Consider the following 113,169-nt stretch of genomic DNA (forward strand, 5'->3'; position numbering starts at 1 on the left):
ATATTGAACATCATTAGGGTTGCCGGCCGCCACCCAGAACTCCTGGCGCGTCAGGCGCCAGGTGCCACACGGGTGGTCCGCTGCCACCACTGCCTCGCCTACCGGTGCACGCCACAGTTGCCAGGCGATGTAGAACAAGTAGGCCGCACCCACTACCTTGATGGCCAGGAACAGGTATTCACTGGTATGCAGCACCACGGCCAGGCCCATGGCCGCCAGGGCGATCATGCCGCTGAAGGCGACAATGCGACCACCCCCGGCCACGCAGGCCGTGCGCAGGCCATAGCGGCTGGCGTTGTGCAGCGACAGCAGGTTGTTCGGCCCCGGCGCCATGTTCAGGGCAAAGCAGGCGGGGATGAAAAGCAGCAGGCTTGAAAGGTCCATTGTTGTTTTCCTTTGGCAACAGGCGTCTATTTCGGCCTCTGCCGGGCCTTGCGGTCAAGTTACAGCCAGCGATAAAAACTGTATGGGTACGCGGCACCTGTTACGCTGCCGGCGACATAGAGGACCTTGTGATGCCCCGCTCCCACGCCGCGCTGTGGCGCGACCCGGCACTCCCGCATGTGGAAAGCCGCCGCGCCTGTCATAGCCGGGCCTGTTACAAGGCCCACAGTCACCCGACATTTTCCATCGGTGCGGTGGATGCCGGCCACAGCCATTTCAGCGGCGCCGCGCATGGGCAGGAACGGCTGACGCCCGGCACGCTGGTGCTGGTGCCAGCCCACCGCGTACATGCCTGCAACCCCGAGCCCGGCCACGCCTGGAGCTACCAGATGCTGCATGTGGATGCCGACTGGCTGGCATACGTGCGCCTGGAGTCGGGGCTAGGCGGCGCCGGGCCCGGCGAGCCGGCGCGTATCTGCCGGGCGCCGGCGGTGTATGGGCAGTTCTGCGAGCTGAACAGGTTGCTGTTCTCCAGCGCCAGCAACAGTGAGAAGGATGCGGCATTGATTGCCTTTGTGGGTGACCTGGACTTTTCCGCACAAGCCCCTCTGGCAGCAGCCCCCGCCTTGGGGGCGACTGCGTTGAGCGGGTTGATCGCGCGCCTCGAAGGGCAAGACCCCGCGCAACTGTGCCTGGAGGTGCTGGCCCGCGAAGCCGGCCTTGGGCGCTACCAGCTGATCCGCGCATTCCGCACCGCCACCGGCTTGACCCCGCATGCCTATGTGCTCAATGCCCGGATCAATCGCGGGCGGCAGTTGTTGGGTGAAGGGCTGGCGTTGGCGGAGGTGGCCTACCGCCTCGGGTTCGCCGACCAAAGCCATTTCCAGCGGGTATTCAAGGCCCATGTGGGCGTGACGCCAGGGCAGTATCGGGATGTGCGCAGCCCTTGAGATAGGGCTGCGCAGCAGCCCCAAGGCACTACCACGCAATATTCTTCAATACGCCTGACAAGCCCGGCAGCAGACTGCGGTTTTTCCCGCAGAGCCGCGCCGCCCATGCAACAGTTCCTGATCATCGCCCTCGCCCACTTCCTCGCCCTGCTCTCACCCGGCCCGGACTTCTTCCTGGTCGCACGCAGCTCGATCAACAGCGGCTGGCGCATCGCCAGCGGCGCCTGCCTGGGCATTGCCCTGGCCAATGGCGCGTTCATCGCCATGGCCTTCACCGGCCTGTCGGTGTTGCAGGAAGGCAGCCTGCTGTTCACGTCCCTGCAACTGGCCGGCGCCAGCTACCTGCTGTACATCGGCGTGCTGTTCCTGCGCCATGCCGGGCAAACCAGCCTGCGCTCAGTCACTGACAACCAGCGGGTCCAAGGCTGGTGGCACAATCTGGGCATGGGCTTCTTGTCCGGCATCCTCAACCCCAAGAACGCGCTGTTCTATGCCAGCCTTGCCAGTATGGTAGCCAGCGCCAGCACCGGCTGGAAATCGGCCTACGCCGTGTGGATGTTCAGCATCGTCCTGCTCTGGGACCTGCTGGTGGCCGTGGCCATTGGTAACCAGCGGGTACTGCGGCGTTTCGCTCGCAGCCTGCCGTGGCTGGAGCGGGCCTCAGGGCTCATGTTGGTGCTATTGGCTGCGGCGCTGCTGCTGCATCTGGCCCGGGGCTGACCAGTTGCAAGGTGCGCATGTCCATCAAGGTAAAGTGGCCGCTCGCCCAGCCCCCCGTGTCCAGGTGCCAGACATTACCCAGCAGCTTTGCCTCCAGCACCGGCGTGTGCCCGACCAGCAAAGCACGCAGGCCCTGCACCGGTTGGGTATCGCCTTCCTTCAGGCGCCGCCGCGACCACTGGCATACCTCGCGTACCTTCGGGTCGTGATCCAGCTCCAGCTCCAGCCATGAACGCAGCACTGCCCAATCAGCAAACGGGCTGTCTGCATGCAGCAACCCGACCAGGCCGGCCGCGCTTTCCACTTCGATGGCAATCGGTAACTGCTCGAAGCGCTCCACGAAGCGCAATTGTGCGGCCCGCGGCAGGTCCAGGAACCAGCTCCCACCCGCTGCGCGGTACATGTCCAGGTCAAGCCGCCCCCCACGCACGCGAGTGATTGCCAGCGCCTCATGGTTACCTTGCACCGCATGGAACCAAGGCTGCGCGAGCCACTCCAGCACGGCCTCGCTGTGCGGCCCCCGGTCGACCAGGTCACCCACACTGAACAGGCGGTCTACCGCGGGGTCGAACCCCACCGCTTCAAGGCACTGTTCCAGGCGCTGGAAGTGACCATGGATATCGCCCACCGCCAGGTCACGCCCCCGGATATTGGCGAGCAACCGCCGAAACCGTCCCATTACAATCTTCCTCTGCAGGTGCTGCCATGGCGGGCGTAAAATGGAAACACCCCCAATCTACCCCGGAGGTGCATCATGCGTACCGCCCTCGTGTGTGCCGTGCTCATGGCGCTGTCACTGAACAGCATGGCACAAGGCTCCCCGGCCGCGCAGGTCGAGGTGCGTTTCGACCACCCGGAACAATTCCGCGACGCCAGCCTGGACAGCCACGGTTATGAGCGTGGCGCCGACGCCTATGTGATGAAGTCCCTTACCCAGTACCTGCAAAAGCTCGGTCAGCGTTACCTGCAGCCGGGCCAGCAGCTGGTCATCGATATCCGCGACATCGACCTGGCCGGGCGCTTCGAGCCCTGGCACAGCCAGGACTACGATGTGCGTTTCATGCGCGAGATCACCTGGCCGAGCATCGACCTCACCTACACCCTCAGCCAGCCGGGCAAACCCGCCCAGCAGGTCGAGGAACGGGTCAGCGACAAGATGTACCTCAGCCGCCCCGGCCGGGTCGCCAGCAGCAGCGACCGCCTGTATGCCGAGAAGGCCATGCTCGACGACTGGTTCCGCCAGCGCTTCGCGACGCACCCGGCAACCTGAAAAAGCCTTCACTGGTACAGGCGTTGGTGCCGATAGTATGCTCGACCCTTCAACCTGTACCAGGGAAGGGTATTTCATGAAACTGTGCGCCGTACAACTGGCGTCGCTCAAAGGCGATTTGCCAGGCAACCTCCAGCGTCATCTGGCCTGCATCGAGCAGGCCGCGGCCCTTGGCGCGGCGCTGGTGGTGTTCCCCGAACTGTCGCTGACCGGCTATGAGCCAAGCCTTGCGCGCCCGGCCGCCTTGCCGGTCAGCTCCGAGCGACTGAGCCCGCTGCAGGCAGCCTGTGACCGCCTGGGTATCACCGTGGCCGTTGGCCTGCCGTTGCCGACACCCGACGGTATTCGCATCGGCATGCCCATCTTCAGCCCCGGGGCACCGCGCCAGGCCTATGCCAAACGGCGCCTGCATGATGACGAGCTGCCCTACTTCACCCCTGGCGATCAGGCACTGCTGCTGCAAGTAGGCGATCATCGGGTGGCACCGGCAATCTGCTACGAATCGATGTTCATGGCCCACGCGGCCGCCGCCCGCGAGCACGGCGCCGACCTGTATCTGGTCAGCGTGGCGAAAACCGCCAAGGGCATCCGCGAGGGATACGCACATTACCCGGAGGTGGCACGTGAACTGGGCATGCCGATACTGATGGCCAACTGCGTGGGGCCAGCCGACACCTTCATCGGTGCGGGCGGTTCGGCAGCCTGGGACAGCCAGGGGCGCTTGCTGGCCCGCCTGGACGACCACAGTGAAGGGCTGATCATGCTGGACACTGGCAACGCCAGCGCAATGGCCCTGCCTTTGGACCCACACCCGGCATGATCTATCTGTTTCTGGCGTTGCTGAGTTACACCTGCACCTACTACCTGGTCGGCTTGCTGATCCAGGGCCAGCTTGCCGATGTGGCCGAGGGTTTGCGCCATCGGCCCGATGCACCGACACCCGGCGAGTACCTGCGTGCGGTCAAGGCCCATGCACGTCGGGCCCATCGGCAGTACACCCTGATGGCTGGCTCGGCGCTGGCGTTGCTGGCCTGCCTGGTCGCCAGCTGGTTCAGCTGACGCCTACAGGTCCAGCGCGAGGCTTTGCCGGCCCTCCAGCGCCAGCAAGTACTGCTTGGCCGCCAGGCCACCGGCAAAGCCGGTCAGGCTGCCCGAAGCGCCGATCACGCGGTGGCACGGGGCGATGATCGAGATCGGGTTGCGGCCATTGGCGGCGCCTACCGCTCGCACCGCGCTGGGGTTGCCGATCTGCCGGGCGATGTCGCCGTAGCTGCGGGTTTCACCGAAGGGTATCGCCAGCAGCGTGGCCCACACCTGGCGCTGGAACTCGGTACCGGCGAAATCCAGCGCCAGCTCGAAGCGCTGGCGTTTGCCCGCAAAGTACTCGCCAAGCTGCCGCACGGTGTTCAGTAGCACCGGGCACTGGTCGTCACGGTGCAAGGCGCCGAGGCGCACGCGGTTTTCCCGTTCATCTTCCCACAGTACGGCTGCCAGGCACTGGCCGCGGGCAACCAGGGTCAGGGTGCCGACGGGCGAATGCATGAAGGTGAATGCGCTGGACATGAGCGGGTTCCTGCCTGTTTGCGTTCGGCGTACTGTACGCATCCACAGCCCTGCACGCACCCGCTTTCTTGCTCAGGTAATTGCACAACCGGCAATCCGGCGCGCTTCCCTGAGGTTGACCCTGGGGATCAGCTCGGCTGGAATCCGCGAGATCGACGACAGGTTATAAACGTGGAAGTGCTCGTTCACGACCTCCCTGGCCATCAGCGTCAACGACGGTAGGATGCGGCTCTCCCAATGCTGGTCGAGCCCACACGGCGAACACTGCCCCTGGCCGTTCTCGTAGAAGCGGCCGACGCTCTGATCCAGGTCCACCCCCACCAGCAACACTTCTTCGAAGCCCAGGTGATAGGCCAACTGCAAGGCCACGTACGCCACTGTGCGGGCGTCGAAGAAACCCTGCGCCAAGTCTTTGCTGAAGGCAATCGAGCGGCTGCGTTTGCTCCACAGGGTGCGGTTGCACACGCAGCTGTCACCATGGCCACGCAACCCGTCCAGCAGGCCCGGCGTATCCGCTTTATGCAAGGCATAGCACTCGGTGCCTACCGGCACATCGGCACCCGCATACTGCTCGGGCCAGAGCGCCAGGCGCTCGCTGTCGCGCACGGCAGTGGCGAACAGGGCCGGCTGTTGCTGGCGAAAGCTTTTGTCGGTGCACACGTAGAAGAATGGATGGATGCCGTGTTCGGCGGTCATCGCAACCGAACCGTTCATGGCGATGATGGGTAAATGGGCGAATTCGCCCAGCGGAAAATGCTTGGCAGAGGCGCCAGAGGCAAGGATCACCACGGGGCCCTGTTGGGTGTTGCGACACGCCTCGAAACTGGAGAACGCCCCGCGTTCAGCGCTTGGCTGCAACGGAAGTGTGTTCATCAATGGCATCTTTAACTGGACAGTACAAACCACAATACTGATCCGTGTATATGCCGTGGCCGCTTTTACCTAACTTTACCTACCTGAACATAATCGACCGCCATGTCCCTGACTGGCGGGGTTCTGGAGCTCTGCACAGCGCTCAGACGGTGCATGTTCAATGCCGCCTGGTTCGACTCAGTCCATTTCAGCAGACCACCTGGCCCAAGGGTTGTTCCCCCACTTTGGATCAGGAATACCGATTACCACCCTGGAGGCGACAGACGGCCCGCCGCCATTTCATCAAACGCGGTTTTATTCATGAGCCTGCTTGATGCTTGTCACGGGTGAGACTAATACTTAAGTCTCTGCCTGGGGAGGCACGAAACATGCAAACCAGATTCGTTATCGTTCCTGCGGTGCCGATAGAAAAGGAGTCGTTCCGCGTGGGTACCCGCTACTACGCCGCTACCGTGTGTGGAGGGTTCGACATTTACGACAACCAGGCGAAGGAGCGGCTCAAGCCGAGCTACCCGAGCCGGACAGATGCGCAGGTGCAGTGCGAGCAATTGAACAAGCGAAGTGAAGTGGGGTGATCGTGGGCGCTCGATATACAGGCGCCCGTGCGATCCCTGCAGGCGCAACGAGGGGCCGCACAGCGGCCCCCGGTGTCTAAAATAACTGTCAGCCCAGGAACAGCTGGTACGCCGGGTTGTCAGTCTCATCCCAATACCGATACCCCATCTCGTCCAGCGCCAAGGGCAAGCCCGCCGACTCATCCGCCGGCACCTCCAGCGCAGCAAATACCCGGGCCTCCGCCGCGCCGTGGTTGCGGTAATGGAACAGGCTGATGTTCCAACGCTTGCCCAACCGCTCCAGGAAGCCCAGCAACGCCCCTGGGCGCTCGGGGAACTCAAAGCGCAGCACCCGCTCATCAGCGCTCGGCGCTGCGTGGCCGCCCACGGTATGGCGCACATGCAGTTTGGCCAGCTCGTTGTCGGTCAGGTCCAGCACGCTGTAACCCTGCTCACGAAGGTTGGCCAACAGCTGATCACGCGGGTCGTGCACCGGGTGAGTCTGCACCCCGACGAACAGGCGCGCTTCCTTGCCTGGGAAGTAGCGGTAGTTGAATTCGGTGATCTGCCGCTTGCCCAGCGCCTGGCAGAAGGCGCGGAAGCTACCTGGCTGCTCGGGGATGGTCACGGCGATGATCGCCTCGCGCTGCTCGCCCAGTTCGGCCCGCTCGGCCACATGGCGCAGGCGGTCGAAGTTGACGTTCGCCCCGGAGTCAATGGCCACCAAGGTCTGCCCTTGCACGCCCTCGCGTGCCACGTACTTCTTGATCCCGGCTACGGCCAGGGCACCAGAAGGCTCGGTGATCGACCGGGTGTCGTCGTAGATGTCCTTGATCGCCGCGCACAACTCGTCACTGCTGACGGTTACCACTTCGTCGACAAAATGCCGGCACAGCTCGAAACAATGGGCGCCGATCTGCGCCACCGCTACACCGTCGGCGAAGGTGCCGACCTGCGGCAGGATCACCCGCTCGCCGGCGGCCATGGCGGCCTGCAGGCAGTTGGAGTCCTCCGGCTCGACGCCAATCACCTTCACCTCGGGGCGCAGGTACTTCACGTAGGCAGCGATACCGGCGATCAGCCCGCCACCGCCCACCGGTACGAAAATGGCGTCCAGCGCGCCCGGGCGCTGGCGCAGGATCTCCATGGCCACGGTGCCCTGCCCCGCGATCACGTCCGGGTCATCGAACGGCGGCACAAAGGTGGCGCCTTCGCTGTCGGCCAGCTTCAGGGCATGGGCCAGGGCGTGCGGGAAGCTCTCACCGTGCAGCACCACATGCCCGCCGCGCGACCGCACCCCCTCCACTTTGAGTGACGGCGTGGTGGTCGGCATGACGATGGTGGCCTTCATGCCCAGGTGCGACGCCGCCAGGGCCACGCCCTGGGCATGGTTGCCCGCCGAGGCGGTGATTACCCCACGCTCGCGCTGCACAGCACTCAGGCGTGACAAACGGGTGTAGGCGCCGCGGATCTTGAACGAAAAGGTAGGTTGCAGGTCTTCGCGCTTGAGCAGCACCTGGTTACCCAGGCTGGCAGACAGTGCAGGCGCGGCTTGCAGCGGCGTTTCGATGGCCAGGTCGTACACCGGCGCGGCCAGAATGCGCCGCACCTGCTCCGACAGCAGTTGCTGGGGGGTGACGGTAGGACGAGGGACGCTGAAGCTGGTCATCGATGACTCCTTGGCTTTTTTATGTTGCCCAGGAGTCAGAGAGAAAAAACCCGCCTCCAGGGCGGGTTCGGTGCACGTACGCGCTAGCCCGCCAAGCTGATAATGGCGGTAATAATAATGGCGTTCACATGCGGGAATGTATTCATAGGGTAGGAACTTAGCCGTTAGTGCGGCACAAAGTCAACACTTGGCTTGCTGCGCCGAAAGCGGCACATCGAACACCTTGTCGAAGCCCCACTGGAAGGCAAAGGCGTAGACGAAGAAGAACACGAACAACGCCAGGTTGGTCAGCAGCGCCGCCCACAGGCTCACATCCAGCCAGTACGCCACCAGTGGCAGCAGGATCACCACCAACCCGCCCTCGAAGCCCAAGGCGTGCAGCAAGCGCCGCATGAATGTGCGCTCACGCTGGCGCTGGCGCGCTTCCCAGCGCTCGAACACCCAGTTGTAGCCCATGTTCCAGCTCATCGCGATGCCTGACATCAGCACCGAAAGCACCGTCGACTGCGCCATGCCGGCACCGAACGCCAGCTCCAGCGCGGGCGCCACGCAGGCGACCGCGATGGCTTCATAGAGAATGGCCTGGACGATCTTGCGGGCCTTGCCTTGCATGTTCAGCTCCCTGAATGAACGACCTGTAAAGCTACAAGATGTAGCTCACAAGAAAAAGCCCGAAATTTGGACAACAGCGTATAGGGCTGCTTGTATCTATCCCGTACAGAAGTGACATTTCGTACAACTTCGTCGAGGGAAGCGAGCGAGGATAAAGACGATGGCCCACTCTGCCATGCCGGTGCCTGCCATATGAGCCTGGCATTCATCGATTTTCTCACCTACGTGCTGTTCGGCCTGAAGATCCTGGCCATCATCCTTGCCTCGCTGATGTTCCTGCTGGGCCTGGACGACCTGTTCATCGACCTGTGCTACTGGGTGCGCAAGTTGATCCGGCGCTTTCGCGTGTATGACAAGTACGAAAAGGCCGACGAAAAGCGCCTGTACGAAGTGCCGGAAAAACCCCTTGCCATCATGGTCCCGGCCTGGAACGAAGTGGGCGTGGTCGGTGAAATGGCGCGCCTGGCGGCCTCCACCATCGACTACGAGAACTACCAGATTTTCGTCGGCACCTACCCCAACGACCCGCAAACCCAGGCCGACGTCGACGCGGTGTGCCTGCACTACCCCAACGTGCACAAGGTGGTGTGCGCACGCCCTGGGCCCACCAGCAAGGCCGACTGCCTGAACAACATCATCGACGCCCTGCTGCGCTTCCAGCAGGACGCCGGCATCGAGTTCGCCGGTTTCATCCTGCATGACGCCGAAGACGTGATCTCGCCCATGGAGCTGCGCCTGTTCAACTACCTGCTGCCGAACAAGGACATGATCCAGATCCCGGTCTACCCCTACGCACCGGAATGGAAAGGTTTTACCGCCGGCCACTATGTCGACGAGTTTGCCGAAAACCACGGCAAGGACGTCATCGTCCGCGAAGCGCTGACCGGCCAGGTGCCCAGCGCCGGTGTCGGTACCTGCTTCAGCCGCCGCGCCATCAGTGCGCTGCTGGAGGACGGCGACGGCATTGCCTTCGACGTGCAGAGCCTCACCGAAGACTACGACATTGGCTTTCGTCTGAAGCAAAAGGGCATGAAGTGCATTTTCGCCCGTTATTCCATCACCGACCCGGCGCTGACCCTGAAGCAGGAGTGGCGCCCGGGCATGAGCCGGGAATTCTCCCAGGTGATCTGCGTGCGCGAGCACTTTCCGCGTGACTGGCAGCATGCCATCCGGCAGAAGTCGCGGTGGATCGTCGGCATCGTGTTCCAGGGCACCAGCAACCTCGGCTGGAGCCGCAAGGGCGCACTCAACTACTTCCTCTGGCGCGACCGCCGTGGGCTGTTCGCCTACCTGCTGAGCTTTTTGGTCAACATGTTGCTGCTGGTGTTGCTGGCCATGTGGCTGGTCACGGTGATAGCGCCAGACTCGTGGCGCTTCATGTCGATCCTTAGCGACAGTTGGCTGCTGTCTACCCTGCTGTGGCTGAACGGGCTGATGCTGTTCAATCGCCTGTTCCAGCGCGGCTGGTTCGTCACCCGTTTCTACGGCATCGGCGAAGGCCTGCTGTCGGCGCCGCGGATGATGTGGAGCAACTTCGTCAACTTCTTCGCCAACCTGCGTGCCCTGCGCCAAGTGATGGAAATGGGCGACTCGCGGCGCGTGGCCTGGGACAAGACCACCCATGAATTCCCCGCCATCGCAGCCCCTGCCCGCACGCCGCTGGGCCAGCGCCTGGTGGCCAAAGGGCTGATCAGTGACGAACAGCTGCAACAGGCAATCACCAGCCCGGTACGCCGGCGCCTGGGCCGCGAGCTGCTGCTGCGTGGCTGGGTGAACAGCGAACAACTGGTGGCCACCCTGGCCGAGCAGCTGGACCTGCCCTGGGCGCCGCTTAACCCGTTCAAGCTAGACCCGCAACTGATTGCCACACTGCCACGCAAACTGGCGACGCACTATGGCGTGCTGCCCGTTGCCGAAGACGGCGACACGCTGATCCTTGCCAGCGAAAGCCCGGTCAGCCAAGTGTCGCTGGGGGTGATCAGCCGCTACCTGAAACGCCCGGTCCGCGTGCGACTGGCGCCGCAGGGCCGGGTAACCCTGGGCCTGCGCTACCACTACCCAAGCCCTTGGCAGAAGCCGGAAACCCGCCACATGCTGGCCATTCTGGAGCGCCATCAGGACGATGAAGCGCTGCTGGAGCGTGTCAGCCACCACCAGATCATGCTCGGTACGCTGTTGCAGGTGCGCGGCATGGTCCCGGTCACCCTGTTCAACCAGGCGCTGATCGACTTCGACCCCGAGCACCAGAGCCTGGGCGAGCACCTGATCGCCCGCGGCATCATCACCCAACAGGTGTTGCAGCAGGCGCTTGACGAACAGGCCATCGAGCAGCAGGCCGCCCTTGATCTGACCCGGGAGGTGGCATGAAGCCGCGCTTTTCCCTCACTTTCACTGGCCTGTTGCTGTGCTGCGCCGCGCTGCCTATCGACGCCTCGGCACCGATGACCGACTTCCAGCGGTTCACCAGCTTCCCGTTCATGGACCGCGGCTATCGTGAGGCCAAGAAAGACAACTGGGCCGAGGTCGAGCGCCTGACCCGTCACGTGCTGGGCCGGGTGCCGAACAACGACGAGGCCCGCGCACTGCTGGTAGAAGCCCTGGCCCATCAACGCCGCTACAAGGAAGCCGAAGCGCTGGCCGCACAGCTCGACGGCAGCCCCGAATACGCCGACGCCCTGCTCGAGCTGCGCCTGACCTGGATCGAACAGGACCCACCGCCGGCCAGCCAGGTGGAACAATGGCTGGCTGCCAGTGAGGGCAATCAACGCGTGCGCCTGTGGCAGGCCTATAGCCTGAGCCTGGCTAAATTCGGTGGCGCGGGCAAGGCGCTGGACTGGCTCAGCCAGTTGCCGCCCAGGGATGACGGCCAGGTATTGCGCCTGGTCCGGGCCAACTTCGCCGAACAACTGCGCAACTGGAAGGAAACCATCGAGCAACTGCAGCCGCTCGCCGACAAGGGCCAGTTGCCCGCCGAAGACTGGCAACGCCTGGCCAATGCCTATGTCCAGCAGGTGGATGAAAAAGGGTTGAACAAACTGCTGCCCAGCGCGCCCTCTCCTCAAGCAGCTGACCAGGCGCGCCTGGCCATGGCCAACCGCGCCATTGCCATGGGCCACAATCAGCAAGCCCAGCGCTGGTTGCAGTCGCTGCCGCCAGATCAACTGAATCAGCCCGACCAGCGCCAGCAATTGTGGGAGCTGGCCCGCGAAGGTGATGATGCGGCACTGGTGCGCCGCCTGAGCAACGACCTGCAACGCCCCTGCCTGGACACCGTCGACTGGCTGTCACGCCATGACCCGGACCTGGCCCGCGAACAGTTCAAAGGCTGCACACCCACTACCGACACGCGCGCCTACGCCGTGCTCAAGCAACGCCTGTATGGCGACCCGCCGCAACCCCCACAACCGCGCACAGCCAGAGAATGGGAAAACCGCTACCGGCAAAGTGGCGACCTGGCCGCACTGGAGCAAGCTACGTTCCTGCTGGTGGAACAGGGCCAGGCCGGTCACGCCCGGCAACTGCTGGAACAGGCCTACGAGCGCCGTCAGGGCCGCATCAGCCCATCGCTGTTGCAGCGCCTGGGCAACCTGTATGCCCGCAACGATGGGCCTCTGGACAGCCACCGCATGCTCGGCCTGATCCCCCGGGTCGATGCCAATACCCGTGCCCAGTTGCTCGGCCGCCTGGCCGAGGCCGGCCAGTGCGACGCCGTTCGCCAGGCGGTGCCGTCCACCCCCCGCGAGCCCGGCCAGTACCGCGCCCTGGGCCGCTGCGCCATGCCCGCCCAGCCCGGTGAAGCGGTGGTCTACTACCAGGCCGCCGAGCGCCTGGGCGACGCCGGCAACCGCCTGGCGTTGGCCTATGCACTTGAAGCGGCCGGCGACTCCGAAGCCGCGCTGCCTATCTGGCGCAGCCTGCCGGACAGCGCCTGGACCGACAACGCCCGCCTCACGGCCGCCGGTGGCGCGCTGAACGCAGGCGACGCTGACGCGGCCCGGCGCTATTGGGACGCTGCCGCACACCACAGCGCCGATGACTGGGCACTGGGCGCAGCCATTGCCCAGCGCCAGGGCAATTACCAGGCGGCCTTGGGTTTCCAGCGCCATGCCTTGGCAAGCAACCCACGGGCCGACCACTACTACGCCGCGGCCAACACCGCGCAACTGGCCGGCGACAGCGCCCAGAGCATGGCCTGGCTCGCCGAAGCCGTGCGCCTGGCCCCCGATCAGCCACGTTACCGTGCCGACTACGGCATGCGCCTGGCCGGCTCGACAGACAAGGCCCAGCGCCGCCAGTCAATCCCCTACCTGGAGCGTGCCACGCATGACTTCCCCGAGGATTATCGCCTCGGCGAAACCCTGGCCTTGCGCTACGACGAAGCCGAAGACAGTGCCTCGGCACGCCGCGAGCTGCGCCGCATCCTCGATGTGGAGCAGAACCTGGTCGACGGTGACGACGAATACGGCAGCCTGGAAGCCCGCAAATACCGCCAGCGCCGAGCCCACGAAAGCTTGTCACGGCGTGACACCATCACCCTGGCCAGCACCTGGTCACCCGCCGACACCTCGACCAATGACAAGTTCCTCGACAACGGCCAGCGCAGCGGCAGCTCACGCCGTGCCCAATCGCAGAACGTGCAGTTGGCCATGTGGGACCATGCCCTGGGCGAAGAACCCAACCGCAACGGCAGCACCCTGTCGGTGTATGGCCGGGTACTGTTCGGTGGCCAGAGCCGCACCGACTATGCGCAAAGCATGGGTACCGGGGTCGGCCTGCGTTACAAGCCGCTCGGCCAGGCCAACCTCAACCTGTACGCCGAGCTGTACCACCAGCGGCAGATCGACGAAGCGCACTACCGCGGCCTGAGCCTTGGCCAGCTGCTGAGCCCGGCCAAGGTCGGTGGCAACTGGGGCGACCTGCGCCACCATGCCGAATCGAGCAACGACCTGCTGTTGCGCGCCACCGCCTCGTTCCTCGACCAGGGCGACTGGCGCAATGACTGGCGGGTGGATGAAGACGACTGGAACGAGCGCTTCCTCTACCTCGACGCGGCCTGGTGGACCCGCGCCGGCGATCACGCCTGGCTGTCGCGCTACCAGCAAGGCCATGCCTGGAAACTTCCCGGCAGTGCCCCGCAAACCCTCATGCCCTATGGCTTTGTCGAGTTCTCCAGCCAGGACCCGAGCAACGACTGGCGCCAGGACGCCCGGGCCGGGGTTGGCGTGCGCTGGCAATGGTGGTTCGATGACGACCGCTACAACGCCTACCGCGGCTCGCTGAAAGTGCGTGCCGAGTACCAGCAGTCGCTGGGCGGCAATCTTTACGAGCGCGCCAACGGCGTGCTGGTCGGTGCGGAGATGACCTTCTGATGCGTGCGATCCTCGCCTTCTGCCTGTTTGCCCTGTGCCTGCCCGCCACGGCCGACCAGCGCCTGTTCTACCAACCGCTCAACCGCGACGCCAATGTCACTCCCGCCCAGTGGCAACAGCTGTGGCATGCCACCGTGGCCCAGGGGGGCAAGGCTTTGATCGTGCAATGGAGCGCCTATGGCGACAGCGACTTCGGCGGCACCCAGGGCTGGCTGGCCAACAGCCTGCGCAGCGCACGTGCCCAAGGCCTGCAGGTGGTGCTGGGGCTGTACATGGACCCCGCCTACTACCAGCGTCTGGATGAACTGGACGGCGAAGGCCTGAACAGCTATTGGAAAGCGCAACTAGGGCGCTCGCTCACCCAGTACCAGCAATTGCGCCAGGCCTGGCAGTTGTCGGTGGACGGCTGGTACCTGCCCATGGAGCTGGACGACCAGCATTTTCGCGACCCCGCGCGGCGCGAAGCGCTGTTCAGCCAGTTACAGGCCTTCAACCGCCAACTGGACAAGCCTCTGCACATCAGTGCCTTCAGCGCAGGCAAGCTGTCGCCCCGGGTCAACGCCGCCTGGCTGGATCAACTGGCAGGCCTGGGCTTGACTGTGTGGTGGCAGGATGGCGCCGGCACCGGGCGATTGCCGCCGTTGGTGCGCCAGGGTTACGAACAGGCCTTGCCGTGCCGAATAGGCGTGGTGCGCGAGGCGTTCCGCCAGGTGAGCGCACCTGGGCAGGTATTCAGGGCTGAACCTACGGAGCCGAAACTGGTTGGCGGGTGCCATCTCGAGGCGGTGTTTGACTTGCGCTACAGGCCCTGGGCCCGGGGTGTTTTGCCACAGAATTGAGTCGCCAGGGCTGGCCCTTTCGCAGCACAAGGCTGCTCCTGCAGATAGCGCACGCCTCCTGTAGGAGCAGCCTTGTGCTGCGAAAGGGCCGGGCCTGGCAAAGCAGTACCCCCAGGAGCTCACCCATGTTCAAAACCATCGAGGAGCACGTACGCAAGCAGGTCGCCCCCGCCGCCCTGCGCGCCGAGTTCCGCCAGCACGAATTCGAGTCCATGCGCCCGTTCTGCCTGCTGGTAATCTGCGTGAGTATCCTGGTCTGGCTGGTCTTCGACCTGATCGTCAGTTTCCTCGCAGGCCAGGGCTTCACCTGGCTGTCCTACCTGTTCATCTCCCTGCTCGGCTGCCTGGCCGTCGTGCTGAACTTTACCCGCCGCAGCCATCACTTCGACGTGCTCAACCTGCTGTTCATCACCGTCATCACCTTGGGCATGCGCCTGGTGATCGAAGGCCTCCCGGTGGCCCTGCGCCCGGTATGGCTGATCCTCGGGGTCTCCACCGTGCTGTATGCCATGTCGGTGCTGCCGGTGCGGCGCTGGTCATTCTTCTGCGCCATGGCCATCACCTGGGTGATCCTCAGCCCGTTCTACCACACCCGCATGGAGCCCGACGCGGTCGAAGGCGCCATGTTGATCAGCTACGCAGTGTTTCTCAGCGGCCTGGTCAGCTACAGCTACCTGCAGATCCGCAAGACCAAGCTGCACAACTTTTACCTGTCCAAGGTGCTGCTCGAGCAAGCCTACGTCGACGCCCTGACCGAAATCCCCAACCGCCGCTCGTTCATGGCCAAAGCGGAGCAACAGTTGCATCAGGCAACCCCCGGGCAGTACCTGGCGATGGTCGACATAGACAACTTCAAGAAGGTCAACGACCGTTTCGGCCACGACATCGGTGACGAAGTACTCAAACGCGTTGCGCTACACATCAAGGCAGCCATGGTCGACGCCGAGTTTGCGCGGTTGGGCGGCGAGGAATTCGCAATTTTTCTTGAGGGGCTGGACCAAAAAGGCGCTGAACAGCGGGTAGAGGCATTGCTACGCAGAGTGCGTGAAGATTCAGGTGCTCATCCGGTGACTATCAGCATCGGCCTGGCACAGGTGAGCGCGGGCGATACGTTAACCATGGCGCTGATCAAGGCCGACCAGGCGTTGTATGAAGCCAAACACACCGGCAAAGACCGTTTCGTGCTGTGGACTACCCAGCTGGCAAGCGAATCCTGAACTGCGCCCCGCCCAGCGCCGACTGCGCCACAGTCAGGGTCCCGCCCTGCCCTTCGATCGCCCGCCGGCTGATCGCCAGCCCCAGGCCAAAACCGCCGGTGTTGCGGTCGCGGCTGCGGTCCAGCCGGTAGAACGGCTGGAAAATCCGCTCCCGCTCCTCCACCGGAATACCAATCCCGTCATCCTCCACCGTCAGCAGGCAAGCGCCATCGTCCTCCAGACGCAAGCGCAGCAACAGGCTTTCGTCGCAGTAGCGCATGGCATTGCGCACCAGGTTCTGCACCGCGCGCGCTGTCAGCCGTGGGTCCAGCACAAACCGGGGCAAATTGCCCTCGGCCCTTACTTCCCACTGGATACCCCGGCCATCAAGCTCTTCGGCAAAACCGCCGAGTACGCTGTCGACCAGTTCCAGCAACGACACCTCGACCCGCTCGCGGGCCTGGTCGGCGTTGTACAGGCGGCTGTAGGACAACAGTTCCAGCACCAGCTCATCCAGCTCGCGCACATGCCCCACCAGCTCCAGCAGCCGCTTGCGGCTGGCCTGCGGCACTTCGTCGAACAGCAGCACAAGGCCGAAGTCCAGGCGCGTCAGCGGCGTGCGCAGCTCATGGGACACCGCATTGAGCAGCTCGCGCTGCTGGTTGACGTGACGCTCCAGGTCACTGGCCATGGTGTCGAACACCCCGGCCAACTCACCAATGTTGGAATGCGGCGAAATGTGAGTGCGCTCGGCCATCTGCCCCTGGCCCAGGCGCCGGGCGGTTTCCTTCAGGCGCTCAAGGTCGCGCCAGTGCGGCCATACCCATAACAACAGGCAGCCCAGCATGGCCGCACCGATCAGCACGGTCACGCCCCACGACAGCACATTGATGTCCAGCGGGTCTGGCGGTGCATGCAGGCGCACCAGCCACTCCTTGTCCAGCGGTGCCAGCACTGTTTCGTAGTAGCCCCACTCGGCAATTCGCACCGCGTACTGGCCGTGCTGCAGCCGCGCTTGCTCATCCGCGCTGAGTTCGGCCTGGCCCATGCGCAGCAGCTTCACCTCCAGCGGGGCGAACGCATTGGCCAGGTCTTTCTCCACGGCCGGCCACTGCTCGCGCGGGGCGTGGTGGAACTGGCGCACGATCAACGATTGCACACCTTTGGCCTGGTCCAGGTTGTAGGCCATGAAGCGTTCCTGGAACAGGCCGACGATGGTATCGGGAATGAACAGCAACGCACCGGCGTAGGCGACGATGATCACCAGATACAACCGCACCAGGATTTTGAGCATGGCCGGTCAGCACTCCCACTCGACGCGGCTGAACAGGTAGCCCTTGCCCCACACGGTCTTGATCTTGCGCGCTTCGCCGGCGTTATCGTCGAACTTGCGCCGCAGCTTGGAGATGGCCACGTCCACCGAACGGTCGGTGCCGTTGAACTCGATGCCGCGCAGCTGCTGCAAAATGCGGTCGCGGTTCAGCACTTCGCCGGCATTGCGCGCCAGCACCACCAGCAGGTTGTACTCGCCGCTGGACAGCTCCACCTCTTCGCCGCGCCAGCTGACCGTGCGCTCGGCCAGGTCGATGCGCAGGCCTCCGATCAGGATCAGGTCGCTATCCAGCCGCGGCTCGTTGACGCTGCTGCGGCGTAGCAGGGTACGCACGCGGGCCAGCAACACGCGGGGCTCGCAGGGCTTGGTCACGTAGTCGTCGGCGCCCATTTCCAGGCCCAATACCTGGTCATGGCTGTCGTCGCGGGCGGTCAGCATCAGGATCGGCAGGGTCTGTGACTCCTGGCGCAGCAGGCGGCACAGTTGCAGGCCATCGATACCCGGCAGCATCAGGTCGAGGATGACCAGGTCAGGCTTTTGCCGACGATATTCGTCCAGCACATGATCGCCCCGGGCGATCACCTGGACATGGAAGTCGTTGCGTTGCAGGTAGCTGGCGATCAGCTCGGACAGTGCGCTGTCGTCTTCGACCAGGAAAATATTCGGCATAGGTGCTTGGGAATCTGGGTTGAGGTAGGCCTGTACGCGATCCCTGTGGGAGCGGGTTTACCCGCGAAGAGGCCGGCACAGGCATACGCAGAATATAGAACCCAGCCGCTCGAAAGGATTGTTCTTCACACTTTTTCACACTCGCCCTACAGGTGTTAACAGCCGCATGGGCAGTACCTGCCGTACCATAGGCGCGGTCATCATCGGAAGATCCGCATGCCTACTACCCTCCCCCCTCGCCTGCGCCCATTGGCGCTCATGGCGTTTCTGAGCCTGTCCCTGGCCGGCTGTGGCGACAGCGCCGAGCAAGACGAAAAAGCCCCCACACCGCAAGTGCGGGTAGAAACCCTGCAACTGCAGCCACTGGCTATCAGCAGCGAACTCAGCGGCCGCATCCTGGCGCCGCGCACCGCCGAAGTGCGCGCACGCGTCGCGGGCGTGGTGCTCAAGCGGGTGTACCGCGAAGGCAGTGACGTCAAACAGGGCGATGTGCTGTTCCTGATCGACCCAGCGCCATTCAAGGCTGATCATGACAGCGCCCGCGCCACCCTGGCAAAGGCCGAGGCCACCTTGTACCAGGCGCGTTTGCAGGAGCAGCGCTACCGCGAACTGGTCGACGACAAGGCTGTCAGCCGCCAGGAATATGACAACGCCAAGGCCAGCTTCCTGCAGGCCGATGCCGAAGTGGCCGCCGCCAAGGCTGCCCTGGAACGCACCCGCCTGAACCTCGGCTACGCCACAGTAACGGCACCGATTTCCGGCCGTATCGGCCGTGCCCTGGTCACTGAAGGCGCACTGGTCGGCCAGAGCGAGACCACCCCGCTGGCGACCATCCAGCAGCTGGACCCGATCCATGCCGACGTTACCCAGTCTACCCGCGAGCTCAACGCCCTGCGCCGCGCCTTGCGCGCAGGCGAACTGCAGCAGGTGGGCGACGGCCAGGCCCGCGCCACGCTGATCCAGGACGACGGCAGCGCCTACCCACTGCCCGGCAAGCTGCTGTTCTCCGACATCAGCGTCGACCCCACCACCAACCAGATCACCCTGCGCAGCGAGTTCCCCAACCCGGACCTCGACCTGCTGCCCGGCAGCTACGTGCGCGTACGCCTGGAGCAGGCCGTGCAACCCAAGGGCCTGAGCGTGCCCCAGCGCGCCATCCTGCGCGACAGTGCCGGCGTGCCCAAGGTGCTGGTGGTGGACCAGCAGGCCCGGGTCAGCGATCGCCAGGTGGTACTGGGCAGCGCCCAAGGCGACCGCTGGGTCGTCAGCGAAGGCCTGGCCCCCGGCGAGCGGGTGGTGGTCGAGGGGCTGCAACACGTCAAGGCCGGTGACCAGGTGCAGGTCGACAACGCATCCGGGGCACCGCCCATCGCACAGCACACCGGCCAGTGAGGGCCTGATTCATGCCGCAATTCTTCATCGACCGCCCGGTGTTCGCCTGGGTGGTCGCGCTATTCATCCTGCTGGCCGGTGCGCTGGCCATCCCGCAGCTGCCGGTGGCCCAGTACCCCAACGTGGCACCGCCGCAGGTGGAAATCTACGCCGTGTACCCGGGCGCCTCGGCGGCGACCATGGACGAAAGCGTGGTGAGCCTGATCGAGCAGGAGCTCAACGGCGCCGACAACCTGTTGTACTTCGAGTCGCAGAGCAGCCTGGGCAGCGCCACCATCACCGCCACCTTTGCCCCGGGGACCAACCCGGACCTGGCCCAGGTCGACGTGCAGAACCGCCTGAAGGTGGTCGAGTCGCGCCTGCCGCGCCCGGTCACCCAGCAGGGCCTGCAAGTGGAAAAGGTGTCCACCGGCTTCCTGCTGCTGGGCACCCTCACCTCTGAAGACGGCAAGCTCGACGAAACCGCACTGTCGGACATTCTCGCGCGCAACGTGATGAACGAGATCCGCCGCCTCAAGGGCGTCGGCAAGGCCCAGCTGTACGGTTCGGAGCGCGCCATGCGCATCTGGATCGACCCGGGCAAGCTGATCGGTTTCAACCTGACGCCCAACGACGTGGCCGAGGCCATTGCGGCGCAGAACGCTCAGGTCGCGCCTGGCAGCATCGGCGACCTGCCCAGCCGCGACACCCAGGAAATCACCGCCAACGTGGTGGTCAAGGGCCAGCTGAGCACCCCCGAGGAATTTGCCGCCATTGTCCTGCGCGCCAACCTGGATGGCTCCACGGTCACCGTCGGTGATGTCGCCCGGGTCGAGATCGGCGCCCAGGAATACCAGTACGGCACGCGCCTGAACGGCAAGCCGGCCACCGCGTTCAGCGTGCAGCTGTCGCCGGGTGCCAATGCCATGGAAACCGCCACCCTGGTGCGGGCGAAAATGCAGGAACTGGCGCGTTACTTCCCGGAAGGCGTCAAGTACGACATCCCCTACGACACCTCGCCGTTCGTCAAGGTGTCCATCGAGCAGGTCATTACCACCCTGTTCGAAGCCATGTTGCTGGTGTTCGCGGTGATGTTCCTGTTCCTGCAGAACCTGCGCTACACCCTGATCCCCACCCTGGTGGTGCCGGTGGCGCTGATGGGCACCTTCGCGGTCATGCTGGCCATGGGCTTCTCGGTCAACGTGCTGACCCTGTTCGGCATGGTGCTGGCCATCGGCATCCTGGTCGACGATGCCATCGTGGTGGTGGAAAACGTCGAGCGCATCATGGCCGAGGAAGGCCTGCCGCCCAAGGAAGCAACGCGCAAGGCCATGGGCCAGATCAGCGGTGCAATCGTCGGCATCACCCTGGTGCTGGTGGCGGTGTTCCTGCCCATGGCCTTCATGCAGGGCTCGGTGGGAGTGATCTACCAGCAGTTCTCGCTGTCGATGGCAGTGTCGATCCTGTTCTCGGCATTCCTGGCCCTCAGCCTCACCCCGGCGCTGTGTGCCACCTTGCTCAAACCGGTGGCCAAGGGCGAGCACCATGAACGCAAAGGCTTCTTCGGCTGGTTCAACCGGCGCTTTGAAAGCATGAGCAACGGCTATCAGCGCTGGGTGGTGCAGGCGCTCAAGCGCAGCGGCCGCTACCTGCTGGTGTACGCGGTGCTGCTGGCGGTGCTGGGCTATGGCTTCAGCCAGTTGCCCACGGCATTCCTGCCCACCGAAGACCAGGGCTACACCATCACCGACACCCAGCTGCCACCAGGGGCCAGCCGCATGCGCACCGAGCAGGTGGCCGCGCAAATCGAGGCACACAATGCCGAAGAACCCGGCGTGGGCAACACCACCGTGATCCTCGGCTTCAGCTTCTCTGGTAGCGGGCAAAATGCAGCGCTGACGTTCACCACCCTCAAGGACTGGTCCGAGCGTGGTGCCGACGACAGCGCCCAATCGATTGCCGACCGCGCCAGCGCGGCCTTCTCCCAGTTGAAGGACGCCGTGGCGTTTTCGGTGCTGCCGCCGCCTATCGACGGCCTGGGTGAGTCGACCGGCTTCGAGTTCCGCCTGCAGGACCGCGGTGGTATGGGCCACGCCGAGTTGATGGCCGCCCGCGACACGCTGCTGGCCAATGCCGGCAAAAGCAAGGTACTGACCAACGTGCGCGAAGCCTCGCTGGCCGAAAGCCCGCAGGTGCAACTGGAGATCGACCGCCGCCAGGCCAATGCCCTGGGCGTGTCGTTCGCCGACATTGGCTCGGTACTGGATGTGGCGGTGGGCTCCAGCTACGTCAATGACTTCCCCAACCAGGGCCGCATGCAGCGGGTGGTGGTGCAGGCCGAAGGCGACCAGCGCAGCCAGGTCGAAGACCTGCTGAAAATCCACGTACGCAACAACAGCGGCAAGATGGTGCCACTGGGCGCATTCGTCCAGGCCAAGTGGGTCAGCGGCCCGGTGCAGTTGACCCGCTACAATGGCTACCCGGCGGTGTCGATTTCCGGTGAGCCGGCAGCCGGCCACAGTTCGGGCGAAGCCATGGCCGAAATCGAACGCCTGGTGGCGCAGCTGCCGCCCGGCGCCGGCCTGGAGTGGACCGGCCTGTCGCTGCAGGAGCGTTTGTCCGGCAGCCAGGCGCCGATGCTGATGGCATTGTCGTTGCTGATCGTGTTCCTGTGCCTGGCAGCGCTGTACGAAAGCTGGTCGATCCCGACCGCCGTGCTGCTGGTGGTACCGCTCGGTATCCTGGGCGCGGTGCTGGCCGTGACCCTGCGCGGCATGCCCAACGACGTGTTCTTCAAGGTTGGCCTGATTACCCTGATCGGCCTGTCGGCGAAGAACGCCATCCTCATCATCGAGTTCGCCAAGCACCTGGTCGACCAAGGGATGGACGCCGCAGACGCCGCCGTACAGGCCGCCCGCCTGCGCCTGCGGCCCATCGTGATGACCTCGCTGGCGTTCATCCTCGGCGTGGTACCCCTGGCCATTGCCAGCGGCGCCAGCTCGGCCAGCCAGCAGGCCATCGGCACCGGGGTGATCGGCGGCATGCTCAGCGCCACGTTGGCGGTGGTGTTTGTGCCGGTGTTCTTCGTGGTGGTGATGCGCCTTGCGGGACGGCGTCAGGCGCGTGACGCCAACGCACAAGTTGGGATCAGCGAAAGCTGACTGGACAAGCCCCGTGTGAAATGGGAGGGTTCCCGGCAATGACTGCCCGGAGCCCTTTTTCATGCCTGATGCGATGCCCCCCTGCTCCATCCTCATTCTCGCCGGCGGCCGTGGCCAACGCATGGGCGGCCGTGACAAAGGCCTGGTCGCGTGGCAGGGCGAACCGCTTGTTGCGCATGTACAGCGGGTGGTGCGGCCGCTAAGCGATGACCTGGTGATTTCCTGCAACCGTAACCAGGAGGCTTACCGTACGTACGCTGACCAGCTGGTGGGTGATGCCGAAGCGGACTTCCCCGGGCCGTTGGCGGGGGTGATTGCCGGGCTCAAGGTGGCACGGCATGAGTGGATGGTGGTACTGGCCTGCGATGCACCACTGGTTGACCGCGATTTGATCGAGGCGCTGTCAAGGCTGGCGGTGGCCAGTGACAGTGCGGCAATGGTACGTCAGGGTGGGTTTTGGCAGCCGATGTTCAGCGTGCTGCCACGGCGGTTACTGCCAATGCTGGAGCAGGCCTGGGCGACGGGAGAGCGGAGTTTGCAGAAGGCCTTGCTGCGCGAGGCGGTGCAGGGGTTGGAGTGTGCCGATGATGATCGCCGGTTGAGCAACTTCAACAGCCCGGAACTGCTGCAAGGCTGAGATTCTCTGCTGCCTGTACCGGCCTCTTCGCGGGTAAACCCGCGAAGAGGCCGGTACAGGTAATGCATCATCCAGCAGACAACTCCGCGACACTGATCTCGCGCATCCTGAACTTCTGCACCTTGCCGGTCACCGTCATCGGGAACTCGTCGACAAAGCGGAAGTACCGGGGCACCTTGAAGTGCGCAATCCGCGCCTTCGCCCACTCACGCAGCGCTTCTTCACTGGCGGTATGCCCCGGGTGCAGCCGCACCCAGGCCACGATTTCTTCGCCGTACTTGCTGCACGGCACGCCAATCACTTGCACATCCGCCACCGCCGGGTGGGTGAAGAAGAACTCTTCCAGCTCGCGCGGGTAGATGTTCTCGCCGCCGCGAATGATCATGTCCTTGCTGCGCCCGACGATGCGCACATACCCCTGCTCGTCCATTACCGCCAGGTCGCCGGTGTGCATCCAGCCCTCGGCATCGATGCTGTCGGCCGTGGCCTTGAGGTTGTTCCAGTAACCGAGCATCACGCTGTAGCCGCGGGTGCACAGTTCGCCGATCTCGCCACGCGGCACGGTGTTGCCGTCGGCGTCCACCACCTTGTTCTCCAGCCGTGGCTGGGTACGGCCAACACTGGTCACCCGGCGCTCCAGGTCATCATCGGGCCCGGTCTGCAGCGACACCGGGCTGGTTTCGGTCATGCCATAGGCAATCTGCACCTCGGCCATGTGCATTTCGCCGATCACCCGGCGCATCACCTCGATCGGGCAGGTGGCGCCGGCCATGATCCCGGTGCGCAGGCTCGACAGGTCGAACTCGCCGCGTTGCGGGTGGTCCAGTTCGGCGATGAACATGGTCGGCACACCGTACAGCGCGGTAGCCTTTTCCTCCGCCACCGCACGCAGTGTGGCCAGCGGGTCGAACGCATCATTGGGGTAGATCAGGGTGCTCCCGTGGGTCATGCAGCCAAGGTTGGCCATGACCATGCCGAAACAGTGATACAGCGGCACCGGCACCACCAGCCGGTCGTGCTCGGTAAGGCCCAGGCTTTCGCCGACCATGTAGCCGTTGTTGAGGATGTTGCTGTGGCTGAGGGTGGCACCTTTGGGGAAACCGGTTGTACCCGAGGTGTACTGGATGTTGATCGGGTCATCGCAGCGCAATTGCGCCTGGCGCTCGGCCAGGGCCTCGCGGCTGACAGCGTCGGCGCGGGCTTGCAACGCGGGCCAGGCCAGGAAGCCTGGGGGTGGCGAGACGGCCAGGCTGACCACGCCGCGCAGTTCGGGGAAGCGCTCGCAAATCAGCGCGCCGGGTTGGCCGCTGGCCAGGGCTGGGATCAGCCCCTGCAGCATGGCGTGGTAATCGGAGGTCTTGAACGCGTCGGCACAGATCACCCAACGGCAGCCAGACTGCCCGAGGGCGTAATCCAGCTCGCTGGAGCGATAGGCCGGGTTGATGTTGACCAGGATCGCGCCCACCTTGGCGCTGGCGAACTGGGTGATGCACCACTCGGCGCAGTTGGGTGCCCAGATACCCAGCCGGTCACCGGGTTGCACGCCCAGTGCCATCAGCGCGCGGGCGTGCTGGTCGACGGCCTCGGCCAGTTGCTGCCAGGTGTAGCGCAGGGCCTGGTGGCGCACCACCAGCGCCTCGCGGTCGGGGAAGCGGGCGACAGTGGTATCGAAGGCGTCGCCGATGCATTGGGTAAGCAGGGCTTTGTCTGGATTGCCCTGGGAGTAGCTTGGCTGGGGCATGGCAACCTCTTGTTGTTTTTGTGGTGTCTCGGCCGGCCTCTTCGCAGCGCAAGGCTGCTCCTACATTGGAACGCGGTGACCTGTAGGAGCAGCCTTGTGCTGCGAAGAGCCCAGCCCATACATCGGAACGCGGTGACCTGTAGGAGCAGCCTTGTGCTGCGAAGGGGCCAGCCCATACATCGGCACGCGGTGACCTGTAGGAGCAGCCTTGTGCTGCGAAGAGGCCAGTAAATCCACCCTCGTTCTAGCGGATGAACACCTGCGGCGTAGTGGTGGACATGTCACCACCCGGCAACTTGATGTTCTTCACCTTCTCCAGCGTATCCGGGTTGAACACTGCCAGGTCGTTGAAGGTGCCGCCCAGGTACAGCTTGTCGCCCTTCTTGTCGAAGGTGACGCAGTAGTAAGTGTGCTCAAGGTTAGCCGCCTTGATCAGCTTGCGCTGCTTGATGTCGTACTTGGCCAGGCGGTTGAGCACGCCGTAGATCTGGTTCGGGTCTTTAGGCGAGCGCAGGCCGGTGAAGTACAGCTCGGTCAGGTCGGCGAATTCCTGGGTGTGGGTCTTGCCGGTCTTGAGGTCGACGCTCAGGTAGCCATACAGTGGCTCGGCGGTGGCCGGGTCCTGCTTGTCGTCCTTGAACCTGGCAATCGTGTACAGCATGGTGAACTCGTGCCGCGGGCTCTGATGCGGCCAGAAGTACAGCACGTCCGGGGCGCTGTAGCCTTTGCGGTTCCAGTTGCGCAGCGGCAAGGCCACCGTGTACTTGCCGGTTTTCACATCCATCTTGTAGATGTCCGGCCCTGCGACAAACAGGCTGCCATCGTCGGCGGCACGCATCAGGTACACCTGGCGCGGCATCGGGAATGTGCGCACAGGCTTGGCCTGCAGGCCATCGTCGGTGCTGAACACCTCCAGCCGTGGCGGCTTGACCACGTAATGGTCGTTCAGCATCTGGGTCGGGTTGACCGTGGCGTACACTTCCTTGCCATCCGGGCTGATGGCGAACGAGTACATAGACCGGCCCACTTCACCCGCCACGCTCGACAGGTTGGCCCGAAAGGTGTTCTTGCAGGTATCCAGGTCGATGCCGTAAATGTCGCCGTAGTGATTGTTGAGCACGTAGGCGGTACGGTTGTCCGGCGCCATCATCGCAGTGCCAGGGCCGAACTTGTCGGGCATCTGGCAGCTTTTGTACACCGTGTCGGTGGCCACATCGACCACATGCAGGTTGTTCGGGTAGTTGGTCACGATCATGTATTCGTGGCCAGCCTTCAGCGCAGGCCCGGTGTCGTCAGCCTGAGCCAGCCCGGCGCAGGCCGTGGCGGCGATGGTGAGCGCGAGTTGCGCGCAGCGTCCAGCTTTCATGCGGTTTCCCCTTGTCATTCTTGTTGGGCCGGTCACTTGTCTTTCGGGAACACAGTGCCCAGGTTGCGCCAGTCATCCGCCGAGTTGGTCGCCTGGGCGTTCCAGTCCTGATAAGTGCTCATCATGTCCGGCACCTGGGCCGGCCACCAGCAAGGGTCGGAGCAGCCATACAGGTCGGCCTCCATCGGTTGGCACAGCGAGCTCACGCCACCAAAGGCATCCACTTCCCAACCCGGGTCCGTGGTGGCCGTGCAGCCGGCCACCGCACTCATGGCCATGACTTCTTCGATGCGGTCTTCGGCAGCGGCCTGCTCAAGGATGCGCGCCTTGTTGTTCAGGGGCTTCAAGTGCTTCATGTCAGTGCGCCTTCCGCGGGGTGATGTAGCGGTCGATGAAGGCCGGGTTGGCGGCCATGATGCGGCTGTAGACTTCGATGCCGAAGTCGACCCAGTCGCGCATCAGTTCGCAGTAGTGGTAAGTCGGGTGCTGCGGGTCGCCGTAGCGGGCGTAGCTTTCGTGGTAGCAGCCGCCAGAGCACAGGTTGCGAATGCGGCAGCTCTCGCAGCCGGTGTTGCTGCGGTCCAGGCGCTGCGACAGGAAGTCGTTGAGCTCCACCTGCTTCACCCCCTGATGCACGTTGCCGAAGGTCGGCAGGCTAGAACCGGTGAAACGGTGGCACAGGTTCAGTTCACCTTCATGGTCCACCGCCAGCATTTTCAGCCCGGCACCGCATGGCAGGGCCTTCTTGTGGCCCTCGTGAATGTCGGTGATCAGCTGGTGCAGGTTGGAGAAACCGATGTTGCGGTGCTCCAGCGCTGCGTCCAGGTAACGGCGGCCCAGCGCCTTCATGTTGGCGAAGACCTCAACCAGTTCTTCGCCGGTGAGGTTGAAGGCCGCCATGTCGCCGGAGGTGACCGGGGCAAAGCCGACTTCGGCAAAGCCCATTTCGTTGAACAGGTGGTTCCAGATGGTCTCGATATCGGTGATGCCGCGGGTCAAGGTTACCCGCGCCCCCACCGGGCGACTGTTGTAACGCGACAGCAGCATGTCGGCCTTGCGCCGCACCACGTCATAGGTGCCCTGCCCGCCCACGGTGATGCGGTTGCGGTCATGCACGGTCTTGGGGCCGTCGATGCTGATCGACAGGCCGAAACGGTGGGCATTGAGCCAGTCGACAATTTCTTCGGTCAGCAACGTGGCATTGGTGGTCATGATGAACTCCACCTGCTTGCCCGCCTCGGCGAAACGCCGCTCGCAGTAAGCCACCATGTGCTCGATCAGCGGCCGGTTGGACAACGGCTCGCCACCGAAGAACACCACGCTGTAGCGCTCCTCGTCGGGCGACTCCTTGAGCAGCATTTCCACCGAGGCTTCTGCGGTGGCGGTGCTCATCTTCTTGCCGGCAGAAGGCTTGTCCAGGTCTTCCTTGTAGCAATAGGTGCAGCTGAGGTTGCAACCAGTGTTGACGTTGAGCACCACGGTATTCAGCGCGGTGCGCTCGACCCGCTTGACGCCGATTTCCGGGGTCAGCGGCGAGCCGTCACTGACCAGCTCCAGCGCGATCAGCTCACGCAGGGTGTCCTGGATATCGTTGCCGGCAAACTGCTGGCCCAGGCGCTGCATCAGCTCCTCGGCCGAACAGCCTTGCTGGCGCAACGTGTCGATGATGCCCCCGGTCACCGCGTCGGCGGTGAACAGCGAACTGCTGGGGATATGGAACAGCATGCGGTCGGCATCAACCTGCACTTCATGCAGGTTGCGTTCGACCAGGTTCAGTAGTGCGCCCATGGCGACCTCCCGGTAATCGATCCGATGGAAAACCGTTGCACCCTGCCGTTACGGCAGCGGCGGGTTGTTCCAGCGCTGAACGGTGACGATCATGTGCCCTTCGCCGGTCTGGCCACCGTCGGCCAGCGTGGCGATAACCTTCAGGTTGCCCGCGTTGTTGGTCATCATCTTGCGTTCGGGGTTAGGGCCGGCACCGCCTGGCACGAACACGCCATCGGCCTGCATCTGCCCGGCGAACTTGACGTCCTCGTCCTCGACCGCACGCTCGTTGAACGGCTCGACCTTCCAGGTGGCCGGCAGGTAGCCAATGCGCAGCGGCTGGCCACTGGCATCCTTGCCCCAGGCTTCCGCCTCGAAGCGGCCCTGCACCTTCGGCACTGAAGCGCCGTTTTCGCCGATGCGGGCAATGGAGAACGCCGGCACGACTTTCACTTCCTCGACCTTGTCGTACACCGCCAGATTCACGCCTTTAAGCGCGCCCACTGCAACTTCGCGCTGCCCGGGCTTGGCGTCGGCTGCCGCGCGGGCCTTGACCCGTACCAGCGTCGGGGTCTGCTCCAGTACCTGGGTCACTTCTACCCCGGCACCCAGGTCGGGCTTGCCGTCCAGGCCGCTGCCCACCAAGGTGATCTCGCTCTCCCCACCGGCCTTGATGAATGCCGGTTGCACCGCCAGCAGGCGCGCCTTGCCTTCCTTGGCTGCCATGAAGTCCAGGCCACGCTCGTCGTGTTCGGCCTCGAACATGCGGCCTTTCATTTCGCCATCCAGCGCCGCGAATACCTGGCGCAGATTGGTGTCGCCAACCTTGACGTTGCCGCGCCATTCATAGCCGTTGTACAGGATCGCAGTGCCGCTGCCGTTGAAAGGAGTACCGTCGGCATAGGCGCCCTTGACCTCGACCTTGAAGGTGTCGCCCTCCCCGGCCGAAACGCTCATCACACCGCGCACATCGCCCTTGGCCAGCATGTGGCCGCTGAACGCCCACTGCCCCGGCAGCAAGTCGGCCTTCGGTTTTGCCTGCTGCCATTCAGCCCAGGCCGGGTTGTCCAGCGGGTAGCGCCTGGCAAGTTCCGGCACCACCTGTTGCAGGGCAATCGGCAACCAGTCGCGGTCCCGCGCCTGGGCCTGGTATTCGAGGGACGGCCACTGGCCGAGGTGGAAGTTGACCAGGTGCTCCCACTCCTTGGCGGGGCGGCGCTGCAAGGCGACGCGAGCACCAGAGTGGCAGCGGCCACAGGTTTCGCTGAGCTGGGTGTCGAAATGCTCGACCGTGTTCAGCCGGCGCTCCATGGCGTAGCGCACCCCATCGGTTTCGCTGGGCGCCAGGCCCTGCTTGTCGGCCAGGTACTTGACCAGCGTGCGACGGTCGTCGTCGCTGATCTGCAGGCCGTGCATCACCTGCATGCGAGCGATGCTCATCAGCCAGCCTTCCGGCGTTTTACGCTGGTGGCTGATGCGGCTGTAGGTATCGTTGCCTTCGGGGATATGGCACCCCATGCACTTGTTCTGCAACAGGCTCGGGCCCTGCTCGGCCGCCATGGCCTGGGTGCTCAGCAGCGCGGCGGCGACCAGCGCCAGTTTGCCCGCATGCCGCCGGAGTCGAGTCGTCTTCAAGGTCAGACCTCCACGGTTGTTGTTCTTATCGTTTTTCGCACGCTTTGGTACAGCAGGTGTGCATGTGGCAGATGTGATACAGGAACTGTGCCAGTTGCAGTAAAAGCTTGGCCTTTCAACCTCTTAGGCAGTTTGCTGGGGTTGGCCAGCAGCAAGGATGGCCAATTGCAGCGTGCCATTTCGCGACAGGGTGTTTCATCCTGAGACAGGGGCCTGCCATGCAGGCCTTCGCGGGCATGCCCGCTCCCACAGGTTAACCATTACCTTGAAGACCTGCGCTGTACCTGTGGGCGCTGGCTTGCCGGCGATTGGCCCTTGAAGCCACTGTTTCACCACGGTCTCACACCGTCTCAATGTGCAACAGCGCACGCCTGCAATCCGAACCTTGCATCACGGCAAAACCCAGTCAACTCAATGCCTTGCTGGCATCTGCCCACCTTGGCACGCCCATTGCGCCTGTGCCCTTTACACCCAATGACAAGAGGCACAGCCCCATGCTTTGTGAACTGCCCATCCTGCCCGCCACCCGCGCCTTTCTCGAACGCAAGCTGAAGATGCGCATCGGCGCCGACTGGCAGGACGCCGCCAGCGGTCGCACCCTGTCGTTCCGCAACCCGGCCACTGGTGAAGTGCTGGGCGAAGTGCCCGCCGCCGACGCCGAGGATGTCGACCGCGCCGTGCGCGCAGCACGCCAAGCCTTCGACGACTCGCCGTGGAGCCGCCTGCGCCCGCGGGAACGCCAAAACCTGCTGTGGCGCCTGGCCGACCTGATGGAGCGCGACGCTCGCCAGCTGGCCGAGCTGGAATGCCTGAACAACGGCAAGAGCGCCGCCGTGGCCCAGGTGATGGACGTGCAGCTGGCCATCGACTTCCTGCGCTACATGGCGGGCTGGGCCACCAAGATCGAGGGTAGCACCGTAGAAGCCTCCATGCCGTTGATGCCCAACGACCAGTTCCACGGCTTTGTGCGCCGTGAGGCCATCGGCGTAGTCGGCGCCATCGTCGCCTGGAACTTCCCGCTGCTGTTGGCCTGCTGGAAGCTCGGCCCGGCCCTGGCTACCGGCTGCACCATCGTGCTCAAGCCCGCCGATGAAACCCCACTGAGCGTGCTGAAGCTGGCTGAACTGGTAGACGAAGCTGGCTACCCGGCAGGCGTGTTCAACGTGGTGACCGGCACCGGCCTGAATGCCGGCGCCGCGCTCAGCCGCCACCCCGGCGTCGACAAGCTGACCTTCACCGGTTCCACCGAAGTGGGCAAGCTGATCGGCAAGGCGGCCATGGACAACATGACCCGCGTCACCCTGGAGCTGGGCGGCAAGTCGCCGACCATCGTCATGCCCGACGCCAACCTGCAGGAAGCTGCTGCCGGCGCCGCCACGGCGATCTTCTTCAACCAGGGCCAGGTGTGCTGCGCTGGCTCGCGGCTGTACGTGCACCGCAAGCACTTCGACAATGTGGTGGCCGACATCGCCGGCATCGCCAACGGCATGAAGCTGGGTAACGGGCTGGACCCGGCCGTGCAGATGGGCCCGTTGATCTCGGCCAAGCAGCAGGACCGCGTCACCGGCTATATCGAGCTTGGCCGCGAACTGGGTGCGACCATCGCCTGCGGCGGCGAAGGCTTTGGCCCGGGTTACTTCGTCAAGCCGACGGTGATCGTCGATGTCGACCAGCGCCACCGCCTGGTGCAGGAAGAAATCTTCGGGCCGGTGCTGGTGGCGATGCCGTTCGATGACCTGGACGAAGTAATCGGCATGGCCAATGACAACCCCTATGGCCTGGGCGCCAGCATCTGGTCCAACGACCTGGCGGCGGTGCATAGGATGATCCCGCGCATCAAGTCCGGCTCGGTGTGGGTCAACTGCCACAGCGCGCTGGACCCGGCGCTGCCGTTTGGTGGCTACAAGATGTCTGGCGTGGGTCGTGAGATGGGCGCAGCGGCCATCGAGCACTACACCGAGCTCAAGTCGGTGCTGATCAAGCTCTGATCCTCTGCCTGTACCGGCCTCTTCGCCGCACACAAGCGCAAGCGGTCCCTGTAGGAGCAGCCTTGTGCTGCGAAGAGGCCGGCCCAGGCAACCCAAAAACAACAATAAAAAACCATGGAGCCCCCCATGAAGCACACACTCGCCTGCACATTGGCCCTGCTGCTCGCCGCGCCCGCCAGCCAAGCCTACGAGCTGTACAACCAGAACGGCACCACCCTCAACGCCGACCTCGAAGCCCTGTTCGGCACGTTCCATAGCGACGAAAGCTTCAACCAGGCCGGCAACCGCCAACCCGGCAGCACCGCCTGGCAGGAAGGCTACGTAAAATACGGCCTCAGCGGCAGCCAGACCCTGGCCGATAGCGGGGCCGTGTACGGCGCCTTCAACCTGCTCAGTTCCGCCACCTGGGGCGACGGCGATGCTGCCGGCCTGACCCTGGGCGATGAGCGCCGTACCGCCATCGAAGATTTGTACCTGGGCTGGCGCTCGGCCAACCTGTTCCCGGCGCTAGGCGAAGACGGCGTGGACATTTCTGGCGGCCGCCAGGTGGTGACGCTGGGTGACGGCTTCCTGATCCAGGGCGACCCGGTGAACCTGGGCAAGGTCGACCTGGGCGCCAACTTCGACCGTGGCGGTGCCTACTACCTGGCTGCCCGCAAGGCCTTCGACCGCACCGCCGTGCTGCGCCTGGGCGGCAAACAGGGCTGGCGCGGCGACCTGATGTGGCTGAAGTCCGACAACCACTACCAGGCCGACACCTCGATGGCGGTGGCCAACCTGGAGCACGTCGCCGACGCCGGTACCCTTGGCCTCAGCTGGATCCGCGGCCTGGACGTGGACCAGCGCTACGCGCAGATCATGGGCCTGGAGCACCGCGATGGCATGAACACCGCCAGCCTGCGCGGGCGCGGCAACCTGGGCGTGAAAGACTTGGAACTGGCCGCCGAGTACGTAACCCAGGACAAGACCGGCGGGCGCGAGAATGCCTGGTACCTGGAGGGCAACTGGACCTTCTCCGAACTGCCCTGGTCACCCACCGCCACCTACCGCTACAGCCGCTTCTCCGAAGGTTTCGACCCACTGTTCTACGGCCTGAGCCGAGGCTATGGCACCTGGTTCCAAGGTGAAGTGGCAGCCAACTATGCCGGGCCGTTCAACAAGAACAGCCAGGTGCACCACATGGCGCTCAAAGGCAAGCCAAGGGACAACCTGACCGTCGGCGCGCTGTACTTCGACTTCGATACGCTGGACACCGACCAGGGCAACCTCGGCGGGCGGGAGCTGGACCTGTATGTGGAGTGGATGGTCAACGACCACTTGCTGATCAGCCCGTTGGTGGGGTTCTACCAGCCTGAGCGCAGTGCGGCCAATGGCGGTACGCAGCTGGGTGGGACGGACACCGGGACCTATATGCAACTGGTGGTCGGGACCTTCTTCTGATTCAAGATTCTGGGGCTGCTTTGCAGCCCCGGCAACCTCAAGCCAAGCCCTGCTCCATCAGCCACCGCCGCACCATCCTCTGCTGTTCACCCGCAAGCCCCGACAACACCGCCTCAACAGGCCGGCCACTACGTATTTCCCGCAGTACAGGCGCCAACGCCACGCCCTGCAAATGCCACACCCCCAACGGCTGATCCGGCGTTACCACGACCTCGGCCGCATCCACCAGCCCATCACGCAGCACCGGCCGCCGCTCAACCCGTACTGCTTGCCAATCAGCCGCCTGATGCAGTGGCTGCGTATCCGGCCAGCCCTGGCGCCTGGCCCAGAACGGCTGCCCTGCCCGCCCCTGCTCCTGCCCGTAGAAATCCCGCCCGATACGGGCAAAGCGCAAGAACAGCTGCTCAATCCGCTGCTGGTGGAACTGCCGCGCCAACTCGGCCCGTTCAGGCCTGCGCAGCAATGTATTTATCACCACCGGTGCCTGTAACGCCGAAGATAGCGACTGGAAGATACCGTTGCCCGACAGCGGATCAACGGCCATCGCGGCATCACCCACCCGTATCCAGTCCTGCCCGACACATTCGCCCGCCACAATCGCCGTACTGCTGCGGGCATGCACCTGTGCTGGCACCCGCGCCCTCTCATCGAACAGCTCGGCTACCAGTGCACTCTGACATCGGCGGTCTGCGCAGTAGGCCCCCAGCTCGGACTTACCCGGCAACCCGGCGGCGTCCAGCGTGACTTGCCAATAACAGCGGCCATCCTCCAGCCGCGCCATCCACGCCCAGCCATCCTCCAGGCTTTCCACTGCCGACGCAGGCGCCGTGGGGCTACCCTGCCAGGCATTGAGCAGGCTGACGGTTTCCGGCCCGCGCAGGCGGTCCGCGGCCAGCGGTGCCTGACGGCCTCGGGCCTCAACGAGAAAATCAGCGATCAGTACCTGCCCATCGTCCAGACGAACACGATGACCGCCCTCGTGCACGACCTCGCGCACCCGCCCCTCGACCACACTCACACCCGCACGCTGAAGGTCGTCGCGCAGCGCCCGGTCAAACCGTTGCCTATCCAGCAGAAATTCCTGGTTCATGTGCAGGTGCTGGCCATTCCAGTGCACCTGCCGGGTAGCCGGCATGGCCGCGTGGCCCAAGGCCCCGCCAAGCCCTGCATGCCGCAAGCCCTCCAGTACCCGCTGCGAAACCCCTTCCACTGCCGCGAAACGGCGCCATTGCGACACCACCTTCACGGTGTAGCCAAGCCGCCGCAAGCCGATGGCCGTGGCAGCACCTGCAGGGCCGGCGCCCAGTACCACAATGCGCGGTTCAGGCATGGCTGGCATCTCGTCGCTCAGGGCCGGTAAACGCTGCATTGCGGCGCAACCAGTCATAAACCTGCTGGCGGTCCATCCCCGGCTCCTCGCGCATCAGCGCCGCGATCCTGCCACTCAAGGCTGCGCAACCCAAACTCGCGCCCGCCCTGCCGCCTGCCCCGACATAACCGCCAAAGTCTGCCTGCCGGGTGCCCAGCCAGGACCACTGGCCGGGCGCGCAACGGGCATCACCGGTAATCCGGAATACGCCGGGGTAGCTGGCGGGGTACACCGGCTCACCCTGCGCCGGGCTGGATGCACACAACAGCACGCCAGCCGCCAGCGCTTCGGTACAGGCCTGGTGCAGCACAGGCCGGTCCTGCTGCAACCCCAGGCTGAGGTTGACCAGCGTGGCCCCTGCCTCCAACAGCCACAACAGCCCGGCCGCCACCTGCAAGGCGCTGGTGCTGGCCTGGGCACCAAACACCTGGGCCACCAGCAACGGTACCGGGCCGGCCTCGCGTTGCAAGCCGGCAAGCACCGCACTGCCATGTCCAAGCTGGTCCGGCCGTATTTCTCCTTCACGCAACTGGCCGTCTTCCAGCCAGAAACGCCGGGCGCCCAGCAAACCGCTGGCCTGCTGCGGCGAACAGCCACTGTCGACAATGCCAACGCGCACATCAGTGCCCATGCTTGATCACCTCCTGCGGCAGCACCTGCAACTGACCGTCATGCAGCTGCAAGTGCAGGTCGGCGTCGGCCAGGGTCGAAGCCCGGTGGCTGATCAGGATGCGCGTGCGGCCGGCGAACAACTGGTCGATGGCCGCGATCACTTCGCGTTCAGTGGCTTCGTCCACCGCCGAGGTGGCCTCGTCCAGCACCAGAATCGCCGGGGCTTGCAGTACCGCACGGGCGATGGCAATGCGTTGCTTCTGGCCGCCGGACAACTGCTGGCCACGCTCGCCCAACAGGCTGTCCAGACCCAACGGCAGGCTGTCGACCAGGCTGTCCAGCCGCGCCAGGCGCACCACTCGCTCCAGCTCCGCGCGGCTGGCTTCCGGCACGCCGTAGGCAAGGTTTTGCGCAAGGGTGCCACGGAATAGCACGATGTCCTGGCTGACAACGGCTATGCGACGGCGCAGCGCGGCCAGGTCCAGTTCGCGCAGGTCGGTGCCATCCAGCAGGATGCGCCCGGCGTCCGGGTCATAGAAACGTTGCAGCAGGTCGATGAGGGTCGACTTGCCCACCCCCGAGGCACCGCTGATGGCCACCTTCAGGCCACCCGGCACGCACACCTGCACGTTGTCCAGCACGGCGCCCTGCCGCCCTTCATGGGCGAAGCTCAGCGCCTCAAGGCGCAATTCGCCCGGCCCGTCGGGCATTGGCAGCGGGTTGGCTGCCGGGCGCACGGCCACGGCCTCGCGCTTGAGCTCCATCACCCGCCCCAGGCTCACCGCCATGCGTTGTACCGCCACGTACAGGCCCAGCAGGCTCTGCACCGGGCCTACTGCCATGCCCATGTAGGTGGAAAAGGCGATCAGCGCGCCCAACTGCCAGGTCCCCTGGATAACCCACCAACCGCCGACCAGGAACGCGCAAGCGCGGCACCAGGAGGTGAGCGTGCCGGGGATGGCCTGGGTGAAGAATTCGGTCACCTGCACCTTTAACAGCTGACGCATGTAGCCTTGCCCAAGCTGGTCCAGCCGCCCTGCCTCGCGGCCTTGCTGGCCGGCTGCCTGAATGAACTTCATCGCCGGCAAGGTCTCGACCAGGAACGAAGACACATCCGCCGAACGCTCGCGCAGGCTGCGCACCTCTCGCTCCACCTTGCGCCGCATCCAGCGCAGCCACAGCACCTCGATCGGCACAAGCAACGCCAGCAACAGCGACAGCTGCCATGACAGCATCAGCATCAACGCCACCGCGCCCACCAGGCCAATGACGGCAGATACAGCCGAGAACAACGAATCCACGGCAAACCGCTGGATCTCCGCCACATCGCCATCCAGCCGCGAAAGAATGTCGCCCATGCGCCGCCGCCCATAGAATGTCGGCGACAACTGCTGCAGGTGACGGTACAGGTCATCACGCAGGGCAAACAGGATGCGCCCCGACAACCGCGTATGCAGGTAGCGGTTGACCCCGGCCAGCACCGTGCCCAACAGGCCCGCGCCGATCATGATCGCCGCCATGTGCCAGAGGGTCTGGTAGTCCTTGGCCAACAGCCCCTCGTCAATCAGTGTCTTGACCAGCCAGGGCTGTGCCAGCGCCAGCAGCGAGGCGCCCAGTGACAAGCCGAGCAACAGGCCGATGGCACGCCGATGCGGGCGTACGAAACCATACAGCCAGGCCAACGCCTGGCGCATGAGCGCAGGGTCGCTGGAGTCCACCAGCCTTGCGAACAATGGGCCCATGGTTAGCCGCGCAACTGTTTGAGCTTGCGGTACAGCGTCGCCCGGCTGATCCCCAGTGCCTCGGCCGCGGCGGAAACGTTGCCCTGGTGGCGCGCCAAGGCGCCGCGAATCAACTCCAGTTCGTTGTCCTTGAGGCTGCCGGAGGGCGCCGTGCCGCTGGCCAGTTCGTCCAGCAGGCAATCGGTGAGGTGGTCCAGGGTCAGCACCTGCTCGCCGTCCTCGCGCATGGCCAGCGCCGTGCGCACTACCATTTCCAGCTGGCGAATGTTACCCGGCCAGTCGAAGCCTTCGAGCAATGTGGCCAGTGCCGGGTCCAGGGTTACGCCACGGGCATCGGCCTTGTCCAGCAGGCCCTGGATGATCTGCGCCAGGTCATCACGCTCGCGCAGCGCCGGCAAGCGCAGTGATACGCCATTGACCCGGTAGTACAGGTCTTCGCGGAAATGCTGTTCCTGCACCAGGCGTTTGAGGTCACGGTGGGTGGCGCAGATCAGCGCAACGTCGATATCCTGCTCGTCCCCCGCCCCCAGCGGCGCCACTCGCCGCTCCTGCAATACCCGCAACAGGCGCGCTTGCAGGGCCAGCGGCATGTCGCCGATTTCGTCGAGGAACAGCGTGCCACCATGGGCCTGCATCAACCGCCCGACCATGCCGCCCCGGCGCGACCCTGTGAACGCGCCCTCGCGGTAGCCGAACAACTCGGATTCGATCAGCCCTTCGGGGATGGCCGCGCAGTTGACTGCCACAAAGGGTTTGTCGGCACGCGGGCTGGCCTGATGCAAAGCACGCGCGACGACCTCCTTGCCCGTACCGGTTTCGCCCAGCAAAAGCACCGGCAGGCCATTGCCCAGCCCCTGACGGGCCATGCGTAGATTACGCGCCAGCCGTGGGTCACCGCCGGCCAGGGCGTCGAGTGCGGGCGAATGCTTGCCCAGCGCCGGTTTGCTGACCGGTGTGCTGCCGTTGACCCGGCCATGGCGTGGCAGTTGCAAGGCGCGGAAGTAGAACTCTCCCTTGGCCGTTTGCACGCTGCTTACCCCACCCTGCCACAGGCGCGCAATGAAGGCTGGCGAGCGTTCGCCCAACAGGTCGCTGCTGTGCCGGCCGATCAGTTCATGGCGCGGCACCTGCAATAGCTGGCAGGCGCTGTCGTTGGCCGCCAGCACCTCACCGTCCAGGCTCAACGCCAACAGGCCATGCCAGGCACTGTTGAGGTATTGCGGGCGGCTGTGGAACGCCAGCACCAGTTGCTCTGGGTGGCACAAACCAAACATGCGGCTCTCGATGTTGCCGGCAGCCAGCATCAGTGTCGACAGGCTGTCCTGCGGTTGCGCCATCACCCCTTCGCGAGTGATGTCGAGCACGCCGATCACCTCCCCACGCGGGTCACGCAGGGGCACGGAAGTGCAGGAGAACGGGCTGAGGCGGTCAAGGTAATGTTCGCCGCAGTTGATCAGCGTAGGCCGGCCTTCCACTACGGCGGTGCCGATGGCATTGGTGCCGCGCAGCGACTCGCTCCAGCAACTGCCCGGGTGCAGGTCGCGCAGGCCCTCGCGCTGCAACACATGCTTCTGCCCTTCGATGGCCAGCACGTTGGCCTGGGCGTCGCCGAGGATGACGATACCGGCCTTGCCCTGGCGTGCTACCAGGTAGTCCAGTTCCGGGGTGACGGCGTCGACCAACAGTCGGTTGCGCTCCAGCAGCATGCGCAGGTCGTGGCCCTGCTCCAGCCCCAGGCCGACCTGTTCGCCCTGCAGGCAATCCAGGCCATGGCCCAGGCTGCGGCGCCAGGACGCGTCGATCTCGTCGCGCAGCATGCCCAGCGGCAGCTCGCCTTCGCTGGCCAGCTTCAGGCGGGCCTGGCGGGATTCGTGCAGCGGGTCGTGGGCGTTTGTTATTAGTTGTCGCGCCATTTTCTACTCCGGCTGTGCCCCGCAATATGGTGGGGTACGGGCTTGGGAATTTTCCGCAGTGTGCGGTAGAAAAGGCTGGCCGTCATCTGGTAGTGGATGGATTGGGGTGTAGCTGGCCAGGTTACTTGACGCTGGCGCAATCCCTGTGGGAGCTGGCTTGCCGGCGATCACCGGCGTTGCCGGTGCGATCCACCGCGTCGCCTGCTTCGCGGGCTTGCCCGCTCCCACAGGGTTCGCAGCAAGCCTGAGGACTGCGGTGTACCTGTGGGAGCGGGCGAGCCCGCGAAGAGGCCCTGGAGGTCAATCAGGGATATCGCTCCTTGATTCACTGGAGCCGCCACAAATCGCTGGCCAGCAGACGCATGCATTTAGAGGCAACCAAGAATGGGATGCGTAGCGCCCCCAGCAATGAGGGATATGCAATTTTTAAAATGGCGCTTCTTTAGACCGAGGAAGCACTATCCGACCTGACCTCACTTGTCGGACGGCTATCAAATAATATGCCTTCGTCCGGAAGACTATCTCCATTTGGTTACGTTGAGTGGGCATGTCAAGGAACTGAGAAAAATCATAATCTCTACCCAGCTTAAGACGTGCCATGCTTTTTGTGTATACCGAGAAAATCATAGTTTCTTTATTGTCATACCGTTGAATGCTGCCAGCAATCTTGGTGGGCACTTCAATTTCTGGTGCTGCGTAGAAGCCCGGACCCAAAAACTCACGACCAGGAGTGCCTTGAAATATTGGATCAAGGTTAGCCTGCAGACTTTTCAGATTTTCAGACGCACTCGCGTGCAAACCAACCATGTCCCACTCTTTTACAATTTCATCATCCGAAGGCCTGTCAAGAAGTGCCGGCATCGACGCCCGCCTTACCCTTGACCGGCCGGCCTTGTATAAAAACCCCGTAACAATTCTGAAATACCTCGCTTTTCTGAAATTCCTTGGAAATATAGGCCACATTTGATGCCCGCTCGGATCTTGCCGATTCACTGGATCTCCTGCACAGTAACAATATGCATTTATCCCACCTCTTCCGAACGGACTTAGATTGTCAGGAGAACTGAAGCGCATTAAAGTCGGATAAAAATTCCGATAACCATTCCCCAGCAAGTAACCTTCAGTCACCTGCTCTTGCCGCTCACCATTGAAGCCCAATACGCGTGACACGCCCACCTCACGATCACAGTAGCCATAGGGTGAATACGTCACCTCCTGGCTCTCAGGGGCTAATCGAGGTGTACCAGAGAAAGGCTGCCGAGATTGGCATTCACGTGCATTCATACCATCTAGATTGTCGCCCGCCATTAGCCTGTACCGAAAGCCATCTTTAGCGTAACAGTCGCATATGAAATTTGAAGTGCGCTACTGGCAGAAGCATCAGTTTTCATTCCAGTAAATTCATGCTAACCCGTCGCCACCTTCCGCCCGCACGAACGGCAAACAACAATGTACGCAGGTTGCGTAGACCGCGAATGAATGATTGCGTCGCCTGCACCGGCCTCTTCGCGGGTAAACCCGCTCCTACGAGGGACCGCGTCAAGCCTGAGGCCAGCGCTTGTGGGAGCGGGCTTACCCGCTTAGAGGCCCTCCAGACCAATCACGGCTGCTGATTCTGGCTCAGGTACTTGTCCACCGTAGCCTTGCCCTCCTCCGCATCCCCCGCCACCTGCCACAGCCGCCGTTCAATCCCCTGCGCCAGCAAGTGCCCCACCGCCGACTCAATCGCCGACAGCACGCACAGCTGTGCCGGTTCATTGGTGGTGTAGCCCACCTCGGCTTCCAGCAGCTTCTTGAACTCGATGAACTTGAACACCCCGGCACTGCGGCCGACCGAATAGATAGTCTTGCTGGTCATCACATTGGCCAGCACCTGCCCGGTGCGCACATCCACCGCACGCAGGTTCACGGTCACCTGATCCACCCGGTACTCGCGGGAGATGTCTATCCCCAGGTAGCGGGCCCCCTCGCCGCCACTGCGCACGTTGGTGTCATAAGCGATGATGCCGCCCTCCAGCATCAGGTTGGCGGCCTGCAGCGGTGGCAGTTCGCCCATGATGTTTTCGGCTACATCCGGCTTTTTCTGCGAAGCACGGATGATCTTGCGCTCGGTCAGCAGGTTCTGCAGGCCTTCACGCTCCAGCACCACGAACCAGCCGCTGGCACTGAGGGCGTCCATCAGCATGCTGGCCGCGCCCTGAGTGACGCTGGTGGAGAACGAGCTGGCCGGGGTGGGCTTGTACTGCCCGGTCTGGTCGCGGAAGCCGTACACCACGGCCATCAGCCGGCCTTTGGGCCGTGGCATGTTGATCAGGTCGTAGTAGGTCGAGGCCCGAGGGGTCAGGGTCGGGGTTTCCGAGTCCTGTTCGGCCGACATGGGTTCGCGCAGGCTGCAACCACTTTGCAGGCCCAGGGCGGTGAGGATCAGCAGCGTGCTCAGCAGACGTTTCATGGTGTTCTCTCCCCAACATAAAAGCCTTTCCCTCTCAGGGGTTCAGGCCGCTGACCTCAATGATCGAAATTTCTCCTGTGGCACGATCAGTGACCTTGATGCTCAAGGCCCCGGAATCGTCGATGACGTCGATGAGAAACGCATCGGTCGCCATGCTGCCGGTGCTGCCGTTGCTGATGTTGTCCAGCAACTGCGACAACATCCGCGACTCCAGCTGGTTGCTGAAGCGCTCCAGGGCCGTGGTGCCGGTAAAGGCCGAGGCACGGTCCTTGAGGTCCGGGTCGTCGTAATCGTTTTGCGCCTGGGCGTTGTTCAGCAGCCAGGTGCCGTTCAACGGGTTGCCGCCAAAGGCCGGGTTGACCGGGGTGTACACCAGCTCGGTGGCCTGGGCAGCGCAAGCGCTGGCCAGCAGGCAGGCGGCAATGCAACGTGGAATGCGGTGGTTCATAGCTCGTCCCTCTCCAAGTCGGTGGTGTCCTGTAGCAGGCGTTGCAGCTTGCGTTGAATGATTTGCTGCTTGACCAGGTCGGCGGCTGCCACGGCCTCGTCTTTGAGCTCGGTGGTGTTTGGTGGCAGGAAGCGGCGGTACATCACCTCACGCTCGAACTCCACGGTGACCAGGCTGCCCCAGCGGGCATCCGGGCGTTCGCGTACCACCAGGTTGAAGTCCAGGCGGCTGGTGGCGCGCAGGCGGTCGGCGAAGTAGTAGTAAAAGTCGTGGCCGATGTGCGAAATGGTGTTGTCGACGATGAAGCCCTGCATCTCGTCTTCGTCCCCTGCCTTGGCCGAAGTGGCCAAGGCCAGCAGCAGGCCCAGGCACAGCGCAGCCAAGGTATTCATGGCGTGTCTCCCGGGCCGCTGTGGGTCTGCACGCCGCCGGCGCTTTCACTGAAGGCCTGCTCGGCGACGAACTGCCAGTCGCTGTAGTGTTCCAGCCCTTCGAAACCGCTCCATTCGACGCTGAAGCCACTGCGCTTGAACGGGGTGGCGTCCGAGCGGCTGTACACGCCGGTGATGCGGCCGTCGATTGCACGCAGCAGGCCCCACTCGTCGCTGTTGGTGATGGGGTCGGGGTACAGCCGACGAATGTGCCGCTGGGCCTGCGGGAAGCGGTTGTCCTGCAGCAGGTCGGCCAGCGCCTGCGGGTATTGGGCCAGGCCCGGCGAGGCACGGTAGAAGCTGCGCAAGGCTTGGGCGTACTGGCTGCCCACCCACAGCAACTGGCGCTCGCGATCACGCTGGGCGGCGCTGGCCCAGATCGTGCCAGTGGCGGCCAGGGCCACACTGCTGACCGCAATCAGCAGCAGCACGCCCAGGTAAGTGAAGCCACGCTCGGCCTTACCACTCAGCGAAGAGGCTGCCATCACGCGCCCTCCCTGTGGCACCGCTTTTGATATCGGCCACGCCGCCGGCCACGCCCTCGGGCGGTGGCACCAGCTGCCAGGCATCGCTGCGCTCGGTGATCGGGTCGACCGGGGTGTTGCGCAGGTAACGTTGCTCAACCAACTGCTCCAGCGAGTCCGGGTAGTGACCGGTGTCGCCGTAGTAGTGGTCCAGCGACTCGCGCAGCACCGCCAGGCTTTGGCGCAGGGTGGCTTCGCGGGAGCTTTCCAGGCTGTTGAAGTAGCGCGGCATGGCGATGGTCATCAGCGTGGCGATGATCGCCATGACCACCAGCAGTTCGATCAGGGTGAAGCCTTTGCTGCGTTTCATGGCTGTCACCATTGCCCGTAAGGGATGTTGTTGAGGCCTTTGCCGCGTGCCCTGGAATACACGTCAAACACGTCTTCGCCTTCACGCGGGCTGTCGGGGCTGCTGTCGTAGGCCCGCAGGCCCCAGCCGCCTTGGTCTTCATCCTTGGCCGCCACCAGCGGGTCATGCGGGATGCGCCGCAGGAAGTAGAACTTGGCCCCCTTGGCGCTGCGCACATCGCGCACACCGTCCACCAGCACCTGCAGGTTTGGCGGATAGCCGCTGGCGTCCAGGCGCTTCTCGATGTAGCCAGCGTCGAAGGCCCGCTTGTAGGCGTCGATGGCATCTCGAATCTGGTACAGCGCCTCGCGCAGTTGCTGTTCCTTGCCGCGGCGCACCACGGTTTCGGTCAGTGGCGCGGCCATGCTGGCCAGCAGCCCGAGCAGTGCCAGGGTCAGCACCACTTCGATCAGGCTGAAGCCCTGCATGCGGCGCCGGGCTTTCATGGCCGTGGGCTCCCGTTGGCCGGGGCCACTGCCATCTGGCTGTCCACGACCGGTGCATCGGTAGCCGGCGCGTTGCCGGGCACGTCCATTGGCGGTAGCGGGGCCATCTGACGTACCTGCATGGCCGACTCGGTGCCGGTGGAGAACTCCATGTCCGACGGGCTCTGGTACGGCAGGTTGCGCACGATGCGCGGGGTAATCGCCAGCACCAGCTCGGACTTGCTCATGTCGTCCTTGTTGCTGCCGAACAGCCGGCCCAGGCCGGGGATGTCACCCAGCCCCGGGATCTTGTTGCCGCTGGCGTTGTGGTCGTTGCGCACCAGGCCGGCCAGTACCTGGGTTTCGCCATCGTGCAGGCGCAGGGTGGTCTGGGCATTGCGGGTGTCGACCTGGACCGGGATGGTGCCCTGGCGGGTAGCCTCCAGCGGGGTGGCGTTACTGACTTCCAGGGCCACCTTGATCGCCACTTCGTTGTTCAGGTGCACGGTGGGTTGCACTTCAAGCTTGAGACCCACGTCCAGGTAGGTGACGCTTTCAGTGATTACCGGGCCCTGGGTGGACGGCACCGAAGTGGCGCTGATGATCGGCACTCGCTGGCCGATGTGAATACGTGCCTGCTCGCGGTTGCTGACGCGGATTACCGGGCTGGCCAAGGTGTTGATGTCTTTGTCCGAGGCATTGATCTTGGCCTGCGGTGCCGGCCCGATGCTGATGCGGCTGGAGTCGATGCCCCTCAGCTGGTCGAGCACGCTGACCGGTTTGCCGTCGGAAGTCAGCACGCCGAACGTGTTGGGCCATTGCAGGCCAAGGTCGAGGATGCGCGAGGTGGCCACTTCCATCACCTCCACTTCCAGCACCACTTCGGGGTTGGACTGGTCCTGCGACTGCAGCAGCTTTTCGGCCATGCGCACGGCATCGGGGGTGTCGCGCATGGTCAGGGTGTTGAGGCGCTCGTCGACGAACACGTCGCGGGTCTTGAGCATGGTCTTGACCATGTTCAGCGCGGTGTTGGCGTCGATGCTGGTCAGGTAGAAGGTGCGCATGACCAGTTCCTGGTAGTCCTTGGTCTTCTGCGGCGAGTCGGGGTACACCATCAGGGTGTTGTCGTTGACGATCTTCTGGCGCAGCTGGTTCTGCTCCAGCAGCAGCGCCACGGCGTCTTCGATGCGCACTTCACGCACGAAGATGGTGGCCTTCATGTCCGGGCGAAGGTCTTTGTCGAAGATGAAATTGATACCGGCGACCTGGGACAGCACTTCGAAAATGGTCTTCAGGTTGGCATCACGAAACTCCAGGGTGACCGGCCGGTCCAGCTTGCTGCGCAGCTGCGGGAAGGGTTGCGCGGTGCGCGCCTGGACATTCTCGATGTCGCTGCGCAGGGCCATGCCCTTCTGGTTTTGCGGGTCCAGGCGCAGCACTTCGCGCATGTAACGCTCGGCGCCGAACAGGTCGCCCTGGCGCAACGCTGCCTGGCCCAGGGCCACGCGCTCGTCGAGGGTACGGATCAGCTCCAGCTGGCGCGTACCTTCCTGGGCGCGGCGGTTGTTGGGCTCCAGGGTCAGCACCCGGCCATACCCCATGCGGGCGTTGGCAAAGTCATGGCGGATGCGGTCGGCATCGGCCTGGGTGATCAGCGCCTCGACTGCGGCCTGACGGCTGTGGGCCAGGGCGATGTTCAGCTCGGTATCACGCGGGTCGTCGCGCAGGGCTTCTTCCAGCCGGGCGATACCGGCTTCGTACTGGCCCTCCTTCATCAACTGGTCGCTGTCCTTGCGTACCGCGCTGGAGCCGCAGCCGGCAATGGCCACGCACAACGCCAACAGCAGGAACGGAGCAGGCTTGCACAGCTTTGACGACTTCATGGTGCGCTCCCGACAGACAAGGTCTGCGACTGGTGCAAAGGCAGGTAGACCAGGCTCAGCTCGCTGGCCGATACCCGATCGAGGCGATACGTGTCTTCGATGACGTCGCCCTGGCGCACGACGTAGAGTTTTTCGCCGCTCTGCAGGAAGATCTGCAGGTCGTTGTCGTTGCCCATGCGGCCGATGAACTGGAACGGCAGCTCCGGGGCGGTCGGCGCTGCGGCCACGATGGGCGCGACAGCCACGGGTTGTTCGGTGACGGTGGCCAGGGCTTGGGGTTTGGTCCATTGCTGGGTTGGGAACAGATCACGGGAGGCCTGTTCCGGCCCTTTCGCGGCGGTTCGGCGCCCCGACTCGCCCGCTCCCATCGGATTTGTGAGTGCCGCAGAACCTGTGGGAGCGGGCGAGCCCGCGAAGGCCGCAACGCTATCTGCCTGGTCAAACCAGTGCCCTGGTGCCCAGGCGAGGACTGCGCTCACGCCGAGGAAGCTGGCCCAGATGACTGCACGTTGTGTGTTCATCATGACCTCGACAGGTAAAGGGTCATGCGCAGGCGGGCATTCAGCTCGCTGTCGCCGATGCGTTTGCGTTGCAGCTCGAGGTCTTCCAGCACCAAGGTCGGCAGCTGCTTGAGCAGGCCTTTGATAAAGGCGCGAATCTGCGGGTAGCTGCCGCGCACCGGCAGCACGATCTGGTAGCGAGCCAGCTGGGTCTTGGGATCGACGCCCAAGGCGTACTCACCGCGCGCCAGGCTGATGTGCTCGGCACTGGCCAGATGGTACAGGCGCTCGATCAGCTCGCTGGCCTGGGGCTGCCCCGGCAGTTGCTGGCGCAGGCTGTCGAGGGCCTGCTGCTCGGGCTTGACGGCGATCTTCACCTCGCCACGCTTGACCCGCCCGACCTGAACGCTGGCGTCCGCTTCGGTGGCGCGCAGTTCACGCACGCTCTGCCACTGCGGCAGCACCCCGGCGCACACCACGCCCAGCGCCAGCACGCCCACGGCGATGGCGGCCAGGCCAACCGGGCCGACGCGGCGCAGGCGTTCCTGGAGGATGAGGCTGTTCAGCGATTCAAGGGCGCGCATGGCCAGTCTCCCAGGTGGCGGTGAGAGTGAAGCGCACCGGGTGCTCGGGCTGCGCGGCCAACACCTCATGGTTGAGCAGCGATACATCGCTGAGCTCATCGCTGGCTTCCAGGCGCTGGTGGTACTGCAGCATCGCTTCCAGGTTGCGTGCTTCCGCGGCGATACGGACCTGGCCTTTGCGCGCGTCCGGGGTCAGGCCGAGCAGCGCCACATCGTCCTGCGGCAAGGCTTCTAGCATGGCGAACAGCTGCTGCCAGGGGCGTTGCAGTTGTTGCGACACGCTGCGCATCTGGGCCAGTCGCTCGGCCTGCTCACGGCTGGCAGCAGTACTTTGCGGGGCCACGGTGGCCGGGCGGCGGCCCAGTTGCAGCTCCAGGCTGTGCACGCTGGCCCCAAGGTCTACCTGCTCGGTCTGCAAATGCTGTTGCAGCAGCACCAGGCCGGCGACCATGGCGCAGCCCAGGGCCAGCAGCGACCAGGCCAGTGGGCCGCTGCGCCGGGGTTGGAATTCCAGTTCGAGGCGGCGCATGTCAAGCCACCGCCCGCCACATGGCGCACAGCGGGTCGGCTTCGCTGGCCGGCTGGCACAGCTGCACCGCCGCCAGTTGCGGCACGTCGCCCCGGCCCGGGGCATGCAGGTACACCCGTGGCAGGTGCTCGCCATACAGCTCGCAGGTGCGCTCGATCAACGCTTGCAGGGCCTGGTCGCTGTCGGCGCAGCCTTGCGTCAGCACTTGCTGCCAGGCGCCGCCAGCGGCCAGCAGCAGCACGCTGCGGCGCGGCTCGGCCAGCACGAACAGGAAGTCGCCCTGCTCCAGCTGCGGCGAGCAGCGGTTATAGGCAGCCATCAGGTACGGCTGCACCGAGCGCAGGCTCAGGCGGGTTTCCCGGCCCAGCCCCTGCAACCGTTGCAGCAGGGCTTCGGGCAGCGCCGTGGCGATGCGGGCGGCACCGGCAGGCTCAGGCGACAGCACGATACGCCAGTCGTCCAACGGCTGCCCGTAGAGGTTTTCGAAGCAGGCCCGGGCATAGGCGTCCAGCTCGCGCGGGTGGCCGATGGCATCACTCCAGGGCACCAGGCAGAAGCGGCTGTAGCGGGCCGACAACAGCACCCGCAACTGGGCGCCCCGTACAGCATGCTCGGCCAACAGCCCGGCCAGCGCGTCGACGGCGGCGTCCCAGGCAGGCTGGGCGGCGTCGCAACTGAACTCGCGGCTGCCCAGCCACTGGTGTTGGTGCTTGTGCCAGCAACCCAAGCCGACACCCTCGGCGCCGACCACGGCACAGAAACGATCAGATGAATGTGACACGGTTGATCTCCTCAAGTGTGGTACGGCCATCGCGGACCAGGTCCAGGGCCGAAGCCCGCAGCAGGCGCAGGCCGCGCTGGCAGGCGAGGGTCTTGATTTGCGAGAGGGGGCGGCGCTCGACAATCATCTGCCGCAGGTCGTCGTCCAGGTGCAGCAGTTCGGCGATGGCGCTGCGGCCGCGAAAGCCGCTGCCCCGGCACTGGCCGCAGCCCTGCACGCGGACGAACTTCCAGCCGGCCACGCCCTCACGGGTCAGGCCCGAGCCATACAGGGTGTCGTCATCCACTTCGCAGGGGCTGGAGCAATGGGTGCAGGCCAGGCGGATCAGGCGCTGGGCCAGCACCGCGTTCAGCGCGGAAACAAAGCTGTAGGGGTCGACCTGCATCTGGCTGAAGCGGCCGATCACGTCGAATACGTTGTTGGCGTGGATGGTGGTGAACACCAGGTGGCCGGTGAGCGCCGACTGCACGGCAATTTGCGCGGTGTCCGGGTCGCGGATCTCACCCACCAGGATCTTGTCCGGGTCGTGGCGCAAGATGGAGCGCAGGCCGCGGGCGAAGGTCAGGCCTTTCTTCTCGTTGACCGGGATCTGCAACACGCCGGGCAGTTGGTACTCGACCGGGTCTTCGATGGTGATGATCTTGTCCACGCCGTGGTTGATCTCGCTGATCATGGCGTACAGGGTGGTGGTCTTGCCGCTGCCGGTGGGGCCGGTGACCAGGATCATGCCGTAGGGTTCGGCAGCCAGCCGGCGCAGCGCGCGCAGGGTTTCGTCGGCAAAACCCAGGGCCTGCAGTTGCACGCCGCTGACCCGGTCGGACAAGTCCTGCTTGTCGAGCACCCGCAGCACGGCGTCTTCGCCAAAGATGCTGGGCATGATCGATACCCGGAAATCGATTTGCCGGTCGCCCACGGCAACCTTGAAGCGGCCGTCCTGGGGCACGCGTTTTTCGCCGATGTCCAGTTCGGCCATGACCTTGATGCGCGAGATCACCTGGTCGGCGAAGGCACTGCCACTGGCCTTGCCGGCGCCGTTGAGCACACCGTCGATGCGGTACTTGATGGTCAGGCCCTGGCCGGTCATGCCCAGGTGGATGTCGCTGGCGTGCAGCTTGAGGGCGTCGTACAGGGTGGAGTTGACCAGCTTGACCACGCGGCTCTGGTCTTCGCTGATGCTGGCCAGCGAAAGGCGTTGCAGCGGGTCGCCTTCGCTGCTGGCCTCGGCGTCATGGTCAAGGGCATCGACGGCGTGGAAGCTTTCTTCGTGGCGGGCAAGGAAGGTGGCCAGTTCGGCGGCGTGGGCCAGGTACAGCGGCGCGCCTTGCAGTACATCATCGATCCAGGCCAGGCGGGCGGGGTCGAAGGGGTCGGCGAACACGCCCAACAGCTGGCCGCCCTGCTCGATCAGCACGAATTCGCGCTTCAGGCACGCAGCTAGGCTGACCTTGTCAAAGCGTGGGCTGCTCGCCAGCAGGGTGTGGCTGTCCAGCACCGGGTAATGCAGGGTCAGGCCAAGGCGACGGGTGAAGGTGTCGGGGTTGTCGCAAGCAAGGCGTTCGAGGCAGTTGAGCAGGCGCTCGTCGCTGGCTTGCAGACGGGCCTGGGCCAGCAGGTCGCGGGGGTAGGCTGAGACTGGTGCATCGAATGCTGCTGGCATGGCCTGCGACTCCGCTCAGGGGGCGCGTCGCAGGCTGGCTCAGCCAGGGGTGCGGGCGCCGCTATTCCCCTGTGAGCAGTTGATCGTCGTCGGGCCCTGGTGGCTTGGCGCCATTGCGGCGGCGGTCAGCCAACACCCAGCTTCCATCGTACAACTGCAGGGGGAACGATTCGTTCCTGTTCTGGCGTCGTTCGACGAACCCTTCAGCCGGGTTGTCCGTGGCCCTGCGCCGGCGCTCGATGCCCATCAGGTCGAAGATTGCACGGGCCAGTTCCACCAATGGGAACGGCTTGAACAGGACATGGCTCACACCCAGCTCCGCGGCCCGCTCACGCACCTCGACGGTGGGGTGGGCGGTGATCAGCATGAAGTGGCACTGCCTGTTCTTGCGTACAGCCTCCAGAACCTGAAAACCTTCCATGTCGGGCAAGCGGTAATCCAGCACGATCACTTGTGGCGCCAGGCGCTCAGCCTGTTCGATACCACTAGCACCGTCGTGGGCAACATGAACTTCCAGGCCTTGCGCCTGCAAGTACGCTTGCAGGTTCTGCGCAAGGGTCTGTTCGTCATCGACTACCAATACTCTGTTCACCAAGGTCGACTCCCAAGAACTGCCCGGTTTCCCGGTCTGCGAAGTGCGCCCTTGTACAGGCTTGAGCAGGCTTCGTGCCAGGCGTGAATAGTCATGTTGCACGGCTGTAAGTCATTGATTTGCAAAAGGTGCCAGCCAGCACCCAACACACGGCGGGCAGGCACACCCGCCCGCTTCCCCACAACCGGGGAAACTGATGGCACATTGCCAAACCCTAATTCCCCAGCATTGGGGGGAACGCCACCAGGGGCTTCAGTCAGCGATCTCCACTTTAGCGGAATTGCGCAAACGTTGGCGCACGGACTTGCGCGCTTGCGCCTCGCGCTCACCGATGAGCGCGGCCCTGGCCAAGACCAGGCCCTGTTCGTGTATGACCGAAGGGTTAACACTTTGGTTCTGCGCTCCTTGCAGTGTTTCTCGGTTGGCATCATAGAATGCTTGCACTTCGGCCGGGCTCGGCGCGTCGACTGCGCTGAGCTGGGCATACACCTGCTGGGCCGCCATGTCTTGCCGGGTGTACTCAGTGTACTGTGCCCTGTCAAAGCCCGCCTCTGCCAGACGCCGTTCGAAAATTGCCGGGCTGCCGAACGCAGCTTCTACCTCGCCGACATGCGCCGACACCTGCGCGTCGCTGATGGCGATGCCTTGTCGCCGCGCCTCCTGCCACAGCAGCTCCTTGTCGATCAGCTCATCCAGCGCCTGATCGCGCAGGCGCTTGTAAAGCCCCGGGTTGCGGATGCTGGTCACCGCGCGGCCCTGGGCGGCCAGGTATTCGCTGAAATAGCGCTCCAGGCGCGTCAACCCAATCTCCACGCCATTGACCCGTGCAGCAGGTACATCGGCCCAGCTCGCCTTGGCCATTACCAGCAACAGGCACAGCAACACAATACGCATGGCAACCTCCACTCAAAGGCTGTCCGGCACCGGCCGGTAAGGGGTAACTGCGGTGAAACGCGGCCCGGGCAGGGCCACCGCCACTACATGGGCACCGGCCATGCCCTGACGGCGACCGGGGCCAAAGCCCAGCGCCGGGGTCAGGCCGGTAGACACATCGTGCAAGCCTTCCAGTGCGCCGATCAGTTGTTCACGGCTGGCATCACGGCCAATCTGTTTCAGCGCTTCGCTCAGCAGGCGCAGGGCGCACAAGGTATTGACCTGCAACGACGCCTGGCGTGGGTCCAGGCCCTGGCGCTGCTGCAGCCCGGCGAGGGTGGCCATGCCCTGCTCGGTCCAGTCTTCGGGGACATAGGGGTAGGCCAGAAACACCCGTTGCGACCATTGCTCGGGCAAACGCGCCACGGCGCCGGCCACCTGGCCGGACGCAGCGAACAGGTAGGGCTGGCGGCCTGCGGCCTGCAACGCCGTCGCCAGCTCGACAAATGCCTGGGCGCGGCCGAGGAAGACGATGCCCTGCCCGCCCACGGCCTGGCCGTAGAAGGCCTCGATGGCGGGCGGCGCCCAGCCTTCCTGCAACAGGCGCTCACGTACCTGCTCGGCCGCCTCTGCCTGGTCGCTGCCGGCGTACACCACGCGCAAGTCGCCCGGTGCCAGGCCCAAACCTGCACGGGCGTGGCCCGCCAGGCTCAGCAATTGCGCAGGTAAGCCGGGCAGCGGGTCGAAGATCTGCGCGCTGCCGCCGCTGCGCGGGGTACTGCCAATCAGGGGTACATTCTGTGGTGCCAGCAAGGTTGTCAGGCGCGGGTCGAGCGTCGGTGCCAAAGGCGAAATCAGCGCGAACACACGCTCCTGCTCCAGCAACTGCTGCAAGGCCCGCTCGGCGCTGGCCGGGTCGAACCCAGGGTCCAGCACAACCAGCTCCAGGTGCCGCCCATGAATGCCGCCTTGCTGGTTGAGTTGCGCTACCCCGTCTTCCAGTACCGCACGTACCACCTGCCCGGCTTCGGCCAGCGGGCCGGACGCCGGCAGCAAGGTGCCCAGGCGCAGTACGCCCTCCTTTATACCGGGGTCGCGTTCCTCGGCCAGGCGTTTCAGGTAGGCGGTAAGGTTGCGCTGGTCGGCCATGGTCAGTTCGAAGCGTGGCATGGCCGGGTCCAGCCGATTGCCCGCCGGGTCTACGCCATGCTGGATGGCCCGGGCAAGGCTGCGCTCGGTATACGCCGGGTAGCTGCGGCCATTGGCTTCGCGTGCGCCCTGGCCTTGTGCCAGGCGTTGCCAGTCCAGGTTGGGTGGGCGCACGCCGCCTTCGGCCCGGCCACGGCCGTCGTTGCCGTGGCAGCTGGCGCAGGGCAGCACGCTGGCGGGCACACTGATGTCGCTGGCACCGACCCGGGCCTGCAATTGTGCATCGCTGCTGGAGACGCCCTCGCGGTAGAGGCGTTTGCCGGCTTGTTCGGTGGCAGTGAGATCAAAGGCCAGGGCTGAACTGCAGAGGCTGATGATGACGAGCAACACCATAACTTTTGCAGTTTTCATGCCGGCCTCTTCGCGGGGCACGCCCGCTCCCACAGGATCAGTACAAGCCTGAGGTCTATGAAAAAACTGTGGGAGCGGGCTTGCCCCGCGAAGAGGCCGGCACGGCGAGCCCAGGCGCGCATGGCAATCACCGCCCTGCCAGTGGCTGGGTCAGCAGTTGCATGCGCTGGGCTATGGCCGCGGGTGGAGCATCCGGGCGGATCTTGCTCCAGCGTTTGCCCGCCACATCGCCGGCAATCAGCTGCGTGGAGTGCTGCTCGGGGCTGGGCAGGAACTGGCCAATACGGCCAAGCACCAGGTCGACATTGGCCTTGTCACCGGTCAGGAACAGCCAGTTCGGCCCATCAACCCCCTGCTTCGCGGCAAACGCCTTGAGTGCTTGCGGGGTATCGTTGAGCGGGTCGCTGCTGATCGACACAAAGGTCACCTGGCTGGCCAGTTGCTGGCCCATGGCCTCGCGCACTTCGCGCAGCTTGCGGGTGATCAGCGGGCAGGCGTCGGTGCAGTGGGTGAAGATCACGTTCAGCATCACCACCTTGTCCTTGAGCACATCGCTGTAGAACCGCAGCTCGCGGCCGTTCTGGTCTTTCAGCACGGTATCCGTGAACCAGGTCTGGGCATCGCGGGTGCCGCCGCCACTGGTCATCGCCTGGGGGGCGGGCTGTGGCTCGGGGGCCTGCTCCAGGTGGCCTTCGTGGGCGAACGCCACAGAAGCGAGAATCCACAGGCAGCCGCCCAGCACCAGCCAGTCGAAAGCGCGCATGCCGCCGCGGCGGGAGGTAACAGAGCTCATGGTTGCACCTCTTGGTGGTCGGCAATGGCCGTACTTTTGGCATGCACCCGGCGGGCGCTGAGACGGTTGATTTCTTCAATCAGTACGGTGGGGTCGGTGAAGCCGTAGTAGCGGGTCCAGTGCCCGCTGCGCCCGTCACCCACCAGGATCAGCGGCGGGTGCTGGCTGAGGTCGGCGCTGAAGCTGCCCAGGCCCTTGAGGGTTTCGGTGACAGCGTACGGGGTGCCGGTCAGCCAGCTCCAGCCTGGCCCCTTCTGGAAGGCCTTGGCGTAGTCTTGCAGGCGCTTGGCGTCGTCACGCTGCGGGTCGACGCTGATCGACACCATGTGGATTTCTTCGCCTACCCGGCCACCCAGCTGTTGCTGGACCTTGCCCATGATCGACGACACCACCGGGCACACCGTGGTGCAGCTGGTGTAGATGAAGCCCATGACCACCAGGTGGTCACCGACCAGGTCCTTCTCCAGGCGCACCGGCATGCCGTCCTGGTTCAGCAGGGAAACGTCGGCAAAACGTACACTGGTCTTTTCCTGGCGCGCCGCCGGTGGCTGTTCGGCGCCCTTGTGATCGTGGCCGGCGTGGGCCAGGGCCAGGTTGCTGGCCAGTGCCAGGCTCAGTGCCAGCAGTTGGAAAGAATGCTTGGCGTTCATCGCACACTCCTCATTTCAGTCTGGGAAGCGTTGGTTGCTGCGGCCGGCAGGATGCGCAGGCTGGTGTAGTTTTCTTCGGCAAACTTGCGTCCCAGCGATGGCGACTGCACATGCAGGTACCAGGCGCCGGCTTCGGGCAGTGTCAGGGCTGCCTGATAGACGCCCTCACCCACTTCCTGCAACTGCAGGTTGCGCGGCATCGACGACGGCGCCAGGAAGTAGCGCAGGCTCAGGTCGTTCAGGCCCAGCCGTGGCTGGCCGTCGTCACCAACGATACGCACCCGTGCGGTAATGGCGCTGTGCTGCGGCATTGGTTGGTCCAGGCCGATGAACTCGGCATGCGCGGCCTTGCGCTTGCCGGCATTGGGCGCTTCGGCGACATCGGCGCTGAAGCAGTGGATGATCTGCGGCTGGTTGAGCAGGAAGGCCACGTCGAACTTGCCGGCAGCGGGCAGTTTCACCGTTGAGCCGTACACCCCGGGCGCCACCTCGCGCAGGCTGCGGTCAACGACCAGGGCAGCGCGGGCCTGGTGACCACGGTTGTTGTAGCCGGACATCGGCGCGTTCATGCCCTCGGCGTAGAAGTAGGTGGTGTTGTCCACCGGGTTGACCACGAACACCGAATTGTCATCACGCGACACCGACAACCCCTGGGCCAGTGGCAGGTCACCGGCCTGGCGCGGCGCTGCCGGGCCAGCCTCGAAGCCCTGGACGATAGGCGAGCGCCCTTCGCCCAGGCTGGACAGGTTGATCATGGTCACTTTCGGCGAGGCCAGACCACGCACATAGGCATAGCCCTTGGTAAACGTCAGCTGGTAGGGTTCGGCCGCTACCGGGATGTGGTGGATCAGCTTGTCGGTACTGGCATCGATCACCAGTGCCTGGTTCTCAAGGGTGTTGAGCACCACGCCGTAGCGCCCATCACTGCTGAAGCGCATCGGCCCCAGGCCCTGCTCGGCCTTGACCATATGGCGCAGCTCGTGGCTGCGGGCGTCGAACACCCGCACGCTGCCTTCCTCGCCATCGACCACGTAAACGGCCTGGGACAGCGCCGAGTAGCTGACCGACAGCGGGTGCGGGCCAACCTTGATGGTTTTGGCAAGGCGCATTTGCGGGATATCAATGACGCTCAGGGTGCCGCTGTCGCGGTTGCTGACGTAGGCAAAACGCGAGTCTGCGCTGAAGGCAATTTCGTGGTGCCCGGTGCCGGTGTTGAAGCTTTTCAGGGTGGTACGCCCTGGCACGTCGATCACCGTCACCCCACCCTTGGCCGGGTCACTGCTGTTGTTGCCCACCCACAACCGGTGCTGGTCGGGTTGCAAGGCCACGCGCAGCGGCTGGTCACCGGCGTCCAGGTCGGCCACCCGGGTAAAGGTTTCGGTATCGATCACCGCCACCTTGCCGCGCTCGGGGATCGACACGAACACCTGCTTGTCGTCGCTGGTGGCCACCCAGTCCATGGGCCGCCCGGGCAGGTCGATGCGGGCCATGGTGCTGGTCACGCCGCCCACCGAAACGGTCGGGTCGATCACCGTCAGGCTGGCGTCGTTGTTGAGCATCAACAGGAAGTAGCTGTTCAGGTCGAGCAGCGGCCGGGCGCCGATGCTGCTCTTGAGAAACAGCGCAACCCGCGCCTTGCAGCTTTGGTTGCGGTCGCCCACCGGCGCCGACTGCGCCGGGTCGATCCACGCCCCCGGGGCCATGCCCGACAGCGGCTGGCCACTGGTCTGGTCGCTGACCTTGAAGCGGATATTGGCGAAGGCGCCTTCCTTCAACTCGCCCCCGGCCAGCGGCCGGGCCTCGAACTCCACGGTCACGCCGTCCCGGCTGAGCCGGTGCAGGGCCTGCGGGTCGGCAGGTTCCTGCAACAGCTCGCGGGGATCGCACCAGAGCTTTTCATACGCCACGCCCAGGCCGATCAGCGCTACCCCCAGCAATACCCCCAAGTAAGCAGGGCGAGTCTTTTTGTTCATGCTCGCGCTCCCCTTCCGTCACTGCGCCGGGGCCGTTGCCGGCGGCGCTTCGTTGGTCACCCGCAGAATCCCCCACAGCCCCGAGAGGTTGCCGTAGGCGGCGTAGTCGCGGAACAGGTAGTCACCTGCCACCGCGTTTGCACCACCGGCACTCGGCAGCATGAAGCTGAAGTGCGCCGCAGGCAGTACGCTCTCCTGGGCACCGATGTACATGGCCATCGGGTTGTAGCCAAAGCGCACCGAACCGATGCCAGGCAGGCTCATCGGGTAGCCGTCCACGTCACTCTTCTCGGCCTGGTAGTTGTGCAATGGCCACAGGTGCCCGTCCAGCTGGTAGACCATGCCGCGGCTGCCACCACTGGGCATCACGATATGGTTGCGCACCGGTTGCCCAGGCTTGGCGTACAGCACCGGGGTTTGCGGGTCGCCGCCGACCAGGGCGTTGGCGTAGGCCATGTGGGCGTTTGGTACATCACCAAAGCCCAGGCCATTTGCACGGCCGAACGGTGAGTCAGGCGCCATGCCGAAGCGCAGCCACAACGGCTCGGTCTTGTAGTTGACCGCCATGTTGCCGTTGTCTTGCGGGTCACCGGCAGCACCGTTGCCTTCGGTGTTGATGCCTTCCACCGGACGACCATCGGCCCAGCGCATGTTCAGGGCGCGCTGCCACACCGTGACGAAGTCCCGGTAGTCCGGCTGCCCGCTGACCTTCACCGTGGCCTGGGTACGGGACGCGGCGTCCTCGGTCCAGGTGGCAGTTTGCGGCAGGATGCTCATGGCGCCCACCAGGCCTTTCTGCGGCTGCTTGATGAAGTCTGACGGGGTCAGGTTGAGGCCGCCGAACTCGATGGCAGTGGAGTTGATGTTGTCCACCGTGCGACCTAGCTGCGACACAGGTTTGCCTTCCCGCTCCAGGTGGCCGGCGTAGTACTGGTACACCTTGGTCGGGTAAGCACCACTGGTGCCGGCACGTGGAGGTACGGTCTGCACCGGGTTCAGGCCAACGTTGGCGCCGTCGGACTTGGTGATGTCGTAGGCCAGCAACTGCGCATGCAGGCCCACGTGGCTGGACGGCCGCATCAGGTTATTGGCAAAGGCGGTGGAACCCTCGCTGTCGAAGCGGTCACGCTTGACCACGTTATGCATCACTGCAGTGCTCGGCAGGTCTGGCATCACCAGTGGCAGGCGGTTCTCGAGGGTAACGCTGATGCAGTCGCCGGCGTTGGCCCGCAGCACCAGAGGCTCAACCGGCACACCCGCCTTGAGCTTGCCGGTGGTGGCGTCCAGGTCGGCCTTGCGCACGTACAGGATCGCGGTCGGGTCATGCAGCGGCGCACTATGCCCCCCGATGGTGAAGGGTTCCCCATCTTCGGGGTCTACCCCACTTACCAGCGGGATCGCGGTTTTACGGCTGTTGAACACCAGTGTGCCACCGTTGGCCTTCAGCGTGCCGCCGACATGCTGACCGATGCCCGCCGGGTCATTGATACTGACCCCATTACGGTTCTCGAGGATGTCATTGGCCAGCGCTGCGACGATTTCGTAGTTTCGCTTGACCGTGGTGCGGGTGCCAATGCCGTTGGGGTTGGCCGTGGTTTTCGGGCAGATGCCGTCAAAGTTCACGGTGTTGCGCATGGCCACCGGTTGCGGGTTGTTGGGCAGCGGGAACAGGTCGGCACGCTGCGCGGTGTAATTGCGCATGATGCCCCAGATACCGTTCCAGTAGCCTTCCAGCGCGGCGTCCAGCGAGTACAGGTAGTCGCCATTGGTGGCGGCGGAACTGGAGATCATCGACACCGGTGCCATGAAGCCCATCTGCTCGGAGATGCCGATCATCTGCGACGATTTCCAGCCCGAGTTGGAACTGCTACCGAAGCCTGTGCCGTTTTGCAGCCACTTCACGCCATGCAGGGTGACGTTGTGCTCCTCTTCATGGCCACCGGCGTGCATGCGCAGGCGTACATTGTCACCGGAGTAGGTGCGCAGCAGCGGGGTGAAAGGGTCGCCCGGCTCGGCTCCAGCCTTGTTGATGTGTGGCGGAAACAGCGTGGTGCCGCCGGTAGGGCCAACTGCCGAGGTTATCGCCGAGGGTGACAGGTTCATTGCCGGAATGGCGCGGTCGGTTCGAGTTTGCATGGCATAGCTGAGGTCGCCGGCCAGGCCGTCGGCCTGCATGCCACGCTTGCCGTCCGGGCCGACCTTGTTCGGGTCGTACACGCGCAGGGCCAGCGGCTCGTTGCGATAGTTGACCACGAACATGCCCGGGTCATCCACCGAGATCGCCTGCGGGCACGGACGGCTTGGGCAGCCCGGGTTGATACCGCCGCGCTCCTCGACAATGGCTTCCAGCAGGTTCGACGCCTTGCCGCGCACTGGCGGGTTGATGGCGTAGCGGAAGCTGTCTGCGGTGGCCGGGTACGACTGGGCATTGGGGATGCCGTCCGGCCCTGCACCTACATACACCCCAGCTTCATAGGCATGCTGGAAGTCACTGTATTCCAGGAAGAACTCACGGTAGCTGTCGTTCTTGCCATCGCCATCGTGGTCGCCAGTCTGGATTACCGCCTGCCACGAGGTCGGGCCGCCATCCTGGCGCGTGGCCGGGTTGTACAGCTGCTCGCCGGTTTCGGCATGGTACCAGGTGGAGCCGGCCGGTTCGGCCAGCACGGTGGCATACAGGCCCAGTTGCTGGTGGGTCGACGGGCCAAGGTGGTCGTGGGTGAATATGGTGCCCAGGCCACGGTCGACGTTATGCACGTTCACCAGCGGGTCAGCGAACCAGCGCTGCATGGCCGTACGTGCGCCCAGCCAGTCGGCCCGGCCGAAGCGGCCAAAGTACGGGTGCTGCCTGGCTTTCGGGCAGGCAGCGGTGCCATCGCGGCTATCGCCCTCGGTGCAGCCGTTGTAGGCACGAATGGCTTGCACCCGCTCGACCACGCTGCCGGGCGATAGAATGCCGTCTTCGTAGTTCCAGCCGTTGGCCGAACCGTCGGCAGCGGTCAGGTCCCACTTCGGCAAGTGGATGTGCTGACCGATCACGTCGGTCGGGGTGCGCACCTGGTAGTCGTCCATCTCGTAGATGTTCGGGATCAGGTTGGTGTGCTGGTACATGGTGCAGTCGAAGGTGTTCATGCGCATCACCAGTGGCTCTGGCGGGCGCTGCTTGTTAATCACTGGCCAGGCATCTTCCCACAAGGCGATGATGCGAGCCTGCGGGAAGTGGTAGCCGACCTTGTTGTACACCGCGTCGAACTGGATGTTGGCACCCTTGTAGATGCGTGGACGGTCGGCGGTAAAGGCGGAAGAGCCACGGAAGTTGACGCCGGTCAGGCTCTCGCCGCTGAAAAACTCGCCCACACCGGAGGACTGAGTGAGGCGCTTGCCGCGGTCATCCATGCACGGCTCGTAGAACGGCGCGCCAGCAGTCGGCAAGGCACCATTGGTGCGGAACGCCTTGGCCACCGGCTGGCTGCCGGGGATCAGGGCATAGCTTGGGTGCTCGGCCATGGCGTGGAACTGCATGGCCGCCTGTTCGACATCGGTGCCTTCTTCTGGCAGGTAGATAGGTTTGGCCTTGTGCACGACCTTGGTGAAGTCCAGCTTGGTGGTGGTCGTTTGCGCCTCGCCACCTGCGGAAACACCGTCGAGTGCATGGCGGCCAAGGCCGCCGTCCCAGCCATCGACCTGGTTTGCATCCAGGTTGGCCCACAGGGCTTTGCCGCTGTCTTTCAACTGGCGCGCCAGGGCTGGGTCGAGCATGTCCAGCGGCGGGGTTGGCGGGCGGTTGCCAACGCTGCTTTCCATGCCGCCGATCCAGAACGGGTAGCCTGGGTTTTTCAGGGTGCCATCAGCGTTGCGGTTGGCATCGGTGCGGTCGATAAGTGCCAGCGAGCCGACGGCTTTGCGCACCGGCGCCGGGTTGGCGTGGTCGTCATCGCCTTCGTCCTCGGCTTCGTCATCATCGTCGCTGGCGGCGACCAGTTCCTCAGACAGTTTGGGTACCACCACGACCTTGCCAGGCATCGGCGCCATGGCTTTGCCAGGCAGCGGCACGATGGCCGGAATCGGCGTACCCGCAACGATTTCGCCATCGGGCAATGCCCGGGCGCCAGCGGCAGGCTTGCCGCTGCGCAGGGCGAACGGTGTGCTGTGGAAGCCGTTCTCGCCCTGCCCGCTCACCTCAAGACGGGTGCCTTCTTCGAACACGTCATGTACCCGCCACATGGCCCACATGCCCTGGGCAAAGTGCGGGTAGAAGTGGCAATGGTAGATAGCATCACCGGCCACCCGGTTGCGGTTACCCGACCCACCGTTGGCGATTTCGTAGGTGTAGCCAACGCCGGCGCCGATGCCCTGGGCATCGATATAGTCGGAGTTGTCGTCATTGGGGTTGAACAGCCACTGGTGGCCGTGCAGGTGAAATATATGCTGCTCGTGGCCGTTGTGGGTGTTGCGGAACTTGGTGAAGTCACCGATATAGCTGTGGTGCACGTTGGCAGGTTCCGAAGGGTACAGGGCCATGCTGGCCTTGACCCCGACAGCACTGGCCGGTGGGACCTCACCCGGGCGGATGTGCTCCAGGCCCACATTGGCCGGCACATCCACCAGGGTGCCGATGTCTCCGACGGTGTGAGCGCTGAGGAAGAACTCTTCGTAAGCGCACGACAGGCAGTCGTGCATCGGGCCTACCCCCAGGCGGTTGGCCACCACTTCGGCGCCCATGCCGCCAGAGCCGTAGTTGATCATGAACGAGTCTCGCGCCGGTTCCAGCACGTGCCCCATCACCGGGTCTGCCCAGTAGCCGGGAAAGGCCTGGGTGCCGGCGACCTCGTCGGCGAACTGCGAGGCGAAATCACGGAACGCCTCCAACCGGTTGGGCAGCGCCGGGTTGCGCTTGCCGATGCTTTCCAGCGGGTAGGTCGACTTGGGGAAGCTGCCATCGGCGTTGGGGCCCATGACGATGGCATCGGTTTCGCTGTTGATGATCTCGTTGCCATTGACCATGGCGATGATCGGTTTGCCGGCCTTGCCCTCGGTGATCCACGGTTCTGCCTGGGGGTAGCGGGCTTCGTAGTCGATCACGGGCTGGCCGGTGGCAGTACGGCCGGTAGTGGCCAGGCGCATTTCTTCTTCGGTGAGGGTGTTGCGGTAGGTGCGGCCCAATTTGGGTACCACCACCACCTGCCCGAACAGGCCATTGGCAACATTGCCCGCCGTGCCTTCGCCGCCGAACGTGGCGGCTTTGCTGGTGGCGGCGAATGCCCCTTCGCGCTCGGCATACAAGGTATAGCTGCGGGTACTGCCGGGGCTGGCGAAGAAGTTGCCATTGCGCCCTGTATAGGCGGAGATATCGGCGATGCTGTTGACCGCCTGCATGCCATTGACCTGGAAGCCGACCATACGCTCGGCGACCTGTTCATCGGCGACATCGCCTTCACCGCCCTGGTTTTCAACCTCCGGCCCCTCCTCCTCACCCTCGGGCTCTGCGGCCTCGATGCCGTGCTTGTTGGGGTTGGCCTGGTAGGCCAGCAGGTTGGTCAGGTTGACCGTGAGGCAGTCACCGGCGGCTACCCGCAGCACAATCGGCCGTGGGCGCTTGTCCGGGCGCAGGGTGACCTTGCCCGGTACCGCGGCCCCGCCTTTGCTGAGGGGGACTTGCTTGTCGTCCACCACATCTTCACGAAGCGCGAACATCATGCCATTGGCGTTTTGCGCGCCAAGGCGGTTGAACATCAGTGGCTGGTCCAGTGCCACCACATTGGCGACCAAGGTGCGCTGGCACTGCACGGCCGCCTCGCTGGTCGATTCCCAACCTAACAAGGCAAGAACGAGTGATGACAGAAGGGGGCCTTTGCGTGGCGTAGACATGCTGCACCTCCGGGACACGGGAACTCTGCGGAGGGATGGAGCAAGGTGTATGCCAGGAGAAGATACGTAATACTTTCAAATGGTTGCGTAGGTAACCGAATCGGATTGGGGAGGATCACCCGGCGGTTTTCCCCGATTTGGGGGGCGGCTTGCAGGTGCCCGCCTTAACATTTGTTGCGTCTGTCAGACCGAGCGCCGCCCGCGCGGCGCTTCGCAGCACAAGGCTGCTCCTACATTTGTTTCGGGCCAATTATTCCTGTGCCATTAGCGGGCGGTCCCTTGGCGTCCACCTTAATATCGCGCCGGATCAACAAGGCGGTCGCGCGCTCTGCTACAGGCATTACTGGCCCGAAACAAATGTAGGAGCAGCCTTGTGCTGCGAAGCGCCGCGCGGGCGGCGCTCGATCTCCCAGGCGCTAAAAATGCTGCGCCAAACACCCGGTGGCCATCACCCAACCAACCCCCGCACACAGAAATACAGAATCGAGGGCCCCATCAAGCAGCCCAGGCCAGTGTGAAAAGTAGCTGTCAGCGCCCCATACGGCACCAGCCGCCGATCCGTCGCCGCCAGCCCGGCCGTCACCCCTGACACCGTCCCTGCCAACCCGCCGAAGACCATCGCCGAACGCGGGTTGTCCAGCGCCAGCAGGCGCGCCGACACCGGGGTGAACACCATCACCAGGATCGCCTTGATCAGGCCGGTGGCGATCGACAGGGCCATCACGTCCGAACTTGCACCCAGCGCCGCTCCGGTCACCGGCCCGACGATATAGGTCACCGCCCCCGCGCCGATGGTGGTCATGCTCACCGCATCGCGGTAGCCGAAGGCATAGGCCACTGCCGCACCCACAATGAATGGCAGCACCGTACCCAGCAACAGCGCCACCAAGCCAATCATCCCGGCTTTGCGCGCTTCGGTGGCCTGCACCTCGAAGGCCGTGGCAACAATGGCGAAGTCTCGCAGCATGGCCCCGCCCATCAGGCCGATACCGGAGAACAGCGCCATGTCGGCCAGGCCTTTCTGCCCGCCCGTCACGGTGCCGCCTACCCAGGCCAGCACCAGGCCGATGACGATGGCAATGGCCGAGCCGTGTACCCGGCCGAAGGTGAGGTACTTCGACAGTACAACCGACAACCACATGATTGCGCCCACCACTGCAAAGGCGGTGATCAGGCCGTTGTGTTCCAGGGCATTTTCAATGATCGGCCACATGTTCAACGACCTCCTGCAGGGGCAACCTGCGCGCGGGCTTCGGGGCTAGGTTCAAGGGCAGGCAAAGGCTCGCCACGGTGGCTGCGGCTGATCAGGGCGATGGTCGCGCCGCACACCAGCACCGCGCCCACTGCCGCCAGCAGCGCCACCGGCCCGCCGTGCAGGGCGGTGACCACGTTCTGCTGGGCGGCCATGGCCACCACTACCGGGATATACATGGCGCCCCAGAAGCCCACGCCAAACTCGCACTCCTTGCTCATGCCACCGTTGCGGTGCATGTACAGCCGTGCGCAGATCAGCAGGATCATGGCGATGCCGACCCCGCCCACATTGGATTTGACGCCCAGCAACACGCCCAGGAAGTCGCCGACGATAACGCCGGCAAGCGTGCAAACCGCCAGCAGAGCCACACCATAGATGATCATTGTTGTTGTCCTCAGGTTGTGTCGAAGTTGCTTGTTGTTGTTCTTCGTAAACACACATTATTGCGTTAGCCAGCCATCATCGCCGGTCAGCCACCTCCTGGCGCAGCAGCGCATCCAGGGTGTCCCAACGGGTGCCTTCCACGGCCACTACCCTGCCCTGTTCGAACACTGCCCGGGCCAGCCCGCTGAGCACGCTGCCGGGCGGAATTTCCAGGTGCAGGCGCACGCCGCGCTCAAAGGCGTTGCGCAACGTGGCACGCCAGTCGACCACCCTGGCCATGTTGCCCGCCAGGTCGTCGCGCAGACGCTGCGGGTCGAACACCGGGCGCGCGCTGCTGGCGCTGAGGTAGGTAATGCGTGGGCGCTGCACCTCGACCGAGGCGAAGGCACTGGCCAATTCCTCTGCCGGGCCATCAAGCAACGGGCAATGCGACGGCACGCTGACTGCCAGGCGTCGGGCCACGCCCTGGCCTTGACGGCGAGCCCTGGCGGCGACCGCAGCCATCGCCGTATCGCTACCGGCGATGACGATCTGGTTTTCGCTGTTGAGGTTGGCGACGAACACCTCGCCCCGCGCCTCGCTCAGCAAACGCTCGACACTTGCAAGGTCCAGGCCGCTGAGTGCGGTCATGCCGTAGCCTTGCGGGTAGGCGCACTGCATCAGCTCGCCACGCAGGGCGACCAGGCGCACGGCATCGGCAAACCCCAGGGCGCCCGCCGTAACCGCTGCGGGATAGGCGCCAATCGACAACCCCGCCACGTAATCCGGCGCTGGGCTGCGCTGCATCAGCCAGCGCGCCCAGGCCACACCGCTCAGCAGCAGGCACAGCTGAACAGCGCGGGTAGACTGCAGCGCTTGCCGGCTGTCCAGCGCTAGCGCAGCCTGGCCTAGGGTATCGCTGGCCTCCTCCAGCAGCAGCCCGGCCCCCTCAGGCAGACGCTGAAGCATGCCCACCTGCTGGGCACCTTGGCCGGGGAAGGCGAACAGACTGCTCATGCGGCACGCTCCATCGCTGCCCAGGGGTCGCTGACCAGGCGGGGGCCATGCGGCGACTTGAGCAGCACGCGGCGGGCAAATCCGGCCCATTCGCGCAAGGCAATGGCACCTGCGGGGGTTTCCAGTTGCACATCGATACGGCACGGCGCGCAGTCGAAAATATCCAGCAGCCCCCGCGCATGAGCGCGGGCCAACGGGTGTGGTGTGCGCAGCAGCAGGTCCAGGTCACTGTCGGCATGTACCACTTCAATGCCGGTCGCAATCTGGTACCCCACCCCACCCGTCGGCCCCCAGGCCAGGCCGCTGGCCTGCAACACCGGGGTGACCAAGGCCAGTGCCTTTAGCGCAGGCCATGGGCCTTGTACGTGCACCCGCAGCGCTTCGGGGCCTTGCTGACGCTGGACATCGGCCAGGCGCATCAACGCACCCAAGCGCTGCGCCCGGCCTTGCCCACGCAGCCCTACGGCCACCCAGCCGTCCTCACAGCTGGCACGGCGCACCACCACTGGCCGGCCGCTTGCCAACACGTCCTGCGCCCACTGCGGTGCATCAACGGGCAAGCTGGACACGGGCATCCCCCACAGCAGGTCGTGCGGCCTTGGCGCGTTCATCTCAGGCGCCCTGCCACTGCCGGCGCAGCTGTTCGCGTACCTGGCGCGAGGCGCTGCGGTTTTCCCCCGCCAGCCGCGACGACAGGTCGGTGGTGCTACCAATATCGCGTACTGCTTCTGCCAGGCAGGCACGTACCTGCGCAATGTCGGCGGCGCTCGGTGCCTGTGCGTTGTCTACTGTCAGGCGGCGCCACAGCAGGCCCAGCGAGGCGTAGCTGGCCAGGTCGTAGGCCATGGGCGGCACTTCGGCGGCCAACGCCTCCAGTTGCTCGACGCTGCGCAGGGTAATCCGCGCCGCAGCCGCCTTGCCCATGGCGTGCACCATGACCCCGGTGTCGTCCAGGGCGATCAGCCGCTGGGCCTGGTAGCCGTGGGCCAGGAAGGCGCCGGACATGGCCTTGCCAACCAGCAGACCGATCACCGGGTGCCCGGCCAACCGCGCCTCGGCGTAGGCCTGCACGGCACCGGCCAATGCCTGGTGAATGCCCAACGCTTCCTCGCGGCGGCCATAGGCCTGGCTGGGCACATCGATCACCGCGACAATGGCACGCTTCCGGCCGTTGCGGTCAGCCGCCACCGCCTCGCTCACCGCCTTGGCCAGGCCCCAGCCTTCAAGCAGGCCGACTTCACCCGAGCGGGCACGGGGGAATGGATTGTGGGCATCCGGCACCACGGCGATGAAGCGCGCCAGGCGGTTGTCCAGTTCGCCGTCGATCACCCGCAACGATGCGGGGTAACCTGGCAAAGCTTGCCCGCCGGCCAGGCCCGGCAGCCAGTTCAAGGCACGGTTCATTGGGCTTCTCCTTGGTAAAGGGCGCGCACGGCGGCGGCATCCAGTTGCGGGCAGTCATCGCCCAGCCGGGCCAGGCGGCCGAGGAACCAGGCGTGCTGGCTGGCGCGGTCTTTGGAGGGTGCGTCCAGCAGTTGCAGCAAGCGTTCGCGCAGCGCATCGATGTCATCGGCCACGTAGCCGTCCACCAACCCGCTGGCGTGGCGTTGTTCGCCACCGGTCAGGCTCCAGATGAAGGGGCGGTCCTTGGCGTCGTATTCGCCGATGCCGGCCTCCTGTTCGATCACCTGCGGGCCGTTCAGGCCCAGGCGCGCTTCGCGGGTAACCAGCAGGTGGCTGCACAGGCCCGCAGCAATGGACATGCCGCCAAAGCATCCCACCGCACCTGCGATCAGGCCGAGAACCGGCTGCAAGGCCCGCAGTTCGACAATGGCCGCCTGGATTTCGGCTATCGCCGCCAGGCCGAGGTTGGCTTCCTGCAGGCGCACACCACCGGTTTCCAGCAGCAACACGGCGCAAGTGGGGATGCCGTTGCGGTTATCTTCAATGGCCAGTTCCAGGGCACCCGCGATTTTGGCCCCACCCACCTCGCCCATGCTGCCCCCCTGAAAGCCGCCTTCGATGGCGGCGACCACGGCATGGCGCCCGTTCAGCCGGCCCTTGGCGATAACCACACCATCATCGGCCTGCGGCACGATGCCCTGGCGCGGCAACCACGGCGACATCAGCCGGTCGAACGGGCCCAGCAGTTCACGGAAGCTACCCGGGTCAAGCACGGCGCGGGCGCGCTGGCGGGCGCCCAGTTCTACAAAGCTGCGGCTGCGCAGCAAACGTTCGGTGTCAGTCATGGGCAATCTCCTCGAAGCCTTGCTCCAGGCGCAGTCGCACCACGCCCGGGGTGGCGCCGAAATCATGGATGTCGATGTTCACAGCCGGCCACGCACGGCCCTCGAACAGGCGCTGCAACAGTTGCGCCCAGCGGGCGCCGCTGCCGTTGACCGAAGTCACTACCTGGATGTGCAGGCTGCCGGCAGTGCCGGGCTCGATCAGCACCTCGAGGTCGCCGGAGCTGACGCAGCCCACCAGGGTGCGGCCGCGGCCCGGTTCGGCGGCGGGGAATTGAAAATTCAGGGTTTCCATGTCACAGGCTCCCGGCTTTGTCGAGGAACAGGCAGGCGGCCAGCAAGTCGGCGGCGCCGCCCGGTGAGGTGTTCAGTTGCAGCAGTTGCCGGTCCAGCTGGCGCAGTTGGCGGCGCCCCGCCAGTGTGGCGCTGCCGCCTTCGGCAAGTACGGCGTGGGCACCTTGCTGGACGGCAGCCAGCCCGGCCGGGCCGCTGCGCCAGAGCACGCAGGTGTCGCTGAGCACGCTCATGATCGCCAGTAACGCGTCGAGCCGGGCGTGCTGCTCGCTGGCACCGGCGGCGCGGCTGCGCTGCAGTTGTGGCAGGCCGTGGCCGATGACGGCGGGGAAGCCTTGCTGTGCCTGTTCGCGGGCGCCGCCGGTGCCGTAGCGGTGGCGGACCTGCAAGCCGTGGCTGTGCTCGTGCGGCATGGCCGGGTCGTCGAACAGGGCTATACGCCCGGCGCGGGCGGCCAGGGTGCAGGCGTCTGCCTGGGTATCGAGGGCCGTGGACGCGACCAGCAGGCCCAGTGCCCAGATGGCGCCGCGGTGAGTATTGACCCCGTGGGTGGCGGCAAGCATCGCGGCCTCGCCTTCGCGGCCGAGCTGGCCCAGTGTGGCGCGCAGGGGCTGGCCAACCTGACCGATGGACCGGGCGGCTTCGGCCATGTTGCGCAGGCATGGCCACAGGGCCAGGGCCGAGGCGTGCATCAGGGCCAGGGTCATGTCGTGGTGGGCGCCGTTGCTGCGGCGGTCGACCAGGCCGGGTTTGGGGGACAGGTCGGCTTCGTCGATCAGGGCTTCAACGGCCAGGTCGGCGAGGTGGTCGGCCAGGGGAATTTCGGTTGCCTGGGCTGGCCTCTTCGCGGGTGAACCCGCTCCCACAGGAACCTGGGGGAGTTCGAGAAAGAGTGCTTTCATCACCAGCTCCTGAACCGTGCAGGCGGGTTGTAGAGGCCGCCGGACCACTCGACCAGGTCGGCAATGCTGCGCGCGGCCAGCAGCTCGCGGCTGGCGTCGGTGCGGCGGATGCCGAGGTCCTCAGGCAACGCGATCAGCCCTTGCTGGCGCATACGCCGGGTGTCTTTCGGATCGTGGCGCAGGCCGATGGCGGTAACCCCGGCCACGGCGGCAATCATCTGCTGGCGTTCTTCCAGGCTGCGGGCCTTGTACAGGTAAGCAATGCCCTCCTCGGTCAGCAGGTGGGTGACGTCATCGCCGTAAATCATTACCGGTGCCAGCGGCATCCCGGCCTTCCTGGCCACATCCACGGCATCGAGGGTTTCCACGAAAGTGGGCTTGCCGCCTTCCTGGTAGGTCTCGACCATTTGCACCACCAGCTTGCGTCCGCGCTCCAGCAGGGTTTCCGGCACGGTCATGTCGAGCCAGGCCGGGGTAGCGTGGCGCCGGCCACGCGGGTCGTGGCCCATGTTCGGTGCACCGCCAAAGCCGGCCAGGCGGCCGCGGGTCACGGTCGAGGAATGGCCATCGCCATCCACTTGCAAGGTGGCGCCGATGAACAGGTCGACGGCGTATTGCCCCGCCAGTTGGCACATCATGCGGTTGGAACGCAGCGAGCCATCGCGGCCGGTGAAGAACACGTCCGGGCGCTGGGCGATGTAGTCCTCCATGCCCAGCTCGGTGCCGAAGCAATGCACGCTCTGCACCCAGCCAGTCTCGATGGCCGGGATCAAGGTCGGGTGCGGGTTGAGCGTCCAGTTGCGGCAAATCTTGCCCTTCAGGCCCAGAGACTCGCCGTAGGTGGGCAAGATCAGCTCGATGGCGGCGGTATTGAAGCCGATGCCATGGTTCAGCGACTGCACCTGGTGTTTTTCGTAGATGCCGCGAATGGCCATCATCGCCATCAGCACATGCACCGGCTTGATGTGGCGCGGGTCCCGGGTGAACAGCGGTTCTATATAGAAGGGCTGGTCGGCGACCACCACGAAATCGACCCAGGACGCCGGGATGTCGACCCGTGGCAGGTCGTCCACGCGGTCCACCAGCTGGTTGACCTGGGCGATGACGATACCGTCGCTGAACGCGGCCGGCTCCACCAGTGCCGGGGTGTCTTCGGTGCTGGGGCCGGTGTACAGGTTGCCGTCACGGTCGGCCATGAAGCCGGCCACCAGAGTGACGTTGGGGATCAGGTCGACCAGCAGCCGCGAGTACAGCTCGATATAGGTGTGGATGGCACCGACTTCGAGCAGGCCATCTTCCAGCAACTGGCTGATGCGCAGGCTCTGCGGGCCGGCGAAGGAGAAGTCGAGCTTGCGCGCGATGCCACGCTCGAACAGGTCCAGGTGCTCGGCGCGGCTGACGCTGGGCATGATCATGTGCAAGTCATGCAGGCGCCCGGGGTCGACCTTGGCCAGCGAGCGTGAAAGGAAGTCGGCCTGCTTTTGGTTGTTGCCCTCCAGCACCACCCGGTCGCCCGGGGCCAGCAGCAGTTCGAGGGCTTCGACGATACGCTCGGTGGGCAGCACCACGCCGTCGGCGAGGTGACGTACCCGATCAAGGCGGCGCTGCTTTTCGGCGCGCCGCCGCGACCATTGCGGCGGTGGATTCTGAGTTATTGTCATGGTGGCTCCACAGGTTCGCTGTCGTGGAGGTCACCTTAGGGCTGCGTTGCCTGGCGGATCAATCAAGCTGCCGGCGCATTTGTTACTGTCAGGTTAATGAATTGCCTAGCCGGATCGGTGGCCTAAAGCAAAAATGCACGATGCCCCTGCATAATTGTCGATTGTGCAAGGCAAATTCGCATGACAGGATCCTGCGATCCTCCAGCGAACTCCAGACTTCACTTGGAAAATCAATAACAAAGCAGGGAGAACGCAATGACTGCGCACGCTCAAGCCTCGGCAACCGAGCATGTACTGGCCGAGGTCCGCAACCAGGTAGGCCACCTGACCCTGAACCGCCCCGCCGGCCTCAATGCCCTGACCCTGGACATGGTCCGTAGCCTGCGCCAGCACCTCGACCAGTGGGCCGAAGACCCGCAAGTGCGCGCTGTGGTGCTGCGCGGCGAAGGCCCCAAGGGCTTTTGTGCCGGGGGCGATATCCGGTCGCTGCACGACAGTTTCAAAGCTGGCGACACGCTGCATGAAACCTTCTTCGTCGAGGAATACGCCCTCGACCTGCTCATCCACCGCTATCGCAAGCCCGTGCTGGTACTGATGGACGGCTTCACACTCGGCGGCGGAATGGGCCTGGCCCAGGGCTGTGATCTGCGCGTGGTCACCGAGCGCAGCCGGCTGGGCATGCCCGAAGTCGGTATCGGCTACTTCCCCGATGTGGGCGGTAGCTACTTCCTGTCACGTATCCCCGGCGAACTGGGCATCTACCTGGGCGTCAGCGGCACCCAGATTCAGGCGGCCGACGCCCTGTACTGCGGCCTGGCCGACTGGTACCTGGCCAGTGACCAGCTCACCGCCCTTGACCAGGGCCTGAACCAACTGAACTTTGGCGACAACCCGCTGAAGGACCTGCAGAACCTGCTGGCCACGCTCGGTACCCAGGCGCTGGAAGATGCCCCACTGGAAAAGCTGCGCCCGGTCATCGACCACTTCTTCGCCCTGCCCAACCTGCAAGCCATCGTCGAGCAATTGCGTGCGGTCAGTATCGGTGACAGCCATGCCTGGGCCGTGGCCGCCGCCGACCAGCTGGAAAGCCGCTCACCGTTGGCCATGGCGGTTACCCTGGAGATGTTGCGCCGCGGTCGCCACCTTGGGCTGGAAGACTGCTTTGCCATGGAGCTGCACCTGGACCGCCAGTGGTTCCGGCACGGCGACATCATCGAAGGCGTGCGCGCCCTGATCATCGACAAGGACAAACAGCCTCGCTGGAACCCGCCGACCCTGGCCGCGCTGCAACCGCAGCGGGTTGACCAATTCTTTGAAGGCCTGTGAGCCCGGGAGTACACAGATGCAAGACCTGGAACTGAGCGAAGAGCAGATCATGATCCGCGACATGGCCCGGGACTTTGCCCGTGGCGAGATCGCCCCGCACGCCCAGGCCTGGGAAAAGGCCGGCTGGATCGATGACGGCGTGGTGCGCAAGATGGGCGAACTGGGCCTGCTGGGCATGGTGGTGCCGGAGGACTTCGGCGGCAGCTACACCGACTACGTCGCCTACGCCCTGGCCGTGGAAGAAATCGCTGCGGGCTGCGGCGCCACCGGGGCGATGATGAGCATTCACAACTCGGTAGGCTGCGGCCCGCTGCTGGCCTACGGTACCGCCGAGCAACAACAGCAATGGCTACCGCGCCTGGCCAGCGGCGAGGTCATCGGCTGCTTCTGCCTGACCGAGCCGCAGGCCGGCTCCGAGGCGCACAACCTGCGCACCCGCGCCGAGCTGGTCAACGGCGAGTGGGTAATCAATGGCGCCAAGCAGTTCGTCAGCAACGCCCGCCGCGCCGGCCTGGCCATCGTCTTCGCGGTGACCGACCCAGAGCTGGGCAAGAAGGGCCTCTCGGCGTTTCTGGTGCCCACCGACAACCCGGGTTTCAAGGTCGACCGCAGCGAGCACAAGATGGGCATCCGCGCCTCCGACACCTGCGCGGTCACCTTCGACAACTGCCGCATCCCCGCTGCCAACCTCCTTGGCGAGCGTGGCAAGGGCTTGGCCATCGCCCTGTCCAACCTTGAAGGCGGGCGTATCGGCATCGCCGCCCAGGCGTTGGGCATTGCCCGCGCGGCGTTCGAGGCGGCGCTGGTCTACTCGCGCGACAGGGTGCAATTCGGCAAGCCGATCAACGAGCACCAGAGCATCGCCAACCTGCTGGCCGACATGCAGGTACAGGTAAACGCCGCACGTTTGCTGATCCTGCATGCCGCCCGCCTGCGCAGCGCTGGCAAGCCGTGCCTGTCGGAGGCGTCGCAGGCCAAATTATTTGCTTCGGAAATGGCCGAGCGGGTGTGCTCGATGGCGATCCAGGTGCATGGCGGGTATGGCTATTTGGAGGATTACCCGGTGGAGCGCTATTACCGGGATGCGCGGATTACGCAGATCTATGAGGGGTCGAGCGAGATCCAGCGCATGCTGATTGCACGCGAGCTGAAGCACTACCCGCTGTAGTACGGCGGTCCCCGTCTGTGGGTGCGGCCCAATCGCGACACAAGGCCGCTCCCACAAGGAAGCCGATCTGCGATTCAGCGCCAGTACCGCGAATCATCCACCACCTGCGCATGCCCCTCGAACACCGCTGGCAACTGCTCCTTGAGGTAATCGATCCACGTCCGCACCTTGGCGTCCAGATAATGCCGTGACGGGTACATCGCATACAGCGCACTCTCGCGCAAACGGTACGGCGCCAGCAGCCTGCACAAACGCCCTTGCTCGATCGACTGGCTGGCCGTATAGAACGGTAGCAGGCCGATGCCCATGCCCAACTCACTGGCCACCAGCATGGCGTCGGCAACGTTGGTGGAGAAGCTGTCACTGGGTGCGATCACGCACTGGTCCACCCCCTGGGGGAATACCCAGTCGCCTTCATACATGGGATACGCCATGCGCAGGCAGCGGTGCGCATGCAGGTCCTCGGGTCGCTCAGGCACGCCATGCCGCTCCAGATAGCTGGGCGCCGCGCACGGGATACTGAAGATATTGCCAAGCGGGACCGCAATCAGCTGGGAGTCCGGCAGCGCACCGTCCACGGTGATCACCACGTCATGCCCTTCGGCCAGCGGGTCAGGATTGCGCTGGGACAGCGTCAACTCGATCACCACCTCCGGGCACAGCGCGTTGTAGCCGGCCACCAGCGGCATCAGCAACAGGCCCAGGCCGTGCGGGCAATGCAAGCGCAGATGGCCGCGAGGGGTGAGGTGCGCACCGCGGGCTTCACCCACCGCCTCTTCGGTCAGCAGCATGATCTGCCGCGCACGCTCCAGAAACCGCTCACCCGCCTCGCTCATGCGCAGGCGCCGGGTGGTGCGGTGCAACAGGCGGGTCTGCAGCTGGTTCTCCAGCTCGGCAACAATACGCGAAACCTGTGCCGCGGAAATATCCAACGCATTGGCGGCCGCAGCGAAGCTGCCACACTCCACCACACGGGCGAAGGTACGCATGGCATGCAGCATGTCCATGAGGGTGTGCTCCTTGTTCAGTCTTATTCTTGCGTTACAGGCAGGAATCTATCACGGACTGGCCCATTTATTGTGGATGACCAATGAATACATCATTAGTCATACATTCAACAAATGGAGCCTGTCATGAAACGTTCGATCGCTGTCCTTGCTGTGGCCGCCACCCTCGCCTCGTTCGGTGCCTTTGCCGATGCGGGCAGTACGCAGCCAACCAGCAGCAATTATGAGTACGGCATGCCGCTGGATGTGGCCAAAGTGATCTCCATCACCCCGGCCAGCAACGCTGCCGACTGCCAGGTTGGCACTGCGCACATGGTGTACGTCGACCACCAGGGCCAGAAACGCGAAATAGACTACCGCGAAATGGGCAACTGCTCGCAGCAGTGAGTCAGGCGAGTACCTGGGTGATCCAGCCCACCTGCTGATTGAAATCGTCGATTTTCGCCTGAGGCACCGCATCGCGGGCCCGTTGGAAATTGGCCAGGGTCTGCTGCTTCTGCCGCAGCATGCGCCGCCACTTGACCAGAAATGCCTCGCTTTTCTCCTGCATCAACATCGGGCCGAAGTACAGCTGTTCAGCGCTATACACCACCCTGCCCGGCTCGGCGACGATGATTTCGTAGTCGAAGCGGTTTTCCCGCAGCAGCTCTTCGCTGACGATCTGGTAGCCATTGCCCGCCAGCCACTGGCGGAGCTCGCGCTCACCGCCATTGGGCTGCAGTACCAGCCGCGTGACGCCGCCAAGGCGCTGCTTGCCGGCCTCGAGGATCTCGCACATGGTGTCGCCACCCATACCGCAGATGCTGACCACCGAGATGCGGTCTTGCGGTTCGACCGCCGCCAGGCCATCGGCCAGGCGCACGGTTAACCGGTCTTGCAGGCCGTTTCTGCGCACATTGCGCTGCGCCGAGGCAAACGGCGTCTGCGCCACCTCGCCCGCCACCCCGGCCTCGATCACCCCCCGCAGCATCAACGCTACCGGCAGATAACCATGATCCGAGCCGATGTCGGCCAAGCGGGCGCCCTGCGGCACATGTGCAGCCACGCGCTCCAGGCGCCTGGACAAAGTCTGTTCGTTCAAAATGTGCCCCTGGCTTTGCAATGGGGCGCGATTCTGACGGCGAACGCCGCGCATTTCAAACACCTGGGCGCCCTCGACCCGACCCGCCTGCTCGCGTAGGCTTGCCGCTTTCCTTCCGTCGCAAGGCAAAACACACCATGGCACATGCAGACATCATCTACACCCCGGACCCGGACGCCAAGTCGATTTCGTCCGACGTCGCCGAGTTCAACGGCGTGCTGGTCACCACCCAGATTCCGACCCACGCCGATGGCAGCCTGGAGCTGGGCGGCATCGTCGAGCAAAGCGAATGCACCCTGCAGGCGCTGAAAGTAGCGCTGGAAAAGGCCGGCAGCGGCATGGACCGCGTGCTGCACCTCACCATCTACCTCACCGACATGGCCGACCGCGCCGCGTTCAACGAGGTGTACCAGCGCTTCTTCAGCAAGCCATGGCCGGTGCGTGCGGCCGTGGGTGTGGCTTCGTTGGCATTTGAAGGCATGCGCGTAGAAGTGACCGCAATGGCCGCCAAACGCTGAGCTACCTGCAAGGGCCCTATCGCCGGCAAGCCAGCTCCCACCTCGACCGCATCGGCCTCAAGCCCTATGCAATTGCTGTGGGAGCTGGCTTGCCGGCGATAGGGCCGGTAAAAGCAATACACCTCCTGGCACCCCGATGATGCCGCCAGCCCGTTTCGCCGCTACAATGCCCGCCTAAACCGTGGCAGCCCGAAAATATAACGACATGTCCCTTCCAAAGAACCACCTGGAACTGCTCAGCCCTGCCCGTGACGTGGCCATCGCTCGCGAAGCGATCCTGCACGGCGCTGACGCCATCTACATCGGCGGCCCAAGCTTTGGCGCACGCCATAACGCCTGCAACGAGGTCAGCGAGATCGCCGAACTGGTCGAGTTCGCCCGCCGCTACCATGCGCGCGTGTTCACCACCATCAACACCATCCTGCACGACAACGAGCTGGAACCCGCGCGCAAGCTGATCCATCAGCTGTACGATGCCGGCGTCGACGCGCTGATCGTGCAAGACCTGGGGGTGATGGAGCTGGACATCCCGCCGATCGAGCTGCACGCCAGCACCCAGACCGACATCCGCACCCTGGAACGGGCCAAGTTCCTCGACCAGGCCGGTTTCTCCCAGCTGGTACTGGCCCGTGAGCTGAACCTGCAGCAAATCCGCGCCATCGCCGCCGAAACCGACGCTGCCATCGAGTTCTTCATCCACGGTGCGCTTTGCGTGGCCTTCTCCGGCCAGTGCAACATCTCCCACGCGCAGACTGGCCGAAGCGCCAACCGTGGCGACTGTTCTCAAGCCTGCCGCCTGCCCTACACCCTGAAGGATGACCAGGGTCGCGTGGTAGCGTTCGAGAAGCACCTGCTGTCGATGAAGGACAACAACCAGACCGCCAACCTGGCCGACCTGGTCGATGCTGGCGTGCGCTCGTTCAAGATCGAGGGCCGCTACAAGGACATGGGCTATGTGAAGAACATCACCGCCCACTACCGCAAAGAGCTCGACGCCATCCTCGAAGGCCGCCCGGCATATGCCCGTGCGTCCAGCGGCCGGACTGAACACTTCTTCTTGCCCGACCCGGACAAGACCTTCCACCGCGGCAGCACCGACTATTTCGTGACCGACCGCAAGGTCGACATCGGTGCCTTCGACTCGCCAACCTTCACAGGCCTGCCGGTGGGTGTGGTGGAAAAGGTCGGCAAGCGTGACATGCAAGTGGTGACCGAAGTGCCACTGACCAACGGCGACGGCCTGAATGTGCTGGTCAAACGTGAAGTGGTGGGTTTCCGCGCCAACATCGCCGAACCACGTGGCGAGTTCGAGGAAGACGGCCAGAAGCGCTACCGCTACCGCGTCGAGCCCAACGAAATGCCCGAAGGCCTGCACAAGCTGCGGCCCAACCACCCGCTGTCGCGCAACCTCGACCACAACTGGCAGCAGGCCCTGCAACGCACCTCTTCCGAGCGCCGTGTTGGTGTGGAATGGCATGCTGTACTGCGCGAGCAGCGCTTGATGCTTACCCTCAGCAGTGAGGAAGGCGTCAGCGTGCAGGTGGCCCTGGACGGCCCGTTCGGCGAGGCCAACAAGCCGCAGCAGGCCCTGGACCAGTTGCATGACCTGCTCGGCCAGCTGGGTACCACGATGTACCACGCCAGCAGCATCGAGCTGGACGCGCCGCAGGCGTACTTCATCCCCAACTCGCAGCTCAAGGCCCTGCGCCGCGAAGCCATCGAGGCGCTGACCGAGGCGCGTATCAAGGCGCACCCGCGTGGCGGGCGCAAGGCCGAGACCACGCCGCCACCGGTGTACCCCGAGTCGCACCTTTCCTTCCTGGCCAACGTGTACAACCAGAAGGCCCGCGATTTCTACCATCGCCATGGCGTGCAGCTGATCGACGCGGCCTACGAGGCCCATGAAGAACACGGTGAGGTGCCGGTGATGATCACCAAGCACTGCCTGCGCTTCTCCTTCAACCTGTGCCCCAAGCAGGCCAAGGGCGTGACCGGCGTGCGCACCAAGGTGGCACCGATGCAGCTGATTCAGGGTGATGAAGTGCTGACCCTGAAGTTCGACTGCAAACCGTGCGAAATGCATGTGGTCGGCAAGATGAAAAGCCACATCATCGACCTGCCAACCCCAGGCAGTGCGGTGGCCCAGGTGGTGGGGCACATCAGCCCGGAAGACCTGCTGAAAACCATCGTGCGCGCGCCACACTGACCCTCGAACAGTTCAGTCAGCGTATCTGATGCTTGTGCAGCAAGCGGTAGAAGGTGGGCCGGGAGATCCCCAGCACCTTCGCCGCTACGCTCATGTTATCGCTATGCCGGTTAAGCACATCGCACAAGGCCTGGCGCTCGGCCCGCTGCTTGTATTCCTCTAGCGTGCCCAGCGGCTGCTGCCCTTGGTCCAACGTCTGCAGGCCCAGGTCCTGCGCCTCGATCTGCCGGCCTTCGGCCAGCACCAGGCCGCGGCGCACCCGGTTGGCGAGCTCGCGTACATTGCCCGGCCAGTCATGCCGGCCCATGGCCGCCAGGGCATGGTCGCTGAATGAACGCGGCCGGCGCCCGGTTTCCAGGCTGTAGAAATGGGCAAAATGGCTGGCCAGCATCGACAAGTCACCATGTCGGTCCCGCAGGGGCGCGGTCACCACCTGCAATACGTTCAAGCGGTAATACAGGTCTTCGCGAAAACGCCCCTGTTCGATGGCTCTTTCCAGGTCCACGTGGGTGGCGGCCAAAACCCGCGCATCCACCGGAATCGGCTGGCTGCCGCCCACCCGCTCAATGTGCTTTTCTTGTAGAAAACGCAGCAGATTGGCCTGCAATTCCAGCGGCAAGTCACCAATTTCATCCAGAAACAACGTGCCACCGTGGGCGGCTTCAATGCGCCCGGTCTTGCGCTGATGGGCACCGGTGAAAGCGCCCTTCTCATGGCCGAACAGTTCGGACTGGATCAGGTGCTCGGGGATTGCCCCGCAGTTGATGGCGACGAACGGCTGCTCACTGCGTTGCGACTGCCGGTGCAGGGTGCGGGCCACCAGTTCCTTGCCCGTGCCGCTTTCACCACGGATCAGCACGGGCGACTCGGTGGGTGCCAACTTGCCCAGCAACTTGCGCAACTCGCGGATCGGCCGGCTTTCGCCAAGCAGTTCGTGGGTCGCGTCGTCCACCTTGGCGGCCCCTTTGCCACGCAGGCGCGCCATGCCGAACGCCCGGCCAAGGGTGACCTGCACGCGGGAGACATCGAATGGCAGGGTGTGGAAGTCGAAGAACCATTCGCAGACAAAATCGCCGACGGCCGGCATGCGCAACTGTTCGGCGCTTAACACCGCGATCCATTCGGTGTTACTGCGCTTGATCATGTCCTTGACCGCGTCCGGGTGCCTCAGGTGCGAAGCCTGCAAGCGCAACAAACCCACATCACAAGGGTGATCGAGCGCGGCACCGAGCATGCAACTGTACACATCCCAGCCTGCGCTACTCAGGCCAGGCAACAATTGGTGGCAGTCGTCGCAGGGGTCGACGATGAGCAAACGACGTTGGGCGGCAGGCTGCAGCATGACCGTTCCTTGGCGCCAGTTTTTGGTTTTATGAAGTAAAACAGCAAGTTGTGGCGCCCGTTTAACAGTAGCAACGAAGTTGACGGTGCCCACTACCGTCTGTCTGCTGACGCTTTTTTTTACAAAGTGCCACGGGAATTTTCGCACTTTATCGACATCACATGGCGGCGCAGGGAAGAACGGATTCAAGCCTGACAAAAAATTTTACACCTAATGTGTGACTTGCCCACGGACAACGAGCATCAGTACACATAACCCCGCGCTGCACTTCGCGACCATTGAGGCGACTTTAAAGCAACGCGGAATCACTTCGATGTTTGGGACCATAGAGAGACCGAACCATGAACGCCCCGCTCCGTGTCAACGAAGCACTGCTGATTGCCGACCACGCCTTCGAACCTTTCCAGTGCGTAGCCTGGGATGCACCCAACGGTACTGGTGAGCTGAGCCTGGCAGTGATCGACCGGACCAACACCCGCATCGGCAGCAAGCGAGTGTCTTCGAGCATCTACTCCGACCCTGCCCAGTGGGCCAGCCTGATCGAAGAAGTGCGCGCCGAACTGTGCGAAAAAGGTTACGACCTGCAACCGTGGTCGATGCCAAAGTAACATCCCCTTGCAAACCAAGTGCGTGCAATGCCACGCACTTGTTCAAATGCAAAGTTGCTGTTCTGGCAACTTACACTATTGCGACACAGTGTCGCATCCAGGCTGTTCAGTCCACCGCTTTGAACTGCTGCAAGTGCTGGTAATCGGCCTGCAGTTGTTCGGCCAGGCGTTGCGCGCGCCCAATACGCACCGCCGCCAACTCCATATCCACCACCAACGTTGTACAGGGCATGGGTTGTAAGGCGTTCCAGTGCTGAAGGCGACCATCGGTAAACACCAGGCAACGTACCGCTTCATCCGGATGGGCGCGCTGGCGCGCCTGTAGCCAATGCCGGGCCTGTTCCAGTGCGGCGATCAGCGGTGTACCACCACCGGCGCCCAGGGCCTGCAGCCAGGGCTGCAAGGCCGCCGAAGCCTTCAGGCCGTGGCGCTGCCACTGCGGTGTGCGCCCGCTGGCGGTCAGCAAGGCCAGGCGGGCGCGCTGGCGGTAGGCCTGGTCGAACAGTGCCGCCAGCAGCCCTTTGGTGTGTGCCAACGCCTGATGGCGGCGGGTGGAGGCCGAAGCGTCGACGATCACCAGCCACAACTCTGCCGGTTTGCCCTGGCGTTGTTGCCAGCACAGGTCCTGGCGTAGCCGTGGCCGCCCTTTGAGCAAGGTCGGCAGCCAGGCCACCCGGCCGCTTGCTGCACTGCACGCGCGGCCACGGCTGGCGCCGTTCTGCTTGCCTGCGCCCGCTTTGGCATCCGCCCCTTTTGCAGGTGACTGGGGGATGCTCAGGGCTTTTTTGCCCAGTTAGGTACCTCGCGGCGTGCGCCGCTGGCCACGGGTTGCGCCGGCAATGCCCCCCAGTCGCCCTGCCCGCCCTGTTCACCCGCGTTGCCAGCGCTTTGCTGGCCGGGCTGCTGCTCAGGCGGCTGCGGCGCCGACGGCGGGTTGGCCTGGGGCGCAACGCGGCGGCGATGGCGCAAGGCGAACTCGGCCACCGCTTCGACATCCACTTCTTCGATGGCCGCACCGCCGCGCCAGGCGCAGTGGGCGCGTGCCGCACGCAACCACACCAGGTCGGCGCGCAACCCGTCGACGCCGGCGGCGTAGCAACGCTCGGTAATCCAGGCCAGCGCCTGGTCATCCAGGGCAATACCGGCCAGGGCATGGCGCGCCGCCTGGCAGCGCTCGCGCAACTGCGCCTGGGCCGCAGCCCATTGCGTGCAGAAAGCCTGCGGGTCACTGTCGAAGGCCAGGCGCCGGCGGATGATCTGCTGACGGGCCTCAGGCTCAGGCAGGCCCTCAAGGGCCACGTTCAGGCCAAAACGGTCGAGCAACTGCGGGCGCAGTTCGCCCTCTTCCGGGTTCATGGTGCCAATCAGCACGAAACGGGCGCTGTGCCGGTGCGAGATGCCGTCGCGCTCGATGCGGTTGGTGCCACTGGCAGCCACATCGAGCAACAGGTCGACCAGCGTGTCGGGCAGCAGGTTGACCTCATCGACATACAGCACGCCACCGTCGGCCTGGGCCAGCACGCCCGGGGAAAACTGCGCCTTGCCCTGCCCCAGCGCGGCATCCAGGTCGAGGGTGCCGACCAGCCGTTCTTCACTGGCGCCCAGTGGCAAGGTGACAAACGGGCCTTCGCCAAGCAGGTCGGCCAGCCCACGGGCCAGGGTGCTCTTGGCCATGCCACGCGGCCCTTCGATCAGCACGCCGCCGATTTTCGGGTCGATGGCGGTCAGGCACAGTGCCAGCTTAAGGTCGTCGGCACCGACCACAGCGGCCAGCGGAAATTGCACGGGTTCACTCATTTCAAGCCTGTTCCTCGCCGTCGAGCAGTTGTTCCTCAAGGGCTTCGCGGTAGTCGCCCGGCGCCTGCCACAGCCCGCGCTGCTGGGCCTCCAGCAGGCGCTCGGTAAGGTCGCGCAGGGCCTCGGGGTTGTGCTCGCGCATGAAATCGCGGGTAGCCGGGTCGAGCACGTAGGCATCGGCCAGCCCTTGGTAATGATGGTCGTCGATCAGGTGCGTGGTGGCATCAAAGGCGAACAGGTTGTCGACCGTCGCCGCCATCTCGAAGGCGCCCTTGTAGCCGTGGCGCTTGACCCCGTCTATCCACTTGGGGTTGAGCGCGCGGGCGCGGATCACCCGGTTCAGCTCTTCCTTGAGGGTACGGATGCGGGGTCGGTCTGCCTGGCTGTGGTCGCCGTGGTAGCTGGCCACCGGCGCCCCGGACAAGGTTTCTGACGCCGCCAGCATGCCACCCTGGAACTGGTAGTAATCGTTCGAATCGAGCAGGTCATGCTCGTGGTTGTCCTGGTTCTGCAGCACCGCCTGCACCGTGGCCAGGCGTTGGGCGAACTGGGCGCGGGCCGGGGTGCCGTCGTCGCTGCCGCCGTAGGCGTAGCCACCATGGTTGAGGTAGACCTCGGCCAGATCGTCGCGGCTGTGCCACAGGCGCCCGTCGATAGCGTTCTGCACCCCGGCGCCATACGCGCCGGGCTTGGCGCCGAACACCCGCCAGCCTGCCTGGCGCGCGGCCTGCTCGGCGTCTACCCCTTGCGCTTGCAGCGTGGCACGCTCGCTGCGTACACGGGCGGCCAACGGGTTGAGATCATCGGGTTCGTCCAGCGCGGCCACCGCCTGCACGGCCGCATCGAACAGGCGGATAAGGTTGCCGAAGGCATCGCGGAAAAAGCCCGAAACGCGCAAGGTCACATCCACCCGCGGGCGGTCGAGCAGGCCCAGCGGCAGTATTTCAAAATCGTCAACGCGCTGGCTGCCGGTCGCCCACACCGGCCGCACGCCCATCAGCGCCATGGCCTGGGCGATGTCGTCGCCGCCAGTACGCATGGTAGCCGTGCCCCACACCGACAGGCCGAGCTGGCGCAGGTGATCGCCGTGGTCCTGCAGGTGGCGCTCGAGGATCAGGCTGGCCGAGGCGAAACCCAGGCGCCAGGCCGTGGTGGTAGGCAGGTTGCGCACGTCCACGGTATAGAAGTTGCGGCCGGTGGGCAGCACGTCGAGGCGCCCACGGCTGGGCGCGCCGCTGGGGCCGGCAGGCACGAATCGCCCGGCCAGCGCCGCCAGCAGGCCACTCATTTCAGCAGCGCCGCAGGCATCCAGGCTGGGCGCCACCGCTTCGCGCAAGGCCTGCACCACGTCGTGCACCGGCTGCCATTCGCTCGGTTCAGGCAACTGCAGGGTGCCGCCCAGCGCTTGCTCGATCACCTGCTGCGCCAAAAGCTCCAGGCGCTCGCGGGTATCGCCACAGGTGCGCCAGGGTTCACTGCTCATGGCCAGAAGCTGCTCAGGGCGTTCGCCCTGCCAGGGGAGCCCAAGCTCACAATCGAGCGGGTCAAAGCCTGGCACCAAGGCCTTGGCCAAGGCCCGCAGCAGGCTGGCATTACCACCACGACCGTCGCCACGCTCGACCCGCAACAGCGCCAGCAGCGTGTCCAGGCGCAGCCGCCCTTCTGGCGATTGGCCAAACACGTGCAGGCCATCGCGAATCTGCGATTCCTTCAGGTCGCACAGATAGGTGTCCAGGCGCGGCAGCCAGACGGAGGCATCGTCCAGCTGCCCTTCCAGTTGCAGCTCACGGTCGATGTGGTTGACCTTGACCAGCTCGAGGATGTCGCGCTGCAACTCGCGTGCACGCCGCGGGTCGAGTAGCTGCGCTTCGTAGAACTCGTCGGCCAGTTGCTCCAGGTGGCGCAACGGGCCGTAGGTTTCGGCGCGGGTCAGCGGCGGCATCAAGTGGTCGATGATCACGGCTTGGGTACGGCGCTTGGCCTGGGCGCCCTCGCCCGGGTCGTTGACAATGAACGGGTAGATGTTCGGCAGCGGGCCAAGCAGCGCGTCCGGCCAGCACTGCGCCGACAAGCCGACGCCCTTGCCGGGCAGCCATTCGAGGTTGCCGTGCTTGCCGACATGGATCACCGCGTCGGCGGCGAACGCGTGGCGCAGCCAGAAGTGAAACGCCAGGTAGCCGTGCGGCGGCACCAGGTCGGGGTCGTGATACACCGCGCTGGGGTCTACCTGGTAGCCCCGGGCGGGCTGGATGCCGACGAAGGTCAGGCCAAAGCGCAAGCCGGCCACCATCAGCCGGCCGCTGCGGTACATCGGGTCCTGCTCGGGCGGCCCCCAGCGCTCCAGCACTGCCTGGCGATTGGCCTCGGGCAAGCGCTCGAAGGCGGCCTGGTAGTCGGCCAGGCTCAGGCTCTGGGCGCAAGGGCGCTGGTCGAGGTGGTCAAGGTCGTTGGTCACGCCGCCGAGCAGCTGGTGAATCAGTTGCGTGCCGCTGCCCGGCAAATCGGCCAGCGGATAGCCTTCGGTCTGCAGCGCCTTGAGAATGTTCAGTGCGGCAGCGGGCGTGTCCAGGCCGACGCCGTTGCCAATGCGGCCATCGCGGGTCGGGTAGTTGGCCATTACCAGGGCCACGCGTTTCTGGGCATTGGGCAGGTGCGCCAGCTCGACCCAGCGGCGGGCCAGCTCGGCGACGAAGTCCATGCGCTCGGGGTGGGCGCGGTAGCACACCACGTCGGACTGGCTGCGCTCGCTGCGCCAGGCCATGTCCTTGAAACTGACCGGGCGGGTAATGATGCGCCCGTCCAGTTCGGGCAAGGCGATGTGCATGGCCAGGTCTCGCGCACCCAGCCCCTGTTCGCTGGCTTCCCAGCCGGGCTGGTTGTCCTGCGCGCAGATGGCCTGCAGCACCGGAATGTCACGGCGGAACGGGCGCAGGTTGGGTCGCTCGGGGCTGGACAGGGCAAAACCGGTGGTATTGACCAGCACTTCGGCACCGACTTCGTCCAGCCAGGCCTCAACCTGCTCCAGACAGGCGCTTTCCTTGAGGCTGGCCACGGCAATCGGCAACGGGTTCAAGCCAGCGGCTTGCAGGCGCTGGCAGAACACGTCGATGAACGCGGTGTTGGCCGCCTGCAAGTGGGAGCGGTAGAACAGCAGCGGCGCCACCGGGTAGTCCGGGTGCCAGTGCGGGTACCAGTCTTCCAGTGCCGCACTGCCCTTGGCCGGGTGATACACAGCGGTGCGCGGCAAGGGTTGCGGCTCGTCCCAGGCATAATCGCGGCCCAGCCACTGGTTGGCCAGGCAGTTGTACAGGTTGATGGCATTGGCCTTGCCGCCCTGGCGCAAGTAGTGCCAGAGGCGCTCGGCCTGGTCGCCCGTGACGGTGCCCAGGCGGGTCAGCTCCGGGTCCGGGCGGTCATCACCCGGCACCAGTATCAGCTGCACGCCACGGGCGGCCAGCTCGACCAATTGCTCGACACCATAGCGCCAGTAGCCGACGCCGCCGTGCAGCGACACCAGGATGACCTTGGCATGGCGCAGCACCTGGTCGACATACAGGTCGACCGAAGCGTGGTTCTGCACCTGCATCGGGTTGGCCAGGCGCAGGCTGGGGAAGCCTTCAGGCAATTGCTCGGCGGTATCGGCGAGCAACGCCAGGTGCGAATCGCCGCTGCAGAGAATCACCAGCTCGGCGGGTGTCTGGCCGAGATCGGCAATACTGTCGTCCGGCACGAAGCCGCCGGGCTGGGTCCGCAGCAGGTGCACGGGTCAGGCGCCCAAGGCCTGGCGCAGGCGCGCTTCCAGCTGGGCAGCGTCCAGTTCCTGGCCGATCAGCACCAGGCGGGTGATGCGCGGCTCGTCGGCACGCCAGGCGCGGTCGAAGTGCTTGTCGAAACGGGTACCCACGCCTTGTACCAGCAGGCGCATCGGCTTGCCCGGGATGGCCGCGAAGCCTTTGGCGCGCAGGATGCCGAACTCCACCACCAGCTGGGTGAGGGCGTCGAGCAGCAGGCTTTCGTCGGCCTCTGGCAGGTCGATGGAAATGGAATCGAAAGCGTCGTGATCATGGTCGTCATGATCATCGCCGTCGTGGTGCGAATCGTGGTGGGTGCGGCGGCCATCGATGTGTGCCTCGGACTCGGCGCCCACGCCCAGCAGCACCTCCAGTGGCAGCTTGCCGCTGCTGGCCTCGACCACCTTGACCGCCGGCGGCAGTTCTTCGGCCACCTCGGCGCGGACCTTGGCCAGGCCTTCGGCGTCTATCAGGTCGGCCTTGTTCAGTACCACCAGGTCGGCGCTGGCCAGCTGATCGGCGAACAGCTCATGCAGTGGCGATTCGTGGTCCAAATTAGGGTCGAGCTTGCGCTGGGCATCGACCTGGTCCGGGTAGGCGGCGAAAGTGCCGGCGGCCACGGCCGGGCTGTCGACCACGGTGATGACTGCGTCGACAGTGCAGGCGTTGCGGATTTCCGGCCACTGGAAGGCTTGCACCAGCGGCTTGGGCAGGGCCAGGCCGCTGGTTTCGATCAGGATGTGATCCAGGTCGCCACGGCGTGCCACCAGCTCGCGCATGACCGGGAAGAACTCTTCCTGCACGGTGCAGCACAGGCAGCCGTTGGCCAATTCATAGACGCGGCCGCTGGCTTCTTCTTCGGTGCAACCGATGCTGCACTGCTTGAGGATTTCGCCGTCGATGCCCAGTTCGCCGAATTCGTTGACGATCACCGCAATGCGGCGGCCCTGGGCGTTGTCGAGCATGTGGCGCAGCAAGGTGGTCTTGCCCGAGCCGAGGAAGCCGGTAACGATGGTAACGGGGAGCTTGGCCAGTGTTTTCATGTCGCATTGCCCTTGGCAGAGTGGCGCGGGCATGCAGGACGACAGCCGCGGGCCAGGCCGGCCGGGCTTGTTCGCCACCGGATCACCCCGCCCGGTTGAAAGTCGAAAACGTTGCGAGGCAGGTCTCCTGGCTTGCACCGTTCCATCCCCCCGTTCAGTTGAACCGCGGGCTGGCGGGATGACGCCTTCCCGCGCGTTGGCGCAGTGGCTGTGTCGATCCGTTGTCGGTGCTTACAGTTGCGGGGGCAGCCGCGGCTTTTACCGCGTTCCCGTCTTAGCTTCGGCCTGGCCGAAGAACCTCGAAGTGGCAAGGCTACGCAGTGGCTGGCGGGTGGTCAACCATTGCTGCGGGGCTTGCCGACAACTCTTGGCAGCACTGCGGTACAGTGGCGACTTTGCCCACTGTCAAGGACGCCCCATGCCCCTCGCCCCCGCCATCCCGGTACTGCGCATCTTCTCGGTCGACAAGGCCAGGGAGTTCTACATGGATTTCCTCGGTTTCAGCCTGGACTGGGAGCACCGCTTCAGCCCGGACCTGCCGTTGTACATGCAGATTCACCGCGATGGCCTGATCCTGCACCTTACCGAGCACCATGGCGATGCCTGCCCCGGCTCTACAGTGTTTGCCCGCATCGACGACCTGCGGGCGCTGGAGCATGAACTGCAAGGCAAACAGTACGGTTACGCCCGGCCCGAAACAGAGCGCCTGGACTGGGGCCTGCAGATGCAGGTGTGCGACCCGTTCGGCAACCGCCTGCGCTTCTGCCAGCAGATCGATGACGAGGCCAACCTGTGAAGCGCAAGACGTAAGACTGGCTGCGCCTGTGAGATCGAGCGCCGCCCGCGCGGCGCTCGATCTCACAGGCACTGAAACTGCTGCGACGAACACCTTAAACCCCACATCCCACCCCTCGCACACGGCGGGCGGTACTTTACCCGCCCCCAACGGGCCGTTAGGCTACGCACTCCCCCAATACGAGGTATTCGTCCAATGCGCCATTAATGCCGCCGTCCATTCGACGGCCAGTCTTCAGCCTCCGGTTTGCTCCGGAGATGTCGCGGCATTTGTGGAGTTGTGCATGACGAACACGTCGATCCTGACGCTGGACAGCGTCTCCTTGGCCTTGCCTGATGGCCGGCTACTGTTTACCGACCTCAACGAAACCTTCGACCAACAGCGTACCGGCCTGGTCGGGCGCAATGGCGTGGGCAAGAGCCTGCTAGGGCAGGTTCTTGCCGGCCAGCGTGCACCGAGCAGCGGCCTGTGCAGGCGCCGTGGGCCTGTCCATCTGCTGAACCAGCAGGTAATCGAGCGCAGCGCCACACTTGCCGAGCTGGCGCAGGTGGGGGCGGTGGTTGCGGCGCTCGAGCGCATCGAGCAAGGCAGCATCAACCCCCAGGATTTCGACACCGTTGGCGAGCGCTGGGATATCCGCGAGCAATTGCAGATGCACCTGCAGCGCAACGGCCTGGGTCACCTTGACTGGCGCCAGCCCGCACGCAGCCTGAGCGGCGGCCAGGCCATGCGCGTGGCGCTGGCAGGCGCATGGCTCAGCGGTGCCGACTACCTGATCCTCGACGAACCGAGTAACCACCTGGACAGCGACGCCCGTGCCCAGCTGCTGAGCATGATCGAGGGCTGGGACCGAGGTTTGCTGGTAATCAGTCACGACCGCAGCCTGCTGGCGCACATGGCGCGCATTGTCGAACTGTCCAGCCTCGGTTTGCAGGCCTATGGCGGCAACTACAGCTTCTATGCAGCACAAAAAGCCAGCCAGGTGGCGCAAGCCCAGCAGCAACTTGCCCGGCTGAAGCAGGAGCAACAACGCCAGGCCCGTGAATTGCAGCGCCAGCGCGAAGACCTGGAACGCCATCAGGCCCGGGCCGGGCGTCAAGCCAGGCATGCCAACCAGGCCAAGATCCTGGTCGACCGCCAGCAGGAACGCAGCCAGGCCACGGCGGGCAAGCAGCGGCGTGATCATCGCGATGCCCGGCAGGCACTACTGGGCAAAGTGCATGACGCCGCCCGTGAGGTCGAGCAAGCCACTGCAATTACTTTGCATGCCCCCACGCCCCAGCGTCATGCGGGCCGCGAAGTGTTGGCCCTGCAGGCACTTCGCTTGCCCCATGGCACCCGAAAACCGCTTGACCTGCGCTTGTGCCTGGGCCAGCGGCTGGGTCTGGTCGGCGCCAATGGCAGTGGCAAGTCCACGCTGCTAAGGCTGCTGAACGGGGAATTACCGGCATCTCCCGACACTTTGCGCCGCAGTGGCGAAACAGCCCTGCTCGACCAGCACTGCAGCACCCTGGCAGGCCACAACAGCGTGCTTGAACACCTGCGCCAAGCCAACCCGGTGCTGGCCCAGGGCGAATTGCGCAGCCGCCTGGCACAACTGGGCCTGGATGCGGCCCGTATCGAGCTGCCCAGCAGCCTGCTCAGCGGCGGCGAGCGGATGAAGGCAGCGCTGGCCGCCGTGCTGTACCGCGAGCGGCCCCTCGACCTGTTGCTGCTGGATGAGCCCGGCAACCACCTTGACCTGCCGTCACTGGCAGCCCTGGAGCGCATGCTCGGGCAGTTTCGCGGGGCGCTGATAGTGGCGTCCCATGACGCGGTTTTGCTGGAAAACCTGGCCCTGCATGGCTACCTGCACTTGTAGGAGCAGCCTTGTGCTGCGAAAGGGCCGGTACTGGCGACACAATTGCATCCAATGGACCGGCCTCTTCGCAGCACAAGGCTGCTCCTACAACGACCGCGGACCGAGAATAATGCATCGCAGGCTATCAATTCGTGACTGGCCGTTCCCGATCCGCGACGGATGTATTATGGTGGCGTGGTGCGCATATAACAGCAGCCCGAGCGATCGGGCACTTGCAAGACAATGAGGGTGTCATGAGCAACGAAAGCATTAACTGGGACAAGCTGGGTTTCGACTACATCAAAACCGACAAACGCTACCTGTCCGTATGGCGCAATGGCGAGTGGGACAAGGGCACCCTGACCGACGACAACGTGCTGCACATCAGTGAAGGCTCCACGGCCCTGCACTACGGCCAGCAATGCTTCGAAGGCCTCAAGGCCTACCGTTGCAAGGACGGCTCGATCAACCTGTTCCGCCCCGACCAGAACGCCGCCCGCATGCAGCGCAGCTGCGCCCGCCTGCTGATGCCGCACGTGCCGACCGATGTGTTCATCGAAGCGTGCAAGCAAGTGGTCAAGGCGAACGAAAAGTTCGTGCCACCGCACGGCAAAGGCGCCCTGTACCTGCGCCCGTTCGTGATCGGCACCGGCGACAACATTGGCGTGCGCACCGCCCCTGAGTTCATCTTCTCGGTCTTCGCCATTCCGGTTGGCTCGTACTTCAAGGGCGGCATGAAGCCGCACAACTTCCAGATCTCCAGCTTCGACCGCGCCGCCCCACAAGGCACCGGCGCAGCCAAGGTCGGTGGCAACTACGCCGCCAGCCTGCAGCCAGGCGCTGAAGCCAAGAAGGCCAACTTCGCCGACGCCATCTACCTCGATCCGCTGACCCATACCAAGATCGAGGAAGTCGGTTCGGCCAACTTCTTCGGCATCACCGCCAAAAACGAGTTCGTTACCCCGAAATCGGCCTCGGTGCTGCCAGGCATCACCCGTCTGTCGCTGATGGAACTGGCGCAATCGCGCCTGGGCCTGACCGTGATCGAAGGCGATGTCGAAATCAGCAAGCTGGACCGCTTCATCGAAGCCGGCGCTTGCGGTACTGCTGCAGTGATCACCCCGATCGGCGGTATCGAGTACAACGGCAAGCTGCACGTGTTCCACGACCTGGAAAAGGTTGGCCCGGTTACCCAGAAGCTCTACAACGAGCTGACCGGCATCCAGAGCGGTGATGTTGAAGCACCGGCAGGCTGGATCGTCAAGGTCGCCTGAGGCGCATCAGATATATGAAAACGGGGCATGCCAGCGATGGTATGCCCCGTTTTTTTGACAGAGTTGATGACCCTGTGAGAGCGGACGTGCCCACTCCCACAGGGAACGCGTGAGCATTCGCAATTGAGGCCGGCTACTCATGCCACGCGACGCTGCATCAGCAGATGCCGGGCTTTGTCGAACGCCCAGTTGTACAGCACGGTGTAGGGCAGGATGATCACGAAGAAACCCAGCTCCACCATGAACGCCTGCAGCAGCGAAATATCCAGCATCCACGCCGCCACCGGCAGGCACCACACCACCAGCCCGGCCTCGAACCCCAGACCGTGCACAAAGCGCGCACCGGCCTTCCAGTGGATGCGTTCAGTCTGCACCCAGCGATCGACCAGCGCGTTGTAGACCATGTTCCACAACATGGCGATCACCGATAGGGCTATTGCCAATGCCCCCGCCGTCGCCAGCGATTTGCCCATCACCCAGGACAACAGCGGTGCGCACAGCAGCACCGCGAATACTTCATAGCCTACGGCGTGTACCAGGCGTTCGGTGAAAGAGACCGTTTTCATTGCAAATTCCATCCATTGCGTGAGTCGTGCTTCCTATTTTCTTTGATAGAACTGATACTCGCGACATAGCTACCATCGGTTTTATCAATACCATGCGCTACTCACCCGAAGCTCTGGTCGCCTTTGTCGAAGCCGCATCGCTGGGTTCGTTTTCTGCGGCGGCACGCAAACTGCGCAAAAGCCAGTCCACGATCAGCATCGCCATCGCCAATTTCGAAGCCGATATCGGCTACCCGCTGTTTGATCGCGGTGGCCGCCACCCCACGCTGAACGAAGCGGGCCGACAGGTGCTAAGCCATGTCGAAGCGATCCTGGACGCCAGCGCCCAGCTCGATGCCCTGGCGGTCAGGCTGGCGCAAAACGTCGAGGCGCTGGTCTCGGTGGTGATGTCGGACAGCTACAGCGTCACCTTCCAGGGCGCCGTGATGGCCCGCTTCGCCCAGCAGTACCCGCACACCGAATTGCGCTGCGGCCCGGCGGAAGACGCTGATGTGATCGATATGATCCAGCAGGGCCTGGCCCACGTCGGCATTTTGGCCACTCAGCCTAGCTACCCCGCCGACGTTGCCGTGGCGCGCTTGCCCGAGCAGGCGGAGTTCGGTGTGTATGTGGCCAGCGGGCACCCGTTGGCGGGCCTGAAAACGGTGCAAACGCAACACCTTGAAAACGCGCGGCAGCTGTACATCAAGACCTACGCCCCCAGCCTGCACCGCGGCCGCGGCCAGGCCTGGTCGGCACCGGATTACCTCACCCTGCTGGAATTTGCCGTACGCGGGTTTGGCTGGGCCGAACTGCCCAGGGCGCTGGTGGCGCGGTTTGGCAACGAGCTAGTGGAGTTGCAGATAGCGGGTTACCCGCGCCGGGTGGATATGGATGTGGCGTGGTCAAGCCGGCGGGCGCTTGGGCCGGCGGGGCAATGGCTGGTGCGGCAGATGCTGGGGCAGTAGGTCTTAACCTGCCAGAATCTGGCGCTGCCGCGTAGTCCATCGCGGCACAAGGCCGCTCCTGCAGGGGGTCGCGTTCTCTTGTGGGAGCGACCCCGTAGTGCGCCAGAACACAACAACCAGTACACCCAGCGACAAGCCTTCCCCCCGCCCTGCCCCGTAGCCTGTCACCACGCGCCGCCCCGCCGCGGCACGCACCTAAAGCACAAGAACAAACGTTGGTGACCTATGCAGACAGTAGATCCGATCACCCTTGCGGTTGTCCGGGGTGCGCTGGAGACAGCGCAGCGCGAAATGACCCTGACCCTGGAAAAGACCGGGCGCTCCAGTGTGTTCAACCTGGCCCACGATTACTCCAACTCGCTGTTCGACCACCTGCCGGAGATGATCCTGCAAGGCCAGGACATCCCCATCCACCTGGGCTCGCTGATCCCGGCCATGAAATGCGTGGCCGGGTTCTTCGGCGAAGACATCGCCGAAGGCGACGTGATCTACCACAACGACCCCGCCTACAAGGGCAGCCATATTCTTGACTGCTGCATGTACAAGCCGGTGTATTACCAGGGGGAACTGGTGTTCTGGACCGTGTGCAAAGGCCACCTGACCGACATCGGCGGCCCTGTACCCGCCGGTTACAACCCCGACGCCAAGGAAATCTACGCCGAAGGGCTGCGCATCCCACCGGTCAAACTGTGGGAAAAGGGCAAGCGCCGCGAAGACGTGATCAACTTCATGCTCACCAACATGCGCGCCCGCCCCTATCAGGAAGGCGACCTCAATGCCCAGTACGGCGCCTGCAAGGTCGGCGAGCGGCACTTGCTGGAGCTGCTGGACAAGTACGGCGTGGCCCAAGTACGTGCCTGCATTGCCGAGCTGAAGAACATGGCCGACCGGCACATGCGCGCGCTTTTGCGCGATGTGCCGGACGGTGACTACAGCGGCACCGCCGTTCTTGAAGATGCCGGCCACGGCCTTGGCGAACTGGCCATCACCGCCCATGTGCAGATACGTGGTGACCAGGCCCACGTGCGTATCGACAGCCCGCCGCAAGTGCCGTACTTCATCAACTCCTACGAGGGCAACTCGGTATCGGGCGTATACCTGGGGCTGATGATGTTCGCCCAGGTGGCACCGCCCTACAACGAAGGCCTGTACCGCTGCGTCACGGTCGATGTCGGGCCCAGGGGAACCCTGTGCAACGCCGAAGAACCGGCGCCCCATGTCAACTGCACCACCACGCCGATGGAAACACTGGCCGATGCCGTGCGCACCGCGCTGGAGCAAGCCTCACCACAGCGGGTAACGGCCTCCTGGGGGCACACCAGCGGCATCAACATCGCCGGCCACGACCCGCGCAACGGCAACAGCGAGTACGTGACGATGGTGCTGGCCTCGATCATTTCCGGTGCCGGTGCCAACCAGGTGATGGATGGCTGGCACGCCTGCGGCCCGCTGTGCTGCTTCGGGGCGCTGATGAGCGGCGACATCGAACTGCTCGAACACGCCTATCCGGTGCTGATCCACCGTTACAGCCTGATGGCCGACAGTGGTGGCGCCGGTGAATTGCGCGGTGGTTCGGGCACCCGCCTGGAGATCGAACCGCTTGACCACGCCATGACTGTGGTCGGCTTCGGCGAAGGCCGCCAGCTGCCCACCGCCGGTGCCGCCGGGGCACGCAATGCCCTGCTCGAACCCAAGCTGGGCCGGCTGATCCACCGCCACGTCGACGGTAGCGAAGACCACTATACGCAAAACCCGATGCTCACCCTGCAACCCGGTGAACGCATCATCAACATCAACCCGGGGGGCGGTGGCTACGGCGACCCGCTGCGCCGCCCGGTCACCGCCGTACTGGAGGATGTGCGCAACGGCCTGGTCTCGCCACAAGGGGCAGCCCTGGAGTATGGCGTGGTCCTCGATGACGATGGCCGCCTCGACGAAACCGCAACCCGCCTTGCCCGCGCCCCGCGCTGCCCGGAGAACCATCATGCGTAATCAATATCGCCTGGGCATCGATGCCGGCGGCACCTTCACCGATTTCATCCTGGCCGACCGCGACGGCGGCGTGCAGCTGTTCAAGGCCCCGTCCACGCCGCAGGATGGCACCTTGGCCATTCGCGCCGGCCTGGCGCAGATCGCCGACGCCACCGGGCGCAGCCCGGCCGAGCTGATCGCCAACTGCGACCTGTGCATCAACGGCACCACGGTGGCCCTCAACGCGCTGATCGAGCGCACCGGGGTCAAGGTGGGCCTGCTGTGCACCGACGGGCACGAGGACAGCCTGGAAATCCGCCTGGGTCACAAGGAGGAAGGCCACCGCTACGACGCTCATTATCCGCCGGCACACATGCTTGCCCCACGCCATCTGCGCCGCCCGGTAGGTGGCCGCATCCTCGGAGATGGACGTGAGCACAGCCCGCTGGACGAGCGCGCCATTCATGACGCCATCGACTACTTCCGTGCCGAAGGCGTGCAGGCCGTGGCCATTTCCTTCCTGTGGTCGGTGCGCAACCCCAGCCACGAGCAGCGGGCCGCCGAGCTGGTACGGGCCGCCCTGCCCGGGGTGTTCGTCTGCACCGGCTGCGAGGTGTTCCCACAGATTCGCGAGTACACCCGCACCTCCACCACCGTGGTCAACGCTTACCTCAGCCCCGTGATGGCGCGCTATGTGGCGCGCATCGACAGCCTGTTCCAGGAGCTTGGCGCGCAGCAGCCAGTGCGATATTTCCAGTCCAACGGTGGCCTGGCGCCCGGGCACCTGATGCGCGAGCGCGCCGTCAATGCAATCAACTCCGGCCCCGCCTCGGCGCCACAGGCGGGCCTGGCGGTGGCGAGGCCGTTCGGTATCGATAACGTCATCACCGTGGACATGGGCGGCACCTCGTTCGACATCACCCTGACCAACGCCGGCCGTACCAACTTCAGCAAGGACGTCGACTTCCTGCGCCAGCGCATCGGCGTGCCGATGATCCAGGTGGAGACCCTGGGCGCCGGCGGCGGCTCCATTGCCCACCTGGACGAGCTCGGCATGCTCCAGGTCGGCCCGCGCAGCGCTGGTGCCATGCCTGGGCCGGTGTGCTATGGCAAAGGGGGTAGCGAACCCACGGTAACCGACGCCAACCTGGCGCTGGGCTACCTGCCCGACGGCGCACTACTGGGCGGCAGCATCCGCCTGAACCGCCAGGCCGCACTGGACGCTATCCGCAGCAAGATCGCCGAACCGTTAGGTATCAGCGTGGAACGCGCAGCATTCGGCATCACCACCCTGGTCAACCTGAACATGGTCAACGGCATTCGCCGCGTGTCCATCGAACGCGGCCACGACCCGCGCGACTTCGCCCTGATCGGCGCTGGTGGCGCAGCGGGCATGCACGTGGTGCGCCTGGCCGAAGAAATCGGCATGCAGACCGTGTTGATCCCCAAGGTGGCCTCAGGCCTGTGCGCGTTCGGCCAGATCCTGTCCGACGTGCGCTACGACCAGCTCACCAGCCTGTCGATGCGGCTGGACGCCGGGCACGTGAACCTGGCGCAGCTCAACCAGGCCCTTGCCGAGCTGCGTCAACAAGGCCTGGCAAACTTGCGTGAAGACGGTTTTGGCGACCAGGCCAGCAGCTGCCACTACACCCTGGAAATGCGCTATCTGGGGCAAATCCATGAATGCAGCGTGGAGCTGCAGCAGCATGCACTGGATGACGCGGGCCTGGCCGCACTGATCAGCCGCTTCCACAGCCGCCACCAGACCCTGTACTCGTACAGCGAGCCCGACAGCCCGGTGGAGCTGGTGAACCTGGAGTGTTCGGTAATTGGTCACCTGCCGCGTCCGCCACAACCCGAGCTGCAGGGGCCGGCCCAACCACCCGCGCCTGCCCCGGAAGGTGTCCGCCCGATGCTGTTCAGTGCCGAGGGCGAATGGCAGCCCACGCCGGTGTTCAACGGCAACCGCCTGCTGCCGGGGCAGACGGTGCATGGCCCGTGCGTCATCGAGGAAGACACCACCAACATCGTCCTGCCCCCCGGCTGGCAGGCGCGCCTGGAGCCTTCGGCCACCTACCGGGTGACACGCGGGGCTTGATCAAACGGTCGGCGTGCGCCGATCATGGGCCTGAAGCCGCCCGGCAGCCTTGCGCTGCCGGGCGGTTTGCACAATAACAAGAGCTGCTTGAGTAGCTTGCCTGCAGTTCCTTTTTTCAATGCTGCCCTCTTTGAAAAAGGACCCACCATGCCCACAGAAATCTCGACCCACGGCTGGGCACAGCCGGAGCGCCAGGCGCGCTGGGCCGAAGCCATCAGTGAAACCTATTTCCCGTTGAGCCTGGAGTTTGCCAGCGAGCAGCCATTCGATGGCCACCTGCAGCGCTGGAGCACGCCCAGCACGCCACTCAGCCTTTCACGCCTGCGCTCCAGCCCGCTGGGCTACTCGCGCAGCAAGGCGCACGTTGGCCAGGACCATGAGGCGTTCTACCTGGTGACCGTGCCGCGCAGCAGCGAAGTGCACTTCGAACAGGAAGGCCACCCGCTCAGTTGCAGCCCGGGCGGGTTCATCGTCGAGCGCGGCGATGCGCCTTACCGCTTCCATTACGGCACGCAGAACGACCTGTGGGTGCTCAAGCTGCCCGAGCGGGCACTCAAGGCCAACCTGCTCGGGCACAAGCGCTATACCCGGCATTGCTTCGATGCCAGCCAGGGCCTGGGGCGCATCTTTGTAGAGCAACTGGACCTGTGTGCCCGCCATTTCGACGCCAGCCCGGCCGCTGCCCGGCATTTACTGCTGGAACAGGCTTCGGCCACGCTGCTGCTGGCCCTGCAGCAGGATGAGCGAGTACTGGGCAGTGAAGGCAATAACCTCAGCACCCTGCACCTGACACGGGTCGAGCAGTATGTGCAGCAACATCTGGGCGACCCCGAACTGTCGCCACAAACCATCGCCAGCGCCTGCGGGCTGTCGCTGCGCTACCTGCACAAGCTGTTCGCGATCACACCCTACACCCTTGGCGAGTGGGTGCGCCAACAGCGGCTGGAAGCCGTGCACCGCCAACTGCGCGACCCGCATTGCCACCTGGCCATCGGCGAGTTGGCATTCCGTTGGGGTTTTACCGACCAGGCGCAATTCACCCGGGCGTTTCGCCAGCACTACGGGTGCACGGCGCGAGAAGTCAGGGCTGCACGATTGCAGTGATTTGCGGGCTCAATCCCCCGCTGCCACATCCACCACCTTCCAGCTGTCATCCGGGTCGAAGCGCTTCATCTCCTTGGCCAGCCTGTCGCCGTGTGGCCCGAGGTCTTTTTCGAACACCTGGCCGTCGTGGCTGATCATGAAGCTCATCACCCCGGTGTCGTCGTACCTGGCCGGCCAGGCGACCATGGCGAAGCCACGGCTCATCTGGTTGCCGATCAGGTAGCTGTAGGCGCCACCGGGGGCGGACGGGCCTTGTGCGTCGAGGATGCGGAAGTGGTAGCCATACCAGTCATCGCCAACCACATCCTGGCCGAACAGCGGCCCCAGCGGGCTGACTTGGCCGTCGCCATCGTCGTCCCAGTACAAGCCGTCATGCTTGCCAGGCTCACTGAAGATTTTCTGCGCGTACTCCAGGGCACCGTTGCCGTTGTGGTCCTGGGTGGCGTAGTCCATTTGCGCATCGTGATAGGCCAGCAGCGACTGCAGAACGCCGAGCTCGTTGCGGCCGATGCGCCGGGCGCGAATTTCGGCGCTGCCGGCCTTGAGGTCGAAGCGCCAGCCCTGGCTGCTTTTGGTCAAGGGTATGGGCAAGGTCCAGTGAGCGTTGCCCACCGCCAGGATGGCCTTGCCCTCGCCTGCCCTGTCGATACTGTGCTGCGCGTGATACTGCTGCAGAAACGTGTCCACGTCGCTGCGTTGCACACCGCCACGCGGAATGTAGGTGCGCCAGTCATCACCCAGCAACTGGGCCAGGCGGGCTTCATCAGCCTTCTGCGCGCCCAGGGCCGCGACGAAGGACTCCACGGCCTGCTCCGGTGTCGGGAAGGCTTCCTGGGCAGCCGACACGCAAGCCCATGCCAAGCCTGCCGCAAGCAGCACTGCTGCAAAGGCTGAACGTTTCATCGACGGCCTCCTGCGCCGCGACGCATTGGCGCACTGGGCCGGGAGATCTGGTGGCCGGCGGCGCGTGATGCATTGGGCCGCTGGGCAAACGACTGGCTGGTACGACCGCGGTTGGCATGCAGGCTGGTGCGCGACGGCGAACCCACGCCGTCGAAGGCATTGTTACGCGCCCGGCCGGCGCTGTTGGCCGGCCGGTTCTGTGCCACCTGCCGGCCTTGGGCATTGCGTGGTTCCTGGCGACGGTCAGTTGCTCTGGCATTGTCGCCACGGGGTTGCATGCGGTTGCCGACCGAATTGCCGGCCTGCGCCTCGCGCATTTGCTGGCGTGCCTGGCGGTTGTCGGCGGCCGGCCGTTCCATGCCGGCGCGGTCCATCGAGGCCCGGGCCTTGTCCCGGGCCTGCGCCCGCTGGGCGTCGTCGCCACGGAAGGCGGTGCGCTGGGTGGCGCCGTCCAGTTGGCGGCCATACTGCTGGCGGCTGCGGGCATCGCGGTAAGGCACCCCTTCGCGGTTGGCGGCATTGTGCTGCCATTTGTTCTGGTTGTTGGTGATGCGGTTGTTGGCGTTGATGTTGTTGTAACGGTTGACGTCTATGTCGATGTCATTGTTGCCCCAGTCGCAGTCGCCCCACAACGAGGCGACGACCGCCACGCCGGTACCGAAGGCCAGGCCGGCCACCAGCGCGGAACCGGCGTAGTACATCGGCGGCGGCGGGTAGTACACGGGCGGTGAGGCCGGGTAGGCCCAGGTACCATAGGTGGTGGTGGGGTTGTAACTGGGCACGTACACCACTTGCGGCTCGGCAGGCTGAATGATGATGGTGGATGGGGCGCTGCTGGAAGCCTGTGTTGCCGGGGCAGCCTGCACCGTCACGTTCTGGTACTGGTTGCTTTGCAGGTTGCCGGCCGCCTGTGCCTGGTGACGCAAGCGCTGTACCGCGCCCATGACATCGTCGGGCTGCGCCAGGAACGCATCACCCAGGCGCTGCACCCACGCCGGGTCCTGGCCCAAAGTCGCCAGCAGCTGCGGGAAGGCGACCAGCGCTTGTACGCTCGGGTCCCACGGCTGCTTCGCGACCTGTTTGACGGCGTCATCGCCCGACGCCTTGGGGTTGGCCTTGGACCAGGTCACAGCTTCGCTCACCTGCCCCGGGTAAGTGGCGGCCATCAATACCTGCGCCAGCAGCGGATCGGGGTACAACGCAACCGGCGCCAGCATCTGGTCCAGCTGCTCTTGAGTGAACACCGGGGTCTTGGCCGCGACCGTGCCGGTTTGCGGAGCTGGGTCGGGGGCTGGTACGTCTTGCGCCAGCGCAGGGCCGGGCGCGGCGTTCAGGCACATCAGCGCCGACAGCAAAGCAAACAATGGCATGCGCATCGCTTATCCCCAACAGGTCAGATCGCGTGGGTTAAGGGTAGCAATGGCGGTGCTTTTGACCAGCGGCGAGCGTGCAAACTTTTAGCACTGATGCTTGCGTCAATAGTGACTATCGAACAAGGCAATTTCTACTGATCGCCCCCGCTAAATAAGCTAGCTCCATCGATTCGAACCTGGCGAATCCCCTGCATTCCGGAGCTGCTCGATGAACACCAAGGCCCGCCTTTTCCTCACTGCCCTGGCCGCTACCAGCATTGCCGTACTGGCTGGCTGTGCCAATCACCCTGAACTGCGCACCTACAGCGCTGAAGAAACCCGCCAACTGCAACTGGAAGCGTTGCAGCGCCGCGGCCTGTCGCTGGACGACTACGAGCAGCAACGCCGGGTGATACAACGTGCCGGCAACCTGCCCGTGGTGACCGAAGCCGCCGACGCAGACCCTTCGACCAAAGGCTGAGCGGGCCAGGCAAAGGTTCCCTCCTTCCACCTGCGCAGGTATCCTCTACCGCTCAACCGCAAGCCTTCCAGGACGGAGACCATGACCAGGCCCTTTCTGTTGCTGAGTGCTGCACTGCTGTTCAGCCCAGTGTTGATGGCCCAGCAGATAAAACGCGAACTGGGCGACTTCGACTTCACACTCGGCACCACACCCTCGCGCAGCATGGCCCAAGGCCTTATCTCACCCAGTGCCGTCGGCGCATTCCACGGTGGTCTCGACTTCAGCCACCCCAGTGGGTGGTACCTGGGCCAGTACGCCCCGAGCATGGGCGTCACCCCCAACTCGACCCTGCGCCTGGACAGCTACCTGGGCTACAAGCACCAATTCGACAACAGCCTGGGCTATGAAGTGGGGTTGATCCATTACAGCCAGCCGACTATTGCAGGCCCCGACAGCTATGCCCTGTACGGTGGCATCTCGCTGTTGGGCAATCGCTTCGGTGGCGCGCTGCGCGACAACCCGGATAACCGCACCGGCACCCTGTTCGCCGACTTCGGCGAACTGCCCCTGTTCGATGTCGACCTCACCGTCAAGCTGGCCCATCATCGCCTGGGCACGCCGTTCACCATTGGCGACGGCAGCCAGGTAAATGCCTTTTCCGACTGGTCGCTGGAACTGTCGCGGCCCTGGCTGGGCATCGACCTTAACCTGATCTACAGCAACTCCAATCTCAGTGGCGGCGGTTGCGATGCCTATTCGGGCATCAACACCTATTGCGACAGTGTGGTCACGCTCAAGGCGCAGCGCAGTTTCTTCTAACGCCGTGGTGCCAGCGCCAGGGCTATACCGCCCAGCACCACCACACACGCGATCAGCAAGCGCAACGACAGCGGTTCGCCAATCAGGACAACACCGCCCAGTGCGGCAATCACAGGCACACTAAGCTGCATGGTCGCTGCTTGCTGCGCACTCACCTGCCTGACCACGCCGTACCACACGGCGTAGCCCGCACCTGAGGCCAGTACGCCGGAGCCCAAGGCATACAACAAACCCAGCAGCGTGAGGTGCGGGCCGGTGCCCAGCAACAGCACCGGTAGCAGCAGGGCCAGGCAAGGCAGGCTGCGGGCAAAATTGCCTGCGGTATCGGCCAGCGGCCTGGGCGAGCCCCTGCCCAGCAACGTGTACACGCCCCAGGCCATACCAGACAGGGCCATCAGCAAGGCACTGGCCAAGGGTGGCGCCGCTGCACCGGGCAACAACAGCACCAACAGGCCGGCAAAAGCAATCAACATGCCCAGCAGCATGCGGGCGGTGATGCGCTCACCTTTGTACCAGGCAAAGCCGAACATGGTGATCTGCACTGCGCCGAACAGCAGCAATGCCCCCGCACCTGCACCCAGCTGCAGGTATGCCGCAGAAAAAAGGAATGCGTAGAGGAACAGGGCCAAGCCACCGCGCCAACTGCCGCCAATGCCAAGCGCAGGTTTACGCAGGCGGATCAACAGCAGCAGAAACAACGCCCCACTGGCCAGGCGCACCACGGTAAACAAAGCCGGGTCGATGGCCCCGTCCTTCAGCGCCAGCCGGCAGAACACCGAGTTGGCGGCGAAGGCCATGAGGCTGAAGAGCGCCGGCCAGAACCAGGCCTTGGCCTTGCGGTCGGTCAGTGTGGTGGTGCCGGTGCTCATGGTGTGGTCAACTCTGAGGGAATATTGTTGTTATAGCGGCCATGCGTGTACCGATATACAACAAAGTGTTTCCAAGGGGCCACCGCCGCATCACTCAGCGCTAAAGCGCTGCCACCGCTTCGATTTCCACCAGCATGCCATCCAGCGCCAGCCGGGGTACCGGGATCAGCGTGCAGGCCGGTTTCATGTGCGGGCCCCAGGCCCTGTCGGCCTCAGCCACCCATTGGCGCAGGCGCGTTTCGGAGTGCTCGACAATCAGCAGTGTCAGCTTGAACACCTGGGCCAGGCTGGCGCCTTTGGACGCCAGGGCCAGTTCAAGGTTGGCCAGCGCCTGGCGGGCCTGTTCGGCGAACAGCGGGGGCAACTGGCCGTTGCTGTCTTCCCCGCCCTGGCCGGCGATGAACAGCAAGCGGCTGTCAGCGCGCACTTCGGCGACATGGGAATAGGCATTGCCACTGGGATCGTACAGGCCTTCAGGGTTGCTCAACTGAAATGCGGTTGATTGGGTCACGACAAGCCCTCACTCGGTTGGAAGAGTGGCGCAGTATCGGACCTTAAGTTAACTCGAGGTCAAGCGCGGGGTAGGACATTTCGCACAATCCATTGCCATGCTTGAACCACGCGTATGTTTGCGCCGCGGCCGGCAGGCAGTAGATTGCAAGACCCGGCATGGAGGCCTGTACGTCACAAGGAAAAGCGCATGAGCAATTATGATTTTCAGCTGGCCTATACCATCAAGCCGCACAACCCTGCCCACGATGAAGCCGATGCCGCGCAGGCACGCCTGCACCTGCGCGAGAAGCTCGGCCTGGACACCGTCGAGCAGATCGAAACCACCCTGCTCGGCATGATCACGCTTAAAAGCACCACCCTCGCAGACCGCAAGCGCGAAGCTGAAAAACTGCTGCACGATTACATCCACGAAGCGCTCAAACAGCTGCGGGTATTGTCGACCGTGAAATTCTACGGCTGCATGATGGTTGATGGGCTGGGCCCAGCCATTCGCTTCCAGATCCTGCCCAAGTGAACATCGACGGCATCAGGCGCCCCCACGCCAGATGCCGGAAGCCCTCATTTTTCCTGCAGGACCGCCCTGCCCTTCACCGCCCGCGGCCCGCGCCAGGCCCAGAACAACAGCCCCGGGAATGGTGCGTAGACGACAAACACAATCCACAGCATCTTGCGCTCGGCGCGCCGGTCACTGCCGATGATGTGCCAGATGGCCCAGATTTCCAGCAGGATGACCAAGGCTGCGATGATGATCCAGATCGTTCCTATTTCCATGAGCGCTCTCCCGTTTGGCATGTAATGCATTGGGTTACCGACAGCGTTGAGGGTTCAGATTGATTTGGCTACCAGTATGGCATTGCGAACCGTTGTAGGAGCGCGACCGCCCTCAATGCTGCGGCGCGTTCTCCAGCGCCGCCTTCAACGCCGCGGCATCGGCAAAAGAATGCTGGCTCACCAGTACACCCTCCCGCAGTTGCAACCACTGCACCTGGCCATCCTGCCCGGAATAACGGCTGGCCACGCGCCCTTCCCGGTCGAGCAGCACCCGGTAGTTGTAATCGCGCATGGCCGGAATGGCGAATAGGTTGCTGATCAGTGCCGGCATGCGCTGGATGTCGGCAACGAACACCGCATCACGCGCTTCCAGGTAGCCCCGGGGCTGCTCGCCCAGCGCCGCTTTGACCAGCTTGGCACCGTCCATGTCGCGGGCTACCAGCAGGATGTGCGTGCGGGTATCGAGGCTGTAGGCCTGGTCGTGCTGGTCGAGCAGCGTCCACGGGGCCAGCTTCTCGCCCGGTTCCAGGGCATTGGCCAGCAGCGGCAGCAGGCTGAACAACAGGGCAATGGCGTGCTTCATCAAGGGCGTCCTCAGTGACAGGGGGCAACATGGCGGCAATAGGCCAAGCCAGACAGGTTGCCTGAACACGACCTGAAATACGACACACCCACCCGGAACATTGTCTTTCCTCCGGCCACCCGCCACACTCTGCGAGCCAGCCAGGAAGCGGAGTCCAGAGTGCCCACGCCACGTCAGTTCAGCAAGAAGACCAGCACCAGCAACATGCTGCGGCTGAAATCCACCAGCGCCAATGCCCAGGCCCCCTATCGGGTTGATTTCGTCCTGCTCGAACATTTCTCGATGGCCAGCTTCACCGTGGCCATGGACGTGCTGGTCACGGCCAACCTGCTGCGCGCCGACAGTTTCCAGTTCACCCCGCTGTCGATGGATGGCGACCGGGTGACCAGCGACCTGGGTTTGGAACTGGTGGCCACCGAGCTGTCCGCCGGGGCGCTGAAAGATCTGGACCTGCTGGTGATCTGCGGCGGCTTGCGCACCCCGCTGAAGTACCCTGAACTCGACCGCCTGCTGGACGACTGCGCCGCCCACGGCATGGCCCTGGGCGGGCTGTGGAACGGTGCCTGGTTCCTTGGCCGCGCCGGGGTGCTGGACGACTATGGCTGCAGTATCCACCCCGAGCAGCGCGCCAGCCTGTCCGAGCGCAGCCCGCAAACCCGCATCACCCCTGCCAGCTTCACCCTCGACCGCGACCGCCTCAGCGCCGCCAGCCCCAATGGTGCCATGGAGCTGATGCTGGGCCTGGTACGCCGGCTGTATGGCGACGGGCTGGCCGAAGGCGTGGAGGAAATCCTGTCGTTCTCCGGCGCCCGCTACCGCCAGGTTGGCCCAGGGGCGAAGAAGTCCATGAGCCTGCACCTGCGCACCATCGTCGAGCTGATGGAGAACAACCTGGAGGAAACCCTCAGCCTCGACCAGCTGGCCGCCTACAGCGGGCGCTCGCGCCGGCAGATCGACCGCCTGTTCCAGGCTCAGCTGGGCACCTCGCCACGGCGCTACTACATGGAGCTGCGCATCACCAAAAGCCGCCGGCTGCTGCAGTATTCGGACTTGTCAGTGATGGAAGTGGCAGTGGCCTGCGGGTTTGTTTCTGTGTCGCACTTCAGCAAGTGCTATGCGGCGTACTTCGGCTACCCGCCGTCACGCGAGCAACGGCTGGGCGAGTAAGCGGCGTTCAGGCGCAGATATAGCGCAAGACGGCGTCACAGATCATGGCTTTGTGGCGCAGTTTGACCTGGTCATCAGACAGGTCGATCTGGAAGATCTCGCCAAAGGTGTGGCGGTTCGACACCCGGTAGAAGCAGAACGAGCTCATCAGCATGTGCAGGTCGATCACCTCGATGCCGGCGCGAAACACGCCTTCCTGCACGCCACGGCGCAGGGTGTTGCCCAGGGCTTCGAGCACCAGGCTGCTCATTTCGCGAATCGCCGGCGACTGCTTGACGTACTCGCCATAATGGATGTTTTCGGTGCAGATGATCCGCACGAAATCGACGTTGCGGTCATGGTGATCGAAGGTGAACTCGACCAGCCGGCGGATCGCCTGCTCAGCCGGTAACGACTCCAGGTCCAGGCTTTGCTCGGTTTTGCGGATATCGCCGTACAACTTCACCAGGCATTCGCAGTACAGCTGCTCCTTGCTGCCGAAGTAGTAGTAGATCATGCGTTTGGAGGTAGCGGTGCGCTCGGCGATGGCGTCGACGCGCGCGCCGGCCAGCCCTTGCTGGACGAACTCGTTGATGGCTGCCTGGAGGATGTCCTCGCGTGTTTTCTCGGGGTTGTTCTTGCGCGTTTTGCGCCCCCCTTCAGTTTCAGGCTGGCCAAGGCTCACTACGGAATCACTCATACCCACTCACAGGCGATTTATTGGAATACGGGGGATTATCCGCGAGCGCAGCCATGCAGGGAAGCACGCTGTTGGTCGGGTAGCCATAATGCATTGCGGGTGGCCGGCCTTGATATCGCGCCGTGCAACCCGCTAGCCTGCCTGCCCCTGCCCTGGATGGATCCTGCCTCATGCAACCGCGCGACCTCGCCGCCTATATGTTCCTGGCCATCGCCTGGGGCTTTTCGTTCCTGGTGTTGCTCAAAGTGGTGCATGCCTTTGGCTGGGTGGGCGCGGTCAGCCTGCGGGCACTGATTGCCAGCGGCACCCTGGCGGCCCTCGCAGCCCTGCTGGGCCGCCCACTGCGCCTGCGCCCGCTGCTGTTGCCCTTGCTGGTGGTAGGCGCGACCACGGTGGCCGGGCAACTGATCGGCATGTCGTACGCCACCCCACGCATCGGTACGGCGATGGCGGCGATTTTTGTCGCCACCATTCCGCTGTTCTCGATGCTGATCGGGCGGGTCTGGGGGCTGGAGAAAATAACCCCGCAAGGCCTGGCCGGGCTGCTGCTGGGCATTGCCGGCATCGCCATGTTGGTCGGTTTTCCGGCCCGCGCGGTCGATGACGACTTCATCCACGGCTGCATCGCCTCGCTGCTTGGCGCCATCAGTGCCGCCTACGGCAGCAACTACGCCAGCCTGCATCTGCGCGGCCAGGACCCGTGGACGGTCACCTGCGGCGCGTTCCTGGCTGGCGGGCTGCTGACCCTGCCGCTATTGCTGGTGGTACCGGTGCCCAGCTTGCCACAAGCAGGCGACTGGCTTTACCTGCTGATCAGCGGCGCAGTGATGAGCGCCACCACCTACGTGTTGTACTTCGGCCTGGTGGCACGGATCGGCGCCACCCGTGCCATTAGCGTGGAATTCGTGGTCACGCTGGTGGCGGTACTGGTGGGCGCCTTGTTTCTCAATGAAGCCCTCAGCCTGTTACAGGCGGCGGGTGGCCTGGTGATTCTGCTCGGCTGCATGCTGGTGCTGGGCCTGCTGCCAGCGCGCAAGCGGCGCCTGCCCAGCTAACGCTGGGCGGTGTCGTGCGCTGGTGGCGGCGTCAGGTGCAGCACGCGGTTACGCCCGCCTTCGGCCAACAGGTAGCCGCCCTTGCCGTCCGCCACGATCGACTGCGGCGCCTTGAGGAAGGTCAGCATGGTGTGCTGGACCCCGTCGGCACCGATCAGCAACAAACGTGCGCGGTGAGTGTTGTCTTCGCTGACCCACAGGCCACGCTGGTCACAGAACAGGAAGGTGGGGTTGCGCAGCCCGTCGACCACCACCGGGTCCTTGCCATCATCAGACAGGGCGCGAACCTTGCCATTGGCTTTTTCGGTGTAGAGCAAGCGGCCGTCGTTGCAGCGGGCGAGGCCTTCGGTTTCGGTCAGGCCGGAACGCAGCACATCAAGCTGGCCGCTGGCCCAGTCATAACGCATCAGGCGGCCATTGCCCTTGCGGTCTTCGATGGCATACAGGTGGTTGCCGTCATTCCACAGGCCCTGCACGCTTTCACCGTCGAACAGGTGGGTAACCTGGCCATCGCGGGCCAGGCTCACAGGCGCCTGACCGCCTTCCTGGCTGAACACCCATCCGCCTTGTGCCGCGACCATGCCATCGGGCTTGGAAAGATTGTCGACCACCACGACACGGTCGCCGGTCGCGGTGATCTTGAGGATGCTGCCGCGGCCATCATCCAGCTCGCGGCTGACCAGCAGGCTGCCATCCGCTTGCGGCAAAAGCGATGCGGCCTTGGCCACATCACGATGCAGCACCTCGACATCCCAGCCGGAGGCGGCCTGGACCGGGTAGAAGCTCTGCCATGCAAAGAAACCCAAGGTGGCGGTGAGCACGCCGGTAGTGGCGGTAAGGGCGATGCGGGTGCTGCGCTTGCGCAGGAATTGCGGCATGTAGGGCTCCTTGGAATGCCGGGGATGCTAGCAAGCGAATGTGAAAAAAATGTCGAAGAAGGCAAAGCGTTAAAAAACAAAAGGATATAAAAATAACAAAACAATCTAACGAAACGGAATATAAAAATTGAAAGCCAAACGCCACCTCCTTAGTCTGGGCGCATCGCTTCCCACCCGGTTTCAAGGAGCAACCCCATGCCAATCCGTGCCTTCTCCCCGCTTCGTCGCCTGCTGATCGGCGGCCTGCTGGCCAGTGTCGCCAGTGCCCTGCTGCCCTGGTCCGAAGCATTGGCCAACGACGCCAAGACCCTGCGCATCGGTTACCAGAAGTTCAACAGCATCAACATCCTCAAAGGCAGCGGCGCGCTGGAAAAGGCCCTGGCCCCGCAAGGCGTGAAGGTCAGCTGGCACGAATTTGCCGCCGGCCCGCAGTTGCTCGAAGCCCTGAGCACCGGCGCCATCGACCTCGGCCACGCCGCCGACGCACCTTCGGTGTTCGCCCAGGCGGCCGGCAAACCGGTGGTGTACCTGGCCGCCGAGCAGCCTTATCCACGCGGCATCGGCCTGGTGGTACGCGAGCAGGACCATGTGGCCGGCGTGCAGGACCTGAAAGGCAAACGCGTAGCCACTGGCCGCGGCTGGAATGCCCAGTACCTGCTGGCCGTCGCGCTGGAACAGGCCGGCCTGAGTTACCAGGACATCACCCCCGCCTACGTGAACAATGCCGCCGATGCCGTGGCCGCCTTGCAGTCGGGTAGCGTGCAGGCCGTGACCCTGTGGGACCCGTTCCTCGCTGCAGCAGAAAGCCAGCCAGGCCTGAAAAACCTGCGTGACGGCAGCGGCCTGTCCAACAACCGCACCTTCTACCTGTCCACCGCCAGCTATGCCGACCAGCACCGTGCGCTGTTGAAAACCTTCTTTACCGAACTGGGCAAAGTCAGCCAGTGGGCCAACGCCAAGCCTGCAGAGGTCGCCGCACTGCTCGCCCCGCAGCTGGGCATCAACGCCAACGTGCTTGAGGTGGCCAGCGAGCGCCGTAACTACAACGCCGTGGCCATCACCCCGCAGATCGTCGCCGAACAACAAAAACTGGCTGACACCTTCCAGGGCCTGGGCCTGATTCCACACAAGTTGCAGGTGGCCGACGCGGTCTACCCGGCTTCCGTGTTGCCTTGAGCGGAGCGCACTGACATGCCCCGCCCGATCCGCTTCAACGCGTTCAGCATGAACGCCGCCAGCCATCAGTCCCCCGGCCTGTGGCGCCACCCACGCAATACCAGTGTGGCCTTCAACCGCCTGAGCTACTGGACCGACCTGGCCCGCCTGCTGGAACGCGGCGTGTTTGACGCCCTGTTCATTGCCGATGTGCTGGGCATCTACGACGTCTACCAGGGTGGCCCTGATGCTGCCTTGCGCGGTGGCGTGCAGGTACCGGTGAACGACCCGCTGCTGCTGGTGCCAGCCATGGCCGGCGTCACTGAGCACTTGGGGTTTGGCGTCACCTTTTCGCTCACCTACGAGCACCCCTACCCCTTCGCCCGGCGCATGTCCACACTCGACCACCTGAGCAATGGCCGGGTCGGCTGGAACATCGTCACCGGCTACCTCGACAGCGCCGCCCGCAACCTTGGCCTGGCGCGTCAGCTGGGCCACGACCAGCGCTACGACCTGGCCGAGGAATACCTGCAGGTGCTGTACAAGCTGTGGGAGAAGAGCTGGGACGACGACGCGGTGCTGCTGGAGCGCGACAGCGGGCGCTACATCGAGCCAACCCGGGTGCACCCTATCAACCATGTGGGCGAGCACTTCCAGGTACCAGGCATGCACCTGTGCCAGCCGTCACCGCAGCGCACGCCGGTGCTTTTCCAGGCCGGCGCCTCAGCACGCGGCCAGCAGTTTGCCGCGCGCCACGCCGAATGCGTGTTCATCAGCGGCCCGACCCCCACCGTGTTGCGCCGTTACGCCGACGGCATTCGCCAGGCCAGCGAAGCCGCCGGGCGAGGTCGTGATGAAGTGCTGATCTATGCCCAGGCGTTGTTGATCGTCGCCCCTACAAAGGAAGAGGCCGAGGCCCGCTTCGCCGAATACCGTCGCTATGTCGACCTGGATGCTGCCCTGGCGCTGCTGTCGGGCTGGACCGGCATCGATTTTGGCGGCCTCGACCCCGATGCGCCCATCGAATACGTCGAAAACGACGCCGGCCGCGCCGCCCTGGCCGCGTTTACCGCCGCCGACCCGAACCGCCGCTGGACTGTACGCGAGGCCGCCGAGTTCGTTGGCCTGGGTGGTCGCGGCCCGGTACTGGTAGGCGCCGCCAGCGAGGTCGCCGACCAGCTGGAAAGCTGGCTGGACCAGACCGGCATCGACGGTTTCAACCTGACCTACGCCGTGCAGCCGGACGACCTGGCCAACGTGGTCGAGTTGCTGGTGCCCGAGCTGCAACGCCGCGGCCGCTACCCGTCAGGCTACGCCGAAGGCACCCTGCGCCACAAACTGTTCGGCCAAGGCGATCGGCTGCCGGAACAGCACGCCGGACGCCAGGTAGACATTCAGCGATCAAATACCGGGTATTCCAACATTTAATTTGTGGATAGCGCGCGCTCGACCCTATTCTGTTGCCACATCCCCTGCGCCGCACCGGCCGGTGCGGTTCACGGCACGGGGAGAGAACAACAAGTCGAGATTGTCCATGTCGAACCATTCGTACTTCGCCCCCCACGGTGGGCACCCAGCTCAAACCGAGCTGCTGACTGACCGTGCCATGTTCACCGAAGCCTATGCCGTCATCCCCAAGGGCGTGATGCGTGACATCGTCACCAGCCACCTGCCGTTCTGGGACAAGATGCGCATGTGGGTCATCGCCCGCCCGCTGACCGGTTTTGCCGAAACCTTCTCCCAGTACATCGTCGAGCTGGCCCCGGAAGGCGGCAGCGAGCGCCCTGAGCTGGATCCTAACGCCGAAGCCGTGGTGTTCATCGTCGAAGGCGAGCTGGACATCACCGTTGAAGGCAAGCACCACACCCTGGTACCAGGCGGCTACGCCTTCCTGGCCCCGGGCGCCGAGTGGAGCCTGCGCAACAACAGCAAGTCCAACGTCACCTTCCACTGGCTGCGCAAGCACTACCAGAAAGTTGAAGGCCTGGACGTACCGGAGTCGTTCGTCACCCACCGCGACAACGCCACCGTCATCGAGATGCCGGGCACCGAAGGCCGCTGGAAAACCACCCGCTTCGTCGACATGGCCGACATGCGCCACGACATGCACGTGAACATCGTCACCTTCCAGCCGGGCGGCGTGATCCCGTTCGCTGAAACCCACGTGATGGAACACGGCCTGTACGTGCTGGAAGGCAAGGCGGTGTACCGCCTGAACCAGGACTGGGTCGAAGTGGAAGCCGGCGACTTCATGTGGCTGCGCGCCTTCTGCCCGCAAGCCTGCTACGCCGGCGGCCCAGGCAACTTCAGCTACCTGCTGTACAAAGACGTGAACCGTCACGTGCACCTGACGCTGAACCCTAAGCGCTAAGCTCAGGCTGATGCCCGCAAGCCCGCCAACCTGGCGGGCTTTCTGTTTGCCGCGCATACTTAAACATCCATCCTCAGCGCGGTACCAGCCATGAACCGCTGCCTGCTGCTCGCCGCCCTGCTGCTGTGCGCCCCGGCCCTGGCTGCCGATGACTGGAACCTGGCTTATGACCGCGAAGGCATACGCGTGTACCTGCGCGGCGCGGATGACTCGTCCTACCAGCAATTTCGTGGTGTGAGCACCATGAAAGCGAGCGTACGCACCCTCACCGACCTGCAAGAGAACCTGCGCGTAGCCTGCAAATGGCTGTACGCCTGCGACCAGATGCGCCTGCTGGAGGTGGATGGCGCCAATACCTGGGTGTACCTGACCACCAACCTGCCGTGGCCGACGATGCCGCGGGACATTGTGCTGAAAGTAACCAGCGAACGCCTGGACGACGGCACCTTGCTGCGGCGCCTGAGCGCCGAGCCCGACAGGATCCCCAAGGTTGAAGGCCTGATCCGGGTGCAGCATCTGAGCGGTGAGTGGCGTATGAAACCACTGGGCGAACGCGAGACGGAGGTGACCTACCAGTTGCAGGCCGACCCTGCTGGCGATGTGCCCGGCTGGCTGGCCAACCGGTTCGTGGTGGATGCACCGGTGGTGACGTTGCGTACGTTGCGGGCAGTTGCTGAACGCCAGCCTTGAGGTGGCTTGCCGGCGATGGGCTGCACAGCAGCCCCAGGGTCCTATGTAGCAGTCGCTGTCTGCGGTTGCGCAGAAGCCTTGGTCCTGCGTCGATAGGCCAGCAACAGGCCCGCATACCACAACGGCATCACGTACAACGCCGTGCGGGTGTCCGGTTCCAGCGCCAGCAGGCACAGCACGAAAATCAGGAACAGCTGCGCCAGCGCGGCGGTGACCTTGCCGCCGGGCAGCTTGAACCTGGACTGCTCATGCGCCTGCGGATTCTGTCGGCGGTAAGCGAAATAGGACAGCAGGATCAGCGACCAGGTAACGATGATCATCACCGCGGAAATGGTCGACACCAGGGTGAACACGGTCATCACTTCCGGGATCACGAACAGCAACGTCAACGCAATCGCCATGCACACCCCGGAAAACACCAGCGCCCGCACCGGCGTCCCCGAGCCGGACAGGCGCCCGAACGCCGTCGGCGCCTGTTGTTGGTGCGACAGGCCGTAGAGCATGCGCGAGCCCGAGTAGACGCCACTGTTGGCCGACGAGGCCGCAGAGGTCAGCACCACGAAGTTGATGATGCCAGCAGCAGCGGGCAACCCGCCAAGCAGGAACAATTCAACGAACGGGCTGCGGTTGGCCGGCACATTGGCCCAAGACACCACACTGATGATGCACACCAGCGAACAGATGTAGAAAAGCAGGATACGCACGGGGATGGTATTGATTGCCTTCGGCAGGGTCTTCTCGGGGTCTTTGGCCTCCGCCGCTGCGGTGCCGATAAGCTCGGTGCCGACGAAGGAGAAGATAGCGATCTGGAACCCGGCGAGGAAGCCAAGGATGCCATGCGGCATGACCACGCCAGGCGCCACCAGGTGGCTGAACGACGCCGTCACCCCGCCCGGCGAGGTATAGGAAGTGGCGACCATCACCAGGCCGGTTACCACCAGCAGCACGATGGCGACGATCTTGATCAGGCCGAACCAGAACTCCACCTCACCAAAGGCCTTCACCGCCAGCATGTTCAGGCCCAGCAACAGGAACATGGTGGCGAAAGCCGGTAGCCAGGTAGGCACATCGGGGTACCAGTACTGCACGAACCCTGCGACCACCACCACGTCGCCCACCGCCGCCACCACCCAGCTGAGCCAGTACGACCAGCTGAGAATGTAACCGGCCCGTGGCCCCAGGTAGTTGTGCACCAGGTCGGCGAACGATTCCATCTGCAGGTTGGCCAGCAGCATCTCGCCCATGGCGCGCATGATGCAGAACACAAAAAAACCGATGATGGCGTAGACGAGGATGATTGAAGTGCCAGACAGCGCAATGATCTTGCCCGAGCCCATGAACAAACCGGTACCAATTGCGCCACTGATCGAAATAAGCTGTATGTGTCGGTTTTCCAGCCGTCGCTTGAGCGCTCGGCCCTCTTGCGGAGCAGCGCTTTGCGCATTGCACGTTTGATGCATAGTCGACCTCTTATTCTTTTTTGGTAAAACTTCAGCGCCCCGCGCCGCACCATTTAATTGGCACTAAGGTGCAAGTTCCCTGTCATTGAAAATGATAAAAGCGCAGGTAATAACGAAAACGCACACTCACGCCCGACGCAACTTCGCTGCGGGCTTTTTTATTGTTTGAAACGCACCTTGGGTGGTGCGCCTTGTACCGTTGCACGAAAACAGTTTCATTTTGCCAGTGGCCCGGGCCAAGCGGAACGCTACAGAATGCGCACAGCCAAAGGGATTTTTTGCACTGTGGAAAGCCTGGGTGGCAGTTTGCGCAATGCGCCTGTCAAAATGCCTGACCCAGCGGTCACATCTTGTAGGTGGAGAGCAGGATGCTGGTCTCGGTATTCTCGATGTGCGGGATGGAGCGAATGGTGTTCAGCGCCCTGTCGAACGCTTCAAGGGTGTCGGCGCGCAGCTCTGCCATCAGGTCCCAGCGGCCATTGGTGGTGTGAATGGCCACCACGTTGGGGTGCCCACGCAGCGCGTGCTTGACCTCTGCGGCGTGGTGGCCGCTGATGCCGATGCTGGTGATCGCCCGCACGCCCTGATCCAGCGCATCGGAGCGCAAGCGTACCGTGTAGCCGATGATCACGCCCTGCTCTTCGAGGCGGGTGATGCGGTTTTGCACCGTTGCCCTGGCCACCTTGAGTTTTTTTGCCAAGGTCAGCACGGGGGTACGTGCATTGTCCCGCAACAGCGCAATCAGTTCCCGATCGATAGTGTCCATATGCCTGCCAAATAATCAGATTGCTACTTTGGGGTGGCAGATTGTCTAGAAAGTTGGCGAAACTGGCAACCTGCATTCTTCCTGTTGACGCAACCTTTCATCAAAATGTTCGAGCCGGCGACACTTCGATAATCCTAAGCGCTCACCCTGCAATATCCACAGGGCAGCGCACAATAACAAGGTGCAAGAGCATGACGTATTTCATTGATGTTCCAACCATGTCGGACTTGGTGCACGACATTGGCGTAGCGCCGTTCATAGGTGAACTGGCTGCAGCCATTCGTGAAGACTTCAAACGCTGGCAGGAGTTTGATAAATCCGCACGGGTTGCCAGCCATTCGGAAGTGGGTGTGATCGAACTGATGCCGGTCGCCGACAACAGCCGCTACGCCTTCAAATACGTCAACGGCCACCCGGCCAACACCGCGCGTGACCTGCATACCGTGATGGCCTTCGGCGTATTGGCCGATGTCGAAACCGGCTACCCGGTGTTGCTGTCCGAACTGACCATTGCCACCGCCCTGCGCACTGCGGCTACCTCGCTGATGGCAGCCCAGGCACTGGCCCGACCGAACTCGCGCAAGATGGCGCTGATCGGCAACGGCGCGCAAAGCGAATTCCAGGCGCTGGCCTTCCACAAGCACCTGGGCATCGAAGAAATCGTCGCCTACGACACCGACCCGCTGGCCACCGCCAAGCTGATTGCCAACCTCAAGGAATACAGCGGCCTCACCATTCGCCGGGCCGGCTCGGTGGCCGAAGCGGTGAAAGGCGTGGACATCATCACCACGGTCACTGCCGACAAGGCCTACGCCACCATCATCACCCCAGACATGCTC

Annotated in this window: 101 protein-coding genes, 2 pseudogenes and 1 riboswitch (1 of these 104 running past the window's edge); of the genes and pseudogenes, 38 read left to right on the forward strand and 65 right to left on the reverse strand. The window is 64.4% G+C overall.

Annotated elements, in window-relative coordinates; translation table 11 throughout:
* Positions 1-6: 6 nt before the first annotated feature.
* A pseudogene (locus tag SB765_RS02690) lies at positions 7-384 on the reverse strand (LysE family translocator); the annotation flags it as partial.
* Between the two features lie 131 nt (positions 385-515).
* Between SB765_RS02690 and SB765_RS02695 the strand changes: the two are divergent.
* Both SB765_RS02695 and SB765_RS02700 read left to right on the forward strand, forming a co-directional pair.
* On the forward strand, positions 516-1,334 hold the full coding sequence (locus SB765_RS02695) for an AraC family transcriptional regulator (protein WP_410910384.1): 819 nt from the start codon (positions 516-518) through the stop codon (positions 1,332-1,334).
* 105 nt (positions 1,335-1,439) lie between these two features.
* The gene (locus tag SB765_RS02700; protein WP_410930876.1) at positions 1,440-2,054 is read left to right on the forward strand and encodes a LysE family translocator; all 615 of its coding nucleotides are present in this window, start codon (positions 1,440-1,442) and stop codon (positions 2,052-2,054) included.
* Here SB765_RS02700 and SB765_RS02705 read toward each other — a convergent pair.
* Positions 2,002-2,733: a metallophosphoesterase gene (locus tag SB765_RS02705; protein ID WP_410930877.1), complete on the reverse strand. Its 732-nt coding sequence runs from the start codon at positions 2,731-2,733 to the stop codon at positions 2,002-2,004. The two genes, SB765_RS02700 and SB765_RS02705, sit on opposite strands and share 53 nt — an antisense overlap.
* A 75-nt stretch (positions 2,734-2,808) precedes the next feature.
* Here SB765_RS02705 and SB765_RS02710 point away from each other — a divergent pair, with 75 nt between their 5' ends.
* The 3 genes from SB765_RS02710 to SB765_RS02720 all read left to right on the forward strand — a co-directional run bounded on the left by SB765_RS02710 (position 2,809) and on the right by SB765_RS02720 (position 4,383).
* Positions 2,809-3,324: a DUF3016 domain-containing protein gene (locus SB765_RS02710; RefSeq protein ID WP_410930878.1), complete on the forward strand. Its 516-nt coding sequence runs from the start codon at positions 2,809-2,811 to the stop codon at positions 3,322-3,324.
* 76 nt (positions 3,325-3,400) lie between these two features.
* Positions 3,401-4,144, forward strand: coding sequence for a carbon-nitrogen hydrolase family protein (locus tag SB765_RS02715; RefSeq protein ID WP_410930879.1), 744 nt, complete (start codon positions 3,401-3,403; stop codon positions 4,142-4,144).
* Positions 4,141-4,383, forward strand: coding sequence for a hypothetical protein (locus tag SB765_RS02720; protein ID WP_016499490.1), 243 nt, complete (start codon positions 4,141-4,143; stop codon positions 4,381-4,383). The genes SB765_RS02715 and SB765_RS02720 overlap by 4 nt, the downstream gene beginning before the upstream one ends.
* Positions 4,384-4,386: 3 nt before the next feature.
* Here the strand turns inward: SB765_RS02720 and SB765_RS02725 are convergent, their stop codons facing one another.
* Both SB765_RS02725 and SB765_RS02730 read right to left on the reverse strand, forming a co-directional pair.
* Positions 4,387-4,887 carry a methylated-DNA--[protein]-cysteine S-methyltransferase gene (locus tag SB765_RS02725; protein ID WP_410930880.1) on the reverse strand — a complete coding sequence of 167 codons (501 nt, stop codon included), beginning with the start codon at positions 4,885-4,887 and terminating at the stop codon, positions 4,387-4,389.
* 72 nt (positions 4,888-4,959) lie between these two features.
* Positions 4,960-5,760, reverse strand: a complete 801-nt coding sequence (locus SB765_RS02730) for a lipopolysaccharide biosynthesis protein (RefSeq protein WP_410910379.1) — start codon at positions 5,758-5,760, stop codon at positions 4,960-4,962.
* Between the two features lie 368 nt (positions 5,761-6,128).
* Here SB765_RS02730 and SB765_RS02735 point away from each other — a divergent pair, with 368 nt between their 5' ends.
* Complete coding sequence (locus tag SB765_RS02735) at positions 6,129-6,335, forward strand: hypothetical protein (protein ID WP_341798750.1); 207 nt, start codon at positions 6,129-6,131, stop codon at positions 6,333-6,335.
* 88 nt (positions 6,336-6,423) lie between these two features.
* On the opposite strand, the gene ilvA is transcribed toward SB765_RS02735, so the two are convergent.
* Positions 6,424-7,983: a threonine ammonia-lyase, biosynthetic gene (gene ilvA / locus SB765_RS02740; RefSeq protein ID WP_410930881.1), complete on the reverse strand. Its 1,560-nt coding sequence runs from the start codon at positions 7,981-7,983 to the stop codon at positions 6,424-6,426.
* Positions 7,984-8,163: 180 nt separating this feature from the next.
* On the reverse strand, positions 8,164-8,595 hold the full coding sequence (locus SB765_RS02745) for a PACE efflux transporter (protein ID WP_016499485.1): 432 nt from the start codon (positions 8,593-8,595) through the stop codon (positions 8,164-8,166).
* 192 nt (positions 8,596-8,787) lie between these two features.
* Here SB765_RS02745 and nrfB point away from each other — a divergent pair, with 192 nt between their 5' ends.
* The 4 genes from nrfB to SB765_RS02765 all read left to right on the forward strand — a co-directional run bounded on the left by nrfB (position 8,788) and on the right by SB765_RS02765 (position 16,020).
* A complete protein-coding gene (nrfB, locus tag SB765_RS02750; RefSeq protein WP_410930882.1) occupies positions 8,788-10,962 on the forward strand; it encodes a cyclic di-3',5'-guanylate-activated glycosyltransferase NrfB in 2,175 nt (724 codons plus the stop codon).
* Positions 10,959-13,964: a phage receptor gene (locus SB765_RS02755; protein WP_410930883.1), complete on the forward strand. Its 3,006-nt coding sequence runs from the start codon at positions 10,959-10,961 to the stop codon at positions 13,962-13,964. The genes nrfB and SB765_RS02755 overlap by 4 nt, the downstream gene beginning before the upstream one ends.
* Positions 13,964-14,803 (forward strand): DUF4434 family protein, encoded by an 840-nt coding sequence (locus tag SB765_RS02760; protein ID WP_410910375.1) that lies wholly within the window; start codon positions 13,964-13,966, stop codon positions 14,801-14,803. The genes SB765_RS02755 and SB765_RS02760 overlap by 1 nt, the downstream gene beginning before the upstream one ends.
* A gap of 125 nt (positions 14,804-14,928) precedes the next feature.
* Positions 14,929-16,020 (forward strand): diguanylate cyclase domain-containing protein, encoded by a 1,092-nt coding sequence (locus SB765_RS02765; protein WP_410930884.1) that lies wholly within the window; start codon positions 14,929-14,931, stop codon positions 16,018-16,020.
* On the opposite strand, the gene SB765_RS02770 is transcribed toward SB765_RS02765, so the two are convergent.
* Together SB765_RS02770 and SB765_RS02775 are read right to left on the reverse strand one after the other, a co-directional pair.
* Positions 15,995-17,293 (reverse strand): ATP-binding protein, encoded by a 1,299-nt coding sequence (locus tag SB765_RS02770; RefSeq protein WP_410930885.1) that lies wholly within the window; start codon positions 17,291-17,293, stop codon positions 15,995-15,997. The two genes, SB765_RS02765 and SB765_RS02770, sit on opposite strands and share 26 nt — an antisense overlap.
* 6 nt (positions 17,294-17,299) lie before the next feature.
* Positions 17,300-18,001, reverse strand: coding sequence for a response regulator (locus tag SB765_RS02775; RefSeq protein WP_410930886.1), 702 nt, complete (start codon positions 17,999-18,001; stop codon positions 17,300-17,302).
* Between the two features lie 216 nt (positions 18,002-18,217).
* On the opposite strand from SB765_RS02775, the gene SB765_RS02780 reads away from it, so the two are divergent.
* The 3 genes from SB765_RS02780 (at position 18,218) to mobA (ending at position 23,170) form a co-directional block, all read left to right on the forward strand.
* Complete coding sequence (locus SB765_RS02780; protein WP_410930887.1) at positions 18,218-19,393, forward strand: efflux RND transporter periplasmic adaptor subunit; 1,176 nt, start codon at positions 18,218-18,220, stop codon at positions 19,391-19,393.
* An 11-nt stretch (positions 19,394-19,404) separates the two neighbouring features.
* Positions 19,405-22,533, forward strand: a complete 3,129-nt coding sequence (locus SB765_RS02785; protein ID WP_341798744.1) for an efflux RND transporter permease subunit — start codon at positions 19,405-19,407, stop codon at positions 22,531-22,533.
* A gap of 61 nt (positions 22,534-22,594) precedes the next feature.
* Positions 22,595-23,170 carry a molybdenum cofactor guanylyltransferase MobA gene (gene mobA / locus SB765_RS02790; RefSeq protein WP_410930888.1) on the forward strand — a complete coding sequence of 192 codons (576 nt, stop codon included), beginning with the start codon at positions 22,595-22,597 and terminating at the stop codon, positions 23,168-23,170.
* 67 nt (positions 23,171-23,237) lie between these two features.
* On the opposite strand, the gene SB765_RS02795 is transcribed toward mobA, so the two are convergent.
* The 5 genes from SB765_RS02795 to peaA all read right to left on the reverse strand — a co-directional run bounded on the left by SB765_RS02795 (position 23,238) and on the right by peaA (position 29,679).
* Positions 23,238-24,911 carry a fatty acid CoA ligase family protein gene (locus SB765_RS02795; RefSeq protein WP_410930889.1) on the reverse strand — a complete coding sequence of 558 codons (1,674 nt, stop codon included), beginning with the start codon at positions 24,909-24,911 and terminating at the stop codon, positions 23,238-23,240.
* A gap of 244 nt (positions 24,912-25,155) precedes the next feature.
* Entirely contained in the window at positions 25,156-26,277 is a 1,122-nt protein-coding gene (peaD, locus tag SB765_RS02800; RefSeq protein ID WP_241801178.1) for a quinohemoprotein amine dehydrogenase subunit beta, read from the reverse strand.
* A 32-nt stretch (positions 26,278-26,309) separates the two neighbouring features.
* Positions 26,310-26,633, reverse strand: coding sequence for a quinohemoprotein amine dehydrogenase subunit gamma (gene qhpC, locus SB765_RS02805; RefSeq protein ID WP_016499473.1), 324 nt, complete (start codon positions 26,631-26,633; stop codon positions 26,310-26,312).
* 1 nt (position 26,634) lies between these two features.
* Positions 26,635-28,065, reverse strand: coding sequence for a quinohemoprotein amine dehydrogenase maturation protein (peaB, locus tag SB765_RS02810; RefSeq protein WP_341798741.1), 1,431 nt, complete (start codon positions 28,063-28,065; stop codon positions 26,635-26,637).
* Between the two features lie 48 nt (positions 28,066-28,113).
* The gene (gene peaA / locus SB765_RS02815; RefSeq protein WP_410930890.1) at positions 28,114-29,679 is read right to left on the reverse strand and encodes a quinohemoprotein amine dehydrogenase subunit alpha; all 1,566 of its coding nucleotides are present in this window, start codon (positions 29,677-29,679) and stop codon (positions 28,114-28,116) included.
* A gap of 494 nt (positions 29,680-30,173) precedes the next feature.
* Between peaA and SB765_RS02820 the strand changes: the two genes are divergently transcribed.
* Both SB765_RS02820 and SB765_RS02825 read left to right on the forward strand, forming a co-directional pair.
* The gene (locus SB765_RS02820; protein ID WP_016499470.1) at positions 30,174-31,667 is read left to right on the forward strand and encodes an aldehyde dehydrogenase family protein; all 1,494 of its coding nucleotides are present in this window, start codon (positions 30,174-30,176) and stop codon (positions 31,665-31,667) included.
* Between the two features lie 126 nt (positions 31,668-31,793).
* Positions 31,794-33,107 carry a hypothetical protein gene (locus SB765_RS02825; protein WP_410930891.1) on the forward strand — a complete coding sequence of 438 codons (1,314 nt, stop codon included), beginning with the start codon at positions 31,794-31,796 and terminating at the stop codon, positions 33,105-33,107.
* A gap of 37 nt (positions 33,108-33,144) precedes the next feature.
* Here the strand turns inward: SB765_RS02825 and SB765_RS02830 are convergent, their stop codons facing one another.
* From SB765_RS02830 to mdcA, 34 genes and pseudogenes are all read right to left on the reverse strand, one after another.
* On the reverse strand, positions 33,145-34,437 hold the full coding sequence (locus SB765_RS02830; RefSeq protein ID WP_410931055.1) for an NAD(P)/FAD-dependent oxidoreductase: 1,293 nt from the start codon (positions 34,435-34,437) through the stop codon (positions 33,145-33,147).
* Positions 34,430-35,107 (reverse strand): peptidase S8 and S53 subtilisin kexin sedolisin, encoded by a 678-nt coding sequence (locus tag SB765_RS02835; protein ID WP_410930892.1) that lies wholly within the window; start codon positions 35,105-35,107, stop codon positions 34,430-34,432. The genes SB765_RS02830 and SB765_RS02835 overlap by 8 nt, the downstream gene beginning before the upstream one ends.
* Complete coding sequence (locus SB765_RS02840; protein ID WP_410910369.1) at positions 35,097-36,830, reverse strand: ABC transporter ATP-binding protein; 1,734 nt, start codon at positions 36,828-36,830, stop codon at positions 35,097-35,099. Before SB765_RS02840 ends, SB765_RS02835 begins: the two co-directional genes overlap by 11 nt.
* Positions 36,831-36,832: 2 nt before the next feature.
* Positions 36,833-38,743 (reverse strand): sigma-54-dependent Fis family transcriptional regulator, encoded by a 1,911-nt coding sequence (locus SB765_RS02845; RefSeq protein ID WP_410930893.1) that lies wholly within the window; start codon positions 38,741-38,743, stop codon positions 36,833-36,835.
* A 426-nt stretch (positions 38,744-39,169) separates the two neighbouring features.
* Positions 39,170-39,604, reverse strand: coding sequence for a hypothetical protein (locus tag SB765_RS02850; protein ID WP_341798946.1), 435 nt, complete (start codon positions 39,602-39,604; stop codon positions 39,170-39,172).
* A gap of 117 nt (positions 39,605-39,721) precedes the next feature.
* Positions 39,722-40,051, reverse strand: a pseudogene (locus tag SB765_RS02855) (RHS repeat-associated core domain-containing protein); the annotation flags it as partial.
* 292 nt (positions 40,052-40,343) lie between these two features.
* Positions 40,344-41,195, reverse strand: coding sequence for a CsgG/HfaB family protein (locus SB765_RS02860; protein WP_410930894.1), 852 nt, complete (start codon positions 41,193-41,195; stop codon positions 40,344-40,346).
* A 34-nt stretch (positions 41,196-41,229) separates the two neighbouring features.
* Entirely contained in the window at positions 41,230-41,643 is a 414-nt protein-coding gene (locus SB765_RS02865; protein ID WP_016487339.1) for a curli assembly protein CsgF, read from the reverse strand.
* The gene (gene csgE / locus SB765_RS02870; protein ID WP_016499463.1) at positions 41,640-42,035 is read right to left on the reverse strand and encodes a curli production assembly/transport protein CsgE; all 396 of its coding nucleotides are present in this window, start codon (positions 42,033-42,035) and stop codon (positions 41,640-41,642) included. The genes SB765_RS02865 and csgE overlap by 4 nt, the downstream gene beginning before the upstream one ends.
* Positions 42,032-42,559 (reverse strand): type II secretion system protein, encoded by a 528-nt coding sequence (locus SB765_RS02875; RefSeq protein ID WP_410930895.1) that lies wholly within the window; start codon positions 42,557-42,559, stop codon positions 42,032-42,034. Before SB765_RS02875 ends, csgE begins: the two co-directional genes overlap by 4 nt.
* The gene (locus tag SB765_RS02880; protein WP_012272103.1) at positions 42,534-42,908 is read right to left on the reverse strand and encodes a type II secretion system protein; all 375 of its coding nucleotides are present in this window, start codon (positions 42,906-42,908) and stop codon (positions 42,534-42,536) included. The genes SB765_RS02875 and SB765_RS02880 overlap by 26 nt, the downstream gene beginning before the upstream one ends.
* Positions 42,909-42,913: 5 nt before the next feature.
* Complete coding sequence (locus tag SB765_RS02885; RefSeq protein WP_410930896.1) at positions 42,914-43,393, reverse strand: type II secretion system protein; 480 nt, start codon at positions 43,391-43,393, stop codon at positions 42,914-42,916.
* On the reverse strand, positions 43,390-45,255 hold the full coding sequence (locus tag SB765_RS02890) for a secretin N-terminal domain-containing protein (protein ID WP_156858793.1): 1,866 nt from the start codon (positions 45,253-45,255) through the stop codon (positions 43,390-43,392). Before SB765_RS02890 ends, SB765_RS02885 begins: the two co-directional genes overlap by 4 nt.
* Positions 45,252-45,776 (reverse strand): hypothetical protein, encoded by a 525-nt coding sequence (locus tag SB765_RS02895; protein WP_410930897.1) that lies wholly within the window; start codon positions 45,774-45,776, stop codon positions 45,252-45,254. The genes SB765_RS02890 and SB765_RS02895 overlap by 4 nt, the downstream gene beginning before the upstream one ends.
* On the reverse strand, positions 45,776-46,339 hold the full coding sequence (gene pilO / locus SB765_RS02900) for a type 4a pilus biogenesis protein PilO (protein ID WP_410930898.1): 564 nt from the start codon (positions 46,337-46,339) through the stop codon (positions 45,776-45,778). The genes SB765_RS02895 and pilO overlap by 1 nt, the downstream gene beginning before the upstream one ends.
* The gene (locus tag SB765_RS02905) at positions 46,326-46,868 is read right to left on the reverse strand and encodes a pilus assembly protein (protein WP_410930899.1); all 543 of its coding nucleotides are present in this window, start codon (positions 46,866-46,868) and stop codon (positions 46,326-46,328) included. The genes pilO and SB765_RS02905 overlap by 14 nt, the downstream gene beginning before the upstream one ends.
* A gap of 1 nt (position 46,869) precedes the next feature.
* Positions 46,870-47,649, reverse strand: coding sequence for a hypothetical protein (locus SB765_RS02910; RefSeq protein WP_016499456.1), 780 nt, complete (start codon positions 47,647-47,649; stop codon positions 46,870-46,872).
* Positions 47,633-49,306 (reverse strand): GspE/PulE family protein, encoded by a 1,674-nt coding sequence (locus SB765_RS02915; protein ID WP_063423791.1) that lies wholly within the window; start codon positions 49,304-49,306, stop codon positions 47,633-47,635. The genes SB765_RS02910 and SB765_RS02915 overlap by 17 nt, the downstream gene beginning before the upstream one ends.
* A gap of 61 nt (positions 49,307-49,367) precedes the next feature.
* A complete protein-coding gene (locus SB765_RS02920) occupies positions 49,368-49,901 on the reverse strand; it encodes a response regulator (RefSeq protein WP_049273640.1) in 534 nt (177 codons plus the stop codon).
* A 249-nt stretch (positions 49,902-50,150) separates the two neighbouring features.
* Positions 50,151-50,792: a SurA N-terminal domain-containing protein gene (locus tag SB765_RS02925; protein ID WP_049273631.1), complete on the reverse strand. Its 642-nt coding sequence runs from the start codon at positions 50,790-50,792 to the stop codon at positions 50,151-50,153.
* A 12-nt stretch (positions 50,793-50,804) separates the two neighbouring features.
* Positions 50,805-52,331: an ABC transporter substrate-binding protein gene (locus SB765_RS02930; RefSeq protein WP_410930900.1), complete on the reverse strand. Its 1,527-nt coding sequence runs from the start codon at positions 52,329-52,331 to the stop codon at positions 50,805-50,807.
* 127 nt (positions 52,332-52,458) lie between these two features.
* Positions 52,459-53,124 (reverse strand): SCO family protein, encoded by a 666-nt coding sequence (locus SB765_RS02935; RefSeq protein WP_016499451.1) that lies wholly within the window; start codon positions 53,122-53,124, stop codon positions 52,459-52,461.
* A complete protein-coding gene (locus SB765_RS02940) occupies positions 53,121-53,774 on the reverse strand; it encodes an SCO family protein (protein ID WP_410930901.1) in 654 nt (217 codons plus the stop codon). Before SB765_RS02940 ends, SB765_RS02935 begins: the two co-directional genes overlap by 4 nt.
* Positions 53,771-55,747 (reverse strand): cytochrome D1 domain-containing protein, encoded by a 1,977-nt coding sequence (locus tag SB765_RS02945; protein WP_410930902.1) that lies wholly within the window; start codon positions 55,745-55,747, stop codon positions 53,771-53,773. Before SB765_RS02945 ends, SB765_RS02940 begins: the two co-directional genes overlap by 4 nt.
* 18 nt (positions 55,748-55,765) lie before the next feature.
* Entirely contained in the window at positions 55,766-61,615 is a 5,850-nt protein-coding gene (gene mnxG, locus SB765_RS02950; RefSeq protein WP_410910363.1) for a manganese-oxidizing multicopper oxidase MnxG, read from the reverse strand.
* A 448-nt stretch (positions 61,616-62,063) separates the two neighbouring features.
* On the reverse strand, positions 62,064-62,828 hold the full coding sequence (gene madM / locus SB765_RS02955; RefSeq protein WP_341798723.1) for a malonate transporter subunit MadM: 765 nt from the start codon (positions 62,826-62,828) through the stop codon (positions 62,064-62,066).
* 2 nt (positions 62,829-62,830) lie between these two features.
* A complete protein-coding gene (gene madL, locus SB765_RS02960) occupies positions 62,831-63,253 on the reverse strand; it encodes a malonate transporter subunit MadL (RefSeq protein WP_410910362.1) in 423 nt (140 codons plus the stop codon).
* Between the two features lie 76 nt (positions 63,254-63,329).
* Positions 63,330-64,250 (reverse strand): malonate decarboxylase subunit epsilon, encoded by a 921-nt coding sequence (gene mdcH / locus SB765_RS02965; protein WP_410930903.1) that lies wholly within the window; start codon positions 64,248-64,250, stop codon positions 63,330-63,332.
* Positions 64,247-64,861, reverse strand: a complete 615-nt coding sequence (locus SB765_RS02970) for a malonate decarboxylase holo-ACP synthase (protein WP_410930904.1) — start codon at positions 64,859-64,861, stop codon at positions 64,247-64,249. The genes mdcH and SB765_RS02970 overlap by 4 nt, the downstream gene beginning before the upstream one ends.
* 1 nt (position 64,862) lies before the next feature.
* On the reverse strand, positions 64,863-65,654 hold the full coding sequence (mdcE, locus tag SB765_RS02975) for a biotin-independent malonate decarboxylase subunit gamma (RefSeq protein ID WP_341798719.1): 792 nt from the start codon (positions 65,652-65,654) through the stop codon (positions 64,863-64,865).
* Positions 65,651-66,499 carry a biotin-independent malonate decarboxylase subunit beta gene (locus SB765_RS02980; protein WP_410930905.1) on the reverse strand — a complete coding sequence of 283 codons (849 nt, stop codon included), beginning with the start codon at positions 66,497-66,499 and terminating at the stop codon, positions 65,651-65,653. Before SB765_RS02980 ends, mdcE begins: the two co-directional genes overlap by 4 nt.
* Positions 66,492-66,791 (reverse strand): malonate decarboxylase subunit delta, encoded by a 300-nt coding sequence (locus SB765_RS02985; protein WP_410930906.1) that lies wholly within the window; start codon positions 66,789-66,791, stop codon positions 66,492-66,494. Before SB765_RS02985 ends, SB765_RS02980 begins: the two co-directional genes overlap by 8 nt.
* 1 nt (position 66,792) lies before the next feature.
* On the reverse strand, positions 66,793-67,692 hold the full coding sequence (locus tag SB765_RS02990) for a triphosphoribosyl-dephospho-CoA synthase (RefSeq protein WP_410930907.1): 900 nt from the start codon (positions 67,690-67,692) through the stop codon (positions 66,793-66,795).
* Positions 67,692-69,353: a malonate decarboxylase subunit alpha gene (gene mdcA, locus SB765_RS02995; protein ID WP_410930908.1), complete on the reverse strand. Its 1,662-nt coding sequence runs from the start codon at positions 69,351-69,353 to the stop codon at positions 67,692-67,694. Before mdcA ends, SB765_RS02990 begins: the two co-directional genes overlap by 1 nt.
* 255 nt (positions 69,354-69,608) lie before the next feature.
* Between mdcA and SB765_RS03000 the strand changes: the two genes are divergently transcribed.
* Positions 69,609-70,679 carry an enoyl-CoA hydratase/isomerase family protein gene (locus SB765_RS03000; RefSeq protein WP_410910355.1) on the forward strand — a complete coding sequence of 357 codons (1,071 nt, stop codon included), beginning with the start codon at positions 69,609-69,611 and terminating at the stop codon, positions 70,677-70,679.
* A gap of 16 nt (positions 70,680-70,695) precedes the next feature.
* On the forward strand, positions 70,696-71,847 hold the full coding sequence (locus tag SB765_RS03005) for an acyl-CoA dehydrogenase family protein (RefSeq protein ID WP_061204115.1): 1,152 nt from the start codon (positions 70,696-70,698) through the stop codon (positions 71,845-71,847).
* Between the two features lie 74 nt (positions 71,848-71,921).
* Here the strand turns inward: SB765_RS03005 and SB765_RS03010 are convergent, their stop codons facing one another.
* Positions 71,922-72,854 carry a LysR family transcriptional regulator gene (locus SB765_RS03010; protein WP_410930909.1) on the reverse strand — a complete coding sequence of 311 codons (933 nt, stop codon included), beginning with the start codon at positions 72,852-72,854 and terminating at the stop codon, positions 71,922-71,924.
* A 126-nt stretch (positions 72,855-72,980) separates the two neighbouring features.
* Here SB765_RS03010 and SB765_RS03015 point away from each other — a divergent pair, with 126 nt between their 5' ends.
* Positions 72,981-73,241 carry a DUF2790 domain-containing protein gene (locus tag SB765_RS03015; RefSeq protein WP_016499435.1) on the forward strand — a complete coding sequence of 87 codons (261 nt, stop codon included), beginning with the start codon at positions 72,981-72,983 and terminating at the stop codon, positions 73,239-73,241.
* A gap of 1 nt (position 73,242) precedes the next feature.
* Here SB765_RS03015 and SB765_RS03020 read toward each other — a convergent pair whose 3' ends face one another.
* Complete coding sequence (locus SB765_RS03020; RefSeq protein ID WP_341798713.1) at positions 73,243-73,935, reverse strand: tRNA (adenine(22)-N(1))-methyltransferase; 693 nt, start codon at positions 73,933-73,935, stop codon at positions 73,243-73,245.
* A 137-nt stretch (positions 73,936-74,072) separates the two neighbouring features.
* Here SB765_RS03020 and SB765_RS03025 point away from each other — a divergent pair, with 137 nt between their 5' ends.
* Positions 74,073-74,453, forward strand: coding sequence for a RidA family protein (locus SB765_RS03025; protein ID WP_410930910.1), 381 nt, complete (start codon positions 74,073-74,075; stop codon positions 74,451-74,453).
* Between the two features lie 205 nt (positions 74,454-74,658).
* The gene (locus tag SB765_RS03030) at positions 74,659-76,659 is read left to right on the forward strand and encodes a peptidase U32 family protein (RefSeq protein ID WP_341798712.1); all 2,001 of its coding nucleotides are present in this window, start codon (positions 74,659-74,661) and stop codon (positions 76,657-76,659) included.
* Positions 76,660-76,675: 16 nt separating this feature from the next.
* On the opposite strand, the gene SB765_RS03035 is transcribed toward SB765_RS03030, so the two are convergent.
* Complete coding sequence (locus tag SB765_RS03035) at positions 76,676-78,001, reverse strand: sigma 54-interacting transcriptional regulator (RefSeq protein WP_410910351.1); 1,326 nt, start codon at positions 77,999-78,001, stop codon at positions 76,676-76,678.
* A 341-nt stretch (positions 78,002-78,342) separates the two neighbouring features.
* On the opposite strand from SB765_RS03035, the gene SB765_RS03040 reads away from it, so the two are divergent.
* Positions 78,343-78,609 carry a hypothetical protein gene (locus SB765_RS03040; RefSeq protein WP_258651723.1) on the forward strand — a complete coding sequence of 89 codons (267 nt, stop codon included), beginning with the start codon at positions 78,343-78,345 and terminating at the stop codon, positions 78,607-78,609.
* A 106-nt stretch (positions 78,610-78,715) separates the two neighbouring features.
* Here the strand turns inward: SB765_RS03040 and SB765_RS03045 are convergent, their stop codons facing one another.
* From SB765_RS03045 to cobW, 4 genes are all read right to left on the reverse strand, one after another.
* Positions 78,716-79,282, reverse strand: coding sequence for a vWA domain-containing protein (locus tag SB765_RS03045; protein ID WP_341798879.1), 567 nt, complete (start codon positions 79,280-79,282; stop codon positions 78,716-78,718).
* A gap of 101 nt (positions 79,283-79,383) precedes the next feature.
* Positions 79,384-80,406 (reverse strand): ATP-binding protein, encoded by a 1,023-nt coding sequence (locus SB765_RS03050; protein WP_410910350.1) that lies wholly within the window; start codon positions 80,404-80,406, stop codon positions 79,384-79,386.
* 1 nt (position 80,407) lies between these two features.
* Positions 80,408-84,169 (reverse strand): cobaltochelatase subunit CobN, encoded by a 3,762-nt coding sequence (gene cobN, locus SB765_RS03055; protein ID WP_410930911.1) that lies wholly within the window; start codon positions 84,167-84,169, stop codon positions 80,408-80,410.
* A gap of 3 nt (positions 84,170-84,172) precedes the next feature.
* Positions 84,173-85,240 carry a cobalamin biosynthesis protein CobW gene (gene cobW, locus SB765_RS03060; protein WP_016487376.1) on the reverse strand — a complete coding sequence of 356 codons (1,068 nt, stop codon included), beginning with the start codon at positions 85,238-85,240 and terminating at the stop codon, positions 84,173-84,175.
* Positions 85,241-85,339: 99 nt separating this feature from the next.
* A riboswitch (cobalamin riboswitch) is annotated at positions 85,340-85,557 on the reverse strand.
* A gap of 101 nt (positions 85,558-85,658) precedes the next feature.
* On the opposite strand from cobW, the gene SB765_RS03065 reads away from it, so the two are divergent.
* From SB765_RS03065 to SB765_RS03075, 3 genes are all read left to right on the forward strand, one after another.
* The gene (locus SB765_RS03065) at positions 85,659-86,036 is read left to right on the forward strand and encodes a glyoxalase superfamily protein (RefSeq protein WP_410930912.1); all 378 of its coding nucleotides are present in this window, start codon (positions 85,659-85,661) and stop codon (positions 86,034-86,036) included.
* Between the two features lie 283 nt (positions 86,037-86,319).
* Positions 86,320-87,897: an ATP-binding cassette domain-containing protein gene (locus SB765_RS03070; RefSeq protein WP_410930913.1), complete on the forward strand. Its 1,578-nt coding sequence runs from the start codon at positions 86,320-86,322 to the stop codon at positions 87,895-87,897.
* A 233-nt stretch (positions 87,898-88,130) separates the two neighbouring features.
* Positions 88,131-89,150: a branched-chain amino acid aminotransferase gene (locus tag SB765_RS03075; protein WP_338744168.1), complete on the forward strand. Its 1,020-nt coding sequence runs from the start codon at positions 88,131-88,133 to the stop codon at positions 89,148-89,150.
* A 137-nt stretch (positions 89,151-89,287) separates the two neighbouring features.
* Here the strand turns inward: SB765_RS03075 and SB765_RS03080 are convergent, their stop codons facing one another.
* On the reverse strand, positions 89,288-89,716 hold the full coding sequence (locus tag SB765_RS03080; protein WP_410930914.1) for a multidrug/biocide efflux PACE transporter: 429 nt from the start codon (positions 89,714-89,716) through the stop codon (positions 89,288-89,290).
* Between the two features lie 92 nt (positions 89,717-89,808).
* Between SB765_RS03080 and SB765_RS03085 the strand changes: the two genes are divergently transcribed.
* From SB765_RS03085 to SB765_RS03100, 4 genes are all read left to right on the forward strand, one after another.
* Positions 89,809-90,663, forward strand: coding sequence for a LysR family transcriptional regulator (locus SB765_RS03085; RefSeq protein WP_410930915.1), 855 nt, complete (start codon positions 89,809-89,811; stop codon positions 90,661-90,663).
* Positions 90,664-90,888: 225 nt separating this feature from the next.
* A complete protein-coding gene (locus SB765_RS03090) occupies positions 90,889-92,655 on the forward strand; it encodes a hydantoinase B/oxoprolinase family protein (protein WP_410930916.1) in 1,767 nt (588 codons plus the stop codon).
* Positions 92,648-94,732, forward strand: a complete 2,085-nt coding sequence (locus SB765_RS03095) for a hydantoinase/oxoprolinase family protein (RefSeq protein ID WP_410930917.1) — start codon at positions 92,648-92,650, stop codon at positions 94,730-94,732. Before SB765_RS03090 ends, SB765_RS03095 begins: the two co-directional genes overlap by 8 nt.
* A gap of 147 nt (positions 94,733-94,879) precedes the next feature.
* Entirely contained in the window at positions 94,880-95,836 is a 957-nt protein-coding gene (locus SB765_RS03100; RefSeq protein WP_197899044.1) for a helix-turn-helix domain-containing protein, read from the forward strand.
* Positions 95,837-95,845: 9 nt separating this feature from the next.
* Here the strand turns inward: SB765_RS03100 and SB765_RS03105 are convergent, their stop codons facing one another.
* Together SB765_RS03105 and SB765_RS03110 are read right to left on the reverse strand one after the other, a co-directional pair.
* Positions 95,846-96,739 (reverse strand): DUF2950 domain-containing protein, encoded by an 894-nt coding sequence (locus SB765_RS03105; protein ID WP_410930918.1) that lies wholly within the window; start codon positions 96,737-96,739, stop codon positions 95,846-95,848.
* Entirely contained in the window at positions 96,736-98,115 is a 1,380-nt protein-coding gene (locus SB765_RS03110; RefSeq protein ID WP_410930919.1) for a DUF3300 domain-containing protein, read from the reverse strand. The genes SB765_RS03105 and SB765_RS03110 overlap by 4 nt, the downstream gene beginning before the upstream one ends.
* A gap of 205 nt (positions 98,116-98,320) precedes the next feature.
* Here SB765_RS03110 and SB765_RS03115 point away from each other — a divergent pair, with 205 nt between their 5' ends.
* Together SB765_RS03115 and SB765_RS03120 are read left to right on the forward strand one after the other, a co-directional pair.
* Positions 98,321-98,572 (forward strand): hypothetical protein, encoded by a 252-nt coding sequence (locus SB765_RS03115; protein WP_410910341.1) that lies wholly within the window; start codon positions 98,321-98,323, stop codon positions 98,570-98,572.
* An 81-nt stretch (positions 98,573-98,653) separates the two neighbouring features.
* The gene (locus SB765_RS03120; RefSeq protein ID WP_341798696.1) at positions 98,654-99,373 is read left to right on the forward strand and encodes a TorF family putative porin; all 720 of its coding nucleotides are present in this window, start codon (positions 98,654-98,656) and stop codon (positions 99,371-99,373) included.
* Here the strand turns inward: SB765_RS03120 and SB765_RS03125 are convergent.
* Together SB765_RS03125 and SB765_RS03130 are read right to left on the reverse strand one after the other, a co-directional pair.
* Positions 99,370-100,242 (reverse strand): DMT family transporter, encoded by an 873-nt coding sequence (locus tag SB765_RS03125; RefSeq protein ID WP_410930920.1) that lies wholly within the window; start codon positions 100,240-100,242, stop codon positions 99,370-99,372. The genes SB765_RS03120 and SB765_RS03125 overlap by 4 nt on opposite strands.
* Before the next feature lie 100 nt (positions 100,243-100,342).
* The gene (locus SB765_RS03130; protein WP_341798694.1) at positions 100,343-100,753 is read right to left on the reverse strand and encodes a RidA family protein; all 411 of its coding nucleotides are present in this window, start codon (positions 100,751-100,753) and stop codon (positions 100,343-100,345) included.
* 189 nt (positions 100,754-100,942) lie between these two features.
* Here SB765_RS03130 and SB765_RS03135 point away from each other — a divergent pair, with 189 nt between their 5' ends.
* Complete coding sequence (locus tag SB765_RS03135) at positions 100,943-101,269, forward strand: hypothetical protein (RefSeq protein ID WP_341798693.1); 327 nt, start codon at positions 100,943-100,945, stop codon at positions 101,267-101,269.
* A gap of 44 nt (positions 101,270-101,313) precedes the next feature.
* On the opposite strand, the gene SB765_RS03140 is transcribed toward SB765_RS03135, so the two are convergent.
* Entirely contained in the window at positions 101,314-101,526 is a 213-nt protein-coding gene (locus tag SB765_RS03140; protein WP_016499394.1) for a PLDc N-terminal domain-containing protein, read from the reverse strand.
* A gap of 112 nt (positions 101,527-101,638) precedes the next feature.
* Positions 101,639-102,109 carry an FAD/FMN-containing dehydrogenase gene (locus tag SB765_RS03145; RefSeq protein ID WP_410930921.1) on the reverse strand — a complete coding sequence of 157 codons (471 nt, stop codon included), beginning with the start codon at positions 102,107-102,109 and terminating at the stop codon, positions 101,639-101,641.
* A 159-nt stretch (positions 102,110-102,268) separates the two neighbouring features.
* On the opposite strand from SB765_RS03145, the gene SB765_RS03150 reads away from it, so the two are divergent.
* Entirely contained in the window at positions 102,269-103,276 is a 1,008-nt protein-coding gene (locus tag SB765_RS03150) for a GlxA family transcriptional regulator (protein ID WP_341798691.1), read from the forward strand.
* 7 nt (positions 103,277-103,283) lie between these two features.
* On the opposite strand, the gene SB765_RS03155 is transcribed toward SB765_RS03150, so the two are convergent.
* Positions 103,284-103,955, reverse strand: coding sequence for a TetR/AcrR family transcriptional regulator (locus SB765_RS03155; RefSeq protein WP_016499391.1), 672 nt, complete (start codon positions 103,953-103,955; stop codon positions 103,284-103,286).
* A 170-nt stretch (positions 103,956-104,125) separates the two neighbouring features.
* Here SB765_RS03155 and SB765_RS03160 point away from each other — a divergent pair, with 170 nt between their 5' ends.
* The gene (locus tag SB765_RS03160; protein WP_341798690.1) at positions 104,126-105,010 is read left to right on the forward strand and encodes a DMT family transporter; all 885 of its coding nucleotides are present in this window, start codon (positions 104,126-104,128) and stop codon (positions 105,008-105,010) included.
* On the opposite strand, the gene SB765_RS03165 is transcribed toward SB765_RS03160, so the two are convergent.
* The gene (locus tag SB765_RS03165; RefSeq protein WP_341798689.1) at positions 105,007-105,888 is read right to left on the reverse strand and encodes a hypothetical protein; all 882 of its coding nucleotides are present in this window, start codon (positions 105,886-105,888) and stop codon (positions 105,007-105,009) included. The genes SB765_RS03160 and SB765_RS03165 overlap by 4 nt on opposite strands.
* A gap of 195 nt (positions 105,889-106,083) precedes the next feature.
* On the opposite strand from SB765_RS03165, the gene SB765_RS03170 reads away from it, so the two are divergent.
* The 4 genes from SB765_RS03170 (at position 106,084) to SB765_RS03185 (ending at position 110,104) form a co-directional block, all read left to right on the forward strand.
* Positions 106,084-107,064: an aliphatic sulfonate ABC transporter substrate-binding protein gene (locus SB765_RS03170; RefSeq protein WP_016499388.1), complete on the forward strand. Its 981-nt coding sequence runs from the start codon at positions 106,084-106,086 to the stop codon at positions 107,062-107,064.
* 15 nt (positions 107,065-107,079) lie between these two features.
* A complete protein-coding gene (locus SB765_RS03175; protein ID WP_410930922.1) occupies positions 107,080-108,471 on the forward strand; it encodes an LLM class flavin-dependent oxidoreductase in 1,392 nt (463 codons plus the stop codon).
* Between the two features lie 106 nt (positions 108,472-108,577).
* On the forward strand, positions 108,578-109,414 hold the full coding sequence (locus SB765_RS03180; RefSeq protein WP_016499386.1) for a bifunctional allantoicase/(S)-ureidoglycine aminohydrolase: 837 nt from the start codon (positions 108,578-108,580) through the stop codon (positions 109,412-109,414).
* A gap of 90 nt (positions 109,415-109,504) precedes the next feature.
* Positions 109,505-110,104, forward strand: coding sequence for an START domain-containing protein (locus tag SB765_RS03185; RefSeq protein WP_028613046.1), 600 nt, complete (start codon positions 109,505-109,507; stop codon positions 110,102-110,104).
* Positions 110,105-110,145: 41 nt separating this feature from the next.
* On the opposite strand, the gene SB765_RS03190 is transcribed toward SB765_RS03185, so the two are convergent.
* Positions 110,146-111,564, reverse strand: a complete 1,419-nt coding sequence (locus tag SB765_RS03190) for an amino acid permease (RefSeq protein ID WP_341798686.1) — start codon at positions 111,562-111,564, stop codon at positions 110,146-110,148.
* Between the two features lie 343 nt (positions 111,565-111,907).
* Positions 111,908-112,330, reverse strand: a complete 423-nt coding sequence (locus SB765_RS03195) for an Lrp/AsnC family transcriptional regulator (RefSeq protein ID WP_016499380.1) — start codon at positions 112,328-112,330, stop codon at positions 111,908-111,910.
* A gap of 191 nt (positions 112,331-112,521) precedes the next feature.
* Here SB765_RS03195 and SB765_RS03200 point away from each other — a divergent pair, with 191 nt between their 5' ends.
* On the forward strand, positions 112,522-113,169 hold the 5' portion of the coding sequence (locus SB765_RS03200) for an ornithine cyclodeaminase (protein ID WP_410930923.1). 405 nt of this gene lie beyond the right edge of the window; 648 of the gene's 1,053 nt are visible here — the first part of the coding sequence; it begins with the start codon at positions 112,522-112,524; the stop codon falls past the right edge of the window.

Source organism: Pseudomonas sp. SIMBA_067 (assembly GCF_046534675.1).
Classification (GTDB): Bacteria; Pseudomonadota; Gammaproteobacteria; order Pseudomonadales; family Pseudomonadaceae; genus Aquipseudomonas; species Aquipseudomonas putida.

What these genes read in the sequence shown, in the direction of transcription:
- SB765_RS02695 (WP_410910384.1), top strand. Translation starts at nt 516, where the DNA reads ATGCCCCGCTCCCACGCCGCGCTGTGGCGCGACCCGGCACTCCCGCAT.
- SB765_RS02700 (WP_410930876.1), top strand. Translation starts at nt 1,440, where the DNA reads ATGCAACAGTTCCTGATCATCGCCCTCGCCCACTTCCTCGCCCTGCTC.
- SB765_RS02705 (WP_410930877.1), bottom strand. Translation starts at nt 2,733, where the DNA reads ATGGGACGGTTTCGGCGGTTGCTCGCCAATATCCGGGGGCGTGACCTG.
- SB765_RS02710 (WP_410930878.1), top strand. Translation starts at nt 2,809, where the DNA reads ATGCGTACCGCCCTCGTGTGTGCCGTGCTCATGGCGCTGTCACTGAAC.
- SB765_RS02715 (WP_410930879.1), top strand. Translation starts at nt 3,401, where the DNA reads ATGAAACTGTGCGCCGTACAACTGGCGTCGCTCAAAGGCGATTTGCCA.
- SB765_RS02720 (WP_016499490.1), top strand. Translation starts at nt 4,141, where the DNA reads ATGATCTATCTGTTTCTGGCGTTGCTGAGTTACACCTGCACCTACTAC.
- SB765_RS02725 (WP_410930880.1), bottom strand. Translation starts at nt 4,887, where the DNA reads ATGTCCAGCGCATTCACCTTCATGCATTCGCCCGTCGGCACCCTGACC.
- SB765_RS02730 (WP_410910379.1), bottom strand. Translation starts at nt 5,760, where the DNA reads ATGAACACACTTCCGTTGCAGCCAAGCGCTGAACGCGGGGCGTTCTCC.
- SB765_RS02735 (WP_341798750.1), top strand. Translation starts at nt 6,129, where the DNA reads ATGCAAACCAGATTCGTTATCGTTCCTGCGGTGCCGATAGAAAAGGAG.
- ilvA (WP_410930881.1), bottom strand. Translation starts at nt 7,983, where the DNA reads ATGACCAGCTTCAGCGTCCCTCGTCCTACCGTCACCCCCCAGCAACTG.
- SB765_RS02745 (WP_016499485.1), bottom strand. Translation starts at nt 8,595, where the DNA reads ATGCAAGGCAAGGCCCGCAAGATCGTCCAGGCCATTCTCTATGAAGCC.
- nrfB (WP_410930882.1), top strand. Translation starts at nt 8,788, where the DNA reads ATGAGCCTGGCATTCATCGATTTTCTCACCTACGTGCTGTTCGGCCTG.
- SB765_RS02755 (WP_410930883.1), top strand. Translation starts at nt 10,959, where the DNA reads ATGAAGCCGCGCTTTTCCCTCACTTTCACTGGCCTGTTGCTGTGCTGC.
- SB765_RS02760 (WP_410910375.1), top strand. Translation starts at nt 13,964, where the DNA reads ATGCGTGCGATCCTCGCCTTCTGCCTGTTTGCCCTGTGCCTGCCCGCC.
- SB765_RS02765 (WP_410930884.1), top strand. Translation starts at nt 14,929, where the DNA reads ATGTTCAAAACCATCGAGGAGCACGTACGCAAGCAGGTCGCCCCCGCC.
- SB765_RS02770 (WP_410930885.1), bottom strand. Translation starts at nt 17,293, where the DNA reads ATGCTCAAAATCCTGGTGCGGTTGTATCTGGTGATCATCGTCGCCTAC.
- SB765_RS02775 (WP_410930886.1), bottom strand. Translation starts at nt 18,001, where the DNA reads ATGCCGAATATTTTCCTGGTCGAAGACGACAGCGCACTGTCCGAGCTG.
- SB765_RS02780 (WP_410930887.1), top strand. Translation starts at nt 18,218, where the DNA reads ATGCCTACTACCCTCCCCCCTCGCCTGCGCCCATTGGCGCTCATGGCG.
- SB765_RS02785 (WP_341798744.1), top strand. Translation starts at nt 19,405, where the DNA reads ATGCCGCAATTCTTCATCGACCGCCCGGTGTTCGCCTGGGTGGTCGCG.
- mobA (WP_410930888.1), top strand. Translation starts at nt 22,595, where the DNA reads ATGCCTGATGCGATGCCCCCCTGCTCCATCCTCATTCTCGCCGGCGGC.
- SB765_RS02795 (WP_410930889.1), bottom strand. Translation starts at nt 24,911, where the DNA reads ATGCCCCAGCCAAGCTACTCCCAGGGCAATCCAGACAAAGCCCTGCTT.
- peaD (WP_241801178.1), bottom strand. Translation starts at nt 26,277, where the DNA reads ATGAAAGCTGGACGCTGCGCGCAACTCGCGCTCACCATCGCCGCCACG.
- qhpC (WP_016499473.1), bottom strand. Translation starts at nt 26,633, where the DNA reads ATGAAGCACTTGAAGCCCCTGAACAACAAGGCGCGCATCCTTGAGCAG.
- peaB (WP_341798741.1), bottom strand. Translation starts at nt 28,065, where the DNA reads ATGGGCGCACTACTGAACCTGGTCGAACGCAACCTGCATGAAGTGCAG.
- SB765_RS02820 (WP_016499470.1), top strand. Translation starts at nt 30,174, where the DNA reads ATGCTTTGTGAACTGCCCATCCTGCCCGCCACCCGCGCCTTTCTCGAA.
- SB765_RS02825 (WP_410930891.1), top strand. Translation starts at nt 31,794, where the DNA reads ATGAAGCACACACTCGCCTGCACATTGGCCCTGCTGCTCGCCGCGCCC.
- SB765_RS02830 (WP_410931055.1), bottom strand. Translation starts at nt 34,437, where the DNA reads ATGCCTGAACCGCGCATTGTGGTACTGGGCGCCGGCCCTGCAGGTGCT.
- SB765_RS02835 (WP_410930892.1), bottom strand. Translation starts at nt 35,107, where the DNA reads ATGGGCACTGATGTGCGCGTTGGCATTGTCGACAGTGGCTGTTCGCCG.
- SB765_RS02840 (WP_410910369.1), bottom strand. Translation starts at nt 36,830, where the DNA reads ATGGGCCCATTGTTCGCAAGGCTGGTGGACTCCAGCGACCCTGCGCTC.
- SB765_RS02845 (WP_410930893.1), bottom strand. Translation starts at nt 38,743, where the DNA reads ATGGCGCGACAACTAATAACAAACGCCCACGACCCGCTGCACGAATCC.
- SB765_RS02850 (WP_341798946.1), bottom strand. Translation starts at nt 39,604, where the DNA reads ATGCCGGCACTTCTTGACAGGCCTTCGGATGATGAAATTGTAAAAGAG.
- SB765_RS02860 (WP_410930894.1), bottom strand. Translation starts at nt 41,195, where the DNA reads ATGAAACGTCTGCTGAGCACGCTGCTGATCCTCACCGCCCTGGGCCTG.
- SB765_RS02865 (WP_016487339.1), bottom strand. Translation starts at nt 41,643, where the DNA reads ATGAACCACCGCATTCCACGTTGCATTGCCGCCTGCCTGCTGGCCAGC.
- csgE (WP_016499463.1), bottom strand. Translation starts at nt 42,035, where the DNA reads ATGAATACCTTGGCTGCGCTGTGCCTGGGCCTGCTGCTGGCCTTGGCC.
- SB765_RS02875 (WP_410930895.1), bottom strand. Translation starts at nt 42,559, where the DNA reads ATGGCAGCCTCTTCGCTGAGTGGTAAGGCCGAGCGTGGCTTCACTTAC.
- SB765_RS02880 (WP_012272103.1), bottom strand. Translation starts at nt 42,908, where the DNA reads ATGAAACGCAGCAAAGGCTTCACCCTGATCGAACTGCTGGTGGTCATG.
- SB765_RS02885 (WP_410930896.1), bottom strand. Translation starts at nt 43,393, where the DNA reads ATGAAAGCCCGGCGCCGCATGCAGGGCTTCAGCCTGATCGAAGTGGTG.
- SB765_RS02890 (WP_156858793.1), bottom strand. Translation starts at nt 45,255, where the DNA reads ATGAAGTCGTCAAAGCTGTGCAAGCCTGCTCCGTTCCTGCTGTTGGCG.
- SB765_RS02895 (WP_410930897.1), bottom strand. Translation starts at nt 45,776, where the DNA reads ATGAACACACAACGTGCAGTCATCTGGGCCAGCTTCCTCGGCGTGAGC.
- pilO (WP_410930898.1), bottom strand. Translation starts at nt 46,339, where the DNA reads ATGCGCGCCCTTGAATCGCTGAACAGCCTCATCCTCCAGGAACGCCTG.
- SB765_RS02905 (WP_410930899.1), bottom strand. Translation starts at nt 46,868, where the DNA reads ATGCGCCGCCTCGAACTGGAATTCCAACCCCGGCGCAGCGGCCCACTG.
- SB765_RS02915 (WP_063423791.1), bottom strand. Translation starts at nt 49,306, where the DNA reads ATGCCAGCAGCATTCGATGCACCAGTCTCAGCCTACCCCCGCGACCTG.
- SB765_RS02925 (WP_049273631.1), bottom strand. Translation starts at nt 50,792, where the DNA reads ATGCGTATTGTGTTGCTGTGCCTGTTGCTGGTAATGGCCAAGGCGAGC.
- SB765_RS02930 (WP_410930900.1), bottom strand. Translation starts at nt 52,331, where the DNA reads ATGAAAACTGCAAAAGTTATGGTGTTGCTCGTCATCATCAGCCTCTGC.
- SB765_RS02935 (WP_016499451.1), bottom strand. Translation starts at nt 53,124, where the DNA reads ATGAGCTCTGTTACCTCCCGCCGCGGCGGCATGCGCGCTTTCGACTGG.
- SB765_RS02940 (WP_410930901.1), bottom strand. Translation starts at nt 53,774, where the DNA reads ATGAACGCCAAGCATTCTTTCCAACTGCTGGCACTGAGCCTGGCACTG.
- SB765_RS02945 (WP_410930902.1), bottom strand. Translation starts at nt 55,747, where the DNA reads ATGAACAAAAAGACTCGCCCTGCTTACTTGGGGGTATTGCTGGGGGTA.
- mnxG (WP_410910363.1), bottom strand. Translation starts at nt 61,615, where the DNA reads ATGTCTACGCCACGCAAAGGCCCCCTTCTGTCATCACTCGTTCTTGCC.
- madM (WP_341798723.1), bottom strand. Translation starts at nt 62,828, where the DNA reads ATGTGGCCGATCATTGAAAATGCCCTGGAACACAACGGCCTGATCACC.
- madL (WP_410910362.1), bottom strand. Translation starts at nt 63,253, where the DNA reads ATGATCATCTATGGTGTGGCTCTGCTGGCGGTTTGCACGCTTGCCGGC.
- mdcH (WP_410930903.1), bottom strand. Translation starts at nt 64,250, where the DNA reads ATGAGCAGTCTGTTCGCCTTCCCCGGCCAAGGTGCCCAGCAGGTGGGC.
- SB765_RS02970 (WP_410930904.1), bottom strand. Translation starts at nt 64,861, where the DNA reads ATGAACGCGCCAAGGCCGCACGACCTGCTGTGGGGGATGCCCGTGTCC.
- mdcE (WP_341798719.1), bottom strand. Translation starts at nt 65,654, where the DNA reads ATGAACCGTGCCTTGAACTGGCTGCCGGGCCTGGCCGGCGGGCAAGCT.
- SB765_RS02980 (WP_410930905.1), bottom strand. Translation starts at nt 66,499, where the DNA reads ATGACTGACACCGAACGTTTGCTGCGCAGCCGCAGCTTTGTAGAACTG.
- SB765_RS02985 (WP_410930906.1), bottom strand. Translation starts at nt 66,791, where the DNA reads ATGGAAACCCTGAATTTTCAATTCCCCGCCGCCGAACCGGGCCGCGGC.
- SB765_RS02990 (WP_410930907.1), bottom strand. Translation starts at nt 67,692, where the DNA reads ATGAAAGCACTCTTTCTCGAACTCCCCCAGGTTCCTGTGGGAGCGGGT.
- mdcA (WP_410930908.1), bottom strand. Translation starts at nt 69,353, where the DNA reads ATGACAATAACTCAGAATCCACCGCCGCAATGGTCGCGGCGGCGCGCC.
- SB765_RS03000 (WP_410910355.1), top strand. Translation starts at nt 69,609, where the DNA reads ATGACTGCGCACGCTCAAGCCTCGGCAACCGAGCATGTACTGGCCGAG.
- SB765_RS03005 (WP_061204115.1), top strand. Translation starts at nt 70,696, where the DNA reads ATGCAAGACCTGGAACTGAGCGAAGAGCAGATCATGATCCGCGACATG.
- SB765_RS03010 (WP_410930909.1), bottom strand. Translation starts at nt 72,854, where the DNA reads ATGGACATGCTGCATGCCATGCGTACCTTCGCCCGTGTGGTGGAGTGT.
- SB765_RS03015 (WP_016499435.1), top strand. Translation starts at nt 72,981, where the DNA reads ATGAAACGTTCGATCGCTGTCCTTGCTGTGGCCGCCACCCTCGCCTCG.
- SB765_RS03025 (WP_410930910.1), top strand. Translation starts at nt 74,073, where the DNA reads ATGGCACATGCAGACATCATCTACACCCCGGACCCGGACGCCAAGTCG.
- SB765_RS03030 (WP_341798712.1), top strand. Translation starts at nt 74,659, where the DNA reads ATGTCCCTTCCAAAGAACCACCTGGAACTGCTCAGCCCTGCCCGTGAC.
- SB765_RS03035 (WP_410910351.1), bottom strand. Translation starts at nt 78,001, where the DNA reads ATGCTGCAGCCTGCCGCCCAACGTCGTTTGCTCATCGTCGACCCCTGC.
- SB765_RS03040 (WP_258651723.1), top strand. Translation starts at nt 78,343, where the DNA reads ATGAACGCCCCGCTCCGTGTCAACGAAGCACTGCTGATTGCCGACCAC.
- SB765_RS03050 (WP_410910350.1), bottom strand. Translation starts at nt 80,406, where the DNA reads ATGAGTGAACCCGTGCAATTTCCGCTGGCCGCTGTGGTCGGTGCCGAC.
- cobW (WP_016487376.1), bottom strand. Translation starts at nt 85,240, where the DNA reads ATGAAAACACTGGCCAAGCTCCCCGTTACCATCGTTACCGGCTTCCTC.
- SB765_RS03065 (WP_410930912.1), top strand. Translation starts at nt 85,659, where the DNA reads ATGCCCCTCGCCCCCGCCATCCCGGTACTGCGCATCTTCTCGGTCGAC.
- SB765_RS03070 (WP_410930913.1), top strand. Translation starts at nt 86,320, where the DNA reads ATGACGAACACGTCGATCCTGACGCTGGACAGCGTCTCCTTGGCCTTG.
- SB765_RS03075 (WP_338744168.1), top strand. Translation starts at nt 88,131, where the DNA reads ATGAGCAACGAAAGCATTAACTGGGACAAGCTGGGTTTCGACTACATC.
- SB765_RS03080 (WP_410930914.1), bottom strand. Translation starts at nt 89,716, where the DNA reads ATGAAAACGGTCTCTTTCACCGAACGCCTGGTACACGCCGTAGGCTAT.
- SB765_RS03085 (WP_410930915.1), top strand. Translation starts at nt 89,809, where the DNA reads ATGCGCTACTCACCCGAAGCTCTGGTCGCCTTTGTCGAAGCCGCATCG.
- SB765_RS03090 (WP_410930916.1), top strand. Translation starts at nt 90,889, where the DNA reads ATGCAGACAGTAGATCCGATCACCCTTGCGGTTGTCCGGGGTGCGCTG.
- SB765_RS03095 (WP_410930917.1), top strand. Translation starts at nt 92,648, where the DNA reads ATGCGTAATCAATATCGCCTGGGCATCGATGCCGGCGGCACCTTCACC.
- SB765_RS03100 (WP_197899044.1), top strand. Translation starts at nt 94,880, where the DNA reads ATGCCCACAGAAATCTCGACCCACGGCTGGGCACAGCCGGAGCGCCAG.
- SB765_RS03105 (WP_410930918.1), bottom strand. Translation starts at nt 96,739, where the DNA reads ATGAAACGTTCAGCCTTTGCAGCAGTGCTGCTTGCGGCAGGCTTGGCA.
- SB765_RS03110 (WP_410930919.1), bottom strand. Translation starts at nt 98,115, where the DNA reads ATGCGCATGCCATTGTTTGCTTTGCTGTCGGCGCTGATGTGCCTGAAC.
- SB765_RS03115 (WP_410910341.1), top strand. Translation starts at nt 98,321, where the DNA reads ATGAACACCAAGGCCCGCCTTTTCCTCACTGCCCTGGCCGCTACCAGC.
- SB765_RS03120 (WP_341798696.1), top strand. Translation starts at nt 98,654, where the DNA reads ATGACCAGGCCCTTTCTGTTGCTGAGTGCTGCACTGCTGTTCAGCCCA.
- SB765_RS03125 (WP_410930920.1), bottom strand. Translation starts at nt 100,242, where the DNA reads ATGAGCACCGGCACCACCACACTGACCGACCGCAAGGCCAAGGCCTGG.
- SB765_RS03135 (WP_341798693.1), top strand. Translation starts at nt 100,943, where the DNA reads ATGAGCAATTATGATTTTCAGCTGGCCTATACCATCAAGCCGCACAAC.
- SB765_RS03140 (WP_016499394.1), bottom strand. Translation starts at nt 101,526, where the DNA reads ATGGAAATAGGAACGATCTGGATCATCATCGCAGCCTTGGTCATCCTG.
- SB765_RS03145 (WP_410930921.1), bottom strand. Translation starts at nt 102,109, where the DNA reads ATGAAGCACGCCATTGCCCTGTTGTTCAGCCTGCTGCCGCTGCTGGCC.
- SB765_RS03155 (WP_016499391.1), bottom strand. Translation starts at nt 103,955, where the DNA reads ATGAGTGATTCCGTAGTGAGCCTTGGCCAGCCTGAAACTGAAGGGGGG.
- SB765_RS03160 (WP_341798690.1), top strand. Translation starts at nt 104,126, where the DNA reads ATGCAACCGCGCGACCTCGCCGCCTATATGTTCCTGGCCATCGCCTGG.
- SB765_RS03165 (WP_341798689.1), bottom strand. Translation starts at nt 105,888, where the DNA reads ATGCCGCAATTCCTGCGCAAGCGCAGCACCCGCATCGCCCTTACCGCC.
- SB765_RS03170 (WP_016499388.1), top strand. Translation starts at nt 106,084, where the DNA reads ATGCCAATCCGTGCCTTCTCCCCGCTTCGTCGCCTGCTGATCGGCGGC.
- SB765_RS03175 (WP_410930922.1), top strand. Translation starts at nt 107,080, where the DNA reads ATGCCCCGCCCGATCCGCTTCAACGCGTTCAGCATGAACGCCGCCAGC.
- SB765_RS03180 (WP_016499386.1), top strand. Translation starts at nt 108,578, where the DNA reads ATGTCGAACCATTCGTACTTCGCCCCCCACGGTGGGCACCCAGCTCAA.
- SB765_RS03185 (WP_028613046.1), top strand. Translation starts at nt 109,505, where the DNA reads ATGAACCGCTGCCTGCTGCTCGCCGCCCTGCTGCTGTGCGCCCCGGCC.
- SB765_RS03190 (WP_341798686.1), bottom strand. Translation starts at nt 111,564, where the DNA reads ATGCATCAAACGTGCAATGCGCAAAGCGCTGCTCCGCAAGAGGGCCGA.
- SB765_RS03195 (WP_016499380.1), bottom strand. Translation starts at nt 112,330, where the DNA reads ATGGACACTATCGATCGGGAACTGATTGCGCTGTTGCGGGACAATGCA.